At 47.0% G+C, this 115,343-nt stretch carries 99 protein-coding genes, 1 tRNA gene and 11 pseudogenes (2 of these 111 cut by a window edge); 48 read left to right on the top strand and 63 right to left on the bottom strand.

Annotation, left to right across the window (positions count from 1 at the left end; translation table 11 throughout):
- Positions 1 to 33: the 5' end (the start) of an NAD-dependent epimerase/dehydratase family protein gene (locus tag C3V43_RS12870; protein WP_106070110.1), read on the bottom strand. The gene continues 924 nt to the left of window position 1, outside the view; only the first 33 of its 957 coding nucleotides appear in the window; it begins with the start codon at positions 31 to 33; its stop codon lies beyond the left edge, outside the window.
- Positions 34 to 187: 154 nt separating this feature from the next.
- On the opposite strand from C3V43_RS12870, the gene kbl reads away from it, so the two are divergent.
- Entirely contained in the window at positions 188 to 1,375 is a 1,188-nt protein-coding gene (kbl, locus tag C3V43_RS12865) for a glycine C-acetyltransferase (RefSeq protein ID WP_106070109.1), read from the top strand.
- A 202-nt stretch (positions 1,376 to 1,577) separates the two neighbouring features.
- On the opposite strand, the gene C3V43_RS12860 is transcribed toward kbl, so the two are convergent.
- From C3V43_RS12860 to purU, 13 genes are all read right to left on the bottom strand, one after another.
- Positions 1,578 to 2,750 (bottom strand): MalY/PatB family protein, encoded by a 1,173-nt coding sequence (locus tag C3V43_RS12860; RefSeq protein ID WP_106070108.1) that lies wholly within the window; start codon positions 2,748 to 2,750, stop codon positions 1,578 to 1,580.
- 12 nt (positions 2,751 to 2,762) lie between these two features.
- On the bottom strand, positions 2,763 to 3,629 hold the full coding sequence (locus tag C3V43_RS12855; protein WP_106070107.1) for a DUF3737 family protein: 867 nt from the start codon (positions 3,627 to 3,629) through the stop codon (positions 2,763 to 2,765).
- 105 nt (positions 3,630 to 3,734) lie between these two features.
- A complete protein-coding gene (locus tag C3V43_RS12850) occupies positions 3,735 to 5,162 on the bottom strand; it encodes an MATE family efflux transporter (RefSeq protein ID WP_106070106.1) in 1,428 nt (475 codons plus the stop codon).
- Positions 5,159 to 5,374, bottom strand: coding sequence for a hypothetical protein (locus tag C3V43_RS12845; RefSeq protein WP_217349952.1), 216 nt, complete (start codon positions 5,372 to 5,374; stop codon positions 5,159 to 5,161). Before C3V43_RS12845 ends, C3V43_RS12850 begins: the two co-directional genes overlap by 4 nt.
- Before the next feature lie 169 nt (positions 5,375 to 5,543).
- Positions 5,544 to 6,026, bottom strand: coding sequence for a ferritin (locus tag C3V43_RS12840; RefSeq protein WP_106070104.1), 483 nt, complete (start codon positions 6,024 to 6,026; stop codon positions 5,544 to 5,546).
- Between the two features lie 114 nt (positions 6,027 to 6,140).
- Positions 6,141 to 7,301 (bottom strand): diaminopimelate decarboxylase, encoded by a 1,161-nt coding sequence (gene lysA / locus C3V43_RS12835; RefSeq protein WP_106070103.1) that lies wholly within the window; start codon positions 7,299 to 7,301, stop codon positions 6,141 to 6,143.
- 80 nt (positions 7,302 to 7,381) lie between these two features.
- Positions 7,382 to 8,704, bottom strand: a complete 1,323-nt coding sequence (locus C3V43_RS12830; protein ID WP_106070102.1) for an aspartate kinase — start codon at positions 8,702 to 8,704, stop codon at positions 7,382 to 7,384.
- Positions 8,705 to 8,749: 45 nt separating this feature from the next.
- Entirely contained in the window at positions 8,750 to 9,457 is a 708-nt protein-coding gene (locus C3V43_RS12825) for a cell division ATP-binding protein FtsE (RefSeq protein WP_106070101.1), read from the bottom strand.
- Between the two features lie 29 nt (positions 9,458 to 9,486).
- Positions 9,487 to 10,095 carry a bifunctional phosphoribosyl-AMP cyclohydrolase/phosphoribosyl-ATP diphosphatase HisIE gene (gene hisIE, locus C3V43_RS12820; RefSeq protein ID WP_106070100.1) on the bottom strand — a complete coding sequence of 203 codons (609 nt, stop codon included), beginning with the start codon at positions 10,093 to 10,095 and terminating at the stop codon, positions 9,487 to 9,489.
- A 32-nt stretch (positions 10,096 to 10,127) separates the two neighbouring features.
- The gene (hisF, locus tag C3V43_RS12815) at positions 10,128 to 10,886 is read right to left on the bottom strand and encodes an imidazole glycerol phosphate synthase subunit HisF (protein ID WP_106070099.1); all 759 of its coding nucleotides are present in this window, start codon (positions 10,884 to 10,886) and stop codon (positions 10,128 to 10,130) included.
- A gap of 46 nt (positions 10,887 to 10,932) precedes the next feature.
- Complete coding sequence (hisA, locus tag C3V43_RS12810; RefSeq protein ID WP_106070098.1) at positions 10,933 to 11,652, bottom strand: 1-(5-phosphoribosyl)-5-[(5-phosphoribosylamino)methylideneamino]imidazole-4-carboxamide isomerase; 720 nt, start codon at positions 11,650 to 11,652, stop codon at positions 10,933 to 10,935.
- Entirely contained in the window at positions 11,649 to 12,239 is a 591-nt protein-coding gene (hisH, locus tag C3V43_RS12805) for an imidazole glycerol phosphate synthase subunit HisH (RefSeq protein ID WP_106070594.1), read from the bottom strand. The genes hisA and hisH overlap by 4 nt, the downstream gene beginning before the upstream one ends.
- Before the next feature lie 5 nt (positions 12,240 to 12,244).
- Positions 12,245 to 13,102, bottom strand: a complete 858-nt coding sequence (gene purU, locus C3V43_RS12800; RefSeq protein ID WP_106070097.1) for a formyltetrahydrofolate deformylase — start codon at positions 13,100 to 13,102, stop codon at positions 12,245 to 12,247.
- A gap of 357 nt (positions 13,103 to 13,459) precedes the next feature.
- Between purU and C3V43_RS12795 the strand changes: the two genes are divergently transcribed.
- From C3V43_RS12795 to C3V43_RS12710, 18 genes are all read left to right on the top strand, one after another.
- Positions 13,460 to 13,533 (top strand) — tRNA-Asp (locus C3V43_RS12795).
- Positions 13,534 to 14,054: 521 nt separating this feature from the next.
- Entirely contained in the window at positions 14,055 to 15,287 is a 1,233-nt protein-coding gene (locus C3V43_RS12790) for a site-specific integrase (protein WP_077083658.1), read from the top strand.
- A gap of 35 nt (positions 15,288 to 15,322) precedes the next feature.
- On the top strand, positions 15,323 to 15,856 hold the full coding sequence (locus C3V43_RS12785; protein WP_106070096.1) for an ORF6N domain-containing protein: 534 nt from the start codon (positions 15,323 to 15,325) through the stop codon (positions 15,854 to 15,856).
- A 26-nt stretch (positions 15,857 to 15,882) separates the two neighbouring features.
- The gene (locus C3V43_RS12780; RefSeq protein ID WP_004585420.1) at positions 15,883 to 16,341 is read left to right on the top strand and encodes a DUF1896 domain-containing protein; all 459 of its coding nucleotides are present in this window, start codon (positions 15,883 to 15,885) and stop codon (positions 16,339 to 16,341) included.
- A 358-nt stretch (positions 16,342 to 16,699) separates the two neighbouring features.
- Positions 16,700 to 17,059 (top strand): hypothetical protein, encoded by a 360-nt coding sequence (locus C3V43_RS12775; protein ID WP_021663500.1) that lies wholly within the window; start codon positions 16,700 to 16,702, stop codon positions 17,057 to 17,059.
- Positions 17,060 to 17,065: 6 nt separating this feature from the next.
- The gene (locus C3V43_RS12770) at positions 17,066 to 17,587 is read left to right on the top strand and encodes a hypothetical protein (RefSeq protein ID WP_097658043.1); all 522 of its coding nucleotides are present in this window, start codon (positions 17,066 to 17,068) and stop codon (positions 17,585 to 17,587) included.
- Between the two features lie 12 nt (positions 17,588 to 17,599).
- Positions 17,600 to 17,827 carry a hypothetical protein gene (locus C3V43_RS12765; RefSeq protein ID WP_077094190.1) on the top strand — a complete coding sequence of 76 codons (228 nt, stop codon included), beginning with the start codon at positions 17,600 to 17,602 and terminating at the stop codon, positions 17,825 to 17,827.
- 22 nt (positions 17,828 to 17,849) lie between these two features.
- Complete coding sequence (locus tag C3V43_RS12760) at positions 17,850 to 18,131, top strand: hypothetical protein (protein WP_106070095.1); 282 nt, start codon at positions 17,850 to 17,852, stop codon at positions 18,129 to 18,131.
- A 12-nt stretch (positions 18,132 to 18,143) separates the two neighbouring features.
- Entirely contained in the window at positions 18,144 to 18,446 is a 303-nt protein-coding gene (locus C3V43_RS12755) for a hypothetical protein (RefSeq protein ID WP_106070094.1), read from the top strand.
- 12 nt (positions 18,447 to 18,458) lie between these two features.
- Entirely contained in the window at positions 18,459 to 18,875 is a 417-nt protein-coding gene (locus C3V43_RS12750; protein WP_077070591.1) for a PcfK-like family protein, read from the top strand.
- An 11-nt stretch (positions 18,876 to 18,886) separates the two neighbouring features.
- On the top strand, positions 18,887 to 20,158 hold the full coding sequence (locus tag C3V43_RS12745; protein ID WP_106070093.1) for a PcfJ domain-containing protein: 1,272 nt from the start codon (positions 18,887 to 18,889) through the stop codon (positions 20,156 to 20,158).
- Positions 20,159 to 20,182: 24 nt separating this feature from the next.
- Positions 20,183 to 20,437, top strand: a complete 255-nt coding sequence (locus C3V43_RS12740) for a DUF8466 domain-containing protein (protein WP_021661939.1) — start codon at positions 20,183 to 20,185, stop codon at positions 20,435 to 20,437.
- Positions 20,438 to 20,441: 4 nt separating this feature from the next.
- Positions 20,442 to 20,660: a hypothetical protein gene (locus C3V43_RS12735; RefSeq protein ID WP_021663494.1), complete on the top strand. Its 219-nt coding sequence runs from the start codon at positions 20,442 to 20,444 to the stop codon at positions 20,658 to 20,660.
- Positions 20,661 to 20,896: 236 nt separating this feature from the next.
- On the top strand, positions 20,897 to 21,550 hold the full coding sequence (locus tag C3V43_RS12730) for a DUF6796 family protein (protein WP_106070092.1): 654 nt from the start codon (positions 20,897 to 20,899) through the stop codon (positions 21,548 to 21,550).
- On the top strand, positions 21,537 to 22,109 hold the full coding sequence (locus tag C3V43_RS12725) for a methyltransferase family protein (RefSeq protein WP_013816566.1): 573 nt from the start codon (positions 21,537 to 21,539) through the stop codon (positions 22,107 to 22,109). Before C3V43_RS12730 ends, C3V43_RS12725 begins: the two co-directional genes overlap by 14 nt.
- 14 nt (positions 22,110 to 22,123) lie before the next feature.
- Complete coding sequence (locus tag C3V43_RS12720; protein WP_077083314.1) at positions 22,124 to 22,738, top strand: class I SAM-dependent methyltransferase; 615 nt, start codon at positions 22,124 to 22,126, stop codon at positions 22,736 to 22,738.
- 40 nt (positions 22,739 to 22,778) lie between these two features.
- A complete protein-coding gene (locus C3V43_RS12715) occupies positions 22,779 to 23,294 on the top strand; it encodes a hypothetical protein (RefSeq protein WP_077084227.1) in 516 nt (171 codons plus the stop codon).
- 93 nt (positions 23,295 to 23,387) lie between these two features.
- Positions 23,388 to 23,855, top strand: coding sequence for a PH domain-containing protein (locus tag C3V43_RS12710; protein WP_021680163.1), 468 nt, complete (start codon positions 23,388 to 23,390; stop codon positions 23,853 to 23,855).
- A gap of 191 nt (positions 23,856 to 24,046) precedes the next feature.
- Here the strand turns inward: C3V43_RS12710 and C3V43_RS12705 are convergent, their stop codons facing one another.
- From C3V43_RS12705 to C3V43_RS12640, 14 genes are all read right to left on the bottom strand, one after another.
- On the bottom strand, positions 24,047 to 24,511 hold the full coding sequence (locus C3V43_RS12705; RefSeq protein WP_021678451.1) for a DUF3872 domain-containing protein: 465 nt from the start codon (positions 24,509 to 24,511) through the stop codon (positions 24,047 to 24,049).
- A 12-nt stretch (positions 24,512 to 24,523) separates the two neighbouring features.
- The gene (locus C3V43_RS12700) at positions 24,524 to 25,102 is read right to left on the bottom strand and encodes a conjugal transfer protein TraO (protein WP_106070091.1); all 579 of its coding nucleotides are present in this window, start codon (positions 25,100 to 25,102) and stop codon (positions 24,524 to 24,526) included.
- A complete protein-coding gene (gene traN / locus C3V43_RS12695; RefSeq protein ID WP_106070090.1) occupies positions 25,096 to 26,121 on the bottom strand; it encodes a conjugative transposon protein TraN in 1,026 nt (341 codons plus the stop codon). The genes C3V43_RS12700 and traN overlap by 7 nt, the downstream gene beginning before the upstream one ends.
- 22 nt (positions 26,122 to 26,143) lie before the next feature.
- On the bottom strand, positions 26,144 to 27,505 hold the full coding sequence (traM, locus tag C3V43_RS12690; protein ID WP_099811566.1) for a conjugative transposon protein TraM: 1,362 nt from the start codon (positions 27,503 to 27,505) through the stop codon (positions 26,144 to 26,146).
- Positions 27,495 to 27,782 (bottom strand): hypothetical protein, encoded by a 288-nt coding sequence (locus tag C3V43_RS12685; RefSeq protein ID WP_106070089.1) that lies wholly within the window; start codon positions 27,780 to 27,782, stop codon positions 27,495 to 27,497. Before C3V43_RS12685 ends, traM begins: the two co-directional genes overlap by 11 nt.
- Positions 27,779 to 28,402, bottom strand: coding sequence for a conjugative transposon protein TraK (gene traK, locus C3V43_RS12680; RefSeq protein ID WP_106070088.1), 624 nt, complete (start codon positions 28,400 to 28,402; stop codon positions 27,779 to 27,781). Before traK ends, C3V43_RS12685 begins: the two co-directional genes overlap by 4 nt.
- Before the next feature lie 11 nt (positions 28,403 to 28,413).
- Positions 28,414 to 29,541 carry a conjugative transposon protein TraJ gene (gene traJ / locus C3V43_RS12675; RefSeq protein ID WP_054191081.1) on the bottom strand — a complete coding sequence of 376 codons (1,128 nt, stop codon included), beginning with the start codon at positions 29,539 to 29,541 and terminating at the stop codon, positions 28,414 to 28,416.
- A gap of 31 nt (positions 29,542 to 29,572) precedes the next feature.
- Positions 29,573 to 30,202, bottom strand: a complete 630-nt coding sequence (locus C3V43_RS12670) for a DUF4141 domain-containing protein (RefSeq protein ID WP_004585397.1) — start codon at positions 30,200 to 30,202, stop codon at positions 29,573 to 29,575.
- A 26-nt stretch (positions 30,203 to 30,228) separates the two neighbouring features.
- Complete coding sequence (locus C3V43_RS12665) at positions 30,229 to 32,754, bottom strand: TraG family conjugative transposon ATPase (RefSeq protein ID WP_106070087.1); 2,526 nt, start codon at positions 32,752 to 32,754, stop codon at positions 30,229 to 30,231.
- Positions 32,751 to 33,086 (bottom strand): DUF4133 domain-containing protein, encoded by a 336-nt coding sequence (locus tag C3V43_RS12660; RefSeq protein WP_021678459.1) that lies wholly within the window; start codon positions 33,084 to 33,086, stop codon positions 32,751 to 32,753. Before C3V43_RS12660 ends, C3V43_RS12665 begins: the two co-directional genes overlap by 4 nt.
- Before the next feature lie 3 nt (positions 33,087 to 33,089).
- Complete coding sequence (locus C3V43_RS12655; protein WP_004585394.1) at positions 33,090 to 33,392, bottom strand: DUF4134 domain-containing protein; 303 nt, start codon at positions 33,390 to 33,392, stop codon at positions 33,090 to 33,092.
- A gap of 189 nt (positions 33,393 to 33,581) precedes the next feature.
- Positions 33,582 to 34,286, bottom strand: coding sequence for a hypothetical protein (locus C3V43_RS12650; protein ID WP_106070086.1), 705 nt, complete (start codon positions 34,284 to 34,286; stop codon positions 33,582 to 33,584).
- A gap of 4 nt (positions 34,287 to 34,290) precedes the next feature.
- On the bottom strand, positions 34,291 to 34,677 hold the full coding sequence (locus C3V43_RS12645; protein WP_021644063.1) for a DUF3408 domain-containing protein: 387 nt from the start codon (positions 34,675 to 34,677) through the stop codon (positions 34,291 to 34,293).
- Positions 34,664 to 35,557: a ParA family protein gene (locus C3V43_RS12640; RefSeq protein WP_235655854.1), complete on the bottom strand. Its 894-nt coding sequence runs from the start codon at positions 35,555 to 35,557 to the stop codon at positions 34,664 to 34,666. Before C3V43_RS12640 ends, C3V43_RS12645 begins: the two co-directional genes overlap by 14 nt.
- A 542-nt stretch (positions 35,558 to 36,099) precedes the next feature.
- Here C3V43_RS12640 and C3V43_RS12630 point away from each other — a divergent pair.
- The 3 genes from C3V43_RS12630 to mobC are packed head-to-tail and all read left to right on the top strand — an operon-like array spanning position 36,100 to position 39,774.
- Positions 36,100 to 36,501, top strand: a complete 402-nt coding sequence (locus tag C3V43_RS12630) for a plasmid mobilization protein (protein ID WP_053444537.1) — start codon at positions 36,100 to 36,102, stop codon at positions 36,499 to 36,501.
- The gene (mobB, locus tag C3V43_RS12625; RefSeq protein ID WP_106070083.1) at positions 36,486 to 37,766 is read left to right on the top strand and encodes a conjugal transfer protein MobB; all 1,281 of its coding nucleotides are present in this window, start codon (positions 36,486 to 36,488) and stop codon (positions 37,764 to 37,766) included. Before C3V43_RS12630 ends, mobB begins: the two co-directional genes overlap by 16 nt.
- A 1-nt stretch (position 37,767) precedes the next feature.
- Complete coding sequence (gene mobC / locus C3V43_RS12620; protein WP_106070082.1) at positions 37,768 to 39,774, top strand: conjugal transfer protein MobC; 2,007 nt, start codon at positions 37,768 to 37,770, stop codon at positions 39,772 to 39,774.
- A 21-nt stretch (positions 39,775 to 39,795) separates the two neighbouring features.
- Here mobC and C3V43_RS15110 read toward each other — a convergent pair.
- A pseudogene (locus C3V43_RS15110) lies at positions 39,796 to 40,653 on the bottom strand (IS5 family transposase); the annotation flags it as partial.
- A gap of 537 nt (positions 40,654 to 41,190) precedes the next feature.
- Between C3V43_RS15110 and C3V43_RS14710 the strand changes: the two are divergent.
- From C3V43_RS14710 to C3V43_RS12565, 10 genes and pseudogenes are all read left to right on the top strand, one after another.
- Positions 41,191 to 41,373, top strand: coding sequence for a hypothetical protein (locus tag C3V43_RS14710; RefSeq protein WP_021678309.1), 183 nt, complete (start codon positions 41,191 to 41,193; stop codon positions 41,371 to 41,373).
- 111 nt (positions 41,374 to 41,484) lie between these two features.
- Entirely contained in the window at positions 41,485 to 42,363 is an 879-nt protein-coding gene (locus C3V43_RS12610; RefSeq protein ID WP_023847681.1) for a GLPGLI family protein, read from the top strand.
- Between the two features lie 114 nt (positions 42,364 to 42,477).
- On the top strand, positions 42,478 to 44,985 hold the full coding sequence (locus tag C3V43_RS12605; RefSeq protein WP_129588765.1) for a TonB-dependent receptor: 2,508 nt from the start codon (positions 42,478 to 42,480) through the stop codon (positions 44,983 to 44,985).
- Between the two features lie 211 nt (positions 44,986 to 45,196).
- Complete coding sequence (locus C3V43_RS12600; RefSeq protein WP_106070081.1) at positions 45,197 to 46,606, top strand: DUF3945 domain-containing protein; 1,410 nt, start codon at positions 45,197 to 45,199, stop codon at positions 46,604 to 46,606.
- Between the two features lie 88 nt (positions 46,607 to 46,694).
- Positions 46,695 to 48,788, top strand: a complete 2,094-nt coding sequence (locus C3V43_RS12595; RefSeq protein ID WP_106070080.1) for a type IA DNA topoisomerase — start codon at positions 46,695 to 46,697, stop codon at positions 48,786 to 48,788.
- 5 nt (positions 48,789 to 48,793) lie between these two features.
- On the top strand, positions 48,794 to 54,502 hold the full coding sequence (locus tag C3V43_RS12590) for a helicase-like domain-containing protein (protein ID WP_106070079.1): 5,709 nt from the start codon (positions 48,794 to 48,796) through the stop codon (positions 54,500 to 54,502).
- Between the two features lie 222 nt (positions 54,503 to 54,724).
- A pseudogene (locus C3V43_RS12585) lies at positions 54,725 to 54,984 on the top strand (relaxase/mobilization nuclease domain-containing protein); the annotation flags it as partial.
- 348 nt (positions 54,985 to 55,332) lie between these two features.
- Positions 55,333 to 56,778 carry a hypothetical protein gene (locus C3V43_RS12575; protein ID WP_106070078.1) on the top strand — a complete coding sequence of 482 codons (1,446 nt, stop codon included), beginning with the start codon at positions 55,333 to 55,335 and terminating at the stop codon, positions 56,776 to 56,778.
- A gap of 17 nt (positions 56,779 to 56,795) precedes the next feature.
- On the top strand, positions 56,796 to 57,707 hold the full coding sequence (locus tag C3V43_RS12570) for a hypothetical protein (protein ID WP_106070077.1): 912 nt from the start codon (positions 56,796 to 56,798) through the stop codon (positions 57,705 to 57,707).
- A 113-nt stretch (positions 57,708 to 57,820) separates the two neighbouring features.
- A complete protein-coding gene (locus C3V43_RS12565) occupies positions 57,821 to 58,924 on the top strand; it encodes a clostripain-related cysteine peptidase (protein WP_164996252.1) in 1,104 nt (367 codons plus the stop codon).
- Positions 58,925 to 59,242: 318 nt separating this feature from the next.
- On the opposite strand, the pseudogene C3V43_RS12560 reads toward C3V43_RS12565, so the two are convergent.
- The 11 genes and pseudogenes from C3V43_RS12560 to C3V43_RS12515 all read right to left on the bottom strand — a co-directional run.
- Positions 59,243 to 59,912: pseudogene (locus C3V43_RS12560) on the bottom strand (IS982 family transposase); the annotation flags it as partial.
- Positions 59,901 to 60,043 (bottom strand): annotated as a pseudogene (locus C3V43_RS14990) (reverse transcriptase N-terminal domain-containing protein); the annotation flags it as partial. The pseudogenes C3V43_RS14990 and C3V43_RS12560, both read right to left, overlap by 12 nt.
- Positions 60,044 to 60,659: 616 nt before the next feature.
- Positions 60,660 to 61,376: pseudogene (locus C3V43_RS12555) on the bottom strand (YWFCY domain-containing protein); the annotation flags it as partial.
- 84 nt (positions 61,377 to 61,460) lie between these two features.
- Positions 61,461 to 61,736: pseudogene (locus C3V43_RS12550) on the bottom strand (relaxase); the annotation flags it as partial.
- Positions 61,737 to 61,826: 90 nt separating this feature from the next.
- Positions 61,827 to 63,062, bottom strand: coding sequence for an IS4 family transposase (locus C3V43_RS12545; protein WP_106070593.1), 1,236 nt, complete (start codon positions 63,060 to 63,062; stop codon positions 61,827 to 61,829).
- A gap of 109 nt (positions 63,063 to 63,171) precedes the next feature.
- Positions 63,172 to 64,032 (bottom strand): annotated as a pseudogene (locus C3V43_RS12540) (relaxase/mobilization nuclease domain-containing protein); the annotation flags it as partial.
- 3 nt (positions 64,033 to 64,035) lie between these two features.
- Positions 64,036 to 64,194 (bottom strand): hypothetical protein, encoded by a 159-nt coding sequence (locus C3V43_RS14985; RefSeq protein ID WP_235655853.1) that lies wholly within the window; start codon positions 64,192 to 64,194, stop codon positions 64,036 to 64,038.
- A 16-nt stretch (positions 64,195 to 64,210) separates the two neighbouring features.
- Positions 64,211 to 64,630, bottom strand: a complete 420-nt coding sequence (locus tag C3V43_RS12535; RefSeq protein ID WP_106070075.1) for a plasmid mobilization protein — start codon at positions 64,628 to 64,630, stop codon at positions 64,211 to 64,213.
- A gap of 200 nt (positions 64,631 to 64,830) precedes the next feature.
- On the bottom strand, positions 64,831 to 65,337 hold the full coding sequence (locus C3V43_RS12525) for a DUF3408 domain-containing protein (RefSeq protein WP_106070074.1): 507 nt from the start codon (positions 65,335 to 65,337) through the stop codon (positions 64,831 to 64,833).
- A complete protein-coding gene (locus C3V43_RS12520) occupies positions 65,325 to 65,639 on the bottom strand; it encodes a helix-turn-helix domain-containing protein (RefSeq protein ID WP_106070073.1) in 315 nt (104 codons plus the stop codon). The genes C3V43_RS12525 and C3V43_RS12520 overlap by 13 nt, the downstream gene beginning before the upstream one ends.
- A gap of 3 nt (positions 65,640 to 65,642) precedes the next feature.
- Entirely contained in the window at positions 65,643 to 65,912 is a 270-nt protein-coding gene (locus C3V43_RS12515) for a helix-turn-helix domain-containing protein (RefSeq protein ID WP_106070072.1), read from the bottom strand.
- A 516-nt stretch (positions 65,913 to 66,428) separates the two neighbouring features.
- On the opposite strand from C3V43_RS12515, the gene C3V43_RS14835 reads away from it, so the two are divergent.
- Positions 66,429 to 66,590, top strand: coding sequence for a hypothetical protein (locus C3V43_RS14835; protein WP_164996251.1), 162 nt, complete (start codon positions 66,429 to 66,431; stop codon positions 66,588 to 66,590).
- Positions 66,591 to 66,599: 9 nt separating this feature from the next.
- Here the strand turns inward: C3V43_RS14835 and C3V43_RS12505 are convergent, their stop codons facing one another.
- From C3V43_RS12505 to C3V43_RS12485, 5 genes and pseudogenes are all read right to left on the bottom strand, one after another.
- Entirely contained in the window at positions 66,600 to 67,067 is a 468-nt protein-coding gene (locus C3V43_RS12505; RefSeq protein WP_106070592.1) for a DUF1896 domain-containing protein, read from the bottom strand.
- A 52-nt stretch (positions 67,068 to 67,119) separates the two neighbouring features.
- On the bottom strand, positions 67,120 to 68,388 hold the full coding sequence (locus C3V43_RS12500) for a site-specific integrase (protein WP_106070070.1): 1,269 nt from the start codon (positions 68,386 to 68,388) through the stop codon (positions 67,120 to 67,122).
- 4 nt (positions 68,389 to 68,392) lie between these two features.
- Positions 68,393 to 69,613, bottom strand: coding sequence for a site-specific integrase (locus C3V43_RS12495; RefSeq protein ID WP_106070069.1), 1,221 nt, complete (start codon positions 69,611 to 69,613; stop codon positions 68,393 to 68,395).
- Between the two features lie 300 nt (positions 69,614 to 69,913).
- Positions 69,914 to 70,883, bottom strand: a pseudogene (locus C3V43_RS12490) (acyltransferase family protein); the annotation flags it as partial.
- A 231-nt stretch (positions 70,884 to 71,114) separates the two neighbouring features.
- Positions 71,115 to 72,566 carry a glycoside hydrolase family 10-like protein gene (locus C3V43_RS12485; protein WP_106070068.1) on the bottom strand — a complete coding sequence of 484 codons (1,452 nt, stop codon included), beginning with the start codon at positions 72,564 to 72,566 and terminating at the stop codon, positions 71,115 to 71,117.
- Between the two features lie 105 nt (positions 72,567 to 72,671).
- Here C3V43_RS12485 and C3V43_RS12480 point away from each other — a divergent pair, with 105 nt between their 5' ends.
- Genes C3V43_RS12480 through C3V43_RS12470 form a run of 3 tightly spaced genes read left to right on the top strand, consistent with a single transcriptional unit; the run spans position 72,672 to position 74,834 of the window.
- Positions 72,672 to 74,102 (top strand): carbon starvation CstA family protein, encoded by a 1,431-nt coding sequence (locus tag C3V43_RS12480; protein WP_106070067.1) that lies wholly within the window; start codon positions 72,672 to 72,674, stop codon positions 74,100 to 74,102.
- On the top strand, positions 74,102 to 74,320 hold the full coding sequence (locus tag C3V43_RS12475; protein ID WP_106070066.1) for a hypothetical protein: 219 nt from the start codon (positions 74,102 to 74,104) through the stop codon (positions 74,318 to 74,320). The genes C3V43_RS12480 and C3V43_RS12475 overlap by 1 nt, the downstream gene beginning before the upstream one ends.
- A gap of 25 nt (positions 74,321 to 74,345) precedes the next feature.
- Positions 74,346 to 74,834 (top strand): hypothetical protein, encoded by a 489-nt coding sequence (locus tag C3V43_RS12470; protein WP_106070591.1) that lies wholly within the window; start codon positions 74,346 to 74,348, stop codon positions 74,832 to 74,834.
- Positions 74,835 to 74,978: 144 nt separating this feature from the next.
- On the opposite strand, the gene uvrA is transcribed toward C3V43_RS12470, so the two are convergent.
- Positions 74,979 to 77,774 carry an excinuclease ABC subunit UvrA gene (gene uvrA, locus C3V43_RS12465; RefSeq protein WP_106070065.1) on the bottom strand — a complete coding sequence of 932 codons (2,796 nt, stop codon included), beginning with the start codon at positions 77,772 to 77,774 and terminating at the stop codon, positions 74,979 to 74,981.
- A gap of 377 nt (positions 77,775 to 78,151) precedes the next feature.
- On the opposite strand from uvrA, the gene C3V43_RS12460 reads away from it, so the two are divergent.
- The gene (locus C3V43_RS12460; RefSeq protein WP_106070064.1) at positions 78,152 to 78,976 is read left to right on the top strand and encodes a Lin1244/Lin1753 domain-containing protein; all 825 of its coding nucleotides are present in this window, start codon (positions 78,152 to 78,154) and stop codon (positions 78,974 to 78,976) included.
- A 429-nt stretch (positions 78,977 to 79,405) separates the two neighbouring features.
- A complete protein-coding gene (locus C3V43_RS12455; protein ID WP_106070063.1) occupies positions 79,406 to 80,917 on the top strand; it encodes a glycoside hydrolase family 10-like protein in 1,512 nt (503 codons plus the stop codon).
- A gap of 12 nt (positions 80,918 to 80,929) precedes the next feature.
- Here the strand turns inward: C3V43_RS12455 and C3V43_RS12450 are convergent, their stop codons facing one another.
- The 4 genes and pseudogenes from C3V43_RS12450 to purL form a co-directional block, all read right to left on the bottom strand.
- Positions 80,930 to 81,478 carry a chromate transporter gene (locus C3V43_RS12450; RefSeq protein WP_106070062.1) on the bottom strand — a complete coding sequence of 183 codons (549 nt, stop codon included), beginning with the start codon at positions 81,476 to 81,478 and terminating at the stop codon, positions 80,930 to 80,932.
- A gap of 23 nt (positions 81,479 to 81,501) precedes the next feature.
- The gene (locus tag C3V43_RS12445) at positions 81,502 to 82,050 is read right to left on the bottom strand and encodes a chromate transporter (RefSeq protein ID WP_106070061.1); all 549 of its coding nucleotides are present in this window, start codon (positions 82,048 to 82,050) and stop codon (positions 81,502 to 81,504) included.
- A pseudogene (locus C3V43_RS12440) lies at positions 82,047 to 83,759 on the bottom strand (hybrid sensor histidine kinase/response regulator transcription factor); the annotation flags it as partial. The gene C3V43_RS12445 and the pseudogene C3V43_RS12440, both read right to left, overlap by 4 nt.
- A gap of 375 nt (positions 83,760 to 84,134) precedes the next feature.
- Entirely contained in the window at positions 84,135 to 87,842 is a 3,708-nt protein-coding gene (gene purL, locus C3V43_RS12435; RefSeq protein ID WP_106070059.1) for a phosphoribosylformylglycinamidine synthase, read from the bottom strand.
- Between the two features lie 575 nt (positions 87,843 to 88,417).
- Between purL and C3V43_RS12430 the strand changes: the two genes are divergently transcribed.
- From C3V43_RS12430 to C3V43_RS12415, 4 genes are read left to right on the top strand one after another with little or no spacing between them, the layout of a single operon-like run.
- Complete coding sequence (locus C3V43_RS12430) at positions 88,418 to 89,071, top strand: LysE family translocator (RefSeq protein ID WP_106070058.1); 654 nt, start codon at positions 88,418 to 88,420, stop codon at positions 89,069 to 89,071.
- Between the two features lie 31 nt (positions 89,072 to 89,102).
- Positions 89,103 to 89,642 carry a DUF4924 family protein gene (locus C3V43_RS12425; RefSeq protein WP_106070057.1) on the top strand — a complete coding sequence of 180 codons (540 nt, stop codon included), beginning with the start codon at positions 89,103 to 89,105 and terminating at the stop codon, positions 89,640 to 89,642.
- A 49-nt stretch (positions 89,643 to 89,691) separates the two neighbouring features.
- A complete protein-coding gene (gene rfbD / locus C3V43_RS12420) occupies positions 89,692 to 90,552 on the top strand; it encodes a dTDP-4-dehydrorhamnose reductase (RefSeq protein WP_106070056.1) in 861 nt (286 codons plus the stop codon).
- Between the two features lie 23 nt (positions 90,553 to 90,575).
- The gene (locus C3V43_RS12415; RefSeq protein ID WP_106070055.1) at positions 90,576 to 92,141 is read left to right on the top strand and encodes a peptide chain release factor 3; all 1,566 of its coding nucleotides are present in this window, start codon (positions 90,576 to 90,578) and stop codon (positions 92,139 to 92,141) included.
- Positions 92,142 to 92,282: 141 nt separating this feature from the next.
- Here C3V43_RS12415 and C3V43_RS12410 read toward each other — a convergent pair whose 3' ends face one another.
- From C3V43_RS12410 to C3V43_RS12380, 7 genes are all read right to left on the bottom strand, one after another.
- Positions 92,283 to 92,981: an HmuY family protein gene (locus C3V43_RS12410; protein WP_106039972.1), complete on the bottom strand. Its 699-nt coding sequence runs from the start codon at positions 92,979 to 92,981 to the stop codon at positions 92,283 to 92,285.
- Positions 92,978 to 95,323, bottom strand: coding sequence for a TonB-dependent receptor (locus C3V43_RS12405; RefSeq protein WP_394336142.1), 2,346 nt, complete (start codon positions 95,321 to 95,323; stop codon positions 92,978 to 92,980). Before C3V43_RS12405 ends, C3V43_RS12410 begins: the two co-directional genes overlap by 4 nt.
- Before the next feature lie 70 nt (positions 95,324 to 95,393).
- The gene (locus C3V43_RS12400) at positions 95,394 to 95,984 is read right to left on the bottom strand and encodes a DUF5025 domain-containing protein (protein WP_106070053.1); all 591 of its coding nucleotides are present in this window, start codon (positions 95,982 to 95,984) and stop codon (positions 95,394 to 95,396) included.
- Between the two features lie 80 nt (positions 95,985 to 96,064).
- On the bottom strand, positions 96,065 to 96,697 hold the full coding sequence (locus C3V43_RS12395) for a DUF4903 family protein (RefSeq protein WP_106070052.1): 633 nt from the start codon (positions 96,695 to 96,697) through the stop codon (positions 96,065 to 96,067).
- A gap of 212 nt (positions 96,698 to 96,909) precedes the next feature.
- Entirely contained in the window at positions 96,910 to 97,377 is a 468-nt protein-coding gene (locus C3V43_RS12390) for a hypothetical protein (RefSeq protein WP_106039976.1), read from the bottom strand.
- Between the two features lie 19 nt (positions 97,378 to 97,396).
- On the bottom strand, positions 97,397 to 98,812 hold the full coding sequence (locus tag C3V43_RS12385) for a hypothetical protein (protein ID WP_106070051.1): 1,416 nt from the start codon (positions 98,810 to 98,812) through the stop codon (positions 97,397 to 97,399).
- 94 nt (positions 98,813 to 98,906) lie between these two features.
- Positions 98,907 to 101,381 (bottom strand): outer membrane beta-barrel protein, encoded by a 2,475-nt coding sequence (locus C3V43_RS12380; RefSeq protein ID WP_106070050.1) that lies wholly within the window; start codon positions 101,379 to 101,381, stop codon positions 98,907 to 98,909.
- Between the two features lie 463 nt (positions 101,382 to 101,844).
- On the opposite strand from C3V43_RS12380, the pseudogene C3V43_RS12375 reads away from it, so the two are divergent.
- Positions 101,845 to 102,929 (top strand): annotated as a pseudogene (locus C3V43_RS12375) (IS110 family RNA-guided transposase).
- 394 nt (positions 102,930 to 103,323) lie between these two features.
- A pseudogene (locus C3V43_RS12370) lies at positions 103,324 to 104,220 on the top strand (peptide chain release factor 3); the annotation flags it as partial.
- A 61-nt stretch (positions 104,221 to 104,281) separates the two neighbouring features.
- Here the strand turns inward: C3V43_RS12370 and C3V43_RS12365 are convergent.
- From C3V43_RS12365 to C3V43_RS14975, 4 genes are read right to left on the bottom strand one after another with little or no spacing between them, the layout of a single operon-like run.
- Complete coding sequence (locus tag C3V43_RS12365; RefSeq protein ID WP_106039979.1) at positions 104,282 to 104,959, bottom strand: hypothetical protein; 678 nt, start codon at positions 104,957 to 104,959, stop codon at positions 104,282 to 104,284.
- Between the two features lie 24 nt (positions 104,960 to 104,983).
- The gene (locus tag C3V43_RS12360) at positions 104,984 to 106,618 is read right to left on the bottom strand and encodes a BAR domain-containing protein (RefSeq protein ID WP_106070048.1); all 1,635 of its coding nucleotides are present in this window, start codon (positions 106,616 to 106,618) and stop codon (positions 104,984 to 104,986) included.
- Positions 106,619 to 106,638: 20 nt separating this feature from the next.
- Positions 106,639 to 107,346 carry a hypothetical protein gene (locus C3V43_RS12355; RefSeq protein WP_106039981.1) on the bottom strand — a complete coding sequence of 236 codons (708 nt, stop codon included), beginning with the start codon at positions 107,344 to 107,346 and terminating at the stop codon, positions 106,639 to 106,641.
- 24 nt (positions 107,347 to 107,370) lie between these two features.
- The gene (locus C3V43_RS14975) at positions 107,371 to 108,645 is read right to left on the bottom strand and encodes an OmpA family protein (RefSeq protein ID WP_106070047.1); all 1,275 of its coding nucleotides are present in this window, start codon (positions 108,643 to 108,645) and stop codon (positions 107,371 to 107,373) included.
- A gap of 201 nt (positions 108,646 to 108,846) precedes the next feature.
- On the opposite strand from C3V43_RS14975, the gene C3V43_RS12345 reads away from it, so the two are divergent.
- Positions 108,847 to 110,724, top strand: coding sequence for a tetratricopeptide repeat-containing sensor histidine kinase (locus tag C3V43_RS12345; protein ID WP_164996250.1), 1,878 nt, complete (start codon positions 108,847 to 108,849; stop codon positions 110,722 to 110,724).
- Positions 110,721 to 111,341, top strand: a complete 621-nt coding sequence (locus C3V43_RS12340) for a response regulator (RefSeq protein WP_106039984.1) — start codon at positions 110,721 to 110,723, stop codon at positions 111,339 to 111,341. The genes C3V43_RS12345 and C3V43_RS12340 overlap by 4 nt, the downstream gene beginning before the upstream one ends.
- A gap of 414 nt (positions 111,342 to 111,755) precedes the next feature.
- On the opposite strand, the gene C3V43_RS12335 is transcribed toward C3V43_RS12340, so the two are convergent.
- On the bottom strand, positions 111,756 to 112,751 hold the full coding sequence (locus C3V43_RS12335) for a virulence RhuM family protein (RefSeq protein WP_106039985.1): 996 nt from the start codon (positions 112,749 to 112,751) through the stop codon (positions 111,756 to 111,758).
- A gap of 34 nt (positions 112,752 to 112,785) precedes the next feature.
- Positions 112,786 to 113,256, bottom strand: coding sequence for a phosphohydrolase (locus tag C3V43_RS12330; RefSeq protein ID WP_235655850.1), 471 nt, complete (start codon positions 113,254 to 113,256; stop codon positions 112,786 to 112,788).
- A 712-nt stretch (positions 113,257 to 113,968) separates the two neighbouring features.
- Here C3V43_RS12330 and C3V43_RS12320 point away from each other — a divergent pair.
- Positions 113,969 to 114,487: an HU family DNA-binding protein gene (locus tag C3V43_RS12320; protein WP_106070045.1), complete on the top strand. Its 519-nt coding sequence runs from the start codon at positions 113,969 to 113,971 to the stop codon at positions 114,485 to 114,487.
- Positions 114,488 to 114,870: 383 nt separating this feature from the next.
- A protein-coding gene (locus C3V43_RS12310) for an OmpP1/FadL family transporter (protein WP_106070044.1) crosses the window boundary here: on the top strand, positions 114,871 to 115,343 show its start. Its footprint extends 874 nt past the window's final position; 473 of the gene's 1,347 nt are visible here — the first part of the coding sequence; it begins with the start codon at positions 114,871 to 114,873; its stop codon lies beyond the right edge, outside the window.

Below are 115,343 nucleotides of genomic sequence, written 5' to 3'. Positions count from 1 at the left end.
CCCGGTTGCTCCAATTACCAAAATATTTTTCATACGATTTATTAATAAGGTATTAGTTAATTATAGAGGCACAAATATACGTACTTTTTTTTCATTTTTCTATCATTCTGCTATTGTTTATTCCAAGAAAAATGATGTCCTTTGTGAAAAATGTAACATGGACGTATTACCCTAAAAATAAAATGCTATGTACGGTAAAATGAAAGACCATCTCAGCAAGACGATTGCTGAAATCAAAGAGGCAGGACTCTATAAAGAGGAGCGACTGATTGAGAGTGCGCAACAAGCTGCCATCACAGTGAAAGGCAAGGAGGTATTGAACTTCTGCGCCAACAATTATCTGGGATTATCCAACCATCCGCGCCTGATTGCTGCTGCCCAGAAAATCATGGAACACCGCGGATACGGCATGTCATCCGTACGCTTCATTTGCGGCACGCAAGATATCCACAAAGAATTGGAAGCTGCCATCTCCGATTACTTCCGTACGGAAGACACCATTCTATACGCCGCCTGCTTCGATGCCAATGGAGGTGTATTCGAACCTCTCTTCAGCGAAGAAGATGCCATCATCTCCGATTCGCTGAATCATGCCTCCATCATTGACGGTGTACGCCTCTGCAAAGCCAAACGCTACCGCTATGCCAACGCCGACATGGCCGAACTTGAAAAATGCCTGCAAGAAGTCCAAGCTCAACGTTTCCGCATCATCGTTACCGACGGCGTGTTCTCTATGGATGGAAACGTGGCGCCGATGGACAAGATTTGCGACCTTGCCGAAAAATACGACGCACTGGTCATGGTGGACGAGTCACACTCCGCCGGGGTAGTAGGACCTACAGGACACGGCGTGAGCGAACAATATAATACTTACGGACGTGTAGACATTTATACCGGAACATTGGGTAAAGCCTTCGGCGGCGCTTTGGGCGGATTCACCACCGGACGCAAAGAAATCATTGACCTGTTGCGCCAGCGCAGCCGTCCGTATCTGTTTTCCAATTCGTTGGCACCGGGCATCATAGGCGCCAGCCTCGAAGTATTCAAGATGCTGAAAGAAAGCAACGCCCTGCACGACAAGTTGGTGGAGAACGTAAACTATTTCCGTGATAAAATGACCGCTGCCGGGTTCGACATCAAGCCAACGCAAAGTGCCATTTGCGCCGTGATGCTATACGATGCCAAGCTGTCACAGGTTTATGCGGCACGCATGCAGGAAGAAGGTATCTATGTGACCGGCTTCTACTATCCGGTTGTGCCCAAAGAGCAGGCGCGCATCCGCGTACAGATTTCAGCCGGACACGAAAAGGCGCATCTTGATAAATGTATAGCCGCATTCATTAAGGTGGGGAAAGAGTTGGGCGTACTCAAATAGGCCTTCCTATCCTTTCATCCTGACCAAAAGCAGGCAAACGGCAACAGCCGTTCATTTCCCTATACGAGTGAAGCCACTTCCCAATACGACTGAAGTGGCCTCACTCCTATTGGGAAGTAGCCTTAGTCGTATTGGGAAGGTAAGTCTCATACGGACGCAGAGGGGTGAAACTTTTAGTATCACCACACATACACATGGGAAACTATCCCTTAACCCCGGTATTTACCAAAGAAACAAAGCGTTTTAAGCCCTCTCTCAAGACAGCATGCGGACAAGCTATATTCCAACGCATGAATCCCTCTCCCTCCAAACCATACATTGTTCCGGCGTTAAGCCATAATCCGACTTCATCTACCAGTTTCTTCTCAAGTTCTTCCGACGGAATGCCGAGTACGCTGCAGTCCATCCACACAAGATAAGTTCCTTCCAACGTAGCTATTGGAAATCCGGGCAGATACTCCCGACAAAATTCTTGCATATAAAGATAGTTTCCATGCAAGTATGCCACAAGTTGCATAAGCCACCCCTCTCCTTCGTTATAGGCAGCTTCGGTGGCAATGATACCGAACGGATTGACATCGCACACTTCGTTATCGTTGATTGCCCTGTCTATCTTCAGCCTGAGTTTATCACCGGAGCAGACAATATTGGCAATCTGTAGCCCGGCAATATTGAACGCCTTACTGGGTGAGATGCAAGTTACGCAATGTTGCAGAAAATTGTCCGAGATGGAAGCAAACGGCGTATAGGTATGGCCCGGGAAAACCAACTCGCAATGAATTTCGTCAGCAATCACTGTGACGCCGTGGCGGATGCAAATCTCGCCGATGCGAACCAGCTCTTCGCGCTTCCAAACCCGTCCTGCAGGATTGTGCGGGTTGCAAAGAAGCATCACTTTAACTTTAGAATCGGCCGCCTTCCGCTCCAAATCATCGTAATCAATGGTAAAGGTATTATCCGCATGGAGCAATGGCGAGGAAACCATTTCACATCCGTTATTACGAATTGAAGAAAAGAAGCAGTTGTAGACCGGTGTCTGTACCAGCACCTTGTCACCCGGCCGGGTCAAGGCTTTGATAATAGCCGAGATAGCGGGTACTACCCCTGATGTGTAAATAATCCATTCACGGTCTATTTGAAAACCGTGGCGCCGGGCAAACCAACCTGTGACGGCCTCATAATAGCTATCAGGCACACGAGTATAACCGAAGATGCCATGCGCCACACGACGTTGCAAGGCTTCAACGATTGAGGGAGCCGTATGGAAGTCCATATCGGCCACCCACATAGGCAGTACATCTTCACTCTTTGCGCTATCCCACTTGTAGGAATTGGTTCCGCGCCGTGAAATTTGTTTATCGAAATCGAATTTCATACACTTCTGCTTTTAGTCGCTAAAGCAAGTACGCTCATCCCTGAGACGAATCTCACAATCAGCCGGGGCTTTGATATTCTCGTCAATCGTCACCGAACCAAATTCATCGGCCACGATACGACCCGACATCGGGTTTTTAATGTTGGTGATGGCTCCGCGAATATCGGCCTGCAATGTACTATACTCAAACGCACGGTCACAATCAGAATCGAAAGTACAATTCTCCAGCACGAGGTCGTGCGCATAGCAAAGCGGTTGTTCGCCGGTGATGTGGCAATTCACCAAACGCAGGTTCTTCGAGTGCCAGCCAAGGTATTCGCCGTTAAGCTCCGAATCGTAGATTGTTACATTTTCCACCTCCCAAAAAGCATCTTTAGTCGTAATTTTAGCATTGTGAATCTCCACATTCTTCACATACTGGAAGACGTACTTGCTATCAGTCTCCAACCCGTTCACATAGATATTGTTGCTGAACATGAACGGATAAGTACCACCGTACATTTTGAGATTCCGAATGTGTATATCGTTACACCGCCAAAACACCTCATCGGCATCGTTCAACACCACATTCTCAATGGCAATCTCGGTCATCTCACGGAACATTTTAGGAGCATCTATCACCGTGTCTGTCATCTTCAGATGGTCGCTATACCACAATGCCGAACGGCCTCCGACATCGAAATAGCAACGGTCTATTTTAAACCCGTGAACATGCCAGAAAGGATAGTTCCCCTCGAAACGACATTCCACCGCTTCAATGTTGCTGCACTCTTTAATGGCCGATTCACCGGTACGGATGACTACATTCTCCAAACGAAGATCATGCGACGCAAACAGCGGACGTTCACCTCCGAATTCGGTATCTTTAATAAGTTTCATTTGAGATATTATTTTAATTGTTTATCATTATTTACTTCAAGAAATATCCGCCCGATAGGATGCAGCCCCTCATCTTTTTTAAAAAAGGAACAGCCTATCCCGAATTCAGGTATATATATTCTTCATCCACCGTTCCCGCTTCAAGCGAATAAGGAAAATCATGCCTCGGAAACATAACTCGACACACATGGCAATCCATACGCCTTTGAGTCCCAACGTCGGAGCAAGCAAGGCTGCCAAGGATAACCGAACAATCCAGATACTGAAAAAGTTCATCAGACACGGAACAAGTGTGTCAGCCGCGCCAACAAATACACCGTAGCCCACAATCGAAGCTGCAAACATAGGTTCGGCAAACGCCTCGATGCGCAAAACCATGATACCCAGCTCGCGAATCTCTTCAACGGGTGTCATCAATCCGATAATTTGCGGAGCAAGAATATACATGGCCACTCCCATTACACCCATGATTGCCATACCCATAAATACGGTAATACGGGCAAAACTCCGCGTCAGCCGGCGACGTTTCGCACCCAAACTTTGACCGACCAGCGTCGTGGCAGCATCAGCAATCCCGTAGCCGGGCATATAGCAAAGGCTCTCGGCCGTGATGGCAAATGAATTGGCGGCAATGGCAAAAACTCCCAATGGGGCCACGATGACCGTTGTCATAATCTGTGCACCACAAATGACAAAGTGTTCTAATCCCATCGGAAGACTGATACGAAGCGCCCTTTTCAAGGTCTTTGTTTTCGGTTGGAAACCTCCTCGTTCTCCGCCCAGTTTCAACTCATCGGAGCGGTTCCAAAGATACCATAACAATATTCCGGCAACAACCGTTTCGGCAGCGACCGTACCCAATGCCGCACCAACCACACCCAGTCCTGCACCCGGCATCGTGAAAGAGTAACTTGCCAGACTCCACTCGCGCGAAGGAAAAATCAGAAAGAAATTGAAGACAACATCCAATATACACATCGTTACCCCAAGCATACTCGGTACGTGCATATTACCACTGCACCGCAACATGCCTCCAGCCAGGAAATTCATCTGCAAGGCAGGCAGAAAAAGCGAAAATATAAGAAAATAGAGCGAAGCATTCTGCCGAATGGAAACATCGCCTCCCAACCAGCCGGGAAGTGCATCACTAATCGCCACGCCAAGCATAGCCAACAAAAGGCTGAAGCCAAGTGTGGCAATCAGCGATTGCCGCAACACCGCCCGCGCACCTTGCATATCGCCCGCACCGATTTTATGAGCTACTTGCACGGAGAATCCCGTAGCGGCAGCCACACACAGTCCCCAAAAAAGCCACGTGGTTGTCGACACCAAGCCTATGGAGGCTGATGCCTCGGCACCGAGGCTTCCCACCATGGCGGCATCGATATACTGCATGATGATGGAAGATAATTGCGCAATAACAGCCGGTATACTGAGCTGCACAGTCAGACGTAACTGTTGTCCCAGCGTCATCGGTTTCCCATCGCGAATCAACGCAAGCAGACGATTTGTTTTTTCAGCCCGTGTTGTCATCTGCTATGTTCTTTGAATAATTTAACATCACGCAGCCAATAGGCAAAATATGCATCCGCAATTCCATACTTTGCATCATAAAACAGCTGAAGTTCTACAATCGGTGTCAATAAATCAACCCTATGTTTTGTATTTGAGCCGGAGCGCATAAAATTATCCGGTTGGTTGGGTGTTGGATATCCTAAGTCTTGTTTTTCGGCAATCAAGGCCATACAATAATATTCGTTATTCTCCATTTCTGTGGATAAATATAGCAAATTAACCGATGCTATACAGCAAAGCAACTACAAGTAGAAGATATAAAAAAACCATATCACACTCTTCTATCAGAGAAATGATATGGTTTTTATCATTAACTATAAAAATTGTGCAAATCTTGATTTATTTACGTTCGCCGAGTTTGGCATCCACAAAGAAGATTCCGGCATCACCTGCTTTTTTAATCATATCCACAATACCTGCAGTGGTAGCTTCTTCCTCCACTTGCTCGCGAATAAATCCCCACAAGAAGTCTTGTGTAGCCTTATCTTTTTCAGCGGCAGCCACGTCTACCAACTCGTCAATCAGCTTAGATATACGGCATTCGTGTTCATAAACCTGTTCGAACACCTCCAACGGAGTACCGAAATCATTGGGAACAACATCCACCTTGTCCAGCTTTGCCGCACCACCACGTTTGATGATGTAAGAAGCCATTTCACAAGCATGTGCTTTTTCCTCAGAAGATTGTTTTCTCAACCAAGAAGCCATACCACAATAACCTTCTTTCTCCATATAGAAAGACATTGCCAAATAAAGGTTGGACGACCACAACTCGGCTGTAATCTGCCCATTAATTGCTTTTTGTAATTTTTCTGTAATCATAATCGTAACTAATAAATTTGAAACTACTACAAAAATAACAAGTCTCCATTCAGTTTGTTCACTTTATATCTTTTTTAACTCGCAGATGACATCGGTTTCGCAGGGAAAAGACATTCATACTAACTCATCCGAAGTATACCCTTTCGGTAACTCCCGACAATTATAACCCGAAGCCATAATTTCACCGTAAGCGCCCGCCGAACGGAGGGCGATAAAGTCCCCACGTCTCACACCATTCAAATCAACGGCCTTGCCAAACACATCGGATGACTCGCATATAGGCCCCACCACATCATAAGTCTGCATTTGGTCATCCGATGTGATATTCTCTATCTTATGATAAGCCTGATAAAGTGCCGGGCGAATCAAATCCGTCATACCGGCATCTAAAATGGCAAATTGCTTATTGGCGCCTTGCTTCACATAGAGCACACGTGAAATCAAAGACCCGCACTGCCCTACCACAGAACGTCCCAACTCAAAATGAAGTGTCTGGTGAGGACGTAAATTCAAATGGTTATCGTATAATTCGAAATAGCTCCGAAAATCGGGTACCGGCTGGCGATTGGGATGACCGTAGTCAATTCCCAGCCCTCCACCGACATTGATATGGTTGATACGGATACGGCGTGCTTCCAACTTATCCTGCAATTCATTGACACGATTGCACAAAGCCACAAAATCGCCCATATCCAATATTTGAGAACCAATATGAAAATGTAATCCGATGAAACATACATTCTTCATCCCTTGTGCAACATCAATCACATGATCGATATCCTGCATACTGATACCAAACTTGTTTTCGGCCAATCCGGTAGTGATATTTGCATGAGTATGAGCACCTACATTGGGATTGATACGGAATGCCACATTGGGCATTTTTCCTTTAGCTCCCGCCAGTTCATTGATAATTTCCAGCTCCGGAACAGACTCTACATTAAAACAAAAGATATCATGATCTAATCCCAGATTAATTTCCCAATCGGCTTTTCCAACACCCGCAAATACTATTTTATCGGCCGGGAAACCCGCTTTGATAGCTGCATGAATCTCACCGCCGCTCACGCAATCGGCGCCAAGTCCATTCTCGCGAATAATGGCAAGAACTTTGGGATTCGCATTCGCCTTTACAGCATAATGCACTGCATAGTTACCATACTTTGCCACCTCCTCACGAATGCAGGCAAGCGTATCGCGTAATACCTTCGTATCATAATAATAGAAGGGCGTACGTAAGTCTCGAAATTTATTGATGGGAAATATTCCTTTCATCTGTGTATCCTGTTATCCGGTTTTAAAAAAGCGCTTTTATCAAAAAGGTAAAAGCGCTTTGGTTTTATATATCTTTTCTGTTATTGTACTTCGCCGAACAGAGCGTTACTAAGCGATTGTAAAGCCGCTTTCTTATCCTCCTCCCGAATGAGGAATGAGATGTTATAATTACTGCCGCCGAAAGATATCATTCGAACAGGAATCTCGCGCATTGCGTCCAATGCTTTGGCTTCAAAGCCCACATTCTCCCACTCCAAATCGCCCACGACACAGATAATGCACATGTCCTTATCCACAGTCACCGTTCCGTATTTCTTCAAGTCGTCCAAAATCTCGTTAAGGTGCTTAACGTTATCAATAGACACCGATACACCCACTTCCGAAGTACAAATCATGTCAATGGAAGTCTGATAACTTTCAAAGATTTCAAACACCTTGCGCAAAAAGCCGTGTGCAAGCAGCATGCGACTGGATTTAATCTTGATAGCCGTGATATTCTCCTTGGCAGCCACAGCCTTGATTTTTCCCTTCTCCGTATCATTTGAAATCAATGTACCCGGAGCAGTGGGTGCCATCGTATTGAGAAGCCGTACGGGTATATTGGCATATTTGGCCGGCTGAATGCAAGTAGGATGCAGAATCTTGGCACCGAAATAAGCCAATTCGGCTGCCTCTTCAAAATGCAGATGACGTACGGGAGAAGTCTTATCAACGATACGCGGGTCGTTGTTGTGCATGCCGTCAATATCCGTCCAAATTTGTATTTCAGAAGCATTGATAGCCGCTCCAATCAGGGATGCGGTATAGTCGCTTCCTCCACGTTGCAGATTATCAATCTCACCATAAGCATTACGACAGATATATCCTTGCGTAATATAAATATCAGCATCCGGGTGTAATTCCAGCTGAACATTCAATTTTTCTTTGATATAAACGGGATCGGGTTCTGCATTTTTGTCCGTACGCATATATTCTAAAGCCGGAAGCAATACCGATTTTATGCCGCATTCCTGCAAATAATAGTTCATCATGGCAGTAGAAATCAACTCACCCTGTGCCAGCACCACCTTCTCTTCAAACAATGTAAAAAGGTCTTTGGTATAAGAACGGATATAATCAAAATGAGACTTGATAAGTTCACGTCCTTTCTGTTTATACTCCGGAGTGGCAAAAAGTTCCTCAATATGCTGGCGATATTTGCTCTCCAGTTTATTGATAATTTCGTTGGCACCCTCCGGATTCTTCTTGTACAGATAGTCCGAAATCTCAACCAATGTGTTTGTGGTACCCGACATGGCAGATAGAACCACAATCTTACATTCACCATCGGTAATTAATTTGGCAACCTCCTTCATGCGAGCTGCCGAGCCTACTGAAGTACCTCCAAACTTTAAAACTTTCATTTTCGTTCCTGTATTAAATTTATGTATATAAAAATCTATTCACTATTATCCCACCACCGATGCAAGAGTAGCATATTCCGTTGTAACATCCGTCATCAAGTGGTCTACGCAGCGATAAACCTTGCCGGGAAAATCACACAGCAATTGCAAGTTATGTGTCGTCATCACTACTAAAGAACCGGCTTGACTGATGTTGTGCAACAACTCCGTTATGGCACGTCCGGTTTCTGCATCCAGATTTCCGGTAGGTTCATCCGCCAGAATTATCTCCGGAGAATTGAGTACGGCACGGGCAATTACAATGCGTTGCTGTTCACCTCCGGACAATTCATTAGGCAACTTATATCCCTTATTACTCATACCAACAAGTTCCAACACTTCTTCAATACGATCTTTTATCTCGCCTTTGTTTTTCCAACCGGTGGCACGAAGAACAAACGCTAAATTATCATAGACCGTACGGTCGGTCAATAACTGGAAGTCCTGAAAAACAATACCCAATTTGCGGCGCAGTTGCGGAATATGCTTCCGCTTGATATGAAGCATATCATGCCCTAATACTTGAGCTTCACCCGACACGATATCCAATTCACCGTAAAAAGTCTTGAGCAAACTTGTTTTACCCGAACCGACCTTACCAATCAAATAGACAAAGTCTCCTTTGTAAAGTTCCAAGTTAACTTCGTTGAGCACGCATAACTCTTGTTGATGTATCGCAACGTCTTTATATCGAATCAGTACTTCACTGCTCATCACCGCTTTTAGCTTTTATAATTACTACTTTAATGTTTTTTCCAAGTGGCGCTATGACGTTCTTCCAGTTCGCGAGCCAAATCTTCGATGCCATACCCTTTGGAAGTAAGCAGAACAATCAGGTGATACAACAGGTCTGCTCCCTCATAAATCAAACGTTCATCTGTTCCGTTGCAGGCCTCAATAACTGTTTCTACCGCTTCCTCACCTACTTTTTGTGCCATTTTGTTGACTCCGGATTGAAACAAGCTGGTAGTATATGACCCTTCGGGCATTTCTTCATAGCGTCTGCTGATAAAGTCCTGAAGTTGTTTCAAGAACATGACGGGTTGCTCGTTCTTCTCTCCCCAGCAAGTATCAGTACCGGTGTGGCAAACAGGACCTTCGGGATGTACCTGAATGAGCAGTGTGTCCTGATCACAATCTTCCTTGACAGAAACCACATGCAGGAAATTTCCGCTTTCCTCACCTTTTGTCCACAAACGATTCTTGGTACGGCTGAAGAAAGTCACCTTTCCGCTTTCCATAGTTTTGTCATAAGCTTCTTTATTCATAAAGCCCAGCATCAGTACCTTTGCAGTATCTGCATCTTGTATCACAGCCGGAACAAGTCCGTTCATTTTGTCAAAATCCAACATTTCAGATATTAATTATTAAAAATCAAATGTTATCACATCAAGCGCATAGAAATCCCTTGGCTGCAAAGATACGATTTTAATTCGGGAATTTTGATTTCTCCGAAGTGAAAAACGCTGGCTGCCAAGGCTGCATCTGCTTTTCCTTGGAGAAAAACATCGCGAAAGTGCTCTTTGCAACCTGCCCCTCCCGATGCTATGACAGGAATGGAAAGTTGTCCGGCCAAAACAGAAAGAGCTTCATTGGCATAGCCGTTCTTTACACCGTCATGATTCATGCTTGTAAACAAGATCTCGCCCGCCCCCCGTTCCTGCGCTTCCGCAGTCCATGAATACAGTTCTTTATCCGTTTCTACACGTCCGCCATTCAAATAGCACCACCAGCCCTTTTCTGTCTGTTTTGCATCTACTGCCAACACGCACACTTGTGATCCGAAATGCTTAGCAATTTCGTCTATCAATTCCGGACGACGGATGGCAGAAGAATTAATGGATATTTTATCGGCACCGGCATTCAGCAACCTGTCCACATCGCCCAGTTCATTGATTCCTCCACCTACGGTAAAAGGAATACTGATGTTTGCCGCTATGCGTTTCACCAGTTCCGTAAATGTTTTCCGCCCTTCGAAACTGGCTGTAATATCTAAAAAAACCAACTCATCCGCTCCTTGTTCGCTATAAGCCCGTGCCAATTCAACAGGATCTCCTGCATGGCGCAGATTCACGAAATTGGTTCCTTTTACAGTCTGCCCGTCTTTTATATCAAGACAGGGAATGATTCTTTTTGCTAACACAACTCTTTTTTCAAATTAATGATTTCTATTTGAACCGAAAGTTTCCTTATAAAAAGCTTTCCAGTTCCTTCAATGTGATGCGTCCTTCGTACAAAGCTTTGCCAAAAATAACGGCAGGTACACCGGCTACTTCCAGTTCCCGAATATCATCGGCACAACTCACACCTCCACTGGCTATCAAAAACAAGCCGGGGTATTGCTCCAATACCTCTCTGTACAAAGTCGTAGACGGACCTTGCAACATTCCGTCGCAACTGATATCTGTACAGATTACTTTACGAACGCCTTTTTCTACGTATTCTTTCAAAAACGGGAACAACTCACAAGCACTTTCATCTTTCCAACCGTTAACAGCTATTTTCCGGTCCTTCACATCCGCACCAAGAATAATCTTCTCCGGGCCGTATGCCTGAAGCCAACCGCAAAACAACTCAGGATTCTTGACCGCAACACTGCCACCGGTCACCATCGTTGCACCGTTCTCAAAAGCTATCCTCAAATCCTCGTCGCTCTTTATTCCCCCACCGAAATCTATAATCAGAGAAGTGTTCACGGCAATTTGCTCTAATGTTCGGTAGTTCACTACATGATGTGAAGCAGCACCGTCCAAATCCACGACATGGAGCCTACGGATGCCGTGAGCTTCCAGTTCCTTGGCTACCTCTACCGGATTTTCATTGTACACTTTCTTACTTTCATAATCACCTTGAGAAAGACGTACACACTTTCCGTCGATGATATCGATGGCGGGAATCAGTTCTATCATAATGTCAAAAAATTCTGTAAGATACGTTCACCCACATCTCCACTCTTTTCGGGATGGAACTGGGTGGCATAAAAATTATCTTTATGCAAGGCTGCACTGAACGGAAGGACATAGTTTGTCACAGCTGCCGTGCAGTCGTTCAACGGAACGTAATAACTATGCACGAAGTACACATACTCCTCTTTTGAAAGACCTTTGAAGAGGTTGCAGTTGGCTTGCTCGATGGTATTCCACCCCATGTGAGGAACCTTTTCCTCCGGTTTCAAGGAAACGAAACGCTTCACGTCGGCATCGAAAATGCCAAGACAGTCCACATCTCCCTCTTCCGAATGGCGACACATCAGTTGCATGCCCAAACAAATACCCAATACCGGTTGTTTCAGGTCTTTTATCAACCTATCCATTCCACCGGCACGCAAAAAGTTCATGGTTGTTTCCGCCTCGCCCACTCCGGGAAAAATAACCTTATCGGCAGCTCGTAACGCAGCTTCATCTGCCGTAATCACGGCTTCCACTCCCAGGCGTTTCAAGGCGTAATCCACCGAACGTATATTGCCGGCATTGTATTTGACAATTGCAACCTTCATCTCTATCAATTAAATATCACCGTTTTATTTTTATATGCCAACACTTTCCGTTCAATATGCTTTTGAACGGCACGTGAAAGTACAATTTTTTCCAAGTCCTTCCCCTTATTCACCAAATCCTGCACCGTGTCTTTATGCGTTATGCGCACCACATCCTGCTCAATGATAGGGCCGGCATCCAATTCCGTTGTAACATAATGGCTGGTGGCCCCTATAATCTTTACTCCACGTTCAAAAGCCGCATGATAAGGCTTTGCTCCCACAAATGCCGGAAGAAACGAATGGTGTATATTGATTATCCGGTTGGGATAAGCATTGGTCATCCGTTCGGAAATTACCTGCATATAGCGCGCCAGCACAATGAATGTAATCTTATGCCTGGTCAACAATTCCATTTCCTTCTTCTCTTGCTCCTCCTTGGTATCCTTGGTGATAGGAAACACATAAAAAGGAATACCGAAACGCTCTGCCACATGCTGCAAGTCCGGATGATTGCTTATGATAAGAGGAATTTCTACATTCCACTCGCCTGCCGTATAGCGTGCCAGCAAATCAAACAAACAGTGAGACATCTTTGAAACAAAAATAGCCATGCGGGGCTTTGCATCAGAGAAGTAGAGCCGAAAATTCATATCGTACTTCTGCGCATACAAAGTTGCAAAATAATCCTCTATCTTTTCTTGAGGTACCAGAAAATCTTTCAATTCCCACTCAATACGCATGAAAAAGATATTCTCCACATGGTCTACATATTGGTCCAGATAGATGATATTCCCTTTATTCACCGTTATAAAGTCTGTCACTTCTGCCAATATACCCGGTTTGTCAAGACAGTGTAGCAACAGTTTGGCCGTTTTCATCATTCTAAGAATTCCTTTTTATTATTCTTATATAACAACATACTTGTTTTGAGTTGGCAAAAATAACGATTTATTGCCAAATGACGAATTTTCAGAACACGAAGTTTGAAAGAACAAATAAAAAGTTTCGTTTTCTTCTAAAAAAGGTTCTTAAACAGTACTTAAACACGAGATAAATTTCATATCAAAGCAACTGCTTGTTTACAAAATTTCTCTTCCATGCAATATTCTCAATATGAATAATATAAAGCAAACCTGATAAAAAGCTCGCAAAAAAAATCATGCACAGTATTGCAGATTTCAAAGAAATGTCTACCTTTGCAACCGCAATCGAGAGAGATAGCGAGAAAACAAGGTAATGGTGCGTTAGTTCAGTTGGTTAGAATACATGCCTGTCACGCATGGGGTCACGGGTTCGAGTCCCGTACGCACCGCTGGAACAATTCAGTTAGTCTGAAAGAAGTCTGAAGAGCAAAATGAATTTCCTTTGCTCCTTTATCTAAGGACATCAAAAAAAATGCCGTCTGAGCATTGTCTGAAGATAATCTGTCTTTGGTTTCATTTTGGTTACATAAGCAAAGACTTCCTTTTAAGAAACTGAAAATAAAAAGGATACAATGGATGGTTCTTTTCCCGTCCATACCGCTAAATAGCTGAAAGATAGGCTATAGGTCATCTGAAGCAATTTTAGAAACGAATCCAAAAGCGTCTTAATTCCAACGAATTAAGGCGCTTTTTCTTTGTCGCCACCCCACACGTCGGATGAGGTTCGGAATAGGCGTATATTCCGTAAATATGCCTCCGGTGGTTCCATTTTGGTTACAAAAAACAAAGGGGCTGAAAATTGTAACCACAGACGACGTTAAGACGATGTTTAGACGATTGACAAATTACTCTGTTTCAAAATCATATGTCGAACTTTGTAGCCGTATGGTTACACTAATTTTGGAGCAAAATGAAGAGTCAATTTCGTTCAGTTTTTTACTTGCGCAGCAATTACATCAACAAAGAAGGTAAGACGCCCATCCTCATTCGGATTTATCTGAATAAGGAGCGTTTGTCGCTGGGATCTACAGGCCTGTCTATCAATGCCCAATTATGGGATTCAGAAAAAGAAAAAGTCAAAGGACATAGTGCAGAAGCACTTGAAGTCAATCGAAAGATTGAAGAAATCAGGGCTGATATTCTGACCATTTACAAACGTTTGGAAGTAACAGTAGATGATTTGACGCCGGAGAGAATCAAATCGGAATACTGCGGACAGACGGATACATTAAACAGTATAATGGAACTTTTCGATAAACATAACGAGGATGTCCGGGCCCAGGTGGGAATCAATAAAACGGCTGCCACTTTACAAAAATACGAAAACAGCAAACGGCATTTTACCCGATTCCTCAAAGCGAAGTACAACAGAACGGATCTCAAATTCTCGGAGCTTACCCCGTTGGTCATTCATAACTTTGAGATATATCTGCTGACTGTAGCCCATTGTTGTCCGAATACGGCAACCAAAATCTTGAAGCTTTTCAAAACCATTACTCTTTATGGGCGCAGACATGGATTTCTGTCTCATGACCCCTTTGTGAACAAACGGTTTCATACGCAAGATTCCAACAGAGGGTTTCTAACCGATGAAGAAATTCAGCGAATCATTGGAAAAGAAATATCCATACCCAGATTGGATTTGGTTCGCGATATTTTCATATTCTCCTGTTTCAGTGGCCTGGCGTATATTGATGTGTCCAATTTAACCGAGGATAACATCGTTGAATTGGACGGACGTGAATGGATCATGACCAGACGCCAGAAAACAAGGGTAGCCACCAATATCATCCTGCTCGACATCCCCAAGAGGATTATCGAGAAATATGCTCCTGTCCGGAAAAACGGTCATCTCTTGCCTATTCTCTCCAATCAGAAGATGAATGCCTATCTGAAAGAGATAGCCGATTTGTGCAATATCCGCAAACCCCTTTCCTTTCACATGGCCCGCCATACATTTGCCACGATGTCTTTGAGCAAAGGCGTTCCCATCGAATCCGTGTCGAAGATGCTGGGACACACCAATATCAAAACGACGCAGATTTACGCCCGTATCACCAATAAAAAGATAGAACAGGACATGCTTAAGCTATCGGATAAGCTGGATATATTCAGATCTCCGGTGTCACAAGCAAAACAATGACTTGAAATTGAATACAAATTCTATAAATCAATGATATGAATACAATAACAGCAGATGTAAGCGTCATCCGGAATAAAATTCTTGAGATTCGTGGCAACAGAGTGATATTGGATTATCATTTGGCCGAACTCTACGGTGTGCAGACAAAAGTGCTCAAACAGGCCGTCAGGAGAAATTTGCAGCGCTTCCCGGAAGATTTTATGTTCGAACTTACCGAAAACGAATGGACGGAACTGGTCACAATTTGTGACCGGTTACCCGAAACCCTCAAACACAGCTCCGTTGCTCCGATGGCTTTTACCGAGCAGGGAGTAGCCATGCTATCATCGGTGCTGCGCAGTCCGACAGCAATAGAAGTGAACATTGCCATCATGCGGACTTTCGTTGCCATGCGCCGGATGATTGCCGGTTATGAAGAACTCAAAAAGCGTATCGAAGACCTTGAAGTTAGCTGTAATGTGCAGTTCAGTGAGTTGTACACGGCCCTGACGGAGCTGTTGGAGCAAAAAGAAAAAGCGGAAAAGCCTCGTAATCCCGTCGGCTTTGTCATTCCCAAGCAAGAGAAATGATCACCAATAATTAAAAAGGAAAGAAGATGAAACAGGAAAAGAAAACCTTGTCGTATTACCGACTCAGACTGGAAGTTTATCTGAAAGACTACCATCCGCAGTTGCTCGGTGACGAAACGTTTATCCGTGAACGTTCCGAAGCTGCTGCAAAAACGTACGAAGAAGCCTTCCTGCAAGACAATCCCATCGGCATAGCCGAAAGCATGGCCATGGAAGTATTGCTTAGAGGACTGCATTTTTCGCCGTATCAGTTTATCGAACAAATCATCGATAACGAATTTGCAAACGAAGTTCCCGCCGAACTGTCGGGAAAACTCTCTTTGCTTCTGTTGGAGCACAAAGAAGTCAAAGACACCTTCGACCGTTACCATCCGGGAGACGACTTCGATGAAAAGCCGGAATATGACCGGCTCTATACCGAACTGACCGGAACGATCGCTACGGTCATGGAAGAGCATGATTTACTAAAGGACATTCTCCGTTAGCCCGATCAATCTTTTCTCGACAACCTCTTTTTTTAAGGGATAGCTTCACACACGGGGCTGTCCCTTTTTCTTTTCCGGAGAATTTCGGGAGTATCTTTTCCGTCTCCAAATCTTCCACCTGTTGTCTTCGATCCCGGAGTGCCGATTCCTTTCTTTGGGCGAAGGAAACCGGCCTTCGGGTAAAGAGTCAAGGCCTGAAGTCCTTTCGGGTTCGCCTGAAAAAATCTCCACATTTCCACTTCGTTCCAAGTCGTATTTTTTCGGGAAGCCTTGACATATACCCTCCGGCCACCTTGAACAGCCCACGAAACGAAATCGGCACACTCCGAGCTTTAGACGCAAAAAAAATGTCAGCATTATGGAACAAGAAAGATTAAATCACTCAATGGATCGCAGGAAACGAAATAACTCCTCCTCGCATTACCGCATAAAAACGGGTTCGGGCGTGTCCATTCTTATCGTGGCAAGCGAATACGGAAATCGTGCCTGTGAATTGACCGAACTGCTGTTGTGCCATGTCGGATTTAAGACCGTGCCTGTGGTTTCGGTGAATAAGGGAAACGGATATGTACGCCTGTACAGTTGGGAAAATTATGTCGCAGAAACCTGCTATGACAAAGATGCGGAAAGCATCAGCCTCTCTCAGGACGAATACGACGATGATGCACTGCTGAATGCAGCCATAGAGAAACATTTTCTAACCCTGACAAAACAATAAACAGTTTTGGCAACCAATAATTTCGCTTACGAGAATCGTCTCATCTATGTCGAAGACGAAGACTATGAATCAGGGAATGTTCCCGAACACAAGGAATATGTGCAGGGATGCAACCGCAATTATCCGAGCTATTATCTGGATGAATACCGTGCTTCCTTTCATACGCTTGATATAGTCATTACTTCAGCCTACTATTCGGGTGGGTGTATCGACTACATTCAACATGACAGCTATTTGAACAACATAACTTTTTGCGATGGATATGATGAAGATGCCACCGACACGATTATGCGTGATTTCAAAGCATATCATCCCGATTATGAGAAAGTCAGAGAATTGGCAAGGAAAATAGGAGAAGATTGGAAGAATTATACTGCTTACGATGCTTTACAGGCATATTTATTCGCATTGGAAAAGCCCGAAGCCGATAAGATAATCGACAAAATCAAAACGAATTATGGCTATCGGGAACTCACTAAAACAGGCTCTTTCTGTAATGGAGAGGCTTTATATGAACAGATTGCATAAACGAAAACAACGGTGAAAACAATCCTTATACGGCTGACGGTAGTAGCTGCTTTCATAATCGGAACGGTCTGTATTTGTTCCATGCTTATCACAGAAGAAGCGATAACGGTACTTACCCTGCTCACCGCCTTGTACTTCGTGCGCTTTCTCGTCCGTACGGCACTCGATGTCTTTTTCACGCTTGTCAGGTGGCTATGTATCATAGCTCTATTGGGATTGCTTTTCTGCTCACTCTTTTAATAACTCTATAAACAACAAGGATATGAATACATTCGATTTTTATCAGGACAGCAAGGTTATTTGCCGGATGCGAACAAAATTTCAGGTGAAAGCTGAAAATTATGAGCAGGCAATAGCCATTATAAAAACTTGGCAAGGCGAAGACGTGATGAACCATGACGATGAAGAACAGGTCATTTTCGTTGAAGGAGAAACGCTATTGGATACCTCCGAGAATCTTTCTCCCGAAGAAAACGGAGGTCGTCCGACCATAGAGGTCTTCGATGACAAGGGAAAGGAAATCACCAATAATTTGAACCAATAAATATCAGAGGTTATGGCTAATATATGCACCAATCTGTTCTTCTGCTCCACAGAGAACAAAGAAAACCTGAAAACGGTAGAAAACTACATGACGGATACTTTCGGGGAAGGTTGGTATTGCTACTGCTCCGACGGGCAAATGGTGGAGGGCGAATTTGAATCCAAGTGGTCATTTCCCGAAAATTTCTTCGAGAGAATCACAACGGAGTTATCCCATGACAAAACGCTTTATATGCGGATTCTTTCCTATGAATTCGGCAATGAGTATGCGAGTTTCAGGGTGTATAGAGACGGAGAATGGGATATTAAATTCTAACATCTTATGACAATGAAAGGTACAGAGCATTTCAAGAACGTTATCCAAAATTATCTGGACGAACGGGCGCAATATGATGAACTCTTTGCGGAGAATTACCGTAAGAAGGATAAAGACATGGATAGTTGCATTCAATACATCTTAAACACAGTAAAACAAAGCGGTTGCAACGGATTTTCCGATGATGAAATTTACTCGATGGCAGTACACTATTTCGATGAAGATAACATCGACATCGGTAGTCCGATAAACGCACATATTGTAGTAAATCAAGTGGTAGAATTGACAGCCGAAAAAAAAGAACAGGCTCATCGGGATGCGATGCAGAGGGCGCAGGAAGAAGCCTACCGAAAGATGACACAGCCGACAAAGAAAAAAGCTAAAACGACTGTCGATGCAACCCTCCAACCGAGTTTATTCGATTTATAATTTATCGACACATGAAACCGAGAAACAAATTTCAGAAGCAGGTGGCGGAGCTGAGCAGTCAGCTCCCCGCCATCACCCAAGCACAAAAGAATTGGGCATTTAAGCACTGCTTTACACATTTCGCCAAATGCACGGCAAAAGGAGAATGTACTTGTTTGGAATGTGGGCATACTTGGATGGATAAAGAGCATAAGAGAAAGAGAATTATTTGTCCGCATTGTGGAACAGCATTGGAGGTTAATACTACCCGACAAAGGGTTTTCAAACAAACGGAATACTTGGGTATCGTTACGACATTCAAAGAGTATCAGGTCTTGCGCTTCTTCTATATGCAGTCTTACCATAAGAAGGGTGAACAAGCCGATTATTTCATTTCCGAAGTGGTGCAGCGTTGGATGAACGCACAAGGCAAGTCCGCAGTACTGGCACGGCTTCGCCCGATGAGTTGTTGGTACGACACTTGGCAGTTCGGCAGTAATTTGGAAATACGTCCCGACAAGGATTTGTACGATATATTCCCCTCCGCCATCTATCCCCGACAGAAAATTCTACCTGAAATCAAACGGAACGGATTTAAGGGCGAATATCACGACCTTACACCTTTCGAGTTGTTTCATTCCATTCTGACTAACAATAAAGCCGAAACATTATTGAAGACAAAACAAACCGGACTTTTGCGGCACTTCGTCAGAATTAAATACCGGAATATCGAGAACTATTGGGCTTCTCTCTGCATCTGTATCCGCAACGGATATACCATTACGGACGGCTCTATGTGGTGCGACTATGTCGATATGCTCTGCCGATTGAGAAAAGATATTCATAGTCCGAAATACGTTTGCCCCTCCGACCTCAAAACCGAGCACGACCGCAGGCAGTCAGAACTGCGCAAACAAAGAGAAAAAGAGGAAAGAGAGCAAAAAAGACGAAAGGCAATGGAGGATGAAGAACGTTTTCAAGAACTCAAATCCAAATTCTTCGGTATCTCATTCACGGATGGAACAATTCATGTTCATGTTCTGGAAAGTGTTCAGGAACATTTGGAAGAAGGACTGGCATTACATCATTGCGTATTTGAGGGAGGATATTATCTCAAACCTCAGTCCCTTATCCTTTCTGCTACCATAGACGGTAAACGGATAGAGACCGTAGAAGTTTCTTTGGAGACAATGAGAGTTGTGCAATGCCGAGGGTTGTGCAATCAAAACAGCCAATATCACGAACGAATACTCAAACTTGTCCGCAGGAATATGAAGCAAATTCGTCAACGTATGGCGGCATAATGTTTAACTGAAATACATAGAGAAATGGAAATCAAAATAGAAAGCATCATTTGTAATTGGGCAGACGAGATACCTCACATTCTTATAAGGGTTATCAATGCCGCAGCCCTATCCGCCAATGAGGAGGAATTAAGAACCTCCATAAGGCAGATAGCCGAAGAAACGGCACTTGACAAGTTCTTCGCCTATGGTTACGGCGCACATCACTTTTGGCTCACTCATCGCAGGCTGTCCAATGGTGAGCCGATGCCAAACAGATTATTAAAGGTAGAATTTTGAGGATATGAAGAAACGAATTTACAGAATACGGACACAATACATCTTTGAAGGTGTGTTTGAAGTGCTTGCCGAGAGCAGAGAGGAAGCACGGCAAAAAGTCCTGCAAGATTGCGGACTCGTAATGGGAAGGAACATCTACAGCACCTTGCCCGATGAAGAAGTAAATTGGGCATTCGACATCCATCCTGAAAAGCGGATAGGTGAGATAGTGCAGTTGAAGTAAAGAAGAACAGCGGGCGGCATTTTTGTCGCCCGCTACTTTTTGTCGGTGAGCCTGAAACGGTACAAAAAGTAGCAAAAAGACCGATTGAAAAAGGAAATTAACGGTGATTTGCCGGTTACTGACGAATCCAAACCCTAAGAAATAGGGATTCCGGACTGTGAAAATAGCCACTATTGGCGATTGCAAACGATATTCCACTTGTATAGTTTTGTAAACTCAAATAATAAGAAAAAGGTATGGATAAAATACTCAGATTGACCGGATATGCAGGAATAACGGGTAGCCTGCTGATGTATACCGGCGACATGTTGCTGTATTTTACGACACAACCCATTCCCGATTTGGAAAAAGATCTGTTGCCTTCTATGGGCACAGTGCCCTTGGAGCGTCTCATTGCCGGAGGGATAATAGGACCGTTGGCGGCGGTTCTGTACATCATCGGATTCTACCATTTGTTTCTCAGGGTTAAGAAAGCGCGACGAAAAACAGCCTGCTGGATGCTTGCTTCTCTATCCGTAAGTATAATTGTCGGAGGTGCTTATCATGCCTTCTTCCCGGCTTTCGGCATCGTATCGTCGCAGGGACATCCCGAAATCATCGACCATTTTCTCTCCTATGCCGGCTGGTTGGGCGGATTGGCATTCGCACTGATGGGGATAGGTTGGATTGTATTTACCGTTTTAGCAGTACAAAAGCAGACTTCTTTTCCTCGTTGGATAGTTTTCGCAACACCGTTGATCACCATCTGGCTCAATTTCCTTTGGAAAACGCTGCCGCAACCGTTTCTTCTGTTGATAGCGGGCGGATGGAACAATCTGGTGTATACCCTGATTTTTGCCGTATCGCTGATCACATTAAAAAACAATATCATCCCCGATGACTATGAGTGATTTTTCATTTTTCACAACGTTGCAAGCCGGATGGCTGAACGCATGGATACCTTCGTTCGGCATGGTGCTGATACAGTTTATATATATGGCAATCTTCCGTGAGGGAGGAAAGCGCGCGGTGGACACCTCGTGGTACACGGCCAAAGACAAGGCGAACGCCTCTGTCAGTACAATCCTGCAAATTGCCATATTGGTGCTTTCCGTTTTCGTCCCGTTCAAGTTCGGTACGGCATGGTTTCTTGCGGGAATGGCGGTTTACGTGCTTTCGCTGGTGCTCTTTGTCCGGGCTTTTCACAACTATGTGGCAACTCCTGCCGGAAAGACCATCAAAGGAGGAGTCTATCGTTGGTCGCGCAATCCGATGTACTTTTTCTTTTTTACGGGAATGTTCGGCGTTTGTATCGCTTCCGCCTCGTTGTGGATACTACTCGTCATGATACCCTTCATCATTGCCACGCATTTCCTCATATTGGGAGAAGAACGCTATTGTGAGGAGACCTACGGAGAGGAATACCGCGAATACAAGGCCAAGACGCCTCGTTATTTCTTGTTCTTTTAGCTGCTGAATAGAAGATGAGACTGTTCAAGAAGTTCATAAGCAATTGCCGCAGACCTGAAAACAATTTCTGGGGAAAAATGATGCTTGCGGGGATGAACTACGGCCATAATAAAATGGCTCTCTGGTGCATCGACGAATGTATCCGACCGTCCGGTGAGGAGGATATTCTCGACATCGGTTGCGGCGGCGGGCAAAACATCGCCAACTTTCTGACAAGGACGAAAGGAAAAGTATGCGGAGCGGACTACTCGGCGCAGAGCGTGGCAAAATCCGTTGCCAGGAACAGGAAAGCTGTCCGAGACGGCCGGGCGGAAATCATGAAGGCCTTGGTCTCATCCCTTCCTTATGAATCTGCGACTTTCGATCTTGCAACAGCTTTTGAAACCATCTATTTCTGGCCGGACATCGTCGAAGATTTCAAAGAAGTAAGGCGTGTGCTCAAGCCGGGCGGCAGGTTTGCCGTCTGCAACGAAATGGCTTCCGAGGCAGGAAACGAGCGATGGATTTCACTCTTGGATATGAAAATTTATACCCCGGACGAAATCGTTGAGAACATGACGAAAGCAGGGTTTACACAGACCTCCGTATTTACGCAGGGCAATCGTATCTGTGTTATCGGGCATAAATGAATACTTGACCTACTCCGATTGCCTCCAAATCATTATCGAAATGAATCTGATAAAAGAATTTAGCACTGCTCTCTGCAGCGAAAAAAGAAGTGAACGAATCCCCGAAGAGCTCGATTTCTTCGGTTCTTTGGTGGGAGAATGGGAGATCGAATGGACAGACCGTTTGTACGACGCAACACCCAGACGGGTAAAAGGCGAATGGATATTCTCTTGGGTTTTGGACGGGACTGCCATTCAGGACTTGTTCATCGTCCCGTCGCGTTCCGAGAGGTTGATAAACAAACAGCCGGATGCCGAATACGGAACCACACTCCGCATTTTCAACCCGAAGACTTCGGCATGGGATATTTTCTACGGTTGTACGGGCGAAGCCATCCGGTTGACAGCCCGTAAAACGGGGGATGACATCGTATTGACCGAAAACACGACCGGCAGAATGAGATATGTTTTTTCCGATATGACTGCCACCGCTTTTCATTGGCGCAAAGAGCAACAAAATGAAAACGGAACATGGCAGATGGTCGCCCGGGTCGTTGCGACGAAAAGAAGAGAATAGATAAAAAACATTGCAATTCATTGGGTAAAAACGTACCGAACCCGTATCTTTGGACGCTATAAGTTCATTGATACGGTAAACTTGTAATTAGTTATGAGCTACATAGACAAAACATTGCTGACGGGTGAAACTGTTACATACAAAGCCCAAGTGCATTGGTGGGTTTTTGTTTATCCGATGAAATTCCTGTTGTTCGGACTTCTGTTGATATCCTTTTCACCACTCTACATCAAGATTCCGGGTTATGTGCTGATCGCTATAGCCCTATGGGGGATTATCAACAACTACCTTGGCCGGCGCTATGCCGAATACGTCGTAACCAACAAACGGGTGATTTTCAAATTAGGCTTGATTCGTCGCAGCGTTGTCGAATTGCAGCTGAACAAAGCCGAAGCCATCGCTTTCGGAGAATCGTTCTGGGGACGAATTTTCAACTTCGGAACGGTGGTCGTAACTACCGGAGGTGCTACCAATACCTATCGTTACATCGCCGATCCTCTGAGCTTTCGCAGAGCCATCAGCGAAGAGGTAGATAAGCGTTTCGGCAGAGGCAACGAATAGACAAGGGCTATTATTCCATTTACCCGGAAACCCGTTATCTTTGCATCGTGTAGAACCTGCCAAGCCTCTCATTGCGATGCTCAAATGGGCAGGTCGTTTTATTTATGAACTCTTTGAACAGAATGAAAGCGCCTATCCTCTCGGACGGGCGCCTTCGATTGATTAAGAACAAAAAAGAATTATTGGAGCGGTCAGGTGCGGTAACCGGCTTCTCGCTCTTTATCCTCGTCCGATTCTTTGTGATTGAAATCCAGAACGATCGTTTGCGATTGTCCATGATTGTCCTCGAAGACGATTTCGAGCGACTGCCGCTCTTTGCTTTGCGAGGTATAGTAGAGGCGGAAGTCTCCTTTACCCACCGGATAACGGTCATTGGGTTTGAGAGCAACCCCGCGTCCGATCCGCAAAACGCCTTTCCCCTCCGTTTGAAAAAACCGCATTGTATAGCGCGTTCCGGAAAAATCGCCTTCCGAAACGAGGGTACAGCGCACTTCCACGGTTTCTCCCTGTTTGATTTGTTTGGGAACCGGCATCGTGCTTACTTCAAACGGAAAAACCGTCTGCACGTCCAGCTCCCGATTACAAGCAGATAAACAAAACCCGGCCATGAGCAATACTCCCATCACCCACAGCGCATCGATCCATTTTCTTTTCATCGTTTCATTGGTTTAGAGGTTTATACGAAATCCCGCCGAGAGAGCGGGACGAAAGAGATTCACATCCGATCCGAAACACAAGCGTCCCTGAGCTTTGACGAGCAGCAAGAGACCGTCCGTCAGAAAAAGCTCCATCGACAGATGCACGGCGCCGCCATACACGAAGCCCGAACGATCCAAGAGGCGGGCGCCGTCGGGTAAAAAAGTTCTCCCCCGGTCAAGTTCTTCGTAACCGCCTAAAGCGGAAATACCCGCACAGACAAAGAGGTTCTTCCCGCCATCCGACAGTACGGGATGCATATAGCCGACCTGCAGGAAGGCATCTTTCATCGGCACACGATAGCTTCGATAAGCCATATCCTGCTGCTCGTATTCGGCGGCGAGAAAAGTATAGTTTTCACTTTTGAGGTAGCGGGTAAACGATATTCCGACACCGAAATGATCTTTTCGGAAGAGCTTCTCTCCGTTGATAACAGGCAGGCTGCCCGTAATCTCCATCCCCTTTTGTCCGGGAATCAGGCGTTGTGCGTACGAAGGAGTGGCCATTACGACGACACAGACGAGTAAAAACAGACACTTCTTCATCACCATCGGAGTTTCAGGTTATCGATTCGTTCGGCTCGCAACAAGTCTTCCTGCTGCACGCAGAATGTCAGGGTTCGTCCACCGTTACGCTCGTAAAGCGTTACTTCCAGCTGCTTGTCTTCGGGCAGGGAGAACTGCTCCAGCGCAAAGACTGTCCGTTCGGACGTCTTGCCTCTGACCCATGCCACCTGATGGCAGGCGCGAAGCGGCTGCAAAACCTGCTCCTGAATCGCTGTGCGTTTGGCCACCTTTTTATCCACCACTTTGAAGGTGATGAAGTCCACCGAGCAGGGCATATTCGTCTGATTTCCGATAACGACGTGGAAGAAAAGCAGCCCGTTATGGGCATACAGTCCTCGAAGGAGAAACTGCATGCCGAAATGCCGCGCACCGATGTGCTTAACCGTTCGCTTATTATGCTTGTAGATGGTTTGCATCATCAGCTTCACAAGTACAGGCGACTCGTTGCCCAATTCCTTGAAGTAGATGTCGGCACGGTTCGAAGGCAAGTGTCCTTCTCCGGGATACAAAAACTGCGCTTCGCGCCTGTCCTGGCTGCACTCGGCATAGCCGGAGCAAGCTCCGCTCTGCTCTCGTTGGCACAAGAAGTCTTTCATCTCCACATTGAGTTTCTCCGGCTCTTCGGCATACTTCACATTGTAGGAGTAAAATGAACCGTCTTCACAAATGACCGACAGGTTGGTCTCCGTTTCAAAATTCCGTACGGCAGCCTTCACACGCAGCACGTTTTCGGCATCTTCCGCTTTTCCGGCAATCAGGTTATTGCTTCCCAGATCGACATAGCGGATGGCGGAAGGAAAAATCAGGTGAACGGTCTTTTCAAAAGTCACCTCCAGTCCGTAAGGCAATACGACCCGGCCTTCGGGAATCGCCTTACTCATTCCCCGGTAAAACGCTCCGCTTGAAAGAGGATGACCGGCCGGTAAAGTCGCAGTTGTATCCTGCGCAAGGGCTGTCGCTCCGATAGTCGTGAGCAGGACAGCCGATAAAATCCATTTTTTCATGATCGTCGATAGATTGATTGTTTTACTTTGTCTGTACTAAAAAGAGGCGGTACCCGCCTTTGAGCGTCACTTTTACGGTGCGGAGTTTCTTTTGCAGGAGCTGACTTGCTCCCTGCATCACCCCGCGGGCCGCCTCGGAAAGGATCTGGTCTTTGGCGGAAGAAGCAAAGGTGAACGAGGTTCCGACCGTTCCTCCCATATTGGCTCCCACTTCTTTCAGTGCGGAGACCTCTTCCGATCCGGGAATAAAAACCCCTTCCTGCCCGTCCGTATCGAAGGCGGAGAGCTGAACGGAAACGATCCGTCCGCCATATTCGATACTCGTGATATGAAGCTTCATCCGGTTGCCGTCGATTCGGGCCTGTGCCATCAGTCGGGTATGACGGGGAATGGAAAGGTCGTGCAGGCGAGCGGACTCCAGCAGACGGAGCTGTACGAAGTCTCCATGCTGCAGGGTGGTTGTCCTGTCCACGACTACTCGCAACGTATTACGGGTGACGGACGATGCCGGCACGTCGGCAGACCGGAACCCGAAGTTTCGCTCCTTATGCCCGTACTCGGCGATAAAAGCCGAATCGCTCATGGGCTGATCCAGAGACGAAACGATTGCTTTCTTCTCCGGAAGAAGCTCCATAGCGGGTAAAGCCGCCCGTTCCGCTGTCGCCGCTGTCTTGGGTGCGGGAGCATCGGCTGGGCGTTCCTGACTCCGGGTGTATGCATCCCGGAAATTTGCATCACCGGAGGCCGGGAAGTATTTGGCTGCCATCCGGTAAGATTTTTCGAGCAGTTCGAGATGATCGATCTCCTCCTCTTTTTCCTCCTTGAGAGTTGCGAGTTCGGAGCGTATCATGTCCAGCTCTTCCCGCAGGGCTTCTTTCTCATAGTCGTATGCCGGTGGCTCGTAGAATGAATGTACCATCTGCGACGTTTCTTCATACCGGCTTACCGACCGCTCGATCGGATGAAGCCCGTCCGAAGCGGCCTCTTCCGAGATTTCCTGCTCCCGTGTTTCGTCTTTCTTCTCGAAATAGTCGTAGAGGTTGCCGAGGGTCTCCTGCCGGTGGGATTCCTTTTCTTCATCGCGCCCCAGTTCATAGCCTTTCAGTTTATCGTCGGGCAGTTCCCCGTCGGTGGCTTGCGGAACGGTCTCGTTAAGACCTGCTGTCCTCTCTTCCTTTTGTCGCTCTTCGGCCGAAGGAGAGAAGATCAGCCATAAGGAAATCAGGAAGAGGATGCCCAATCCGGCGAAGACAAGCAGTTTTTTGATCTGTTCTTTCTTCTTTTCGGACTGTTCTCTTTTTTCTTTCTCTTCTTTGTCCGCTCCCTTTCCGGGGGGGTCCGAAAAAACGGGATGCGGATGTTTCGGATGTTTTTCATTGTTCATATTCGATTGTATTAAGGTAATTTTTGGCGAAATGTTTTTGCGGAAGTCGCTCCGGCCGGAGGCTGTCCGTGCGAACGGGACTGTCGATCAGCTCGCGGAATCTTTTTTCTTCCGCCGGTCTGTAATCGGACGGAGTAAAGAACCGGACGATCATGCCGAGCAAACAGCACAGGTAAATCAGGCTCAGCCCGAATACCGCGATTTTTCGTTGCAGGGGGCTTAAACGGTCGCATTGCCGCTTTAGGCCGAGGTGTATTTTCAGATAGAGCCGTTTCATCGTTTCACGGTTTGAATGTCCTGATTTTGCAGCACGGTAAAACGTTCCAACAGGAAGCCCTGCGGATTGTTGTCCGAACGAACGGAATTGATCAGGCTGCATTCGGTGATAAGCGACCGCTCCGTGATATTGCTCTGGCGGACGATAAACTGCCGGGCGTAAGTCCTGACCCGATAAGGATAGGCCTCGAAATCGCACCGGACGGAGTCGAGCTCGATACGCTGGTGGATATTGCCTGAGATCATCCGGCTGTAATATCCTTTTTCCATCAGGTCTTTGTAGTAATTGTAGGCCGTTTTGTCGGCCAGCATCAAAGCGCGTTTGACATTCCCTTCGATGGCCGCCTTATCCGGCGCAATCGTAAAGAAGAGTTCGTGAAAACGCCTGACGTGCTCGCGGGCTTCCACGGGACGGTTGGCTTTGGCATCCTGACTGAGAGCGAGCATAAGCGACTTTCCGTTGTCCAGCACATAGACTTTCTCCCGCTGTTTTTCGGCAAAGGAATAGGATGAAAAAACGGCATAGCCCGTGATGATGAGGCAGAATACGACAAAGGCAATGGCATAAAGCCGGATCTGCCGGAACGATGTTTCGATATTTTTCAATGATTTGAATTCCATAAAGTAGGGTGTTAGCTGTTCGTTGTTTTAGGTTGTTTCGTCAATGCTCCGTTGATGTTTCCACCGCCGGGATTCGATCCGCTTTCGGACGTGTTTCCTCCGGAGGAACCTTTCCGAAATTGCTCCCTGAAACGTCCCAAAGCATTACCGACAACTGCGCCGCCTGCGGCAGACAGCGCCTTTCCTCCCGTCAATGCCTTTCCTCCGGCCCGTTTGGCCTGCTCATTGACATTCTTGCCGTAGTTGCCGATACCGCCGCCCGCTTCGATGATCCATCCCGAAACAGTCGGTACGCTGAAGAAACCGAGAATGCCGATCAGGAAGAAGACGATGTAGTACCAGTTTCCCGAATCGGGCATATAGTTCACGTCCTGTAACTGGGCAATCTCCTTGTTGAGCATCAGGATCTGTATCTTCGTGAGCAGTGCTGTCAGAATACTGCTGACCGGCAGCCAGAGATAGACGGAGATGTAGCGGCTGAACCAGGCTGTCAGCGATCCGCTGAGTCCGTCCCATACGGCGATACCGAACACGATCGGCCCCAGGATGGACAGCACGATCAGAAAGAATGTGCGGAGCGTGTCGATGACCAGACTGACGGCATGAAAGAGCAGTTCCAACAGCTGATAAACCTTTTTTATAAACCAGCGCTTGGCGTTGAACGCCGTACGTTCGGCATACATGCCGGCCAGGGTAATCGCATCTTCCGGGCCGATAAAACCCATCTCTTCGATCTTGTTATTCCACGCTTCGTCATCCACCAAATAGGCTCTCGACTTGTCCCGTTTATAGGCTTCCTCTTCCAGCCGGTCTCTTTTGAGTTGCAACGCCTGCAGGTCGTCCTGCTGTACGTGCACCATTTTCTCGGTTCCCTGTACGACGGGGCTGAGCACGGCATTCATCGTACCCAAAACAATGGTCGGGAAGAACATGATACAGAAACCGAGCACGAACGGACGGAGCAAAGGGAAAACATCGATCGGTTCGGCGCGGGAGAGCGATGACCAGACGCGCAAGGCGATGTAAAAAAGCGCACCCAGCCCGGCAATGCCTTTGGCGATGCCGGTCATTTCACTGCACAGGGGCATCATCTCTTCGTAGGTAGAGCGCAGCAGCTCGTGTAAGTTGGCAAAATCCATTGTACATAAATTCAGCGGTGAAACAAACAGCTTACCAATAGCGGCTGCTACCCGAACCGTAGAGGGAGTTGACACGCTCCAGCTCCCCTTTTTCCGCAGCACGGACAAAACTCACGGAAATGTTCTTCTGCGTAAAATAAGAGGTTACGGCACGGTACTCCCGAACTTCGTCATAAATCCGGTTGATCAGCTCCATTCGTTCCTTGTCGTTCATCGACAGGGCATTGTTTTTGAGAAGCGTTTTCAGCTCCTTGAGCGACTCACCGCTCATTTCAAGCAGTTTGGCATAGCCCGATGCCATAGCCGAAAGTTCTTCCGGACTGTAGTTCGGATCTTTGAGCATGGAGCGATACCCCGTGACGTAAATATCCGTGATATCGCCTACCATCAGAATGATTTCTTTTACCTTGTAGGCATCCCCGATCAGGTTATTGACCGTCTTGAGCGCGTCGTAGTATTTTTTCCCCTGATGATAGACTTTCTCCACTTCCTTGAAGTTGTTCAGGGTGTTTTTTACCGTCTTGGAGGCCGTTGCGATCTCCTTGACCGTGTTGGCGATGTTGCCGGCAAAATTGGTCGGATCGGTCACGACCCACTGGGCATGTACGCTGCCACAGCAGACCGCCAGTACCATGCCGAGAATTAAAATCTTGTTCTTCATGATGTTTCAGGTTTTGGTTCGTTCTATTATGTATGGTTCACGTCTTTCCGTCGGTTTCGTTTGGCTTCGGCCAGTTGGCGGATGGCCTGTTCGATATGACCTCCCGATTTTTCAGCCAGCCTCAGCACTTCCATTTTTTCCGTCTCTTCCGTTGTATAGCAGAGATACTCTTCGGCCGAAACTTCGGTGGCATAGACAGCCGATTGCGTGCCGCCCAGCCCGATCCAGACCTCTTTGTAAAGTCTGGACGGATCGTTATCCATATTGATGGACAGGATCTGCGACTTCTCCTTATCGGTCAGCCCGAGCAGGTTCTGTATCTGGTCGAATTTGTTGGCATACTTGCGCTGGTCGAGAAGAATCTTGCAATCCGAATTGTTGATGATGCTCTCCTTTACCACCGGCGAAGAGATGATGTCGTCCACCTCCTGCGTCACCACGATTGCCTCCCCGAAATACTTGCGCACCGTTTTGTACATATACTTCAGGTAGTCGGCCATATTGGCCGAGGCGATCGCTTTCCAGGCTTCCTCGACGATCAGTTGTTTGCGAACGCCTTTGAGTCGCCTCATTTTATTGATGAAAGCCTCCATGATGATGATGGTTACCACGGGGAAAAGTTCCCGGTTTTCCTTGATGGCATCGATTTCGAAGACGATAAACCGCTTCGACAGGAGGTCGATGTTTTTGTCCGAATTGAGCAGGAAGTCGAAACGACCGCCCCGGTAGTACTGGCGGAGCGTAGTCAGAAAGTTGTCGATATTGAAATCTTCCCGGCTGACTTTGATCTCGCGGTTTTCCAGTTCCGGCCGGTAAGTGTCGCGCATGAATTCGTAAAACGTATTGAAGTTCGGTGTTATCCCTTTGTCCGAACCGATCAGGCGGATATAGGCCGAGACAGCGCTGCCGAGCTCGCCCGATTCGGTTTTCGATATTTTTTCCTCTTCACTTTTCCAGAGCGTCAAAAGCAGCGTTTTGATACTGTCTTTCTTTTCGACGTCGAACACCCCGTCATCGGTATAAAAAGGATTGAACGAAATCGGCTCCTCTTCCGTATAGGTAAAATAGATGCCGTCTTCACCTTTCGTTTTCCGGTGGATGAGCGAACAAAGTCCCTGATAAGAGTTGCCCGTATCGACCAGCAACACATGCGTTCCCTGTTCGTAATACTGCCGTACGAGATGGTTCATGAAAAACGATTTTCCCGAACCGGACGGTCCCAGGACAAATTTGTTGCGGTTCGTGATAATCCCGCGTTTCATCGGCAAGTCCGAAATATCGAGATGGAGCGGTTTGCCCGTCAGGCGGTCGGACAGTTTGATGCCGAAGGGTGAAAGCGAGCTGCGGTAGTTCGTCTCGGCCGTAAAGAAGCAGAGAGCCGGCTCGATAAAGGTGTAGAATGTTTCTTCGGAGGGAAAATCGCCCGCATTGCCGGGCATGCCTGCCCAATAGAGCGTGGCCGTGTCCGTCGTATTGTGATGGGGACGGCACTCCATCAAGGCCAGCGCCGAGCCTACATCGTTTTTGATCTGCCGGAGTTCTTCCCGGTCGTCGCTCCATGCCAGCACATTGAAATGCGCACGGATGGAAGCGAGTCCCTGGGAGTGCGCAACGTTCAGGTATTCCTCGATCCACTCGCGATTGATCTGATTGGAGCGGGAGAAGCGTGCAAGTGAAAGCATGTTTCGCGCCTGTTTCTCGAAGCGTTTGAGATTCTCTTCGCTGTCGTCGATAAAGAGGTACTGGTTATAGATATGGTTACACGGGAGCATCAGCCCGACGGGAGCGGCAAAACTTAGCCGGCAGTCGCTGCGATCGGTGGAGAGCCGTTCGTAACGGCCGTCCGTTGCGACGGCGGCAGGCAGATCGTCCGTATCGGACAAGGTGTGCAGGCAGAGGATTTGATCTCCGATCCGCACTTCATCGGCGCCGAGCCGGAGGTCTTCGAGCGTGCCTGCCGCATCGTCGCGTAACGAGAGGTAACGGTCGAGCAAGCCACGCTTGTCGTCCGTGCCTGCGATCTCATCCGCCGGAAGACGTCTGAGCCGCATACAGCCCGAATCGTTGATGATCCGTTCGAACTGATCGACGGCCTCCAGAAATTTCAGGACGGCCTCCCGCTCCCGGACTTCCTTCGGCAGAAGGGTTCCGCGACAGAGCGTCGAGAAATCGCTTCGTTGCGCCATGCGCTGTTTCGTCGTTTTCGTCAGACAGAGGTAGACGGAATGGTGCAGGAAGGGACGTTCGTTGAAATGCCGTTCGTAAGAGCGGTCGAGGAACGAGAGATCGTCCTTTTCCAACTCCGGACGGTAGCTTTCCCGAATAAACCAGTCCTGCTTGTGCAGGATGCTGTAAACGGGTAAGACCTTCACCGCCTTATGCCAGGCGGCATGCATCGCTGCGTATTCGGGCGAGGTCACGGTAAAGAGTTCGGGCAGTTCAAGAGAGAAAGCCACGGTGATGTCGGCGTCTTTCGATACGATGCAGCCGTTTTCGATGGCCAGCAGCGGGAACTTCTCTTCCAGTTCGCATTTCTTACGGATATTTCTCATGGCGTCGGTTCGTTTGTCGTTACAGCCCGGACGGAAAGAATACGGCGGACAGGACGGCGAGAGAGCAGGTAACGGGGATGCCGGCGAGCGGCTCCCCGTTTCATCAGCCCGTGTTCTCCGTACTTGCGGTTCATCGCGAACGTTTGCCACACCACGAGGGTGGCACCCGATACGCCCATGCCCAGACAGAGATACTGGTTCATGCCGCACATGTAGCAGATGACGACAAGGATAAACGTCGCCAGCAGCCCGCCTGCGAAAATGAACAGATATTGGGATTTAAGCCCTTTGAACTCGACCGTCCGGCCGATTCCCTTGTTAATCTCCCACATGGCTTACAGGAAAAAGCTTCTTAAAATCGTGGCCGCCACAATCAGAAAGATGCAGGCGCCGAACCACGAAGCCGCGGTCTTGCTGGTATCGGGGTCTCCCGAAGAAAATTTCTGGTAGACTTTGACTCCCCCGATCAGGCCGACTACGGCTCCGATGGCGTAGATCAGTTTCGTGGCCGGGTCGAAATAGGAGGTTACCATCTTGGTGGCTTCGTTGATTCCGGCCATGCCGTTGCCCTGAGCAAAAGCTCCGGTTGCGAGCGTCGTAAGCAGCAGGGCGATACACATCGTTTTTCGTGTTTTCATACGATTGGATTTCAGGTTTATAATTCAATACATTTGTATCCGCCATGGAAAAAGGAGGACGGGGAACCCTTCGGTATCAGATAGTAAGGTTAAGGTTCGGTCGTCTTTTCGGGTTTCCCCGCCTCCGGTTTTCACCGTTCGGATATAAGGCTTCGTTTTCTCGGCGGACGAAAAGACACTCCTTGTTCTTTACAGGTAAGCCATCCAGTCCTGTGCTCCGGTTGCTGTCGGAGCGGCGGAATCCGTTTTTTTCGCTTTACGGCCTTTTTCCACCATCTCCTCGGGAGGAGGGCTGAGCAATCCCAGCAACTCCCGTCCGCGTTCCCGCTGCAACCGTTCGTGTGCCCGGAGCTTTTCCAGAAATTCCGTTCCACGCAGCTTGCCGGCCGTTTCCCGTACAAGTGCTTTGTCCGTTTCCGTAAGCTGCTCCGGCTCCTCGGCAGCCGTCCGGAGTCTTTGAAGCTCTTTCACCGTAAGGCTGTCTGTGGAGACTTCTATCTCCCGATCCAGCAGTAGCGAAAGAGCTTCCTGCTCCTCCAGCATCTCATCCGTTTCATTTTCCGGCAGGGAAGGATAGAACTCGCTGTCCTCGTTTTCTGCTGCCCGGACTCCCTCCTTTTCGGGTGGATCGGATGATTTTCCGACAGCAAAGCTATCGCCTTTTTCCTTGCGATTTTGATCCGGTTCCTTCGCGTTCCCCCGCATTCCCCGGGATGGAAATTCCGTTCGGGTTTTTCCCAGAATATCGTCATCGTCCGAAGAATAATTACCGGTGTCGGATTCCTTCTTTTTCTCCGCTTCGCGCATGCTGCGCCGGATGTTCCATTTGCTTTGGAAGCGTAGGTACAGCAGTAGCAGTACCAGAAACCAGGAGGTCAGTAAAAGAATTTTCATAACGTTACGGGATAAGGGTTTTCCGTCTGTTCTTTTCGATGGCTTTGCTTAGCAACTCCCTGTGCCGTTCGATATGTTCGGAGAGGATATTTCCGATATAGGCCGAGAGGGTCGTTTTGGCTCTCAGGTCGTTCAGGATATGGCGCAGGCATTCGAGCAGCTCCCGGTCGCAAGAGAAGGTCATCCGGTTCTCGACGGTACGGGAAGAGAGAAACAGGCTTCGGTATTCGTCCATCGTGATCTCCTGACGGGAGACGGGATCGTCCGCGGGAGATGAATTTTTCCCGTTCTTCTCATCAGAGCGGGGAAGGACCTGCGGAGCATCGGTACCGGCCATCTTTTGTATCTGTTCGGCGATCAGCTTTTGGCGCTGTTCTTCAATCGTGGGCATGGCGTTTCGGTTTTAGCAGGCATTTTTCGATGATTTCTCCGGCCAGCGCAGCTATGCCGCTTCCTTCGAGCAGGCTTTTGTCCGGTGGCAGGTAGGTGGAGCGGAAAACCTCCCGGTTGTCGGTCGTGATTTCTTTCTTGAAACGGGATGAGCGTGGCAGGCGGGTATCGAACAGTCCCAGTCCTTCTTTTTCGATCTCCCGGTCGTAAAACTCGATGACGGCCGGATGGACACGCCGGTCGATCTTGTTCCAGAGCATGTAGATCTGCTTGATGTTGCCCGATGTGATCGATACGCCCAGATCGTGCACAGCCAGCGCGTAGGACATGCAAGCGACCAGCGACTGCCGGTCGGGCTCTATCGGAGAAATGAGGTAATCCATATCGACCGTCAGACTGACCAAATCGGGATCATCCGCCCGTCCGGGCAAGTCGAAGAAAACGAGGTCGAACGTTTCTTCCGAACGCGCTTCCATAAAAGCCTGCACATCCTGCATGGCCTGTCCGGAGGTGCTTTTGAGAATCCGGTAAGCGGGCTTGCCGAAAGCCTCGAAATGTTTCTTCATCCGTGAGAGCAAAGCCGGCCGGCCGTTCTGCACGGTTTCTTTGTCGCGTTCCCGGAGATTGGCGAAACTGTACTGCGAAAAATCGCAGTCGACGACGAAGAGATTCACGCCTTCCCTGTAATAGAGGTAACTGGCCAAAATCTCCGCAATACTGCTTTTCCCTACGCCGCCTTTGAGCGATCCGAAGCCGATATGTACCGGCCGTTCGGAGAGTGTCTTTTGTTTTTGCATCTGTTGTATAATAAAAGGATTTGTAATGTTATGATCATATGATTGCATGGTTGCGTCAGTCTGTCTGCCGATAAACGGATACATGAATCGACCGGTCAGGTGATGGACACATCGGTACATTGATCAATCCATGAATGCACATACCCGTGTGTTCGTATCTTATCCTATTCTTGTGTCATTGTGTTATTATGTTATTGCATTATTCTGTTATCCTGTAAACGTACCCGGCAGGCAAGCTGCAATCATGTTGCCTGCCTATCCGGTAACCGGCTTGCCTGCTTTGCAAATTAACAGCTGAACAGGCACTTTTTTACGACCCGGTTCCCCCGGATTCCTTTGCATTCCTTTTGATGGAAAACAAAGGCTTTCCCGACACGGCGGCAGGCCGTAACTTTGCGCCGGAAAAGCAATCGTCCCCGACCGGCCGGCAGAAAATGAAGATTGTCCGGAAAGAGCGACGGTCGACCGTCGCTATCGCTTTTGAACGGTTGATCATGGCAAGGTGTACCTTTGTCCGACAACGCGCTGCGAAGCCGACAAAGGTGCCTTGCCCCGGTGCGGAGAAAGAAGCTTACTCCGAAGTCGTAAGCAAAGACTGATTTATTAACCTTAACCTGACGAATACTATGAGAAATGAAAACAGGCATGGTGGCAGTCCGTCCTATCGCTACTATGTCAGACTCAATGAAAAGGACAACAGCCGTTTTCTCGATCTATACGAGAAATCCGGTATCGGAAACAAATCCGAATTTATCCGGCGGAGGCTTTTTCTGACTCCGTTCCGTGTGATTACCCATGACAAATCGGCCGCCGATTATTACACCCGGCTGACCCATATCCATGCCCAAATCCGCAAGGTTGGCGTGCTCTACAATCAGGCTGTCCGCTCCATTAACACGTACCATTCCGTCAAAACGGCGGCCGTTTTGCTGCAAAAGCTGGAGCAATACACCGGAGAACTCCATGCACTTCTGGAAGAAACGAACCGGCTCACAGTAGCGTTCGAAGAACGATGGTTGCCGAGATAACCGCTCCGAAAAGCATGGGAAAAGTGTTGGGATATAACTTTTCCAAAGTAACGGCGGGAAACGCCTCCGTCATTCTGACCTCCTCGATGAGCGTGGATGCAAACGGAGAAACGAACTTTGAACGAGCATTGACCGATATGGAGATGCGCATCCCGTCGGGTATCCGCACGAAAAAGACGGTGTTTCACTGTTCCCTCAATCCGCATCCGGACGACAGGCTGACAACGGAGCAGTTACAGGACATCGCCCGGGAATACATGGAAAAGATGGGATACGGCAAACAGCCTTACATCGTATTCAAGCACAACGACATCGCGCGCGAGCATATCCATATCGTCTCCCTGCGTGTGGACAGCTACGGGAAGAAGCTGCCTTACAAGTTCGAAGCAAGACGCAGCAAACGGATCACCGATGAGCTGGAGCGGAAATACGGCTTGATACCGAGCGGAAACCGGAGAAGCCGGCACGAGACACATGCGGAGAACGTGTTGAAAACGGCGGATGTAAAGCAGGGCGATGTGCGTCGGCAGATTGCCGCTGTGGTTCGGGCGGTGCTGAAACGGTACGCTTTCCGGTCGTTGGGTGAAATGAATCTGCTGTTGGCCCGATACCACATCGTTGCGGAGGAAGTTCGCAAGGAGTACAAAGGGAAGCGGTACGACGGGTTGGTATACGCCATCACGGATGATGCGGGAGAGAAACGGATGATACCCTTACATGCCGGTAAAACAGGGAGAGGAGCAGGCTATGCCGCCGTTGCGCGTCATTTTGAGAAATCCAAAGCGCTTATAAAAGAGAAGGCGCCGATGCTTCGCAATGCCATCGTCGAGGTCATGCAGTCATCCCCCGATAAAAAGCGGTTTTCGGAGGAGATGAAAAAACGAGGCATCGACGTGCATATCCGCCAAAACGAGCAGGGACGTATTTACGGCATCACGTTTATCTCGGACGAAGCCGGTATCGCTGCCAATGGCTCGCGCTTGGGGAAGGGCTATTCGGCCCATGTCTTTAACGATTACTTTCTCGGGGGTGAGAATCCCTTCCTCGATTACAGCCGGCAGGAGATTCGGGAGCTTCCCACAGTGCGTTCTGCTCCGGAGATGTTGCCGGAGGCTGAAACCGGTGATGATTGTTACGATGAGCCGGTCGGAACGGATGAGTTGGGAATCGTCGTTCACGGGATCGATTATAAGGAGCTGGCTTTCCAGCGAAAGTTGAGAAACAGGCGGCATAAACAGGATATAACCGGAAAAAGAAGAACATAAGATGCAGAATGAAGATGATTTGAGAGGACTGGCCAAGACGATGGACTTTATGCGCGCCATCGCCATCCTCTTTACGGTAATCAACGGCTACTGGTTTTGTTACGAGGCTTTACACGAATGGAAGATTACCATAAGCGTTGCAGATACCATCCTGATGAACTTTCATCGAACGACGGGGCTTTTTTCTTCCATCCTTTGGACAAAGCTCTTTGCTGTGGTATTCCTCGGACTTTCCTGTCTGGGAACGAAAGGTGTCAAGGAAGAACGGATCACCCGGCGCAGGATCGGGGTGGTATTGAGTGCCGGAGCAGCTCTCTATCTGCTGAACGGATGGATACTGAGCCTGCCGGTCGGCATAGACCTTCGGGCTGTCTGCTACCTCCTTACCCTGAGCGCGGGATTTATCTGTCTGCTGATGGCCGGCTCCTGGATCAGTCGCCTGTTGAAGCACAACCTGATGGACGATGTATTCAATGTGGAAAATGAAAGTTTCATGCAGGAAACCCGCCTGATGACGAACGAGTATTCGGTGAATCTCCCGACTCGTTTTTATTACCGGAAAAAGTGGCGCGACGGTTGGATCAATGTCGTGAATCCTTTCCGCGCGAGCATGGTGCTCGGTACGCCGGGGTCGGGAAAATCCTACGCGATCGTAAATAACTACATCAAGCAGCAAATCGAGAAGGGATTTGCCATGTATATCTATGACTATAAATTCCCCGACCTTTCCGAGATCGCTTACAACCATCTGCTCAGACATCGGAAGGCGTATGAAGTGCAGCCGAAGTTTTACGTAATCAGCTTTGATGATCCCAGAAGATCGCATCGTTGCAATCCGATCAATCCGGATTTTATGTCCGATATATCGGATGCTTACGAATCGGCGTATACGATCATGCTGAATCTGAACCGCACGTGGATTCAGAAGCAGGGGGATTTCTTTGTGGAGTCGCCGATCATCCTGTTGGCGGCTATTATCTGGTTCCTGAAGATATATGAGAACGGCAGGTATTGCACCTTTCCGCATGCCATCGAATTTCTGAACAGACCTTATGCGCAGATCTTTCCGATTCTGACTTCTTACGATGAGCTGGCCAACTATCTTTCACCCTTTATGGACGCATGGGAAGGCGGCGCACAGGATCAACTTCAGGGACAGATCGCTTCGGCCAAGATTCCGCTTTCGAGGATGATTTCTCCGGCACTTTACTGGGTAATGACGGGCGATGACTTCTCGCTCGACATCAACAACCCGAAAGAACCGAAAATCCTGGTCGTGGGCAACAATCCCGACCGACAAAATATCTATTCGGCGGCACTCGGACTCTATAACAGCCGGATCGTGAAACTGATCAATAAAAAGAAGCAGCTCAAAAGCTCGGTGATTATCGACGAGTTGCCCACCATCTACTTCCGAGGGCTGGATAACCTGATTGCTACGGCTCGTTCCAATAAAGTGGCAGTCTGTCTGGGCTTTCAGGATTTCAGTCAGCTTACCCGCGATTACGGAGACAAGGAGAGCAAGGTGATTCAGAACACGGTGGGAAATGTTTTCAGCGGTCAGGTCGTAGGTGAAACGGCCAAGACGTTATCGGAGCGCTTCGGGAAAGTCTTGCAGCAACGCCAATCGATGACGATTAACCGAAACGACAAATCCACTTCCATCAGTACGCAAATGGACAGCCTTATCCCGGCCAGCAAAATCAGCAACCTGACGCAAGGAATGTTTGTCGGTGCCGTTTCGGACAACTTCGATGAACGCATCGAACAGAAGATTTTCCACGCGGAGATTGTCGTGGACAGTGCGAAGATTTCCGCAGAAACAAAAAGCTATAAACCGATCCCTGTGATTGCAGCGTTTACGGACGAGTCGGGACAGGACAGCCTCAAAGCATCCATTGATGCCAACTACAAGCAGATAAAGCAGGAGATTCTCGCACTGGTCGATGTAGAAATTAAACGGATTGAGAATGACCCTGAATTGAAAGTTCTGAGAAAAAAAAGTTAGTTGCATATTAAAATCGAGACCAGCCAATCCAACATATTGTGCCACTCCGCCCAAAAACGACCAGTGTATGGAGCCGAAAGTACGTTCCACTTTATCTCGGTTTTCGGAAGAGTCGTATCCTTTGTCTGCATATACTGGGGTCTGCCGTAGAAGATGGGCTTTCTATAATGGGGTCTCAAGATGTTTGATGTCGCTTGTATTGACCGGTGTTGTCTCTTTGGCCCAAACAAGTCTGTTCTCATTCGTTACCGTATGACGTTTGTAACCGAAGTGCAACTTGCCCATCTTCTTAATCCAACGAAGTTTCTGAATCTACGTTGGGCTTGACAACTTCCTTTATCATCCCCTTTTCCGAGACTTCCTTGTTCGTGTTTTCATCCCTGTCCTCTACAACTCCATAAGTCTTGCGACCACGGGGTGAGGGGGCATGTTCGTGATACTCGCATCGACGATGGCAACCCACTTGATGATCCCCCCTCTTCTCTTCCAACTGACGGTTGATTTCACCTAGAACCCTATCATACAGTTCTGCCTCAACAAGGATGTTGCGGAAGCGGCAGACCGTAGTACTGTCCGGAGCTACATCTTCCATACCCAATTCCACAAAGCGACTGAAGGAAAGACAGTCATTGACTTAATCTTCCACCTCGCCATCACTCAAGCCATACCAAGTACGAAGAAGTTCTATCTTGAACAACTCCATATTGCCATAGCTCGGCCGACCTGCGTTTTACAACCTTTGGTGTAGGCTGCCTCTATGAGGCCGCGAATAGGCGGCCAATCTATGATCGTATCTATTTGAGAAAAGAATGTTTGCTTGACTTTACGCCGACCAAGGAACACGTCGGCAGAATTCGGAGTGGATGATGGTTGTTTCACAAAGTGAAGATACTAAAAATATTTGAATCAAGAAAATGTAAAAATGAAAGTTTTTGCATTTGCAAGAGTCTCAGTTTAGCATGCGATAAATGCCCATTTTTTGTTAAATGCACATAAAATATGTTTTTTCTGTTTTAGTTTACAAAAAAACATATATGTTTGAGACAAACGATGAGTGTTATCTCTTTACAAACCTCTTAAAACGTCGAAAAAGTATGAATCAAAAAAATTATTCCTCTCTTGGTTGTAATTGCTAATGTCGCTTACTTTCGCTCAGGCACATCCCATTCAAGTTACTACCACTTGCGGAGAAATTGTATGGCTTGATTCGGATAATTATGACAATGCATAGGAATTTCTCACAGATGTTATACATATAGATAGTCCACTTTGTGACCCAGAAAAATCAGAACCCCAAGAATGGGATGGATATAATTAAAATCTTTGTGATTATTGATTCGGTTTATATGAGCAAAAAGATATTTGAAAAAAAGGAGATGGATATTCCACCTCTATAATTCAAAAAAACAATTAATTATGAAACGTAAAATTGTAGCTCTTTCAGCCATTTTGCTGATGTCAGTTGGTGCAGCTATGGCGCACCCAATCCAAGTCACCACTTCTTGTGGAAAAATCATTTATGTTGAATCAGAGAACTATGACAACGTAGATGACCTTATTCACGATGTCTTGTTGATAGACTCTGTTCTTTGTCCGTAAAATTGTGTGGGGGCTACTATAGCCCCCACTATGATTCAATTATTACCATAAGGCTTATAAGTCTATATTAAAGTTTTTCGTCGTATCTTTGTGATTAAAAAAATATTTCTGATGAAAAAAAGTAATTCTTTTTTGTTTTTTGCTTTCCTGCTGACAGTTTTGGTTTCCAATAAATTAGAAGGACAAAACATCCAGATAAGGTCAGATAAAGCGATGAAATCTGACACCATCGCAAAAAAAATTTTGGATCGTACAACTTATAGAATTTTTTATTCTTATGATCATCAAAAAGATCCCCAAGATGCCAAATCCAGAGTAAGGTCATTGACCCTGCTTCAAATAGGGAATAAATATAATCGGTTTATGGATTATTTCAAATATAGAATGGATTCCGTCAACGATGTATCTGTCAAAAAGAAATTGCCTGTCGTTCAACTTATGCCAATGCTAACAAATATAGGGAGGCAGATAAAATTTAGGCCATCTGTCATACAGAATAGAGTTGAAAGAAAATGTATTACACAGCAGAATATCGTTCTTTCTGAAATATATCAATATGAAGAAGCTACTCCAAAAATTCAATGGGAAATGCTCAAAGGAGATACGATTATATCAGGTTATAAATGTAAAAAAGCAAAGGCGACTTTTCGAGGAAGAAAATATATAGCATGGTATTCACAAGATGTTGAAATGCCTTTTGGTCCATATAAATTTGGAGGTTTGCCTGGACTCATTTTCTGTCTGTATGATGTAGAAAAGCATTATATATTCACCCTCAATGGCTTAGAAAAGATTAAATATTATGACCCGATCTATTTATGGACTCGTAAAGTTATAAAGACAACTCGAGAGGATGCCCAGAAGATTCATAAAAACTTTTGTGCTGACCCAGTTAAAGCTCTTTTGAATAGTGGAAAAGATATAAATATTCCTAAAGAAACACAAGCGACAGTACAACCGTTACCTTACAATCCAATAGAACGAGAATAAAGTCTCAATTGGATAGCATCTTCTTTGACTGATTGTTTGCTCATGAATAGAATAATATACACTCTCTTCTTATTTCTTATCTCTAGTGCATTTATATATTCACAAGAGAATGAAATGAATATGCGTGTTACCATTTTGGATCAAGATAATCACGACCCTATTTCTGATGTTGTATGTCAGATCTTTGATAAATCAGATAATCTTCTTAGTTATTCAATGACAAATGGTAAAGGTGAGGTCATTTTGAATATAAAAACAAAGAGCTCGTATGTTATTTTTTCGCTATTGGGTTACGAAAAAAGCAAACTTCTTGTTTCTTCATTGAGTTTGCAAAAGAAGAACACAATCTTCTTAAAGCCAAAGAACCAGGAGTTAAAGGAAATCATTGTCAAAGCACCGCCCATTAGTCGCAAGAGTGATACGCTTGTTTATAATGTTTCTTCCTTTATAGGACAGCAGGATAAATATATAGAAGATATCCTCAAGAAACTGCCGGGGGTAACAGTGGGTGAAAATGGAAGTATCAGCTATCAGGGACGTGCCATCAGTAAGTTTTATATTGAAGGACAGGATTTGTTGGGTAATAGATACAACCAAGCCACGCAAAACCTTCCGGCAGAAGCCGTATCCCAAATTCATCTGATGGAAAATAATCAGAATGTAAAAGTATTGAAAGATCGAGTTTTTGAAGAGAGAGCAGCAATTAACATTAAATTAAAGAAAGGATATCGTATACGTCCTTTTGGTGAGTTATCTGGAGGAATAGGTGTCCAACCGACTATTTGGGAGAATAGGATTTTTTTAGCTCAGATTGGTGCAAGCAACCAATTGATGATAACTGGAAAAATGAATAACCATGGGGTGGATCTCTCTCAAGAAACAGAAGAACATCTTGATTTATCGAATGCAGACATGTACGAAGGTATTCCTTCTGGTTTTTTGAATGTAGGGGCTTCTTCACCTCCATTGGAAAAAGAACGTTTTCTGAATAACAAGGCATATTCCTGGGGAATGAATGACCTGGTCAAGACTGGAGAAAATTCAAGCTTCAGAGTGAACGTATTGGGGTATATAGATCGTATCCGTGAAGGCAATGATTTAGAGATTCAGTATGGTGGAGTATCTCCTGTAAATCTATATGAAAAAAACACAATAAAAAATGCCTTTCAAACATATACACCTATCTTAAAATATGAGTTAAATTCAGACAATACTTTTTTTTCCAATGAGTTTCGAGGAAGTTTTTCCAGATTTAATCAGCATAGAGGTGTCATATCAAATACCCAGGCTTTAGAACAAGAAGTGAAAATAAGACCTCAATATTTTCAAAACAGGCTTTCCTCAACTTTCCTTTTTGGAAATTCTTTGTTCAATCTGAAATCGTACGTCAGGTATTACAAAAGAGAAGAATTACTCCACTCTGCCGGATTAATGTATTCCCTTGACGAAACGTATAAAACTGGTATTTTTACTGTAAAGAACCGTTTGTCGACAACTATTCCTTTTTTAGGAAACAATTTTGACTTAGGATTTTTGGCAGACTTCAACAGAAATGATTATAAAAATGGTAATTCCTCTCTTGAAAAAAGGGCAGAAACAAAAGAAATAAATATTGGCATCTTGCCAATAATTTACTCTGTATATTCTAAAGGGCATATTTCTTTCTCTCTACCTGTAACATGGAACTCAGCCCATTTGGATTTTCAAGAAGCAAATTATCACGATGGTTCAAACTACTTCTCATTTTCTCCATCTTTAAGGATGAAACATGATTTTAATGAACACCTAGCATTCAAGTTTTCAACATTTTATTCTATGAATAACGATGTCGATGTTTATTATTCCGAATCTCCCCTATATAAAGATTATCGGATTATATATCACAGTTTGAATAAAATATACAGAAAAAAACGTCTTCAAAACTCTTTATCTTTGATATACAGTGATTTGGTAAGAATGGTATTCGCGAATCTGACACTAAGCCATTCATATACAAAAAATAGTTATTATAGAGATTATAACTATAAAGAGAAGGAGACTATCATAACTCCCGTAGACAGCATGAACCATAGGAATCTGATCTACGTTGGAGGATCCGTTGATAAAACATTTACTCATCTAGGCCTATCCATCAAAACAGGCATTGACTACACGCGAACGAATTATCTTGCATCACAATCTGGAACCCCTTTTAATAACACATCACATATATTGTCAATTTCTGCCAATTCTGTCTTCCAAAAACTCCGATGGGCGAAACTGATATATACCTTTACGGGAAATATAATGTGGCAGGACAATAAATTCAAACAGGTCAACGCCATTTCAAATTTACATAATGAGTTGAAATTTTTCTTTCTTGTAACGCCGAAAATCAATATAAATACTTACTATCAAAATACAATTAATGAAATCGGTAAATCTAAATATAAACATTCTAATTTTGTAGACATTGAAATTCAGTACAAGCCGACCAAACGAGTTGAGTTTTTAGGGAAATTAAATAATATCTTTAATAATGACAATTATATTATTACAAGTGTAATTGGGTTAAATTATCAATCCTATCAATTACCATTAAGAAGCCGAGAATTTCTTCTTTCCTGTCTCTTTCGCTTGTAAAAAGTATAGTTAGAAGATTGTTTCATTACTATTTTTCTATTTCTAAGATTTTCTTTTCAACAGAAAAATACTTGCTAGATATATGTGAGCAATGTATTTTTGAAGATATTTCCATTCTAATCCATTCTAAGGAACGCTAAGAAACCTATCGGTATCATTCCTGTTTGCCTCACGTATCTTTGCTGCGATAACCTTATAATCGCAGTAGTATATGGAAAATAATGCAGACAGCTACGTACTCGTTCTGGAGGATCGTAGCAGGGTTCAATCCCCCACCGAAGCGGGACACCTGTCCGTCGTCTCCTCCATGGATGAAGCCGGCCGGGTCAAGACCGTCGAACCGACGGAAGCCAATCAAACGGCTTTCATGAAATTCAAGAAGAACGACAGCGTACTCAAAAACTTCCTGTCGAATTTAGTCAAGCAGTTCAAAGACCCGACCCATTTCGGAGTATACCGTCTGGTTTCCGACCGTGCCGTCGAGTCGGTAGCCGAACTGAGAGACATGCTTGCCGGACGTGAGGAACCTCAGAACAAGGCTATGCTGGAAAGTATCCGGATGAATCTCGACGAGTTTGCTCCGGCACAGAAAGTACCCGCCATCGACGAGTCCAAAGTCGACTGGAAAGAGTTGGAACGTCTCGGATTGAGTCGTGACCGGCTCGAACAGTCCGGCGACCTGAACAAATTGCTCAACTGGCAGAAAACGGGTCTGGTCGGAATCTCCGTTCCTTTCGGAGAAACCTCCATCTATACCGAAGCACGCATCGCCCTGCGTCAAAGCGAAGACGGCAGCCTGGGGCTGGCCATCCACAGCATCCGCAAAGAGCCGCAGCTCGATTTTCCCTATATGGGCTATCGTTTCAGCGAGGACGAAAAAGCGACGCTGCTGCATTCGGGCAATTTGGGGAAACAGGTGGAGCTGACCCCCAAAAACGGCGAACCCTTCAAAGGCTACGTCTCAATCGACCCGTTGACCAATGAGCTGGTCGCCCTTCGTGCCGACCGCGTGATCATCCCGCAAGAGATTAAAAGCGTCTTGCTGACGGAACAGCAGCATCGAGACCTGACCGAAGGTAAGCCCGTGAAAGTAGAAGGTATGCTCTCGCGTGGCGGCAAACCGTTCGATGCCACGCTTCAGGTCAATGCCGAGAAAAGAGGCATCGAGTTTATCTTCAACGACAATCTTTCCTTCAAAGAACGCAGGCAACTCTCTCAAAAGCCGCAGACGGATTCTCCGTATGGCGTGCCGGCGACCCTCTGCAAGTATCAGCTGACCGAGAAACAGCAGAAAGCCCTTTCGGAAGGACGCACCCTGTATCTGAGAAATATGGTGGATAAGGAAGGCGAAATCTTCAGTGCTTATGTCCGTTACGACAAGGAGGAGCAGCGTCCCCGTTTTTATCGCTATAATCCGGACAAAAAGCAGGAACAGGTCGAAGCCGTGGCCGAAGGGCACAAGACACAGGTAGCCGTCAACAATGAAGGTAAGACGAACGAAGCTACCGGGCACGTCAAGGAACCCCTCAAAAGCGGTCAGGTGCACCCTGCCGAAAAACAACGGGCAAAACAGGAGAGCGAGGAGCAGAAGCAGCCTCGCAAAAGAGGGCGCAGGATATAGCCCTTTTCTCCGCTCTCATGAACCGCCGGACGAATGGGACGCCACCGTTCGGCCGATTATTTTATCTCAACCTTAACCATCGTATCCCATGAAATGTATCATTGCCGAGAAACCCTCGGTCGCCCGCGATATAGCCCGTATCGTCGGTGCAACGCACAAAGAAGAGGGCTGTTTCTCCGGAAACGGCCATGTGGTTACCTGGGCCTTCGGACACCTCGTTACCCTTGCGATGCCCGAAGCATACGGCTTCCCGACGTACAGCCGCGAGCAACTGCCCATTATCCCCGATCCTTTCCGCTTAGTCGTCCGACAGATCCGCAAAGGAACGATCTATACGGATGACCCGTCCGCCTTGAAACAGCTCGGTATCATCCGCAAGTGTTTCGACCGGAGCGATCGCATCATCGTCGCCACCGACGCCGGACGCGAAGGCGAGTTGATCTTCCGCCTGATCTATGCTTATTTGGATTGCCGCAAACCTTTCGACCGCCTGTGGATCAGCTCCCTCACCGATAAGGCTATCCGTGAGGGACTGTCCCGTCCGGCTGACGGCCGGCAGTACGACCGCCTATATCTCTCGGGCAAGGCTCGCAGTGAAGCCGACTGGCTTGTCGGTATCAATGCCAGCCGCGCCCTCTCCATCGCCCGCGGAGGCGCTTACTCCCTGGGAAGAGTACAGACACCGAATCTGTCGATGATTTGCCGCCGCTATATCGAGCACCGGGATTTCCGGTCCGTACCGTTTTGGAAAATTCATGCGCTGCCCACCGGCCTCTCCGTCAGGGCCATCGGAGAAACGACATACGAAAGCCGCAAAGTAGCGGACAGGGCGATGGAGGATCTGGATCCGCGCGAAGCACTCATCGTTTCGTCCGTTTCCGTACAAACGAATCCTGTGCCACCACCTTTGCTCTACGATCTGACTGCCCTTCAGAAAGAAGCCAACAAGCGATACGGATATACGGCGGAAAAGACGCTCTCGCTGGCCCAAAGCCTGTACGAGAAAAAGTGTACCACCTATCCCCGTACAGGCAGCCGGTATATCAGCGAAGACATCTTTGAAGAGATCCCTTCGCTATTAGAAAGTCTGAAAGATGATCCCGATTATGGCGATTACGTCGAAAAGCTCACTGCCGGTACACTTAACCGCCGGAGCGTGGACGATACGAAAGTAACCGACCACCATGCCATTCTCCTTACCGGAGAAAAGTCCGACAGCCTGACCCGCGACGAGGAGGTGCTCTACCGGATGATTACCGTACGTATGCTGGAATCCTTTTCCGAAGCCGCCATCGAAGAAACGCTGACGGCGACACTCGCTCAAAGGGAGCATTGTTTCGGGATAAAGGCGAAGAGGCGGGTTAAGTCGGGCTGGAAAGCCATCCGCGGATCGATGGAAGAGCCTGTAGAAGAAGGAGAAACCGTTGTGGACAGCTTTCCCGAATGGCAGGAAGGCGACCGGCTCGATGTTTTCGGATTCGAAATGACCGAACATCAAACAAAGCCCAAGCCCCTTTATACGGAAGCCACGCTGCTGTCGGCCATGGAGCACGCCGGACGGGAAGTTGCGGACGAAGAAGCCCGCAAAGCCCTCGCCGGTTGCGGCATCGGTACGCCTGCCACACGTGCGGCCATCATCGAGACATTGATCCTGCGGGAATATATCCGCCGGGAGAAGAAGACCCTTATCCCGACCGAAAAAGGTCTTTCCGTCTATAAACTGGTCGCCGGACGAAAGATCGCCGACGCCGAAATGACGGGAGCATGGGAAGTCGCTCTGGCTGCCATTGAAGCAGGCGCCATGGACGAACGGACATTCGGGAAGAGCATCGAAGTTTATACCCGTCAAATATGCGAAGAACTGCTGACGACAGCCGCCGGAAACACGGATGCTCATTACAAAACTTACCGCTGCCCGCTATGCGGGAACGATTCGGTACGGGTGTTTCCCAAAATCGTCAAATGCGTAACGGATGGTTGTGGGTTCAAAGTCTTCCGGGAGCTTTGCGGCACCCTCCTGAGCAAGGAATATATTCATGCCCTGATGACTGACGGATGCACTCCGCTACTCTGTCGGCTGACCGGCAAATCGGGAAAAACCTTCAATGCCCGCCTGAAGCTCGACAAAGATGGCGGCACCTCCTTCGTCTTCGATTCCAAACCCCGTAAACCTCAAACATAAAACGTATGGCATACCACAAGAAAGAGACGCTCCGGGGCAACATCGAAGCCATCCGCACCTTGCTTGCGGTCGAGAAGGAACATCGTCTGCCGACACCGGTTGAGCGAGAAGTTCTGAGCCGTTACAACGGTTTCGGCGGCCTCGCGTGCATTCTCAAGCCGGTCGATACGCTTGCCGACCGTACCCGTTGGGTCAAATCAGAACTGGAACTCTTCCCGATGGTACAGGAATTGAAGCAATTGATCTTCGGGGAAAGCGCAAGCGAGCGCGAAGCCCGAGGCCTGTGGGATAGTCTCAAAAGCAGCGTGCTTACCTCTTTCTATACTGATGAACGGATCGTACGGGCCATTGCTTTCGCTTTGAGGGATCATCGGATTCCTGTCGGAAAACTATTGGATCCTTCGGCCGGTATGGGTGTTTTTTCCCGCATACTGGCAGGAGAGCATACCGAAGTGACAGCTTTGGAGAAAGACAAAGCTACGGGGCGCATCCTGCGCCTGTTATCGGCGGATAATCCTCAACAAACAGTCCGTATCATCGGCTTCGAAGAGATCGAAGAACGACAGATGGGAACATACGATCTGGTGGCCAGCAATATTCCATTCGGAAATTTTGTCGTCTATGACCGGTCGTATGCCAAAGGGAAAGATACGGTCAAAAACGAATCGACACGGGCTGTCCACAATTACTTTTTTGTCAAAGGACTTGATACGCTCAAGGAAGGAGGGCTGCTGGCTTTCATCACATCGCGAGGGCTGTCGGACAGTCCGAAAAACGAATCGATTCGTCGTTATTTGATGGAAAACAGCCGGCTTATTTCCGCACTTCGCCTGCCCGACGGAATGTTTTCCGAAAATGCCGGAACACAGGCCGGAAGTGATTTGATCGTATTGCAAAAGCAAACAGGCAAAGGGATACGGACAGAGAGCGAAAAGTCCTTTACCCAAAGTGCTACGGTCTCCTATCAGGGAGAAACATTCACGGAAAATCCGCTGTTTGCCGGAGAAAATGCCGAAAATGTGCTTGCAACCCGGCGCTTGCCCGGAACGGATGCTTATGGAAAACCTGCGATGGTCTATACGCATGACGGAGGAATCGACGGTATCTCAAAGGAGTTGGGTGAAAAACTGTCGGCAGACATCAGGCAACATCTCGACCGGAAATTCTATCTGACGGGAGCAGAGACCGTACAACCAGCTACAGCCCCCGAAAGCGAAACACCCGACCGAACCACAGCGGAATCCATTCGTTTGGAAATCGACCGGCCGGATCAGGCCACCACACAACTGGAAACGCACCCTGTCGAAGAGGCGGGCCGTCTTTCTTTACCCGAACTTCCCGCCCATCTGGCAACAGCTCACCGGCTCATCACCAACGAATGGCTGCTCGATGAACTGGCCCGTACGCAGTTTGCGACTCCCCGTGAGGATCTCCGGCATGTGCAGGAGGGCGATATGATGCATATTCGTTTTTTGGGAACGGAAACGCTGGCCGTCTATACCGAAGGTCCGTATAAACGGGAAGATGGCAAAGTCTGGGCAGTTATCCTTGCCGATCCGGACGGAGAGAACAGAGGCCTCATTACCGTCCCTCATACAGATATAACGGCTATCTATCCCGTACGGATGTCACTCCGTGTGATGCAGATCAACCAGGCGGTCAAACGACCGACGGACGCATCATCGGAGCGTATTCTGGCGGAAGCGGAGAAACGGGGGTACATCCGTCGTCCGTCCGCTATGCAGGCCGAATGGATCGAAAGCGGACTTATCCGTGCCATACGGGAACTCGAGGGGCTTTCCAAACAGGAGTGGAACGAACGGAATCTGCCGGCGGCGGAATACCGGCTGCTCTACCCCGAACCCGACTCGGAACCGTCTCCCATGGAAGCGTTGAAACAGACACAGGAAAAGATTTTAAGCAAACAGCAGGATAAAACGATCCTGATTTTGATACGGAACGGAGACCGCTACGAAACGATCGGGGTGACAGCCAGGCGTTTGTCCGATACCTGTGGTCTTCGCCTGTCCGACCGCTCCGGAGAACCATATTGCAGCTTTCACAACCAACAACTGGATCAATACCTTCCTGTGCTGGTTCGGGCCGGTCATCGCGTAGCGATAGCCGACCGGTTTGAAAACAAACAGGAAGAGAAGCAACGCGTGTCTTCCCCCGAGCAAAAAGAACCGGATCATCCCGAAGAAAAAACGAAAAAAAACGGCGCTCTCTCCGACACGGAGGATGAACAGGAGCGAAAAGCCGGGCGGGAAGAGGCACGTCAGGCTTATGACCTGATGCCCAAAAGTCTTGCCGGACAGCTTCCCAAACTGTACGCTACCGAAAAAAGCCTTGTCGGGGACAAGGTAGCCTGTGCCCGCTACTTCCATCCCATGAGCGCCTATACCGCCTATCTGTTGGAGTACGATCCGAAAGAACGTGTAGGATTCGGCCTGGTCACGATGGGGTATGGCTGGGAGTTAGGCTATATGTCTTTGGACGAAATGAAGGAGGTCAAGGTAATGGGCCTGGGGATCGAACGGGATTTACACTTTACGCCAAAGGCTTTGCATCTGGTAGAAGAATTGAAAGAATATATCGGAGAACGGTATACCCATACGGAAGAACAGGTAATTGTGCACCGAACGGATAAAGCCGAAGCGAAGGCCTTGTCCGGCACATATCCGGCCGAAGAAGAAACGGACATCTCTCCCGAAGATATCCGGATTACGAAACACCGGTTGACTTTCGACCGCGACGGCATCCATGCACAAACCTTCGATCCGGTTTCAGGCGAAGCCATCGGAGATCGACAACCGATTCTTCCCGCTCCTGCGAGCGAACCGGCTGAAAAAACGTCCGAAGCGGTTGAAGAACAGGCCCCCGATGGTGTTCCGGTCATGACCCTGTTCAGGCAGTACGATACCCCGAACCGCCCTGTGCGGGGAGAAATACGCACCGATGTGGAAAGCCCGCGGGAAATGAACGGAAGAGCAGTCTATTTCGATGAAGAACATCATCCGGTAGAGTCGGTGGATCTTGACGTTCCTTCTCTTTTCCCTACCGGTGCCATTGAAACATGGAACCGGGAAGTGGAGCATTTCAATGAAGTGGAACGGGAACGGAAACCGACACCGGTCAAACCTCGTACCCAACGCCCATCAAGCCGGAAACAACAACCGACATCCGGTCAGCCCGATTTATTTTCAGGTCTGTGGGATACGCCCGCACTGACCGAACAGTTTCGTCAACCGCCCGCACCCCCTTCGTTCGATACCGCCCCTCGCCCTTACCTCTCGGTTATCGGCGAACACCTGCGTGACGGTTCCATTGTCCGCCCGGGCAAGCAGATCGGCTACCTCTCGCAGGTATCGGAGGGTAACCCCCTGTTTCATCCCGTGGATCTACCCTCGGCACAAATCGGCAGGCTGGCGCTCTATATCGACTTACGCGACACCTACCACCGCCTTTATGATTACGAAACGACCCGGGAGATCGAAGACAAAGAAACCCGAAACCGCCTGAATACCCTGTACGACCGTTTCGTCGGCGCTTACGGACATCTCAATGCCCGTAAAAACGCCGAACTCCTGCGTATGGATACCGGAAGCTCCGACATCTTCTTTCTGGAGCGAAGCCGGGACGGGCAGTATATCAAAGCCGACATCTTCGACCATCCGACGGCTTTCAGCCAAACGGCGCTCCGGACGGCGGAGACTCCGTTGGAGGCCTTATCCGCTTCGCTGAACAAATACGGAGAAGTCCGTCTCGCCTATATGGCCTCTCTTTTACCGGAACAGGAAGAAGACGAGATTGTCGCCGCGCTCGAAGGTCGTATATACTATCATCCCATAGAGCGAGGTTATCAGATCGCTGACCGGTTTATCTCCGGAAATGTCATCGAGAAAGCGGAAGAAATCGAACAATGGGTGTTACAGCATGGAGAGAACGAAGCTGTCAAGAAAAGCCTTTCGGCCCTGAAGGCAGCGATTCCGACACCCATTCCGTTTGCCGATCTGGACTTCAATTTCGGAGAACGATGGATTCCCTCCGGCATTTATGCCCGATTCGCGTCGGAACTCTTCGAAACCGAGGTTCATATCGGATACAGCGCACCGGCCGACGAGTACACGGTCAAAGCTCCGACGAAGAATCTGAAAATATCTCATACTTATGCGGTCAAAGGCGAGTTCAAAACCTACGACGGAATCAATCTGATGAAACATGCGCTTCACAATACCATTCCCGATATCAGCAAGTCGAAAACGGTTCTTGACCAAGAAACCGGAAAAGAGAAGCAGATCAAAGTACGGGACGGGGATGCCATCCAGCAGGCCAATACAAAGATCGAAGAGATGCGGGAGCAGTTCAGCGCATGGCTTGTCCGGCAGCCCGACACTTTCAAGGAAAAGCTTGCCGACCGCTACAACCGGCTGTTCAACTGTTTCGTAAGACCGCAGTACGACGGCAGCCATCAGACCTTTCCGGGTCTGGACGTAAAGGCATTGGGATTCGACGATTTGTACAAGAGCCAGAAAGATGCCGTATGGATGCTCAAGATGAACGGTGGCGGCATCTGCGACCATGAGGTGGGAGCCGGCAAAACGATGATCATGTGTACAGCCGCTTACGAGATGAAACGGCTCGGTCTGGCGAACAAACCGATGATTATCGGCCTAAAGGCCAATGTGTACGATATTGCCGCCACATTCAGCAAAGCCTATCCCAATGCACGTATTCTCTATCCCGGCAAAAACGACTTCACCGTCCGAAACAGGGCAAGGATTTTCAGCGATATCAGGAACAACGACTGGGATTGCATCATCCTGACCCACGAACAGTTCGGAGCCATTCCCCAATCGCTCGAAATACAGGAGGGGATTTTTCAAAAAGAACTCGACTCGGTGGAAGAGAATCTGGAAGTGCTCCGTCAGCAGGGACGGGAAATTTCCGGACGAATGTTGAAAGGGTTGGAAATCCGGAAAAAGAATCTGGAGGCCAAACTCACCCGGATTGCCGACGACATCGCCGAACGGAAGGACGATACGATCGATTTCAAACGGATGGGAATCGACCACCTTTTTGTGGACGAAAGCCACAAATTCAAGAACCTGACTTTTACGACCCGTCACGACCGGATAGCGGGGCTGGGCAACAGCGAAGGCAGTCAGCGTGCTCTGAACCTGCTCTTTGCCATCCGCACCATTCAGGAACGCACGGGCAAGGATTTAGGGGCGACCTTCCTTTCGGGAACGACCATTTCCAACAGTCTGACCGAGCTGTATCTGCTGTTCAAATACCTGAGACCGCAAGCGCTCGAAAAGCAGGGAATCGGAACGTTCGACGCATGGGCAGCCGTCTTTGCCAGGAAAAGCACCGACTATGAATTTTCGGTGACCAACGAGATTATCCAGAAGGAGCGATTCCGCACCTTTATCAAAGTCCCCGAATTGGGAGCGTTCTACGCCGAAATCTGCGATTTCCGCACGGCGAAGGACATCGGGATCGACCGTCCGGAAAAGCATGAAATTCTGCATCACATTCCGCCGACGCCCGAGCAGGAAGCCTTTATCCAAAAGCTGATGGAATTTGCCCGTACCGGTAATGCCGAGCTATTGGGTCGGGAGAAACTCTCCGATCGGGAAGAAAAGGCGAAGATGCTTATCGCTACCGACTATGCCCGAAAAAGATTCAAGAAATCTGTATCTTTCAGATAATCAATAAAATAAGAATGAATAAAGGGTAAATGGGTTACGAGATGGAAACGAGCGAGTTTCTTTCCCTTTCTTTATTCTGCATTGCCTCAAAGAACACTTAAATCTTATAATGCAAAGATAATCATTTTCCGATGAAATACAATTCTAAAATAAGAATTTTATACGAAAAAACAATTACTTTAAATATGTTTGTAGAGACAACCTTAAAAGTGTATCTTTGCACGCCAGCATCCGCACTTGCACATTTGTATCAATCGCATTGGCAATGACGGCAAGACCATCAGCGACCGCAATGAGAAATACCGCTCAACAAAGATTTGCCGAGAACTGACCGAGCGTTATGGTTTACACTTGGGGAAGGGAAGAAGGCTGTAAATCGCCACCGACTGCGAGGAGAAGACAAGTTTCGCTATGAGATATTCGATGCCATCAAGGCAGTGTTGCCCCAATCGAAAAATTGGAAAGACTTTGTCGCAGGCTTAAATGACGACAGGGCAATGGAATTTCTACTACGTATTCAAGGTCCTGCTTTGCCTCATAGGTGGTTTCTTTACGGCTCCTTTTGTTGTCCTTTGGACAGCGTATAAGTTCATAAGAGTACTTCGCCGATAGAAGATTCTCCAACCTTTAGTTAGAGAATTTGCTAACTCTTTTTTGAAGAGGCTTGAAGAACTTGTGTAACCAATAGCGGCTTTGTATATGTAATACGTGTCAAGTCCTTAAATATACATAAAGCACTTTAATATACCGCACAATGTACTGCGGTTTCTTGGGGGGATTATAAACTTTTCCTATATTTGCCAAAGTAACAAATATTCAATTCGCATTTTATGAATAAAATAGCTCTATTATCAATTCCCTTTTGTGTGATTTTGCTTTTTGCGTGCAACAGCGAAGACCTCTCTCCAGAGATATTAGGTTCTTCAATAGAAAGTAATCACAAACGTCAAGAGCTTTACATTCCTTATGCTGACTCTGTTGAATTAAAGGAATTAGCTCAGAATAAAAAAGTTCTTGATTTTGAATTAGCGAGAAAAATTACCTTGTTAGAGATGAATGAAACGGGATTTGTCCAAGATCTGGCCTGGAACGGCTATCATTTAGCACCAAATCCTGTAGTAATATACAATTTGGAATCTTGGCCGAAGTTTTATGATTTTATTGCATTTGACTCGGAAAACAATGCTATAGGTACAATACGTGTCAATGCCAACCGAAAAAACAGTAGTGTCATAAACGGAGTGTACTCCAGCGTTTTTGATTATAATGAGTTCTTAACAAAATCCAATGCTTCCAACCCTTCCATTTTTATGGATTGGAAAGGGGAACAATTTGTAGGAGTCAGGTCAAAGGCTGGTAAAGCACCCAAGCAAATTATATCAGTTGATAATGGGACTCCTGTACCCATGGAAAATATGAGAGAATTAGAAGGTGAAGAGATTATCCAGCACATGGAAACTCACATACTTCCAACATTAATACCTGATCAACGTGCTTTTGAAAAAGTACCAGATTATATGGTGGCAGACGAAGAGCTTAATAAAGAGGTCGAATATGGAAAAAATATGACTGTGGAGGCGTTAAAAGACTCTATGGAAGTCAGCTTAACAAGAACAGAAGAAGAAGCTAAAGCATATTGGAATACTTTAAGTGCTTATGAACAAGAACTCTTAGAGACAAGCGATGAAGAACTTAATAATGAAGGTAAATTTTTTGGACGATTGTTTAGAAGAATCTTTAGTCGTATCGATGAAAGTTTAAAATGGATTGATAAGTATGATGACAGAAAGTATTCTTACAGAAGAGGTGGTGCATGTGGTCCTTGGGTTTGTGGATATATCCTTTATGTGAATCAAGGCAAAGATAAATATGATTTCTTTTATAATAATGCTTCTTCATTTGGAGAGTTTGGTATTTTGAATTTTGCTTTGCGTCTTTTCGGAAGACCGATGACTCCGGTAGAAATGGGGTGGACAATGCCTATTGCTTCCAATGGGAAAATATGGATTAATCCAGCTCCGTGCTTTGCAGATCTTTTTGCATATGACCAAATAAAGCATTATAAGAAACCTGCAATCAGATTGTGTGGTTCTGGTGGGCAATTACATTGGACTTTAGCTTATGGTGCAAAACAGACTGGTTCTTGGTTCTGGAGAAACTATTATTTCCTTCAGATAGATAATGGTGCAAAAGTAGGCGTGCCAGGAGACAAGAAGAATGGCTGCAACTATACAAAGGTTGATTGGTGGAATCCTTGGTTAATGGTTTGGGATTAATTTAAAGATGTAACAAAATGAAGAAGATCTACTCTTTACAATTGTATGTTTGGCTTTTTCTTACAATATTGTTTTCACAATGTACAAAGGTTGATTTAGAGGAGGGAGTACGCAAAACAACTATTCTTCGGCATAATTATATTGCAATAACCACAAAAGATGATATTCCCGGAGAAGTGGAAGTGCATTATAGTATATTGGGCAATAATGGTCAAAACGAAGTCAAAACAGAGAGGCTTTCTACTCCTTGCGTGATTGGTGGAGAGAACGTCTTGGTCGCCTATGACAGTATTGTTGGTACACATTCGGGGAAAAGCGTTTTTAGCCAGCTTACCATGAAAAGAGACTATCAAGAAAACGGAGCAGATTTTCTTTCAATCAAAAACTTGTCTTCGACCGTCCTTGAGTATGCCGTAATTGGTAACCAACCTCTTGTGTTCCATAACTCTGCGGATTTAAAAGAGTACCATAATTTCACCAATTTAAATGAGATAGATAAGACCAAGGTTGTAAAAGAAAGTCCAACTCCTATTAATTCAGAGGGTATTCCTGTTTTATATTTACTAAAGCCTGGACTTTCTAAAATTAACCAGTACTATATTTTGCTAAGTATTGGAGATTGTGTGAATGGGGAGCTTACAACCGTAGAAAGTACCTATGCTAAGAATATTGGCATTAAACCTACACAGTATACTATTCGAGAAATAATGAATTTCTACAAAGAGGAATATAGCCATGGCAAAACCCTATTTGCAGACTACAACGACTATGATTTAAAATGTCAAAAGTACAAAGGTCTAGCTCGTTTAGACATAAAATTTTATGGAGAAATAGAACCTGAGTCTTTTGTAAGGAACTCTGGACAGATTTGGTTTATTAATACAACTTCGGGAATGAAGGGAATTGACACCTTTAAGATATTTCAATAGGAATGATACACACTAAATTTATGTTATGCTGTCTTTTGTCAGTACTATTATTGAGTTGCTCTGAAGATGATGACATAGTTAGGCATTCCGAGAAAAACGCTATATTCGTTTATATGGCTGCAGATAATGACTTGGATTACTTTGCAATACAAAACATCAATCAGATGGAGAGGGGTTTTTCTGAAAATCAAATTAGTAATGGGGTTTATGTTTATGTAGACAGGGTAAAGAATCGCAAAACCTCTCACCCATGCCTATATAAAGTAAAGGCAGACAATACAGATTTAATAGTTTCCGAGATAATCAAAACCTATCCTGAACAAAACTCGTCAAGTGCAGATGTTTTTGTAAGTGCTTTAAAAGACGCAATAGCCTTTTCAAGAAAAGCCAATGAGCAAATTAAAGGTATTGTACTTTGGTCTCATGGGAGTGCTTGGCTACCAAAATCAGAAAATTTAAATTCTAAACGTGCTTCAACTTCATCAACTCGTTCCTTTGGGATTGATATAACCACAGAAGAATTCCAAGAACCTTATGAAATGGATATTAGGGAGTTAGCAGAGAGACTGCGTCCTTTTCATTATGATTTTTTGGTATTTGACGCTTGCTTTATGTCATCAATAGAAGTTTTATATGAGATGAGAAACAGTTTTGATTACATTGTATCCTCGCCTACGGAAGTCCTTGCTACAGGATTTCCTTACAAAGAAATCCTACCTGAATTATTAAGCAATAGTCCAAATTACAATGAAATTGTAGAAAAATACATTGCTCAATATAACGAAAAGAAAGGTGTCTTAAAGTCAGCGTCTATGACTGTTGTAAAGACATCTGTTTTAAAATCTTTTTCAGAGTCTTTAAAGGAATTGATAAACCATGATGTTACAGTTCCCGATATAAGCACTATTCTACAATACGATCAAGAAGCTACATCTTGGCTGTTTGATATTGGAGGTTTTGTTTCTCTCTTTAAAAACTCCGAACGAAAGGAATTAGTAATAAAACTTCTATCTGATATGATATTATCATATAATCATACAGATATGTTTTACGGTAAAATCCCTTTAAATGGCAGTTCAGGAATTAGCATTTATATACCCAATAATCATAAAGATAGAAAATATGAGCATGAATTTTACAAAACACTATCTTGGTATAAAGATGTTAGTTGTGACAGTTATTTTTGGAACAATTATAATACTGGTATCTTGCAATAAAGAAGATATTTCCCCTGAATATTACACGCTATTAGTTGAGAATAAATATTTTGAACCAATTGATTCCATTGCAATTGATAATCAAACAGAACATACTGGTATAGAGGTGAATAATATTATTGTCTGTAAAGAACAGATTACACGTACTATTCACGAGTTAATCTGCTACACACACTCAAATCTGAGATTAAAAATACAGTTCAAAGCAATTAGCAATAAAAAACAGATTATAGCAACAATACATTCTGATGGTTCCATTTCGTTAAGATGATTCTTTCGTGTAAGAACAAACTGGTAAATAACGTGAGTTCGACGAATTCAAAACAATGCAAGTTGTGTATCAATGGTTCTTTGTACATTGATGCACGGCTTCTTTGGAAATAGACAATAGGCTGCAATTGCCCCTAATAAATTGACGACGAAATTGTCAAAGCATCTATGTCTGGAGTGTTCCACTTGCGCAATGTTCTTAAGTTCATCATTCACAGTTTCTATAATGGCTCTTTTTCTGAGTAAAAGTCTGTCTGAAACACTCATTAAAGCTCCTTTCATGTTACTCTTTAATTTGGTAATAAGCTGTATTCCGTCAACGAAAAGCCTTTGAAAAAGAATCTTGCCGATGTAACCCTTGTCACCGAATAGCTTACCATATATAAAATCTATGAATGCTTTGTACTCCAAAGGCTTACGGTCATCAATATCTCCTGGCGTTATCATAAAGTTGAGAAGTTCTCCTTTCTCATTGCAAATCAAATGCAACTTGAAGCCAAAGAACCAACCCATAGAGCATTTTCCTCTTTGAGCTATGCCTTTGAAAACCTTGTGAATATGTATTCTTTGGTTTTTGCATACACGCAGTGGTGTACTGTCAACAAAGCTTTATACCCGTGCATTTACCCAGCAGGACCTTCTTGATAAACAAGATTAAGGGTACAGCTACCTCCCTTTCCAATTCTACTAAACGGTTATAAGAAACAACTTTGCCATACTTACCATCTTTCTGAGCTTTTACAATACGCGCCTGAAGCTTCTTGACCGCCTCCTCTGCTTTATTCCAGTCTATACTGGTCCAACTTTGGTTTCAGAAGGCGCACACTTAATATTTCTATTTTCGTTCATTTGCTTTCCTCCTTTAAGAAGTTCTTTAAGTTATCTTGTAAAAGAATTACCGAGTGGAAGTCTGCCCACTTTCGTGTTGGATGATGTTGTCTGTGCCGCACGTGGCATCGGCTCAATCCGTATCCGTTCCATTACAGAACGGCATTCGCTTTTTCCACAATCTCATACCTACATATCCCTTGTGGTCGGCTTACCCTTTGTGGGAGATGTATAGGCTTACCGAGTTCCATGTAGATGCCAAACCAATGGGTTAGGTTCTGTCTCTCAGCCGGCGGTTCTGATATTCGTGCATCCCCAAAATTCACAGGAATGTCCAACCGCTTTACCTTTTGGTTCAAATCTGTCAGCGTTGTTTGGCTTGTTCGACTTAACGACCTTTAAATGACAGTTCGCTTGCGCTAACCATACTATTGAGCCAAGCTCCCAGACCGCATAACGCTTGCTGTCGTTGAAATCCTCTCACGGTTCATCCTTCCCCTTTCGGGAGGGTTACCTTTTCAGAGCAGCTTAGCACAACAGAAATTACACCTGCTCTTAGGCTACTATTGACGAAACAATAGGTTTAATCAGAGGATTACTCTGTTAAACAGCCATCTACATGACTTTCTCGTCACCCGAACTTGTAGTCGTAGATATACATGGCAAAGCCTTTCTCAATCTGTTGCTTGATATAGTTGTTCACAATAGCGTACGACTTACCCGACCCCGGTGTACCGAGCACCATCGAGGCACGGAAAGGATTGACTACATTTATCCAGCCGTTGTTCCACTTCTTTTTGTAGTAAAATCGTGTGGGCAGATTGACGGAGTACTCATTCTCCATCAATCTTGTTTCCTGCATGAAACTCTCATTCTCCGTATTGAAAACATCGTCCATCAGATTGTTTTTAAGCAGTCGGCTCATCCATACGCCACCCATCAGCAGGCAGATATAGCCAACGGAAAGCGTGAAGATGTAGAGCGAAGCTGCCCCGATCTTACTGATGGGCAATACCAATAGCCACCAGTTGAGAAAGAAAAAAACAAAGCCTGAGAAAAGCACCGTCCAAATCCTTGTCCATGTGATTTTCTCTTCTTTCACGCCTTTCGTTCCTAAACATGAAAGAGCAAGAAATACCACACAAAAAAGTTTCGTCCAAAGGATGGACGAGAACAATCCCGTGGTGCGCTGGAAGTTCATCAATATCTTGTCGATGATACCGAGCGTGAAGTGCCACTTTTGAAACGCCTCATAGCAGAACCAATAACAGTTAATCAAGAGGAATATCACCGATATGCCCCGCATAAAGTCCATTACTTTTCCCAATGCCCTTAAATCATCTTCTTGTGCCATAATCGTATTGCTTCTATATTTGTTGTATTATCGTTATTTGAATTGTATTTGAATGTTGTTCAAACAAAGTTTGAAATACCTTACCTATCTTTTCCTCCGTCTGAGGTTGACTTTGCTTTGCTTGCGGAGCTTACGCTGCCACGCCGCCTCCTTCCAATCATCGTTGCCCGTAGACAGGAAAGAACCATCTGCCATATCCTCGATTAGTTCATCGATGAGATTGTCGGCGTTCTCCGTATCTGATTGCAAGAGTTGAACGGTTGGCGATGCTTCTAAACGAACAAACGGATTGCCATACAGCGTTTCATCCAAGAATGAGTTGTGCGTAGGATTGGAGAAATAGGTATTAAATATTATTGCTGTCCGGTAAACTTCAAAACGACACATTTTCCCTATCCGCAACGCCCATCAATAGGCGTTGCGGATTCCTTTTTCGAAAAGTAAGCCCCCTTAGTCAAAGAGTGAAGATTCGGCGGGTGGCTTATCGTGGGTATCCAAAATCTTCAACCAATCTTTTTCTGGATGCTCGAAGAAACTATAGCAGTCAATGTAGTACATGAGCATGATGCGCACCATCGTGGCCAAATTAGAGAAACTCCAATTGCGTTTGATCCGCTTTTGCAGCACCATGAGCAGTAAATTGGCGATCAATGTTACCCAAATCTGAATTTTGATGGCATTGGCACTCTCCCCATAGAAATATCTGAGAGGAAAATTCTGTTTGAGCTGCTTGAAAAGTAGTTCTATCTCCCACCTTTGGCGATAGATTTCGATGATGTCCTGAATTGACATTTCCATGTCATTGGTTAACAGCGAGATCAGTTTTGTTTTGTGCTTCTTGCGGTCAGCGTAGGTGATGATTCTTGCCCGGTGCTTTAGTTCCTCTCCTCCTTTGCCCCGTTTGGTAAACACCACTTGCTGCACGCGGTGTTCCATCCCTCCTTCCTGTGTCATATACATCACATCCTCAAGGGGGTCGTACCGTAAATTCTTCTTCATCTTGGTGACATACGTCACGCCGGCTTCCGTCATTTCCTCAAACTTGGCATAGTCGATATAAGCTCTGTCAAAAGCCAAGATATCGCCACTATGGTAGTTGGAGGGGCGGAGCATGAAGGAATCCCCCTTGGCCGCCGAGGTGAAACGAATGTCGGAGGGCACAAACTCGTTGGCATGAATATTGGCGTGAACTTTGATGCCGCCCTTCTTTTTCCCGGTCTTCGGATGCCGACCGACGCCTTTGAAAATGAGATTGGAGAAGAGAGAAATGGTCGTCGAATCGATGATTTGCAAGCGTTCGATCCACTTTGGACACCCGCACCGTCGGCTGTCCGCGGAAAGCACGTGCTTATAAGTGGCGTACAGCTCTCCGTAGATGGCTTCAAATATGCATTCATTACGGCGCAGGTTGGCATCCGAGAGTGTGGAGCGACGCGGCATGGCGTTAATGCCCAAATGTCCTAATTTACGGGCTTCGGGGAGCATAGATGCCACGATTTCGCGCAGGGAGTCGAAGCGTTTGACCACTGCATAGAGCATAACGACCAAGTGTTGCCAAGCATCGAAGTGTTTGACGTAGCGTTCTCCACCGTTTTCTTGACTGATACGAAGAATTTGCGCTTTGTCGAGCAAACTTATAAGCTGACCGTACATCGGCTGTCCGAGAAAATGAGTACCTTTGTTCATGGTTATCATGTTTTGTGGTAAAAACAAAGATAAACCAAAAGGCTGAAGTCCAACTACGGACTTCAGCCTTATTTTATGTGGAAAGAAAAACTTTTACCGGACAGCAATAATTAAATATATTGGCGGCGTATCCCTTACCTAATCGAGAACCATTGAGCGCAATGCCCACTTTATCGTCAATGAATGTGATGCCATAGATACACCCACCCTCATTCTTTCGGATTACCACCCGCAAGCCTTGTTCTTCCAATCTGCTCTGCAGGTCTTTCTCTGTTTGAGGAGAGGTGTGCATAGCTTGTAACACCTTGTTCCTGAGGATTGGTAGCAGTGGCTTGATTCCTTGCTTGGATTTCTGCATCCTTTTCTGTACAGCAGCAATAACCTACACCACGACCGATGTCCGAGGCGTTAATGGATGTGCTTATTTTGTAGCTCTTGTCGTCAGTCGGAACATAGACCAGCCCGTCATACTTCTTTCCTCGGAACTCCGTCTTGACTTCCTCTCCGGTAAGGTTGTATGCAGAAAGGATGGCGTTCAGCTCACCCAAGGAGCAAAAATGATAATGTTTCAATACCATTCGGACAACATTTGACACTTGCTCCTTGATATTTCTTTGGGTGGTATCAATCTTGGGCATTTCTTTCATCGCTTTGTCAGTAACCTTTGAACTTGGAATGAGACCAAATTTTCTTTCCAAGGCATCGGTAATCTTCTTGCTCTGCCGTTTCTCGAACTTATCGTTAATCTTCCGTCCACGATAGTCCCCACCCGAAGTGATACGATGTGTATATGCTCACGGGCAATGTCGTTGTGTTTGAATACGATATAAGGTTGATTGCCGTAGCCGAGTGCCTCCATATACTCCTTGGCAATTTGCATGAGTGTTTCATCTGAGAGCTTCTCGTCCGGGTGCGGATTGAGCGAACAATGGAATACTGTCTTCTTCGTTCGGTATTTTTCCAGTATCAAAGCCTACATGTCGGCCAACACATCCTCCATCGTATAACGCCCTTCCTTGCTCTGATACAATTCAGCGGCAAGAAGAATATTCGCTTCTCCTTTTTCCACCTTTTTGAAGTTGTAGCCGAGTGCTCTTCCGAGGTTCTCCGTTGCTGAAATTTTTGCTATCATTTTTCTAACTAAATTCTCAATACTTCTTCTTTCTATAATCAATAGTTAGATTGATAGCCTGCTCTTGCAAGGCAATGATTTGAGCCGACAGTTTTTCTAACTTTTCAAGCAGAATCTGTGCGATCTTGACCGAATGATAGCTGTTGATGGCACGCACGGTTTGGTTATACAGTACACCAATCTTATGGATTTGCGCCGTCAGTTCGGAGAGTTTTCGATAGTATTCCACGGCGGATTTATCCACAGTGATGACCTTAAAACTCTCCCCAAGAATGCGACCACGCACGAAATCCGATTTAGTTTCTGCCCCTGATTTCTGGAATAAATCAATCGCCCTTTGCTGGTCTTTCGGGTTGGGCAGGCGTACATGCCAGTTGTCCCAACGGGGCTTTTCTGCTTGTTTCGGTTCTAAGCTATGTTTCGTTTCCTTTTCCATTTCCGTTTTGGCTTTTAATTACGACTTTGGAGTAATTCATCTCCCCCTCGGGGCAAGGGTCTTTGTGGTACAAACAGCGGTTTGTGTTACAAAGACACACCTTGCTGATGTAGAAAATGGAATTATAAGTCCATACCGTGTTACTGCATTCACTGAATACAGTAACTCGGCGTAGGCTTGCATTCGAGGAATGCAGTACTTCAGAGTTTCCGCCATCTTTCCACATCATCTTTGTATTGGTCGAGATGTTCTCGAAGCACCTGCTCCACATATCCTGAAACGCTTGCTCCCTGCTCACCGATTTTCCTCACCACGAAGTCCAACTTTCGTTGAGTTTCCTCTGATACATACACGGCTTTGCGGTGGCTGTTGCGAAAGGGCTGGAGATATTTCTCCTGAAACTTGGATAATTGCTTCCTGTCCTTTGTTTTTCCCATTCGTTGATGATTCTCTTCGGTAGAAGTAGCCCTTTCCGTTGGTGACAACTCTGTTTCTTGATAGGACGGTTGAGAATAGTCCTTGTGACTCTCCTTGTCATTTTGTTCCTCAACTTTAACAGGCTCAAATCTTTTCTTTTCCTCTTCATAATCTATGGGCTGATCAAAATCGGGCAACTCTTCGGGCTTGCGGAGCTTAACGCCATAATTGCCCATATCTCGAAGGGCTTGTTCCAGACGTTGTTTCCTTTGTTCATCTATTCTTGCCATAATTTCTTGGGTATTGCGTTATAATGCCTTTCAAGCATTGTTCGTATGTCGCTTTGTTTGTAAAGTATCTTCCCTCCGATTTTGTAGAAAGGAAGTGTTCCTGCATTTCTGTACTCTTGGAGCGTGCGTGTGCTGAGCCGTAATTGGCTGCAAACCTCCTCGCCAGTGAGGTAAACCTCTCCGCCCAGCATCGGACGGGCGGTAGCGCAATACCGCTCCAATTTCTTCAATATTCCTTCCATCAGTTGTGAAAACAACTGCATCTGAGGGTCTTCCTGCGTAATGATTTCATTCTCTGACATAATTCATTCATTGTTTGCGTTCAGTAACTCCGTGATGTCGCTCTCCTTGTAATAGCACTTGTGTCCAATCATTGAGAAAGGGATTTTTCCCGTATCTCTGTATGATTGCAGGGTACGCTTGCTGATGCCCAAACGCTTGCACACGGCTTCGTTGTCGAGCCATTCGTCCGTTTCGGGCGGATTGCCGATGAGCTTCTCTACACGATGGATAAAGTCTGCAAATTCGGAGTGGTGTCGCTCCCACGCTTTGCGGTCGATGATAATGAGTTTCATTGCCTTGATTTTGTTTTGATTACTTTATTGTTACTCGGCAAACAAGCTGTTATGCAGTCCATTGCCGTACTTGTCGAGTGCAAAAGTAAACCCTCGGAAGCACCGCTGCAAGAAATGAGGATAAGCAGGGAAATAGAGAGAAAACAAGAGAAAAGACCAAAGGATATCCATCAGTGTTATTGCGGTAATGAGAAGAGGTGCTGGTTCGTTTCATATCAACGAAAATGAAAGCAGGTAACTCGCGAGAGTTCGACAATTCGACATATCGATCGTCCGATAGTTCGATAAATAGATAGTTCGAACGATAGACCGTTTGGATGAACGTAAGAATTATCTATCTCTCTGTGGTTAGATAGATAAATCGTCCGTACGATTGACAGGTAGAATGCTTATTTCATCGCTTGCGTCCAAAGAGCCTGAGTATGCCGTATTCGTTCGGGCATTTCTCTTTGGCGGTCAGCCTACTTTCGCAAGGTTGGAGCGAAAAATACAACCGTACAAAAAAATTAAGCTTGAATGAAAACGGCCTTGACAGATAGAAGAGAAAAGCCCTGCGGTGGAGATTTTTCGCTCCATCAGCAGGACTTGATCTTGCAAGAAAGTGAAGGCAACCGCCATATCTTTGCCCGACCGATTACGGCTTCAGGGGCTTTGCATAAGGCTGTTTATAAAGTGTAAACAAACGTTTTATCTGTCCGTCTGACCTACTGTCGGCAGATTATTGCTCTCGCTGAGCAGCACTATCGTGCCTGTGAGTTCGGTGTAAAGACGGTCGTATTGCTCGTCAGAAGCAAATGTGTCCGTCAAACCGAATTTGTCGAATGTGGCTTGAATAGCCTTGTTCGACAACAGTATGGGTGCGAGTCTTTCGGGGAGTGGCATTGGCAGTTCCTTTTCAAACTCGTTCTCCAAGACAGATACAAGCGTATCGTACTTGGAAAAATGCAAGCCCTGATACAAAACCTCGCTTGCCATGCTCTCTGCTTCGGGGTGCATGAAACCCTGCGCCACGGCATCGCAGTAAGCCGTGAGAGCCATATCTGCCCGTGCATTGATAAACTCCGTATCTTGCAATCTTTCGGGGTGATGCTCACTTATGTAACTTCTTAATTTCAATCGAAAGTAAGAAAGTTCCTGTTTGTTGTTCTCTTTCATAATAGTTTGGTTTTCAATCGTGAATAATAAATGTTTGGCAATTACTTCCTTTTTATCCTTGTTGCTGCACTGCACTCTGCCTTGCGATTGACTCACAATAGCCTTCAAAGGCTGAATGCTCTCTATCGGTGAGTGCAGTCATATCCTCTTGTATCTTGTGGTCGGTTATCTTTCCGTAGATTTGTGTCGTACCTATATTGCTGTGTCCGAGCATTTTGCTGAGCGTTTCCATCGAAATACCATTGGAAAGGCAAATCGTGGTTGAGAATGTGTGGCGAGCCATGTGAAAGGTCAAGCCCTTATCTATCCAGCATATCTGACCGATGTTCACACACGCAAAGGATGCTTTCCTTATTGTAAGATTGGGGAATATTAAATCGTCCGCTTTCTTATCCTTGATATAGAGCGAAAGGATTTGCTTGGCAATGGGCAGGAGTGGGATAATCGCTTCCACATTGGTTTTCTGCCTTTTGATGCGGATTTCCTCTGTGCCGTCTGCATTATGGATGATGTGTTTTGGTTTGAGCCGTTGCATGTCCACACGAGCCAGTCCTGTGAAGGCGCAGAAAAGGAATAGTTGCCTTGCTCTCTCGAACTGCTTGTCAATAATGGGCGTTTGTAATACCCGTTGCAGTTCCTCGGTTGTGAGATACCTGCGTGTTCGGTGTGGTAGTTCCGCCTTGTAGTCCGCAAAAGGGTCGATGCGGATATACTTCTTCTGCTGACCGATGCCGATGAGTTTTCTAAGGAAGATGACCGCTACCTGAATAGTGGCAAGAGAAAGGTTGCGCTCTGATTTAAGGTAGAAGTCCATCCCTTCGATAAAACCATAGTCAAGCGATGAGTAGCGAATATCCTCTAGCCCCAAGCGTTCACGCAAATAAGCCTCAATGAGTTGTGTGGCATAGATGTAGTTGGCAAAGGTCGGCTTGGCTACCGTTATTCCTACGCAAGGACGCTTTTCCTCTATGAAAAGTCGTGCTTCCTCCATAAGAAAACCTTTGGGCTTGTCTTCTTCCATGAGTTCACGCTTCAACAACTCAGCGGTAATATAGCCACGTTGCCAGACTAATTCTTGATACTTCGCTTTGGCTTGGTCCTCTTTGCTTTGTAAATAGCGGTTGATTTCCTTTGTTTCTTCATCTGTTCCCTTGCATCGTCCCTTACGACTGTCCCAAAGTTCGGGAGCGATTTCCTTTCCCGTGCTGTACTGTACTTGTTCTCCGTCTATGGTGATGCGTCCCATAATCGGGCATTTGCCGTTCTTCTTCTCTTTGGAACGGTTGATATAAAAGAGCGTCTTAAATGTACTTCGTGCCATGATGTCAAAATCTTAAGGTGAATGTATCTTGTATGCGTTGTTGCACTTCCTGCATGTCCCGATGGATTCTCTCGGAGGAAACAGCTGCATATACCTGTGTTGTTCTCAAATTTGTGTGTCCGAGCATACGGCTCACCGTTTCGATAGGTACACCTGCCGAGAGTGTGATAAGCGAAGCAAAGGTGTGGCGAGCCATGTGGAAGGTTAGTGGGCTTTCCATGCCGATGTTTCTCTGTATGTAGTGCATGCCATTGAGAATAATGTCAGTAGTAGGGACATCAAATACAAAGCCTGCACGCTTTCCCCTGTACCGCTCTATTATCGCCCAAGCAGGAGGAAGTACTTGTACACGATATGGTGTCTTGGTTTTTATTCGCCTGCCCTTGATGCAGAGTTCGCCTTCTTCCAAGACAATGTTTTCCTCTCTCAGATTGCGGACATCGGAGATGGCAAGCCCTGAAAAGCAAGAAAAGACGAACAAATCACGGACAATACGATAGTTCTCCCATTTAATCTCCAAGTCGATGATGCGCTCAAGTTCTTCCTGCGTAATACTTCGAGGTTCACCCTTTGGTCGCTCGTAACTGTAGCCCAAGAACGGATAAAAGTCCAGCACACCTTTCTTCACCGCCATGCGGACGATGGTCTGCAAGGTGGATAAGGCACTCGATATGCTGCTGCGTTTCAGTCTGCGGTCGATGGTAAGATAATACTCAAAACCCTCGATAAAGGCTTTGTCCAACTGTGAAAGGGGAATGTCTCTTACCTTGTGCTTCTTTTGTACATACTCACGGAGCAGGGAGAACTGGTAGGTACGGAGTTTGAATGTCTTTAAAGCTCTATCAATGCCTATACGCTCCTTTGTCTGTGTGAGATACTCCCCGAAACTCTCCAAGAGCAAGGCTTGGTGGTAGATTTGTCCTTGATAGGCATCCCTCACGTCTGTGGCGGTGAAAGTTTCTTTCCTTTCACTGAGTTCGTGAAAGCGTGTGTGGATGAGTGCGGTGCATTCACCGAGTTTCTGATTGACGGACACCGCCATTGCACTCTTGCCGATAAGCCTTTGCTTGCGGCTGTCCCAAAGAGCGAGCGGAGTTTTGCACTTGGTGGAGAAGCCTGAATGGGTTCTGCCTACTGAGATGCGCCCGATGACAGGCACAAGTCCTTTCTTGTCGGTTCGTTTCGCCTGAACGAAGAACGATACTTTCAGTTTGTTTTCCTTCATTTTTCTGTCGTTTTTTCTAAATTTCCTTTGCTTGCAAAGGTACAGATAAACAAGTATTCCCCAGCGATGCAGAAAAATGAAAGATGATGAATAAAAACCTATGACACAGTTGTTTACATTCAATTTGTAACCCCTTTTTGCTTTTTCCCTGATGGGTTACGATTTGGTAACGGAACTCCTGCCGTTTGATGCTCGTTTTCGCTTACCATCAAAACAGCAGAGGAATGCTAAATAGTACTATTTCAAATAGTTACATTCCCTATAACTCCTCCTGTTTCCCTTAATTCTTAATGACTGATTATGCACTATATATAGCGGATAGGATATATCTCCCAAGAACTTGCATATCCGGGTCGATTTGCTGTCTGTTGTTGTGCCCGATGCTCCTAACAGGACGAGGACGGGAAAAACGGCAATGATGCAGAATGCTTCGTAAATGCCGTTTCTGCAGACAGGTTGCATCCCTTCGATGTAAGGCATCGAGAGTAAAGCCACCAACAAGGCCGTGCATATCCAGAATGCCCCTCTCACCTTGAAGGGCTTGAAGTTTCGCGCCAAGAGCATACCCATCGAGAAGGGGAAGAGCATTCGCAATGCTCCGCCTCCGAAGTTCACGGCATCCAATGTCCAGCCTATTCCGATATTACCGTATCCGGAGACATCGGAGAGGGCGAATCCTGCCAATCCTGCTCCCGTCAGTGCCACGAGTGCAGCCAGTGCTTTGGTAGGCAGGCGGCGGATGAATAAAGCATAAAGGATATTTCCTATATACTCAAAGAACAACGACCAAGACGGACCGTTCAGTGGAAACATTTCTCCGTTTCCACGGACTTCGTGGCCTGCACCCGGCACTGCGGGAATGAGAAACATCGTACAAAGCAGCGCCAGCATCGTCATGGATGTGGCGATGTGCGTTCCGTCCCATTGCACGCTTCCTTGAATGCAGTAGGTGATAGCTCCTAACACAGCCCCCCATAATCACCATAGGATGGAGGCGTATCAGACGGCGTTTGAAGAAGTCCTTCATGGTGAAGCTCCCGCCCCATCGGTCGTCATAGGCATAGCTGATAACGAATCCGGAGAGCATGAAAAAGAAATCTACGGCCAGATAGCCGTGATTGAAATTTTCTATCATGGTGTTGCCGGCAAAAGCATAACCTTCGAATACATGATACCACATAACGATGAGGGCGGCTACGCCACGAAGGCCGTCTAACAGGTGGTAGTGCTTTTTGGTGTCGGCAAAAGCTGCCGAGGAAGTTGTTGCCATAAGGGTTGCATTTAATCGGTTGACCGGTTTGGGCGGTAAAGATACGGTTAAAAAACGGAAGTCCTATGTGTCGCGGAAAAAAGATTGCCGGAGTGCTTGACAGACACTTACACCTGACGGGACAGACACAAGCCTTTGAGCCGACAGACACAAGTGTTCAAGCCGACAGACACAAGCCTCTGTCAAGTCAGACACAAGTGCCTGATAAAAGGTGAAGAAATGGGGGCTCTCTTATTGCGCCGCCTGGCTCTCGTTTCCGCATCGGTCCACTGCCGTTACTGCGAAATACTTCCGGGTGGTCCAAGGGAAGATGGGGGCATAGATAAATTCTGTTCCTTGCACCCGTTGCGCCAGAATATTTTTAGGATTGTCTGTATCTACGGGATATGTGTCCGAGCCGTAAACGACATACGTCGGTGCGTTCTGCGGGTCGTTGTCTGTCGCAGGATTCCAGCGCAGAAGCAGGTAGCCTTCGGCCAATTGTTCCGTACGCAGGTTGGTGGGAGGGGTAGGAGGTACGCTGTCTATCCACGGCATGGCAGGTTGCAGTGCAGGGGCGGTATAGAAATTCTTCTCCAGAGTATCATACAGTCCTTGCGTATTGTCCATCAAGTACTTCACCCGATAATGCGCTTCGCCCTCCAGCTTTTGCGCACGTATGAAGTGCATCTGTCGTTCAATCTCGTCCAGAGTCCAGTTGCCTTCGGCGGGGTCGAGGAAATAGATGCCGAGGCCGGGAATAATATGCCGTCCGTTGCTCTGTTCTTTCCAGTCGAGAGCGAAAGGGTAGAAATGGTTGCCACGGAAATATTGCATCGGATATATTTGGTCTTGAATGCCTTCGCCCAGCCAGCCTTGCACGTCTTGGTAGACGGTGTGGTAGGCATTCCATCCGCGCGAAGAGTAACGGGAAGTGTCGCGGTATTTGCCTACGGGCGAGGTGCTGACTTTTACCCAAGGTTTCAGCGCCTTCACTTCCTTATAGATGTAGCGCACTATGTCCGTGATGTTGTCTCTGCGCCATTGCGCCAGACTGCGCCCCTTGGCGTATCTTTTGTAGTCGTATCCATCGGGAAATCGCGGAGCGTTCTCCGGATAACGAAGGTAGTCGAAGTGCACGCCGTCCACATCATAGCGCTTCACTACTTCGCGAACAAGGCTCATCAGGTATTCTTTGGTTTGCGGATGTCCGGGATTGAGGAAATACTCATTCTTATAGGGAACGCAGATGGCCGCTTTCTTTTTGGTGACCGACTCTTTGCCGAGGGAGGCCACATGCTTTTTATTTCCCAAAGGGATGCTCACCATCCAAGCATGACATTCCATGCCCCGTTTGTGGCACTCTTCTATGGCAAAGGTCAGCGGATCGTAACCGGGGTCTCCTCCTACCTTGCCTGTCAGTATGGAGTTGTAAGGCTCGATGGACGATTGATAAAGCACATCGCCCCGTGTGCGGGTCTGGAACAGCACGGTGTTGAAGTTGGCAGCTTTCAGCTTGTCCAGTATCTCTACGAGTTCGTCTTGCTGTTTGCGCATTCTTTCGGGCGAGGTGGCACGCGTGCGAGGCCAATCCAGCCCGTAAACGGCGGTTATCCAAGCGGCACGTACTTCGTGCTTGGGTAGCTGGGCTGCAAGAGGCAGCATAAGCACTATATATAATAAGGTAAGGGTGCTCCGTTTCATTCTGATTCTATATTTTCGCGGCGAAGGTAAGCAAAACCCTCGATAATTTTATGCTGTTTACTTAGAAACTGTTACATTTGCATGTATTAAAAAGACGAATACATCATGATCACATTTACGCTTTGCCTGCTGGCGTTGATAACCGGCTATTTTCTGTATGGTCGCTTTGTGGAGCGTGTCTTTGCTCCCGATGACCGTAGCACACCCGCTTTGACCAAAGCCGACGGTGTGGACTACATGCCTTTGCCCACGTGGAAAATCTTTATGATACAATTCCTCAATATTGCGGGTTTGGGACCTATTTTCGGAGCTATTATGGGAGCTAAGTTCGGTACGGCGTCTTATCTGTGGATTGTTCTCGGAAGCATCTTTGCAGGTGCCGTGCACGATTATCTTGCCGGTATGCTGTCCGTGCGTCATGGAGGCGAAAGCCTGCCCGAAATCATCGGACGTTATTTGGGACTGACAGCTAAGCAGGTGATGCGTGGCTTTACGGTTGTGCTGATGATATTGGTGGGTGCGGTGTTTGTGGCAGGGCCGGCAGGCCTGCTTGCCAAGCTGACTCCTGAAAGCCTTGATACCACTTTCTGGATTATAGTTGTTTTTGCTTATTATATACTTGCCACCTTGCTGCCGATAGACAAGATTATCGGCAAGATATATCCGTTGTTTGCCGTTGCCCTGCTGTTTATGGCTGTCGGTATTCTGGCGATGCTCTACGTCAACCATCCCGCTTTGCCCGAAGTCTGGGACGGGTTGCAGAATACACATCCCAATGCAGACTTGTTGCCCATTTTCCCCATTATGTTTGTCAGTATAGCTTGTGGGGCAATCAGCGGTTTTCATGCCACTCAAAGCCCTTTGATGGCACGTTGCATGACGAGCGAGCGTCACGGTCGCCCCGTATTCTATGGGGCAATGATAACAGAAGGAATTGTGGCTTTGATCTGGGCTGCCGCCGCCACTTACTTCTTTCATCGGAATGGAATGGAAGAGACCAATGCCGCCGTCATCGTAGATGCCATTACTAAGGATTGGTTGGGAACAGTAGGCGGCATCTTGGCTGTACTTGGCGTTATTGCCGCTCCGGTCACCAGTGGCGATACGGCTTTCCGTTCGGCTCGTCTTATTGTGGCCGATTTTCTGGGAATGGAACAAAAAAGCATACGTCATCGTTTATATATATGCGTGCCGATGTTTCTGGTGGCTATCGGGCTGTTGCTTTACAGCTTGCGCGACAAAGACGGTTTCGATATGATCTGGCGTTATTTTGCATGGGCCAATCAGACACTGTCCGTTTTCACATTGTGGGCTATTACTGTGTATCTGGTGCGCGAGAAAAAAGGACATTATTATTATGTCACCTATTTTCCGGCATTATTCATGACGGCGGTATGTGCCACTTATATATGTATCTCGCCCGAAGGACTGGGCTTTGGAAACGGGATAGCGTTGCCTGTCGCTCTTTCATCGGTGGCGATTGCGGCTTTCTGGTTCAATATCTGGAACTTCAGGACGACTAAAAAACTCTGGTGATGAAGAAAATCAAGAAATCTACCGGGCTGACTTTAGCTCTGCTTGTTTATGTCACGGCAACGGCGGCTTATTTCCTGCCTCGCAATACGGAAATCAGCGAAACGGAAAAGTATGTCACAGTAATCACATCATACGTCATCGTATTGGTGTTGTGGCTGGTTCTTCGTAAAAAGGAAGAATTGCAACGGAAAAGGCGCGAAGAAAATGAAAAATCATAACTATTCACTCAAAAAACTAACTAAGATGAAAAAAATCGGATTACTTGTTTGTCTGCTTGTTGTCACAGTGGCGGCGCAGGCACAGTTTGAAAAGGGAAAATGGTTTGTAAACCCGTCCATAACCGGATTGGACTTATCGTACGACACCGGAACGGAGAGAGCTTCTTTCGGACTTGAGGCCAAGGGCGGTGCATTCCTTATAGACAATCTGGCTTTGCTGGTGCATGCCGGCGTTTCGTGGAATACGGGAGGCTCTGATGTCGACATTTATACGATGGGTGTGGGAGGTCGCTATTATCTGGATAAAGTTGGTGTTTTTCTGGGAGCTGATGTCAATGTAGACCGTTGGAACTGGGGCAAAGGCCACGACGACACTAAGTTTTCGCTCGGTTTGGAAGCCGGTTACGCGTTTTTCCTCAGCCGTACGGTGACGATTGAGCCGGCCGTTTATTGGAATATCAACGACGACCGTTCCAAGTTCGGCCTGAAGGTGGGATTCGGTTTTTATTTCTAAGTCGATAACCGCATTTTATTGGGGTTTCCGAAAAACAGAGAGTATACTTTTCAGAAAGATATTCTTCAGTCATAGATGACGCGGACGGCGCAGATTTTCTTCTTATTTTAATCTGTGCCGTCCGCGTCATCTGCGTCTGGAAAATCACTTCGTCCTCTTCTGCCGGTCTTCTTGCAGTTTCTCTTGCAGAAACTGTCCGGTGTAGCTTGCCGCACATCGGGCCACCTCTTCCGGTGTGCCCTCTGCCACTATGTTACCGCCCTTATCTCCTCCTTCCGGGCCGAGGTCTATCACATAATCGGCACACTTCACCACGTCGAGGTTGTGCTCTATGATTACGATGGAGTGTCCGCGACGTATCAGTGCGTCGAATGCTTCGAGCAGTTTCTTGATGTCGTGGAAGTGCAGGCCGGTGGTAGGCTCGTCAAAGATAAACAGGGTGGGGTCGGCTTTCTCCTGACTGAGGTAATAGGCCAGCTTCACACGCTGGTTCTCGCCGCCCGAAAGCGTGGATGACGATTGTCCCAATTTGATATATCCCAAACCCACATCTTGAAGAGGCTGAAGCTTCTTTACGATTTTCTTCTGCCCGTACTTTGTGAAGAATTCGATGGCTTGGTTGATGGTCATGTTCAGCACGTCGTAGATGTTGACGTCATGAAATTTCACTTCCAGCGTGTCGGCTTTGAAGCGTTTACCGTGGCACGATTCGCATTCCAGCACAAGGTCGGCCATGAATTGCATCTCCACCGTGATAGTTCCTTCGCCCTTGCATTCCTCGCAGCGTCCTCCTTCGCTGTTGAAGCTGAAATGTCCGGCACTGTGACCCATTTGTTTGGCGAGCGGCTGCTCCGCCCACAATTTGCGGATTTCGTCGTAGGCCTTGATGTATGTCACCGGGTTGCTTCGCGATGATTTCCCGATGGGATTCTGGTCGACAAACTCCACGTTGCTCAGGTTCCGGAGGTCGCCACCGATGGAAATAAATTCCCCCGGACGTTCGTTGCATTCGTCCAGTTCGCGCTTCAGGGCGCGATAGAAGATATCACGCACCAGTGTGCTCTTGCCCGAACCGCTGACGCCGGTCACCACGGTCATCACATTCAAGGGGAAACGTGCGTCCACCCCTTTCAGGTTGTTTTCGCGTGCTCCTTTTATTTCGATATAGTTGTTCCACGGGCGGCGTTGTGCGGGTGTCGGTATGGTTTCCTCGCCCAGCAGGTAACGCACGGTGTAGCTGTTGCTTCCTTTTTTAAGGTCTTTCATGTCGCCCTGATAGACCACTTCGCCTCCCAGACGTCCTGCTTTGGGACCGATGTCGATGATGTAATCCGCCGCACGGATGATTTCTTCGTCATGTTCCACTACGACGACCGTATTGCCTAACTGTTGCAATTGGCGCAACACGCCGATCAGCTTGTCGGTGTCGCGGCTGTGCAGGCCGATGCTCGGCTCGTCGAGGATATAAAGGCTGCCCACCAGACTGCTGCCCAGCGAAGTGGCAAGGTTGATGCGCTGGCTTTCGCCTCCGGAAAGCGAATTGCTCAGGCGGTTTAGCGTGAGATAGCCCAGACCTACGTCGAGCAGGAAGCGGATACGGTTGTTTATCTCCGTCAGCAGGCGGCGTGCCACGTCGGCATCGTGTGGTTCAAGTTTCAGCTTGTCGAAAAAGAACTTCAGCTCCGTGATGGGCAAATCCACTAATTCCGAGATGCTGCGTCCGCCCACCCGCACGTAGTTGGCTTCGGGTTTCAGGCGGGTGCCGTGGCACTTGGGACAAATTGTCTTGCCACGATATCGTGCCAGCATTACCCGATATTGTATCTTATATTGGTTCTCCTGCACCATCTTGAAGAAAGCGTTGATTCCTTCGAAGTAGGGCGTACCCTCCCAAAGCATCCGGCGCTGTTCGTCGGTCAGCTCGTAGTAGGGACTGAAGATGGGGAAACCGGCTTTCTCGGCTCCGCGTATCACCATATCCCGCCATTCGCCCATCACCTCGCCTCGCCAGCACACCACAGCCCCGTCGTAGACGGATAGGGCGCGGTTGGGTATTACCAGATGTTCGTCTATGCCTACTACCTTGCCGAATCCTTCGCATACCGGGCAGGCGCCTACGGGCGAGTTGAAGGAGAACATCTGGTCGTTCGGCTCTTCAAAGGTGATGCCGTCGGCTTCGAACTTGGTGCTGAAGCGATAGAGGCAGGTTGTGCCGTCGGGCTGGTAAAATCGCAGCAGGCAGGCGCCGTCTCCTTCGTACATGGCTGTCTCGGCCGAGTCGGTCAGACGGCTCACGGCATCTTTTTCGGCAGAAACAGTCATACGGTCTATCAGCAGAAACACGGTGTCACCGGTTTTCGGCTTGTATTCGTCTATGCGCACCATTTCGCCATTCACTTCCAGCCGGGTGAAGCCCTGCTTCATGTCCACCTCCAATTGTTGCTGCATATTGCGGTCTTCGCGCAGCACCACGGGGGCAAGCACGGTGTATCTCGTACCTTCGGGATGCTCCTTCATACATCGCACGATGTCTTCGGTGGAATGTTTCTTCACTTCCTGTCCGCTGACGGGGCTGAATGTTTTTCCTATCCGTGCGTAGAGCAACCGCAGGTATTCGTATATTTCGGTCGAAGTGCCTACAGTGGAGCGGGGATTGCGGCTGCTGACTTTTTGCTCGATGGCGATGGCGGGCGGTATGCCTTTGATGAAGTCGCATTCGGGCTTGCTCATGCGTCCCAGAAACTGACGGGCGTAGCTGCTCAGGCTCTCTACGTAGCGGCGTTGCCCTTCGGCATACAGTGTGTCGAAAGCGAGTGATGATTTGCCCGATCCGGACAATCCGGTGATGACGACCAACCGGTTGCGCGGGATTTCCACGTCTATATTCTTCAGGTTATTGACACGCGCCCCTTTTATAGAAATTGATGTACCTTCTGCCATATACAAGTCACTTTGGTGATTTTCGAACTGCAAAGATAATGCAAACCACGGGCAGAATAAAACGAACTTGTTCTTTTTTTAGGAATACCCCCTCGAAAGTAAAAGCTATGGCTATTCGATTGTAGCCGTTTTTGCGTCGTTTCTTATCCCGAACTCGCGTATCAATCAGGATACGGAATGATTGATTATAATCATTCAAGAAAAAAGCACATTTCCCGCTAATTTTATGAAATGCCGGGTTCGCGGCGTTTTACCCCTCCCAGAATATATTGTAGAGGCGATAAATTGCCGCGAACCCGGTGTTTGGTGCATTTGCATTTTGCGTTTTCAAGCATTATCTTTGTAGTTGTAAGTCAAACACAATATATAACACAATTATGGAAGGTCTTAGTTGGTTTAAACATCGCTTCAACCTGAGCCGTGACAGCAGGCTCTACAAACTCATCGACGAAGAGGGAGCAAGAGGCTACGGCAGCTATCTCTACATCATCGAACAGCTTTACAATCAGGAGTGTCCCCGTCTCTTCCTCGGACAACTGAAACTATTGCAGCAGAAAGGATTTCCGCAGGCCTATCTCGAAAAAATAGTCAGAAATTACGGCTTGTTCATCATCGAAGGAGATATGTTCTTCTCCGCCATCGATTACTTCGGCACTTCGCGGAAAAACAGGGAAGTGTCAAAGAAAAATACTGCCGGGAGGAGGGCGAAGGAAGAGGAATTGTCAACGGATGGAGAAACGGTTGATGAAGAAACGATGTCGGCTGCCGAGGAGGCATGCTTGATGACCGGAGAAACAGAATCGGTTGTCGAGGAAGTACTGCCGGTTGCCGAAGAAGTGCCGCCGATGAGCGAAGAAGCGCGGTCGGCCGTCGAAGAGAAAGGGGATTTTCAAGCGGCAGCTTCTCTTGCCGCCACTGCTGCGGGAGTACCCAAACCTTGTATGGAGACTCCGCACGGACCGGCAGGCTACTGCTTGCCAACTCCGAGCGAACTGCCTGCCGGCTCGCAGTCGGCAAGCAATTCAAAGAGTGCCCAAATTGAGCCTAATTATCAATTTATCAGCGAATTACGAGGTGTGCTATCCCTCGCGCGCGTAAGAGAAGAAAAGAAAAGAGAAGAAGAGATTAGAAAATACCTCCCCCATATATCCCCCTCGTTTAAGGTGGAGGAGGTGGAAGAACAGCCATTCGTTCCGCCTTAGGCAATATCTCCCCCGCATGTTGGCAGGCCCGACGTGACGCCACACTGCATGCACCGCAACGTGTGGGCGCAGCAAGCATGAAGTGTGGGATTGCAGACGGTGAAGTGTGAGGTTGCGGATGATAAGATGTGGGCCTACGGGTGATGACGTGCGGGCTTGCGACCGCTAAACCGCGCATGTTCTTTCTGTTTTTCCGTTTTGCAGTGTTGTCATGGCGGGGTGTTCGTCTGCATATATCGGCATGGTTAAGATTTGTTATACTTTCCGATTCGTGCTGATTTTCTTTCGATAAAAGCATTAATTTCGCCTCCTGCTCTTGTAGTGGCGGCATGTCCCGGCTTGGTGAGCGGCCTGTGAGACAGACGGCATCAGGGTGGGCACTGTTAAGAATAGACGCGTGTCTGAATATTAAAAAGTTATAACCGGAAGATGAAAATAAAATCCTTTTTATGCGTACTTCTCCTGTCGCTGCTGGCCGGAGGGGTATTTGCACAAGTGCAAACAGGCCCTGTGCATCCCAAACGTGAATTTCGTGCCGCATGGATGCAGGCGGTGAACGGGCAGTTTCGCGGTGTCCCCACAGACAAGCTGAAGCAGACGCTGATAAGCCAGTTGAACTCTCTGCGAGGGGCAGGCATCAACGCCATTATCTTTCAGGTGCGTCCCGAAGGAGATGCTCTGTATGCCTCCCGGCTGGAACCGTGGAGCCGTTTCCTCACCGGGGTGCAAGGCAAAGTCCCCGAACCGTATTGGGATCCTATGCAGTTTATGATTGAGGAGTGCCACAAGCGGGGCATGGAATTTCATGCTTGGATTAATCCGTATCGCACCAAAACGACCTTGAAGAACGAGTTGGCTCCCGGCCATGTATATAATATCCACCCGGAGTGGTTCGTGACCTATGGCGACCAGCTGTATTTCGACCCGGCATTGCCCGAAAGCCGCCGGCATATCTGCATGGTGGTGAGCGATATCGTGTCCCGTTACGACGTGGATGCCATCCACATGGACGATTATTTCTATCCTTATCCCATCAAAGGACAGGATTTCCCGGATGACGCCGGCTTTGCCCGTTACGGCGGAGGCTTCGGCGATAGGGGAGACTGGCGTCGGAGCAATGTGAATATCCTGATAAAGAAACTGCACGAAACCATCCGTGAGATTAAGCCCTGGGTGAAGTTCGGCGTTTCTCCGTTCGGCATTTACCGCAACGAGAGCAGCGACCCGCTGGGCAGCAAAACAAAGGGGCTGCAGAACTATGACGACCTCTATGCCGACGTCTTGTTGTGGGCGCGCGAGGGTTGGATAGACTATAACATCCCGCAGATTTACTGGCAGATAGGTCATCCGGCGGCCGATTACGAAACATTGGTGAAGTGGTGGGCCAAGCATACGGAGAACCGACCTCTGTTCATCGGCCAGTCTGTAATGAACACGGTGCAGCATGCCGACCCGAACAATCCGTCGGTGAATCAGCTTCCGCGCAAGATGGCTTGGCAGCGGGCTTACCAGACAATCGGAGGCAGTTGCCAGTGGCCTGCAAGTGCGGTTGTGGAGAATGCGGGCAAGTATCGCGATGCCTTGATTGCCGAATATCATAAATATCTGGCCTTACCCCCGGTGTTTGATTTCATGGACAATGAAGCTCCTGCCAAGGTGCGCAAAGTGAAACCGGTGTGGACGGCAGACGGTTATATGCTCTTCTGGACTGCACCCAAATACAGGGAGGAGATGAACCGTGCCGTGCAATATGTGGTATATCGTTTCGAGGCAGGCAAGAAGGTGAATATCGACGACCCTTCGCACATCGTGGCCGTGACGCGCGACAACTTCTATAAGTTACCCTATGAGGGCGGGAAAACCAAGTACCGCTATGTGGTGACGGCTTTGGACCGCCTGCACAACGAGTCGAAATCCGTGGGGAAGAAAGTGAAACTGTAATCCCCGGTCGGGCTAATACAATATCAGTCCGGCTATTCCGCAAGCAATTATCATCCCTATGGGGTTCAGCCTGTATCTTCTTGTGCCCACGAATGCAACGAGGAAGAGGATGCAACTGACAATGAAGGAATAGGTGTCTTCCGTAGGCGAGCCGAAGTTTTCCGTATTCATCAGCAGCAATGCGGCGGATGCCAGCAAGCCTACCACGGCAGGGCGTAGTCCGCCGAATACCGCTTCGACTGACGGATGCTTCTGATACTTCAGGAAAAACCTGCTGATGGTCAGCATCAGGATAAACGAGGGGAGCGTCACGGCAAAGGTGGCAACGATTGCCCCCCATACGCTGCCTGTGGCGGTGAACCCTACATAAGTTGCCGAATTGATGCCTATGGGACCGGGGGTCATCTGGCTGATGGCAACGATATCCGTAAATTCTTGAGGGGAGAGCCACCCGTAGCGGGTGACAACTTCGGCTTGTATCATCGAAAGCATGGCATATCCGCCTCCGAAACCGAAAAGCCCTATTTTAAAGAAGGTATAGAATAATTGCAGGAAAATCATGGTGAGTGGTGAGCGATTAGCGGTTAGTGATTAGTGGGGGTGTTTTGCAGTCTTCCGTACAGGTAGCCTCCTACGCCTGCCGCAATGATTATCCAGACGGGCGAGAAGTTCAACTGCCAGATGAGCAGTGCCGAAACCACCGGTATCCAGATGTTGTAGCGGTTTATTTTGGCCGACTTGGCCATGCTGAATGTAGGTGCGGCTATCAAGGCCACCACTGCCGGGCGGATGCCCTTGAAGATGCGTTCCACAACGGGATTCTCCTTGAAGTTGTGGAAAAACAGTGCAATGGCCAGAATGATGAGGAACGAAGGAAGTATGGTGCCTAAAGCTGTGACGAGGCTGCCGCGTATCCCCCTCAACCGATAGCCTATGAAAATGGAAATGTTGACCGCAAGAACACCCGGTGCCGACTGTGCTATGGCAAGCAGGTCGATGAAGTCTTCTTTGGCTACCCAGTTTCGTTTGTTCACAATCTCGTTCTCTATCAAGGGCACCATGGCATATCCGCCCCCGATGGTGAAAGCTCCTATCTTGAAGAAGATGGAGAATGCTTCGATATATATGTTCATCCTTGTTGTGTGGTTTTGGCGTACTGGCTCGGACTCATATTGAAGTGCTTCTTGAATACTTCGCGGAAGTATTTAGCGTCGCTGAACCCTGTTTTCTCCGATATTTCTGTAATGCTGTATCGTTGCTCTTTCAGGAGCTGGGCGGCATGGTTCAACCGAATCAACCGGATGTAGTCGGCCGGAGCTTGGTCCGTCAGGGCTTTTATCTTATTGTAAAAGCTGGTTCTGCTCATGTTCATCAGGTTGCAAAGCGCGTCTACGTTGAAGTTGGGTTGCTCCATATTCGCTTCCACTTCTTTCTTCACGGTGGCAACGAATCTCCAGTCCAAGTCTGTGGAACAATTGATGCAATCTGTGCCGTTCTTGTCCTCGTTCAGTTCAAGGTTGGCAAACTTCTGGCGCAGCAGTTTGCGGTTGGCCAGCAGGTTGGCTATGCTTGCACGTAATATGCCTATGTTGAAAGGCTTCACGAGGTATTCGTCTGCTCCGCTTTGCAGGCCCTCAATGATGTTTCTGTCCGTATTCAGGGCCGTGAGCAGAATGAAGGGAATGTGAGAGGTGTTGATGTCATTCTTCAGGGCATGGCACAACTCGTCTCCTTTCAGTCCGGGTATCATGATGTCTGAAATAATCAAGTCGGGCAGATATTCCCCGGCAAACGTAAGAGCCTCTTTCCCGTTGGAGCATACGCGTGTGTCATACTGTTCGGACAAGCTGCCGCGCAGGTACTCCCTCAGTTCACTGTTGTCTTCCACAATCAGTATCTTTTGCCGGGTGCTGCCGTCGGACGGTTGGCCTTCGTTACTCTTATGTGTAAGCGACGGGGCAGGAACGTTGACCGGCACTCCGGCTGTCGAATAAACCATCTGCGTGTGTCTGGCATTGGGGCATTGCACGGCCTTGTCGAACGCTTCTTTCCTTTTTGGAAAAGTAATCTTGACGCACGTGCCGCTTCCTTCCGTACTGTTGAGTTTCAGCTTCCCTTTATGCAGCCTGACAAGTTTCCACACCAAGAGCAGCCCGATGCCGCTTCCCGTTACTTGGGAGTTGACGGCATTCCTGCCCCGGAAATGTTTCTTGAAAAGCTGTTTTTGTTCCGATGCCGGAATGCCGATACCCGTATCGGTTACTGCAATGCTCCATGTGTCGTCCGTTTCGTGGGCAGAGATGTCTACCTTTCCTCCTTCGGGGGTGTATTTCAAGGCATTCGATAACAAGTTCTTCAGGATGGCGTCCATCTTGTCTTTGTCAATCCATACGTTCAGGTAGCGGAAGTCGCTTTGGCTGGTCAGGTTGATATGCTTGACGTCGGCATGGGGGCGAAATGCGTCTACGGTTTCTGCTATATAGGTATTCAGCTCGTATTCGGATATATACAAGGAGTCGGAGTAGGTGTCTATGCGCTCAAGGTTGACGAGATTGGTGGTAAGTTGCAACAAGGCATTTACGTTTCGCAATGCAGTGCCGGCATTTCTTTGTCCGTTTTCGCTCAGGTTTTCTTGCTCTGCCAGTTCTTCCAAGGGAGCTTTTATCAGTGTCAGCGGTGTGCGTATGTTGTGGGCCGCGTTGATGAAGAAACGCATTTTTTCATCGGCGGCTTTTCGCTGTTGCCGCATGAGGATGATGAGCATGATTGTACTTGCCGCCGCTATGATGACAATGGTGTAAAGCGCCAACACCCAAAGACTGATTTGAAAAGAATCTTGGATGGGGGCACTTGTGGGGTTATTGATTAGTTCGTTTTCAAGAGCACTGTGTTTGTCGATTTGTGCCGGGCACACAAGGGAAAATAGTGACGTGAAGAAAAAAAAGAACCTTTTCATGATTGTCTGGTGTTTTTGAGATTGATGCCGGTAGACAAGAGTCATAAAGCCACTACAAAAATAATGTTTTTGTTTGGAAAGAACAAACGGATGGAGAGATAACTGTTTTATGTCTTGCTCCTCATCTGTGTCGATGTCGGAATGTTAGAGGAAGAAAGGCTTCCGGGCTCTCCTGTGCGGGTAGCAGTAGAAACGAAACGTGCCAAGGTTCCCGAAAGAGCCTTGGCACGCTGTCTTTGTGTGTATGTCTTTGTTACATCGTTACTTTTTCATCTTCTCCTCTATCCACTTGCGCGCATTGACAAACGCTTCCATCCACGGAGTGATTTGGTCGCTGTTTATGCGCTCTGCCGGATAACAGCCGTTCTGCCAGGGCAGGATGGAACGTTCGGGGTGGGGCATCATGGCGAGGTGACGTCCGTCGGCGCTTGCCAGTGCCGCTACCGAATAGTCGGAACCGTTGGGATTGCCGGGATATTCGTCATAATTGAACTTGGCTACCACGTTGTATCGGTCCTCGTCATACGGCAATGAGAATTTTCCTTCGCCGTGGGCCACCCATACGCCGATTTTGCTGCCGCTCAACGAACCGAACATCACACTGCGGTTGGCGGGAATCACCACGCCGGCGAATTCGGACTCGAATTTATGCGAATCATTATGCAGCATTTTGCCCTTTTTCTTGTGTTCGGGGTTGATGAGCCCAAGCTCCATCATCAGTTGGCACCCGTTGCAGATGCCCAGCGACAGGGTATCTTCGCGGGCATAGAACTTGTCGAGTGCTTCTTTCGCTTTGGGGTTGTAGAGGAATCCTCCCGCCCATCCTTTGGCCGAACCGAGAACGTCTGAGTTGGAAAAACCGCCGACGTAGGTCACCATGTTCACGTCTTCCAATGTTTCGCGTCCGCTGATGAGGTCGGTCATGGTCACGTCTCTTACGTCGAAACCTGCCAAGTAGAGGGCATATGCCATCTCACGCTCGCTGTTCGAGCCTTTCTCGCGGATAACGACTGCACGGATGCCCGATGGCGTGCGGCGGTTCGGGTCGATGCCAAATTGGGAGAACTTGCCTGTGAAATCGGGCTTGAACGCAAATTCCAACGGTTGCATCTTGTAATTCTCGAAACGTTTCTTGGCGCAGCCGTTCATGGATTGCTTGCGGTCGAGCAGGTAAGATGTGGAGTACCACACATCGCGCATGTAGTCGATGCCGAACTGGTAGGTGGCGCCATTTTTCGATACAAGGATGTGGCGTTCGTCTGTCGGCTTGCCGAGTGCGACGTAGCCTACTCCTGCATCTTCCATGATACGTTTCACTTCGTCCCTGTGCTTGTCGCTTACCTGAATCACGATACCCGGATTTTCTGCAAACAGGATTTTGATGAGGTCTTGTTCCTTGATTTTGTCCAGATTGATTTCCATGCCGCCTTCAACGTTGGCAAAACACATCTCCAGCAGTGTGGTGATGAGGCCGCCGGCCGAAATGTCGTGTCCGGCAAGAATCAATCCCTTGTTCACCAGCTCCTGCACGGCAAGGAAAGCATCACGGAAATACTCGGCATCCTGCACGCAAGGAACGTCGTCGCCCACTTTGCCCAGTGATTGTGCGAAAGCGGAACCACCCAGCTTCAGGTTATCGAAGCTGAAGTCGATGTGATAGAGAGTGCTCTTTTCGTTGTTGACCAACACCGGCGAAACAACTTTCTTTATGTCGGAGACTTCACCGCCGGCAGAAACGATCACCGTGCCCGGAGCAATGACCTTGCTGCCGTCGGGATATTTCTGTGTCATGGAGAGGGAGTCTTTGCCGGTAGGCACATTGATTTGTAAGGCGCAGCAGAAGTCGCTCAACGCTTTTACAGCCTTGTAGAGGCGGGCGTCTTCGCCTTCCTGCGAACGGCAAGGCCACATCCAGTTGGCGGAGAGCGATACGCTGTCCAGCCCTTCGGCAAGCGGTGCCCAGACCAAGTTGGTCAGCGCTTCGCTGACGGAGAGTATGGAGCCGGCAGCCGGGTCGGCAAGCGCGGCTTGGGGGGCATGACCCAAAGAGGTGGCAATGCCTTTTTCGCCACGGTAGTCCAAAGCCACCACACCGCAGTCGCTCAACGGCAACTGTAATTCGCCTTGGCATTGCTGGCGGGCCACTCTGCCCGTTACGGAACGGTCTGCCTTGTTTGTCAGCCAATCTTTGCAAGCCACGGCTTCCAGTTGGAGCACGTTGGTAAGATATTCGTGCAGTTGCGAAAGTTGGTATTTCGGCATCTCGTAGTGACGTTCCACGGTCTTGTCCACCATATAGGTCTTTGGAGACGAGCCGAACATCTGTTCTACGGCAAGGTCGAACGGACGTATGCCATCCGCCTGTTGGAAAGCAAAGCGATGGTCGCCGGTGGTTTCGCCCACTACGTACATCGGAGCGCGTTCGCGTTCGGCAATCTTGCGCACGTGTTCGATGGCTTCTTCCTGAATCAGCAGTCCCATACGCTCCTGACTCTCGTTGGCTATAATCTCCTTTGCCGACAATGTCTTGTCGCCGATGGGCAGCTTGCTCATATCAATCAGGCCGCCGCACTCTTCCACGAGTTCTGACAAACAGTTGACGTGTCCGGCCGAGCCGTGGTCGTGGATGGAAACAACCGGATTGGTATCTTCCTCACAGAGCGCGCGTACCACGTTGTAGGCACGTTTCTGCATCTCGGCGTTGGCGCGTTGCACGGCATTCAGTTCGATGCCGCTGCTGTATCGTCCGGTATCTACGGAAGAAACGGAACCGCCTCCCAAACCGATGCGATAATTATCTCCTCCGATGACCACCACTTTGTTTCCGGCTTCGGGTTTGCCTTTCAGGCAGTCGCGTTGAGTGCCGTATCCCACGCCGCCGGCCAGCATGATGACCTTGTCGTATCCGTATGTCTCGTCATTCTCTTTATGCTCGAAAGTGAGCACGGAACCGCAAATCAGAGGCTGACCGAACTTGTTTCCAAAATCGCTGGCACCGTTGGATGCTTTGATCAGGATTTGTTCCGGGGTTTGATACAGCCATTTGCGCACCGGCAAGATTTCTTCCCAAGTGCGTCCTTCGTCCGTGCGGGGATAGGATGTCATGTAGACGGCGGTCCCTGCAATCGGCCACGAGCCTTTTCCGCCGCCCATACGGTCGCGGATTTCGCCGCCTGTGCCGGTAGAAGCGCCGTTGAACGGTTCCACGGTAGTGGGGAAGTTGTGTGTTTCCGCTTTCAGCGAGATGACGCTCTTGATGTCTTTCATCCGGAAATAATCGGGCTTGGAGTGGTCGGCCGGGGCAAACTGCTCGATGACCGGTCCTTCGGCAAAGGCTACGTTGTCTTTGTAAGCGGAAATAATCTTATTGGGATTTTCTTGCGTGGTCTTTTTAATCATCTGGAAGAGCGACGACTCTTGTTCCACACCGTCGATGATGAACGTTCCGCCGAAGATTTTGTGGCGGCAGTGTTCCGAGTTGATTTGCGCGAAGCCGAATACTTCGGAATCGGTCAGCCTGCGGCCGAGGTCTTTTTCCACCTTCTTAAGGTAGTCCATTTCTTCTTTGGAGAGGGCCAGGCCTTCTTTTTCGTTGTATGCTTCCAGGTCTTCGATGTGTACGATGGGTTCCGGCCGGCGGTTTGTGGTAAATATGTTCTGGTCGAGACCTTTGTACATGCGTTGCAGCATAGGGTCGTGGTCTGCGTTCTCGTCTTTCACGGGAAAGTATTCCTCGATGCGGGTTATGCCGTTCAAGCCCATGTTCTGAGTGATTTCTACGGCATTTGTGCTCCAAGGGGTAATCATTTCGCGACGCGGGCCTACGAAATGTCCTTTCAGGTTGTCTTCACTTTCGGGGGCGGCTTCTCCAAAAAGCCAGCAGAGTTTGTCGCTGTCTGCCTGATTGAGGTTGCGGTCGCACTCTGCGGCAATCACGCTCTTGGACGGGGTTCTGAAAAAAAGAATCATGGTTGTATTTACGATTTTATGAATTACGGTCTTATCGCCGGAGTCACTTTTTCAAGCATCCTCTTCGTTTTGTGTGGCAAAGATAAGGAAAATCGTCGTGGAGGTAAAAAGATTGATAATAAAAAAACAGGGCTTGCGTGTAATGTTTACCCGGGTTCGGGATAGGAAGCAGGTCGATGGTTTCACCTGAAGGCTTGTTTTTGAAGTATATCACGTTGGATATCAGTGGTTTGTTTCCGCCTTGTCAGGCACTTGTCTCTGACGGCTCAAACACTTGTGTCTGACGTGTCAAGGACTTGTGTCTGTCGGCTTGGACACTTGCCTCTGTCACGACAAAGGTTTGCAGCTGTCAAACTTAGCAAAAGTAAGCGCCTATACCGAATTCAGGTAATATTTCATGGATTGATATGGGATGCAATAGTTTTTGCAGGTTTTTCTTTCAAAACAGATGTTAAGTAAGCGGTAGCAGGCATTATTCAGGACGGAAACAAAGAAATGACATAGATGTGAGAATACTGTGGAAAAAACGTTAACACTATTGGTTCTTTTCGTAAAAAAGTCCGATATTTGCACCCATGATTCAGATAGAGACCATATTTGATATATTGTGGAAAGGATTCATAATAGGTATAATTGTGTCCGCACCGTTGGGTCCTGTAGGTGTGTTGTGCATTCAGCGCACTTTGAATAAAGGGCGGTGGTATGGTTTTGTAACCGGGATAGGAGCTTCGTTGAGCGATATTGCCTATGCTTTGCTGACGGGCTACGGGATGAGTTTCGTCTTTGATTACGTCAACAAGAATATTTTCTATCTGCAACTTTTCGGGAGCATCCTGTTGCTGGTTTTCGGTATTTATACGTTCCGTAGCAATCCGGTGCAGTCCATCCGTCCGGTCTCCACGAACAAAGGCTCTTATTTTCATAATTTCATAACGGCGTTTGCCGTCACGCTTTCCAATCCTCTGATTATTTTCTTGTTTGTCGGTCTGTTTGCCCGGTTTGCTTTTGTAAGCGAAGGGGTATTGGTTTTCGAGGCTGTCACCGGATACTTGGCCATCGCATTGGGTGCTTTGGCTTGGTGGTTTGGCATTACTTTCTTTGTCAATAAAGTCCGTACGCAATTCAATCTGCGCGGCATCTGGATATTGAACCGGATTATCGGAGGCATTGTCATGGTGGTGTCCGTGCTTGGACTGGTGTTTACGCTGATGGGCGAATCGTTGTATTAGCGAATATCGTGTATAATTGATAGTTTCCGAAATGAAGATTGCACAGCAACTGAAAGAAAAAAACATAGCCGAATACCTTATATATATGTGGCAGGTGGAAGACCTGCTCCGTGCCAATGGATGCGATACAGACCGCTTGCGCGACAATATCGTTATGCGCTATCCGGAGGAGGAGCGTGCCGCATTGGAAGAGTGGTATGGAAACCTCGCTGATATGATGCGTGCCGAAGGCGTCACGGAGAAAGGACATCTGCAAATCAACCGGAATGTGGTTCAAAACCTGACGGAGCTGCATGGAGCATTGCTGGCCTCCACCAAATATCCGTTCTATAATGCGGCTTACTTCAAGGCATTGCCGTTCATCGTGGAGTTGCGCCGAAGGAATGGTCGGCAGGAAGAGTCGGAAATAGAGACATGTTTCGAGGCGCTTTATGGCGTGCTGTTGCTGCGCTTGCAGAAGAAAGAAATCAGTGAGGGCACGTCCAAGGCCATGAAGGCTGTCAGCAGCTTTATCTCTCTGCTTGCCAATTATTATGACAAGGAGAAGCGGGGGGAGCTGGAACTTGATTAAAAAAGAATTGTTCATCGTAACATCCATATTTAAAGTGTAACTTGTTTAAATGAATATTTTAGTAACCGGCGCCAACGGTCAACTTGGCAACGAGATGCAAGTGTTGTCGGAAGAGCATGCCCGTCACACCTATTTTTTCACTGATGTACAGGAGCTGGACATTTGCGACGAACAGGCTGTGCATGAGTTCGTGAAAAGCAATCGGATTGACGTTATCGTGAATTGCGCCGCATATACGGCCGTGGACAAGGCGGAAGATAATTGGGCGCTTTGCGATAAACTGAATCACGTGGCTCCGGGCTATCTGGCCGCTGCCGCCGAGGTTTGTGGCACAGCGTTGATACATATATCCACGGATTATGTGTTCGACGGAACGGGGCATCTCCCGTATACCGAGGAGGCGGCTCCTTGCCCCAATTCGGTGTATGGAGCTACCAAGTTGGCGGGTGAGCAGGCGGTCATGGCGAATTGCAGCCGTGCAATAATTATCCGTACGGCTTGGCTGTATTCCATCTATGGCAACAACTTTGTGAAGACCATGCTCAAGTTGGGACAGGAACGTGACACGCTGGGTGTTGTCTTCGACCAGATAGGTACGCCGACTTATGCTTATGATTTGGCTTGCGCCATTTTCTCGGCAATCAATCGGGGGATTGTGCCCGGTGTTTATCATTTCAGCAATGAGGGAGTTTGTTCTTGGTATGATTTTACGTTGGCCATTCATCGGCTGGCCGGCATAACGACTTGCAAAGTAAGTCCTCTGCATACGGATGAATTCCCGGCTAAAGCTCCGCGTCCGCATTATTCCGTACTGGATAAGACAAAAATAAAGAAAACGTTTGATATTGAAATTCCGCATTGGATGGATAGTCTTGGTGCCTGCATCAAGAAGCTGAATGTGGGAAGATGAGATATCCCAATTTTGAATGAAATATGAATGAAATAGATCGTCGGAGAACATTTGCCATTATTGCGCATCCGGATGCCGGTAAAACATCGTTGACAGAGAAACTGCTGCTTTTCGGCGGACAGATACAGGTGGCGGGCGCAGTGAAGAGTAACAAGATAAAGAAGACGGCAACGTCCGACTGGATGGACATCGAGAAGCAACGCGGTATATCTGTAACCACCTCGGTGATGGAGTTTGACTATCACGACTATAAAGTGAATATTCTCGACACTCCCGGCCATCAGGACTTTGCCGAAGATACCTACCGCACACTGACTGCCGTAGATAGCGTGATCATTGTAGTGGATGGTGCGAAAGGTGTGGAGACACAGACCCGCAAGTTGATGGAGGTGTGCCGCATGCGCAATACGCCTGTAATCATCTTTGTCAACAAGATGGACCGTGAAGCCAAAGATCCTTTCGACTTGCTGGACGAGTTGGAAGAAGAGCTTGCCATCCATGTGCGCCCGTTGACTTGGCCCATCGAGAGTGGTATCCGTTTCAAGGGGGTATATAACATCTACGAGCGGAACCTGAATCTTTACCAGCCCTCCAAACAAGTGGTGGCCGAGAAGGTAGAGGTAGATATCGATACCGAAGAGTTGGATGCTCGGATTGGCGCTCAACTGGCCGGCAAGTTGCGCGGCGAGTTGGAGTTGCTGGACGGCGTTTATCCCGATTTTGATAAGGAAGAGTATCTCAAGGGAACGTTGGCTCCGGTGTTCTTCGGCTCGGCACTGAATAATTTCGGTGTGGAGGAACTGCTGAACACCTTTGTAGAGATTGCTCCCAGCCCTCGTCCCGTGATGGCCGAAGAGCGTGAGGTTGAGCCGGAGGAACCCAAATTCACCGGATTTATCTTCAAGATTACCGCCAACATCGACCCTAATCATCGCTCCTGCATCGCTTTCTGCAAGATATGTTCCGGCAAGTTCACGCGCAATGCTCCCTATCTGCACGTGCGTCATGGCAAGACGATGCGTTTCTCGTCGCCCACACAGTTCATGGCGCAGCGAAAGACCACCGTCGACGAGGCATGGGCGGGAGATATCATCGGTCTGCCCGACAACGGTACGTTCAAGATTGGCGATACGCTGACCGAGGGCGAGATGCTGCACTTCCGCGGCCTGCCCAGTTTCTCTCCTGAGATGTTCAAATACATCGAGAACGCCGACCCGATGAAGCAGAAACAGCTTGCCAAGGGCATCGACCAACTGATGGACGAAGGTGTGGCGCAGTTGTTTGTCAACCAGTTCAACGGTCGTAAGATTATCGGCACGGTGGGACAGCTCCAGTTCGAGGTTATCCAGTATCGTTTGGAGAATGAATATAGTGCCAAGTGCCGTTGGGAACCCCTCAGCCTCTACAAAGCCTGCTGGATTGAGAGCGATGATGCCGCAGAGCTGGAGGCATTCAAAAAACGTAAATACCAGTATATGGCTAAAGACCGTGAGGGCAGGGATGTGTTCTTGGCCGATAGCGGATATGTGCTTCAGATGGCTCAAATGGACTTCAAACATATTAAATTCCACTTCACGAGCGAGTTCTGATTGCTTTTAAAAGGATACGTTACATTGTACATATAGAGAAGACGTGGCAAAAAACAAAGCCTCCTGCATTATGATATAATATCAGGAAGTCCAATGTGTTTTGCCTCATCCTCTCTTATATTATATTCTGTTCGTCGGGTATTATTTCAACTCATCGCAATAATAACTCATTTGTCCGCCCGTATCGCCAATTTCCACATCGGCCTTATACCAACTGATGATTTGTATTTTGAAATACCTCTGCCCGTCGGCCGTGCGCACCACGTATGTATGAAACGAGGGAGTATAAACGGGTGGCGGACCGGAAAAAGTCATCGCCTTTGCCAATACAGGGTTCGCATCCGTCAATGTGGTTGCTGGTCCCCGGTTAGGGTCAAACCATGGGTTTTGCTGGAAATCCAGTTTATGAGCGATGAGATATTTGTTCCAGTCATTGCGCGACATGGTGATGTACACGGAGTGGTCGTCTACAGCCCATTGGATATCGGAAGGCAATTGCGATACGGTTTGCCACTTTTCGTACGCCCCGCTTCCTAAATCGGCGGCACCGCCCTGTCCGTTCCCCGACGTGCCGCTGTTTGTACGCATGCGGTAGCCGCAAAAAGCCAAGTCCCAATCGGTCCGGTCTTTTTGCTCACCCTCGGTGATATCGGCGTTCACTTTGTATCGATTGAATATTTGTCCGGTTCGCAGGTTGATATATAGCCAGTCGTTGGTTACGCCGGTGGTATATCCCGTGTTGCGAGGCAGCACTTTTCCCGTGAAAGGCTCTGCGTCATAATCAACGCAAGAAGCCAACGTGAGGGCAGTCCAAAGTATTGTCAGAAAATAATGTTTCATTTCTTTCGTTTTAATAATTTCACAATATCGTCTACAAGGAATTCTACTTGCACATATCCTTTCGCCCCGGCAGTGGCAGGCACGTTGAACATAGTGATGCCCGAACCCAGCGTATGGGGAACATAATTGAAAAGATTGTCCACTCCCACCGCCAGTTTCACCTTGTTATGGAAAGTCTGCACAACAGAGAGATTGCAGAGCACATACGTCGGCAATGTGCAACGGAAATATGCGTCGTAGCTCTTTTTGTGCTCTTCCACCCATACGCGGTCTTGCACGTCGAAATTCTTTTCGCCCATCAGCGAAGCGCTGAAGATGGTTTTCAGCCGATAGTTCCTCTTATTGAGCGTATAGTCGAGGCTGCCTGTTGCGGCGTGTGGCGATGTGGTGTTCACCTGTATTCCGTCCTGTTTGCTCACATTGACGTAGCTGTATGTGCCGTTGAGTGTCAAATAATCGCATACGTGCCATTTTAAGATGGCCTCCACTCCCAACATGCGTTGGCTGCTCAGATTCGTATATTCAAAGTTATATTGCATATCGTAGATGTGCCAAACGCCTTCTATCTTTTTTCTGAAGAAGTTGCCGTATGCGTTGACATTCACGAAGAACCTGTCGCGGCTGTATTCTGCACCTACAGAGAAGTAATTGTTTTTCTCCGGTTTCAGTTCCTCGTTTCCTTTTATTTGGAACATTCCCAGATGATCCCAATTGAAGAACAGCTCTTTGATGCTGGGCGCGCGATAGCCCATCGAATAATTGGCGCGTATGGCCCAATGGTTGTCGGGCGAATACTTCACCGCCACTTTGGGCATCCACATGAAACCGAAAGCTTCGGAGAAGTTGGTTCGTACGCCTGTCGAGAGCATCCACCGGTCGTTGGGCGTCCATTCCTCTTGCAGGAAATACTCTGTCTCGCGCAGCGAACGAGTGGTCATTTTTCTATTTACAAAGCGGTCGCTTGTCAGGTCATCGCTGATATGCTCCACGCCGAATATGATGTTGTGCCCTTTGAAATAATCGCTTGTCAGTGTCAGGCGGGGCTGCAAGATACGGCTTTTGTATACTTTCTTACGTGTGTCGATTCTTTCGTGCCGCTTGAAGCGGTCGTAAAAGTCGCTGTGCATGCTCATGTTGACGGTGAACCAGTCTTTCACACTGTACTTCACCTTCAAGCCTGCCATGAAATCGCGGCTTTGCGAGAAGTTCATGTCCTGTATCAGGTCGTATGAGTTCATGAAAAACATCGAACCATATGCCTGAACGGATAGATTCTTGTTGGGTTCATAATAGAACTTCTGTGCAGCGGAAATATGCTCTGTTCCCTCGATGCCCATCGGCGAACGTGTTGCCACGCTCTTCAGTGTAATGTCGTGTGGCAGAAAAGGGTTGGCCTCCTTGGTGTACACCTTGATGTCATTATCCGCCTGATACATGTAGAAAGCGTCGCTTTCGCTATACCACACATCCGTCTGAGAAGTAAAAGCCTTGTGTTTGACACCTGCCGACAACCATGCCTGAAGATTAGGGCGATCGCTGTTTTTCTCGAACATATACAGGAAATCTTTCGGAGAGGGATTCTTATAGTTACGTTCGTTCATCTGTGCCCAGCGCACGCCCGCCTGTATGTCGAGCGGTTTTACGGTTTTCTTCGAGATGAGATTAATCACGGCTCCCGAAGCCCTGCTGCCATAAAGCGTGCTGCTTGCGCCTTTTACTATCTCCACGCGATCGATGGCATGCAGGTTGAACCGCTCATAATCCAAATTGCCGGCCATGTCGCCGGTCATGCGCTCGCCGTCTTGCAAAAAGAGGACGTGACGTGCGTCGAGCCCCTGCATCGAAATTTCATTGCCGAAGCCCACTTTCTGTATGTTCATTCCCGGCGTTTCCTGTTGCAGGGCATGCTGCAGGTCGCTGTATCCGGCATCCACAAGTGCCTTGCCCCCCAGCACTTGTGTGGTGATGGGTGCCAGCTTGATGGGGCGTTCCGTGCGCGACCCTGTTACAACAACATCGTTCAGGTGTATTACGTCTTCCTGCATCGTAATTGTTGCTTCATCTATTGTCGGCGGGAAGCTGTCCGTTATCGGAACATAGCCGATTGCGCTCACCTTATAATATATGTTTTTCCCTTTTTCGGCCTCTATAACAGCCTTTCCCTCCACATTCGTTATGCAGTGCAGGGCTTTCGCCATGTCTTTGTGAGTAGAAAAACTGATGCTTGCCCCGATTAAAGGCTGTTGCGTCCCTTTTTCCTGCACAGTGATTTTTACCCTATGTTGCGCCTGCGTGTTTGCTGCAACAAGCAGGCTACATAGAGCAAAAACAATGTATTTCATTTGCATCTTTATTTCTGTTTTTATCTTTTTAAGAAAGTAATTGATGATTAAAGATTAATAAAATAAAGGATTATCGACTTCCATACCCGGCGTGTATGATTATCGAATCTTCGGGATTCTTCTCATTGTAAAGAATTCCTTCTAATTTAACATCAATAATGGGATCCATATAGGAAAGCCAAGTAACGTTTGTTATTTCGACCTTGAAAGGATTACGGCTGTTGGCTTCGTAAATTATATTGCCATTTGGAAAGGCTTTGGTTAGTTTTATATTACTCTCATACCATGCTTTCGGATCAAAATCGTATGTACCTAAGTAGCGTACACCGACATTCAATTTATACAGTCTGATATAGAGTTGAGTCTTTTCGTCAATGCCAATACCCGTATTTAGAATATTTATAGAATCAATCCCTGTCCATGCTTGTTTTGCATAAAAGCTCTCGCGTATGCTATAAATAGGCATGGATAAGTTATCGGTACGCTCACTGTTGTCCAACTGAACATATTTTCCGTTGACAGAACCTTTAAAATATCCCCAATACGAATCTTTCTCTTTCGATCTATCATTGAGTGATGTATCTTCATCCTTTTTACAAGATGAAAATATAGCGATAGTGTATACAAAGAAAAAGAAAGGGAAAATGATTTTAGCTTTCATTTGATATATACCGTTTTTGGGGATTATTTGTAAGTGATACTTATAAAGGATTTTATTTGATGAAGACTTTTCCGCTTTCTTTACAATCCGTGCTCTTTTTTGTAGGCCTCCAAGTCCCTTTCATATTGGGCAAACTCTTCCTCGTAATTCTTGATACGGTTTTTGTCGATGGTTTGTAAGAAGCATTCGGAGCGCACACTCATCATGTTGTAGTCGACAATAAAGATGAGTTCTTCCGTCTTTACATTTAAATAGCCTATAACGCCGGCTCCGCTGCCTTTCTGTACTCCGGAATCGTCTTTGTTATCTCCGGTGACACTTCCGTCTTTACCGACGAACTTTATCCACCCGTCGCCTCCATATTCATTTTTCTCATAATAATTTAGCTGCATGAACTTGCATTTGCAAGAGAAGTAGACTATTAGCGGCATTTTACCTACGGAGAATCCGTTGAGTGACAATTGCATACTGTCTTTTTCCCATTTGAAGTTAAATTTCGTAGGGCATCCTTGGGGAAGAAGAGTTTTGTCAACACCACTCATTGTGGCTTTTGTTGACAACACAATGTCTCCGTTCAGTATAGTCTTTGCCTTTTCGAGGTATTCTTCGTTGGCGGGCTTTTGGTCTAACCTTTCGTCACTGCTGCAAGACGACATTCCCAAGAATAAAAGAGCCAAGAGACAAATATTCCATTTTAATAATTTCACTAACATACTTATTTAGTTATTTAATATTATAGTTTAGACTCATCTTTTCTTCGTTGATATCTTAATTCACGATATAATATAGTCTTTGCCTCGTTGACACATTCTGTATCGGTTTTTCTCTTTTTATGGTCATCACTGTTACACAAAAGAACCAAAAAAAGAAAAGCATCAAGAGGCAAAGACACCACATTAAAACATCTTATAGGCATTCTCTCTGATTATGGTTGGAGAGTTCCGTCAAAGGTTACAGATGCAGGGAATATAGGAAGAGATTGCCAACCGGCATAAGTATTAAGAACAAAATGCAAATTATTATTTACTAATGTACCGGTTAGGCTGCTCAGTTTTATATTAATTGAACCTCCTATTGTGAATGCCAAATATCCTGCTACACCATTTATAGGTGTACTTGAGGTAATGACACCATTGTTAATTGCAATATTAACATCAACATAGATGGTTCCGGGCATTTTCCCGATAGGACCAACTTCGCCTGTCAAACGATATAGATTGTTACCAAGACTTGTTAATTCAAAATCTTGACCTGTAACATTATCGTATAACTTTCCATTCATCGTGACGTTACTTAACGTTCCATTATAAGAACCAGCTTGTGCATTAGCGTTGGTAACTATTCCCAAAAGGCACATTACCGTTAAAACGGTAGAAATCATAAGTTGTTTCATAGATACTAAGTTTTAATTATTATTTAATAAGTGATGACCATGTAACTCCTCTTATTGCAGGTTTGAAGTAAAGGGTTGTTGATTCCATCAAACGTTGAGGATTCATATTGACAAAATATTTCTTTATAAAATCTTTTGTAACTTGTCTGTCGAATGTTTTTTGAGTACAGCCGTAAGTTGTAACATTAAAATGTGTGTGGAATTCTGTTAAGTTTGGGTAGACAATAGCACAATCTTCCGGTAAATCGCCTATTCCCAATGTCTCTATTAATTTAAAATTAGACAAGTCTACTTTCTTGAAATTGGTCAAGTTGGCCAATATAATCTGCCAAGCCCGTAATCCTGTTTTAGAAGGTAAAATGATTTCCGTTAAGTCTGGGCAATCTATAAAAATTAAAGCAGAGCCATGAGGTCCATTCTGTTCCATTTCTATATCTCTCTGACCGAATTCTGAACTTTGGCTTAAATCAACTTTTTTAAGACCGGTTGATGTTGTCCAGCTTATAGTTGTAAGTTTTGTAGCATTTTTAAATTCCATTCCATCCGGCACATCTACATTTGAAATATACATGTATGAAATACCAGAAGTCAAGTTCATGTATGGAAGTTTTACTTTTTTAGACAATGCTATAGTAAAAGTTTTACCTTCCCAATATGGGTTCTCAATAATATATTGCACGCCTTCCAATGTTTCTGCGCTCTTTACTCCATACGCTTTGTTCAAGACACAAGCATTCAGCTTATCCTTAATGCTTAGTTGCTTATTTATATCTATATGGATGCCGTCGTCGGCAAAGATGCTTGAAAAATGTTTTTTGAAATTTGCCCTGATTTTCTCATCGGGAACAGTGCGCAACGTGTTGTATTTGGAGAGTGCGCCATTATCATCTATCATTTTTACATCCATTTTGCCCGACTTTATGTTTTCTTCGTTTTTGCGATAGAAACGCACGAGGTCTTTGATGTTGAACTTAGCCTCCGCAGGCAAGTAGAGTTTAGTGATGTCGCGCAGGTTGGTGACTGTTTCATCGCCATTTTCCTCCACCTCCACTTTTACCAGATTATCATAATTGTGTATATCGTTACCCGTAAGGTCGATACCGGTAATCTGCTTAGGCAGTTTGGCAAAATCGAACGACGGGCCGTAGCCGTTATCAGAGAGTTTCACCTCTTTGAGGTTGGGAAGAATGTCCAACCCCGTGAAGTCGGCAATTTTTGTTCCGCTTAAATCGAGTGACACCGTTGCGTTGACCTTGTCGTTAAGCTCTAACTTCCCCTCTTTGTCGAAAATATACCCTTTGGATTTTAAAACTGTCATCAATTCGGTATTTTTCAATACAGTAGCACTGTAAGCAGGACCGTCGTCCTTGCTGCAGGAACTGAATCCTAAAATAAAAGCGGCCATTAAAGGCAATACAAATTTTCTTGTTTTCATTCTGTTAAAAAAATAAATTATTTCAGAACAAAGGTAATGGTGCTGTAAAAAACATACAATACCTTAAAATTATGATTTTGCGGAATTTATATCCTTATTTATGGGGATGATTCTTCCGGGTTCTGGTAAGATTAAAATTATATTTAAGGGATAGAAGCACGTAGCTTCTGATTTGCGGGCGATAGGATTCGTGATAGCTGTAGGCGGTTATAGAGCGGACAAGGTTGTTTCGTCTGTTCAGAATGTCGTTCCAACTGAAAGAAAGCATTGCCTGCTTCTTTTTGAGGAAGCTCCACGAAACGGCCAGATTCCACAGCCATTGGTCGTCGGCACTTGTGGCATAGGTGCCGCGTCGCAAATAGCAGGCGGCATCGCTTCTGGCTTCTATATTATAAGGCAACTCTATGCTGCCGCTTATGCCTATGTTATAATCACTGGTTTCGAGAAGCGTATCAGTCAGGAGGTTATGCGAACGGTACGTCTGCCATCCTCCGCTCAGTTCGATGTATCCCCACTGTGGCTGATAACTACATTTCAGGTTGATATTGTTTCCTGTGGTGCGCGTCCTGCTTTTGGTTGCTTCCGTTTGAGCATTTTCATTGAAAAGGCCGACCGAGTTCTGAATAGAAGCCCTTGCTCTTGCCGAAACAAGGAATTTCCCCAACAGTTTCTGCCATTGCAGCATGCCCTCTGCCAGCCAATTGCCGTCGATATTGACTGTGCGGTAAGTGCGTGCCCCCGTCTTATTGTTGTACAGCACCTCCTCGGCGAAATCGTTGAACGTATTCCGGAAATTACCGGAAAGCGTCAATCCGGTTTTGTTTTCTTCCAGATTGACTCCGAACTGTTGCCGGTAGGAGGCTTTTAAATGGGGATTGCCTATCCTTATGGATAACGGATTACTTATGTCGCCCGATGTGAGAAGCGAGTGTATGGAGGGTTGTGTACTGTTTCCGTTATATTTGAACTCTATCGCCATTTTGCCCTTTCGCCGTTTGGTGCTGAAGTACGGTTTGTATTCCGTTGCCTTGACGGTTGTGTCTATGGATGCAGAAAAATTTTTCCGGCTTATGTCTCGTCGTTGCAGTTCGATTACAACGCCGCTGGTGATATGCCATGATTTGCCTTTATAGTCCATCCTCAGCGTAAGCTCCTGCCCTGTTGTGGTGAGTTTGCTTTCATTGCTCAAGCTGTCTATGCGTTGTTTCGTTTGCGCAATGTGGTCGTAGCTGTCGAGGTTGTTGCCTGTCTTTCTGCATAGCACCCCATAGCCTGCTTGCAAGCGTAAACGTTTATCGACAGGTTGCGTAAGAAGCAGGGAAACATGGCCGTTATGCTGATTGGAGGGCGTTTCTTGATATAGGTTGCGTACAAGCAAAGAATCGTTGCCCGCCGTATTTTTCAACCGATGGTATCGGGTTTGCGACAGGCTGACGCTTTCCGTTCGGGTTGAATTTCCATTGATGGCGGCCGTCAGGCTGACGGAGGTTCCGGATTTATTCAAACGGCGGGTAAAATCGGCCGACAGGTTATAGTTTGCTGCCTTGCTCGTGGAGCTGACTTGCAGCATGCCGGAGGTCAGGGGAAGTATGGCAGAATTCTTCTCGTACAGCTCCGTCTTGTTGTCGGTTTGACTGGCCGTTTGCCCACGGCTTCCGTTGGCATTGACATTCAAAAGGGTTTTCTCGTCGATTTTATAACTCATGGAAAAGTTGGCAAAGTCATTATGATTCTTTCCGGACACCAATGAGGATGATTCTTGGTGCTTCGTGCCCGATGAGAGGTATTGCTCGTCGTAGTCGTCGCTCTCGCTTGCGTTGTGGAAAGAGTTGACGGACACGCTTCCGTTTAATGTAATCTTCTTACCCATCTTCTTCACGATGTTGCCCGACAGCATATTCTGGAAATTCCCTTTCAGGGCGTTCATGTTGCCAAGGTTATCGCTACGGGCCATGAGAGAAATGTTTTCACCGTTGGCGTTGAACATGTTGGCCTGCGCTTCGTCCCGCCGTTTGCCGTGGTTTCCGTGTTCGGCGGTCAACGAACCGGAGAGGCTTCCGTTGTATGTGCTTTTTGTTTTTATGTTCAAGACGAAATCTTCCGATCCGTTGCTTACTCCTGTCATCTTTTCCATCTCCGAAAGCATGTTGTAAAGTTGCAGCAGCTCTACGGCGTCGGCAGGCAGATTTTCCAATGCGGCTGCGATGTCGTTGCCCATAAATGTTTGACCGTTGATGTTGACTCCATTAAGCAGTTTTCCATTGAAGGAGAGCAGTCTGCTCTCCTTGTCAAAATCCATTCCAGGAATCTTCTTGATGAGGTCTTCCAGCTTCGCCCCCTTATGTACTCGCAGGTTGTGGGTGTTGATAAAAGTGGTGTCCCGCCTCACGTCGATAAGTTTGCGCCGTCCGATGATAACGACTTCGTCGAGCAAAACTTCCTTGAGCAGCGTATCTTTTTCAATGCCCGAATAAGAGGAACTCACAGTGCGTTCATGCACGGAGGAATATGCGGAAATCAGCCCGAGTCCCCACACCATGATACCTATTATAAATATCTTTTTATGCATTTGCCGCAAAGGTAAACGGGAAAAAAGTTTCATGCAATACCTTATTCTTGCGATTTTTTAAAGGTATACCCCCATTGTATGTCAGAACGAACGATTTTTTAGTGTCCTTTTTTGAGTTTTATTTTACATTTCAGAGGAAACACACACACGCTTCCCGATGCTTTTTTATTCACTCCCTGACTGAACGGGATTCAGTCGGCGACTGAAACCATTTCAGTCAGTGAGTGAAACCATTTCAGTCGCCGACTGATTGTACCCCTCTCAGAACACCTTCTCGATGGGGGTATGAGTGGCTTGCGGCATAAGCCGGGTCATGGTAATAAATAATTATATTTATTAAAAAAAAGTTCCTATGTTTAAAATCGGAAGTGACGGATAACATAATATAGCCCTAAAAAAGCTATACCATTATAGTTAACTTTGTAAGTGATAACAACAATATTAACTCATAACGATATAGCTTATGAAACGTGTACAAAGTAACACATTAGATTTCAGTGGTCAAAATATTTATGTAGGAATTGATGTCCACCTGAAGAGTTGGTCGGTTGCAATTTTATCAGAGCATAGTGTTCTGAAGCGATTCAGCCAAATTCCGGAACCGGAAGCATTGCACAAGTATCTTGTCAGCAATTATCCGGGCGCCAATTACTTCTCTGTGTATGAAGCCGGATTCTGCGGCTTTTGGATACACGAGAAACTGATGGATTTAGGAATAACCAACATCGTGGTCAATCCAGCCGACGTTCCGACCATGAGTAAGGAAAAACTTCGTAAGACGGATGCCGTGGATTGTAACAAGCTGGCTCGTGAATTACGTTCCGGTTCGCTGGTAGGAATATACGTTCCCAAGGCGGATGTCCTGGAAATGCGCTCTTTGATAAGGATGAGAAACCTGATTGTAAAAGACAGCACCCGTGCGAAGAACCGCATCAAGTCATTGCTTCGTTTTCATGGAGTGGATATACCCGAAGAGTTTACCCGATGCTCGATAGGATGTTGGTCAAAATGTTTCCTGACTTGGCTTCATTCTCTCGAACTCTCAACAGAGTATGGCAAGAAGACTTTGGAACTGCACCTGGAGCAGTTCGTGCGTTTGCGTAAGTGCTTCTTCAGGAAACACGTGCCATCCGTGAGATATCACGTAACGCACCTTTTGAGAGGCCGATACGTCTTCTGACTTCTGTTCCCGGAATAGGCGTTACTACAGCTGCTACCCTGATGGTTGAACTTGACGGTATAGTCCGTTTCAGGAATGAGGACCATCTGGCTTCCTTCATCGGTCTGGTACCCATGTGCCATTCGAGTGGTGAGAGTAACGGCACAGGAGATATAACGGTACGTCGCCATTTCATGCTCCGCTGCCTGTTGGTGGAAGCTGCATGGATTGCAATCCGTAAGGATCCTGCAATGACTGTAGCCTATACGGAATACCGTAAACGTATGAATCCCCAGAAGTCAATCATAAAGATTGCCAGACGGCTTGTAAACAGAATATATTATGTACTCAAACATGAAAAGGAATATATACCGTGTGTTGTCAAATGATACAGAATCCTATAAGGTAAAACAACTTTCTTTTGAGGAAAATACTATCATTACTTTGCGGCTTTGAAGTCCGCTTAAAAAAGTTTGTAATCCTCATTAATGGTTTGACTGATAAAGGAACTTGCAGCCCCTTGTGTGGTGTCTGCTGTGGAAAGTTTGTTTTACCATAGGATTATGGTTAGGTTTTCTTAGCCATATCAGACGATATCAGTAATACAAAAAGAGAGGCGTGTAACCGCCTCCCAAAGTAGCATTACTGCGTACCGTTAGGATGCTTATTGCTGGTAGGTTGCTCCTCAGCAGAGCCTACTTCCTCTTAACATCCTGACAAAAAGATATGAAACTAAAGTTAATTATTAATGAATTATCCAACTTTGTTTGGATTTTAAATGGAAAGTTGCTGGACGGCGTTTATCCCGATTTTGATAAGGAAGAGTACCTCAAGGGAACGTTGGCTCCGGTGTTCTTCGGCTCGGCACTGAATAATTTCGGTGTGGAGGAACTGCTGAACACCTTTGTAGAGATTGCTCCCAGCCCTCGTCCCGTGATGGCCGAAGAGCGTGAGGTTGAGCCGGAGGAACCCAAATTCACCGGATTTATCTTCAAGATTACCGCCAACATCGACCCTAATCATCGCTCCTGCATCGCTTTCTGTAAGATATGTTCCGGCAAGTTCACGCGCAATGCTCCCTATCTGCACGTGCGTCATGGCAAGACGATGCGTTTCTCGTCGCCCACACAGTTCATGGCGCAGCGAAAGACCACCGTCGACGAGGCATGGGCGGGAGATATCATCGGTCTGCCCGACAACGGTACGTTCAAGATTGGCGATACGCTGACCGAGGGCGAGATGCTGCACTTCCGCGGCCTGCCCAGTTTCTCTCCTGAGATGTTCAAATACATTGAGAACGCCGACCCGATGAAGCAGAAACAGCTTGCCAAGGGCATCGACCAACTGATGGACGAAGGTGTGGCGCAGTTGTTTGTCAACCAGTTCAACGGTCGTAAGATTATCGGCACGGTGGGACAGCTCCAGTTCGAGGTTATCCAGTATCGTTTGGAGAATGAATATAGTGCCAAGTGCCGTTGGGAACCCCTCAGCCTCTACAAAGCCTGCTGGATTGAGAGCGATGATGCCGCAGAGCTGGAGGCATTCAAAAAACGTAAATACCAGTATATGGCTAAAGACCGTGAGGGCAGGGATGTGTTCTTGGCCGATAGCGGATATGTGCTTCAGATGGCTCAAATGGACTTCAAACATATTAAATTCCACTTCACGAGCGAGTTCTGATTGCTTTTTAGAAGGAGCGGTTATGGTCGGAAAGACTCATTTCTGTGGAAGTGATATTGCTTTAGTGTTTACTGACGAAAAATTCTGTGGCTATGTCAGCATAGCAGAAAAAGCGAGTAGAGTGGATCTTGATGACATCGGTATGGAATGTGCACCGATTTTGCCTGCTGAGAATGTCTTTAGATGGAGCAGTATGGGAATAGTTATAAGCCGTGGCAAGATAGCGTAACTGTATAGTGTCTGACTTCTTTGAGAGCCAAGGGTTACGTAGTTGCTGCAAGCAAAGAAAAATGGCAAGGTAGCGGCATTGTCCCTTGATAGTTGCCAGCCGATGAATACGGCTGCGTCGTGCCTCTGCATTGTCGAGCAGATTGAAGATGAAGCCGTATTCCTTTGCTAACGGCGAGTTGTTCCATTCGCGTTCCACGTCTTCGGCAAACGATGGCTTCATCTGGAAGCGGCCGATGGAAAAGTCTGCTTTCTCTTTACCGCCTGTGACGTAAAACACATTAACGGCGGCTGTCTCTATCTCATCTTGCCACATCGAGTAGCGTAGCAGTTCGGGGAAAATGACGGCCTCTGCCAGGCGAGCATTTACTCCGAATTCATCAAATACACGTTTCCACTCTGTATGGTGTTCGTCTACGTAACGTTCGGCCGTACTCCAGCCATTGCCGAAATATGCGCGATGGTTGGCAAAAACAGTGGTGTTGCCCACAAAGAGCAAACACCACAGCATAAGTATGTGTTTTTTGTAAGTCATCTATAGTTTGTAAGTACATTTCACAACCTTATCCTCATCGAACATGAGCCATTCCAAACGGTCTGATTGGGGTGAGAAGACAAGTGGGGTGAAGGTCATCATACCGTTGAAAATCAGTTCACCTGACCGGCTGTATTCCACCGTGCGCTTTCCGCTTCGGCTCTTGTAGATGCCGTAGACCGGAGTATCGCCATTCTTCACCTGATGCTTGCGTCGTTTGTCGGTCTGCTTGTTGAGGTTGTTGAGTTCTTCCTCGCAGATTTTTCTTATCTTTCCACACTCCCAAACGGCATATTCTGTCCCATTGTCCTTTGTGTCACGTTTAAGCAGCAGCGGCCATTCGCATCCGAAGCCACCGACACCTATCCTTGGCAAATCGGAAGCAGTTGCACCACGGCCCACCGGGTAGCCACATTCCCAAGAGCAGAATGTCCAGCCTTCCGGCAGCTGGTACAGAACCTCAGAGCATACGGGCAGCGAGAACGATGCGGCCGGTAGTTTGTCGTAGGCATTTTTCAGCAGGTTTCCCACATTGATAACGGCATTCATATCCATACGACCTATGACACATTCGGGTAATTCACCATCGGCCACCAATTTTCTGCTGAGACGTATCATTTCAGTGGTATACTTCTTGCTTTCGTCAATCTGCCGTTGCAGTGAGGCGCGATATTCCTTGGCGGCCTCTAAGCGGTAGCTGTAGATTAGTTTGTCGGCCTCGTCGTAGAGCCGCTCGATCTCGATAGCGTTATCTGTGTCGCAAATCTTCTGCTTGATGACCTCCAGTTTGCCGGCATACTTTTTGGCGATGCTCTCGTAGCTGTGGTTTTCCTCATGCATGACAAAGCGGATATGGCTCTGCGCCAGCTTACCCATCTTTGCCTCGTAACTGCTGAATGCCTGTGTCATCTGCTTTGTCTGGTTGCTGAAGTTACGTGTATTCATAGCTATTTGCTGCATTTGTTGGATAAACTCTGGATGTGCTTTGAGGTAATCCTCTTGCTCTTTTTCACTCATTTTCTCAAGCTTTTCCAAATCCATACTGCCCGGATTCGTGCCGGTGATTTTCATCATCACTTTCTCCCGGATAGGTTTCTTCTGTACTTCTGTGACACTTTCGTCATTCAATATTGTCATTTCCGTCTTAGTCAGCCCGAAAAGCTCTTGCACCTTGCGTTCCCACTTGTCGCGCAACACTTCTATTTCTGCATCCGAGCATCCGGTGGCATTCTTCTCCAATTCCACAGCGCGAGTCACCACCGAGAGGATGTGCCGGAAATAGGTATCACGTTCCTCCATGGTGCTGCGAGCCATTTCCTCTGCCGTGGGGAGTGGTGGAAGTTCGCTCATCAGTGTTGATGCCGATGATGCGGTGCTAGGCTTGATAATACCATCCCAATTCAAGGTCACGGTACGGCGTTTGGGCACTATATCGCTTCCCGAGGGGACACTGATATTATTGCCATCTGTCTGCTCCACGTTTTCTCCGCTTTCCTCTTGTCGGTCTGCTGTGAGTCCTACAGCCTGCTGCGCTTTCTGTTTCAGTTTCTTCAAAAAGCCCTGTGCATCGGCTTCTGCCGGCACAAGCAAGGCCGCACATGCCAATGCTACGATTAATATGTTCTTTATCATCATTGGAATTTATCGGTTGATTCTTATTTGCCTGATTTTTCTTTTATTGCTTTCTGCACATTCTTATCGTCAAGTGCTTTCTCTGCCTCGTTGATGACAGCATCCAGCGATTCCTGTAGGCCTTGGCTGATGCTGAGTGTGATACGCGATGGTGTCGCTGCTCTTTGTTCTTTCAGATCGCAGTCCACCATGTAGAATATTCCGTCCTTCACAAAATGCCAAGTTACCGATGTCCAAGGCTCGCCAAAACCGTCCTTGAGCCCTATGACCTTGTTTATCGGCTTTTCTTTCAAGGCCTCTTCCTTTGTCGTCGCATTGTCTCCGAATCCCACAACGCACTTGCCGCCTTCGGACTGTTTTGCCGTGCTGTTGTACAATTTGGTAAGGAAAGCGTTATACTCTTCTATGGTAATCTCCCCACTGTCTTCCTTCATAAATGTACCGTAAGCCTCGTTTTTATTGTTTGCAAAGAGCCCTTTGACGTAATACTTCCCTTTTTCGTTTTTCTCCTTGTATTTGAAGTCGGGAGTTGCGTCATTCACATTCAGCCCGAAAGCCTTGAGTGCCGCTTCAAATTGTTCTGTACCATTCATCTCCCCGAAGTCTTTGGACATCTCTTTTGCGACTTCCTGTGCTTCTTTTTCCGCTGTATCTGAGTTTTTTTTGTTCCCACAGCTTACCATCGTGGCGATACAGGTGATGAGTACCCATACCTTTGTTATCTGTTTCATTATCGTTGGTGTTTTTGTTAACAATTATTTCTTAATGAACTCTACACGGCGGTTCTTGGCGCGGCCCTCTGCCGTCGAGTTGTCGGCCACCGGCTCATGCGAGCCTTTGCCCACGGCTTTCAGGTTGAAGTCGTTCACGCCCATTCCGGCCAGTGCCTTGACGATGGTCTCGGCACGCCGCTGCGAGAGCGAGTCGTTGATTTTGTCAGACCCTTGGTTGTCGGTGTGTCCCTGCACCTCAAAGCGCACGGTCGGGTTCTTCTTCATGTAGTCGGCCACCTTCTGTAGCTCTGCCATCGACTCGGGTTTGAGCGTTGCTTTGCCTATGTCGAAGAGGATATTGTTGGTGACGAACTTGCCTGCCTCTGCCATTGCCTTGTCAATGTCGCCGGCATTGCGGTCGTAAAGAGCCACCGCTCCCTGTCCGATGCGCACATTGCTGATGCACGAATAGGGATAACCCTCGCTGTTGGTGCTCTCGTATTCCATATACTTAGGAGCGAGCATATTCGGCACGTTGCAGAGACGTTGTCCATCGAGATATAGCTTGAAAGCTCGCTTGTTGAAAGAGATAGCGAAATGATGCCAACCAGTCTTCAACTTTCCAGACAGATCCTGCTTTCCATAAGTGCTGCCCTGTGTTGGTTTCTGGCAGTTCCAGGTCACTCTTGCCGCTTGGTCATTCGGGCGATACCAAATTTTGACGTATGCGCAACGGTTGTTGTGCGTATTGATGTCTGCTTCCCTGCTCATCAGCCGAAGTTCATGGTTCATGTCCTCGCCTTTATTGGCGATATAGACATCCCATTCGATGGTGAACTCCTCGGGCAGGTAGTTGTACTGGTTCTTCTTCATCAATGGGAAGAGGGTGCCGTTCTGCGTGAACTTGGCCACCTTGCGGTCGCCTATTTGGGCAACTTCCATTGAACCGCCGTCCAAATCCCACTTGCTGGGGAACTCACCGACTTGCTCGCCCGAAAAGTTATCCTCGAAGAGCACTACGGCACCCTGTACAAAGTCGCTCTTGCTCTGGGTTACGGAAACATCTGTTTCTATCGTGTCACCAGCATCGCCATGAGAACCTTTTTCTTTTTCTTTCGTCTCACCTTTCACGGTATTGTCCACTTTTTCTTCCGCACTGTCAATGGTCTGGTCTATGGTGCGGTCCACCTTTTGTTCCACCTTGTCCTTTACTTTCTGCTTCACTTTGTTGAGCAGTCCACCAAACTGTGCGTGGGCACTCATGCCGCCTACTCCCAATAGGAGGATGACAAGTACTAAACGGATACTTTGTTTCATATTTTCTCCTTTTTTAATAAGTGATTACTAAGTGTTTTGTAACAAAGATAGGAGGGGAAAGGTATAGATTGACTACCCAAAAGGGGGGAAAGATGAAAGGATGTGCTATATTCCACCTTTTTGGGGGGTGTGTTATCAGAAACATTGTCTATATTTGCGAATAACATGTACTGTTTCTCAGGGCTTTTTATTAAAAGAATAATGAAGCAAGTTTATTTCTTACTTTCCATCCTGTACATGCAGGCTATGACATTGCCTGCATCGGCATATTCCGACCACCGTAATCGAAAGGTAGATTCGTTGGAAAACGTGCTGCGTAAGGCTCCGCCTAAGGACAAGGTGGATTGTCTGAGGATTTACAATGACCTGGCATGGGGGTATTTGGAGATTAACGAACAGAAATCGACTTATTATGCCGACTGCGGCATTGCGCTGGCACAAGAAGTGAAAGACTACCGTAAACTGGCGGATTTATATCGTATTAAGGGTATGCATCATTGGGGAAACTCACGTTATGGGCAGGCGAAGGCTTGCTTCGACAAGTCGCTTGATGTGTTAGGACTGATGCGCAAGAGTGGAAAGTATGACGAAAGGACGATAGACGACACTGAATCGTCCATTTACGGCAGCATGGGCAATCTCTATAATACGTGGGGAAACGACGCAAAGGCAATCTATTACTATCTTCAGGCTCTGAAGCTATTCCAGAAACATGGTTGGAAAGAGAGTGAATCGATAGCCTATAGCTGTATTGCCGAACTCTATTACGGCATGGGCAACCTCAAGCGGGCGGAGACCTATCTGGCCAAAGGTATTGCCGCAGCCAAGACGACCCGTGATTCACTGATGCTTTGTAATAACTATAGAGGTATGGCCAAGATTCATATGCAGCACAAGCAGTACGAAAAGGCCGAGCGGTTAATGGACTTCGTCTACCGCTATACCTTCAGTCATCCCGATGAGGAGGGCAGTTCACGTGGCGACTGCCTGCTCTGCATGGCCGATATCTATCTTGCCAAAGGCGACCTGAAAAAGGCCGAGCAAGTCATTGACCTGCATGAGACTATGAACCGCGATATGCACCGTTCCGAGGCTTCTTTCGAGTGTCAGAAGGCACAATTGGCCATGTTGAAAGGTGATTGGACAAAGGTTTGCGAACAGGCCAAGCGTGCTTTGGAAGAAGATGGGCAGGCACCTGAGATAGGGGTGGCGGCTGCATGGCTGTTGGCCAAAGCTTACGCTCATATGGGCGAGCCGGCTAAGGCGGTGAGCATGATGGACAAGGCCGACTCGCTTCGCACCCGGCAAGCCAATCATGCCTATCAAACTTCGCTTGCCGAGCAGGAAGTACGGTTCGACAGTGAACGCAAAGATATCAAGATTGAACAACTGGTGAATGCCCGTGCCACCTATCTGATGCTATTCCTTGCAGCAACGCTGTTGGTGGTATTACTCATCGCATTGTTTTTTTATCGCCGTAAAGCGAACAAGCGGCAGAAGGAGTTACTTACTGCTCGAATCATCATGGAGACAGAGGTGAAAGAACGGCAAATGTTGGCCAAGGACTTGCATGATGGACTTGGAGGTATGTTGTCACTTTTGAAGTTGAAGATCCGTGAACAAGTGACGGGTGAGCCGTTGCGGATATTGGATAAGTCGATTGCCGACCTGCGACGCATCTCTCATCACATGATGCCGGAAGAGTTAATCACCCATGGATTGGAAGTGTCGTTGCGTGATTTTGCCGCTTCAGTACCTGGTGCCCAATTTCACTTCTTCGGAGAGCGCAACCACCTGCAACAGGACGTAGAGTTAGTGCTCTACCGTTGTGCCTACGAACTGGTGAACAATGTCATGAAGCATGCCGCTGCCGCCCGCATTGACATTCAGCTTATTCAGCAGTCCGGAAGTATCATCCTCACAGTGAGCGACAACGGAAAGGGCTTTGATGTCTCACAAGAAACAAAGGGCATGGGATTGCAGAATATCCGAGCGCGCATCGCCCGTTACCAAGGTCGGATGGAAATTATCTCCCATATGGGAGAAGGAACGGAAATAAATGTAACAATACCGCTATGAACTATAAAATAGATGTCAATATCGCTGACGATCATACGATGCTTACCGAAGGATTAGTAGAAGCCATCAATTCCTATGATAAAGTGCATGTCAGTCGCACCTTTGCCACCTTGGAGCAGTGTAGGCGGACACTCTCCGTCCGCATGCCTGACGTATTATTACTCGATATATCCATGCCCGACGGTAGCGGAATCGATTTCTGTCGTGAGGTTGTTGCGGCATATTCTTCTGTGAAGGTCATAGCTATCAGCAGCCACGATGAATACTCTATTATTCAGAAAATGATGAGTAGCGGGGCTCATGGCTACGTGTTGAAAAATATCTCCGTACCAGAGCTTGTTGCTGCTGTTATCAGTGTTTATCACGGAGAGCCGTATGTCTGCGAGGAGGTGAAGGGCATCATGGCTAAAGGTGCTTCAGAGGAAATCTACCTTACTGAGGTGGAAAGGAAGATACTCCGGCTTCTCTGCGAGGGATTGACGAATGCCGAAATAGCAGACAGAATTTACTTGAGTCATGAAACTGTCAATTGGTATCGCAAACGGCTGCTCTCGAAATTCAATGTCAAGAACACAGCAGCCTTAGTTGCTGTCGCACTGAAGCAGTTGCTGATTTGAATAAAGACTCATTGTTGCTGCCGAAATTCAGGGGGGGACTCTATCTTTTTTATCCTTGCAACTTTTCTTTTGATTTTATTTTACACATTCCGGAGAAAGAACTCTTGTTGCCCGGTGCTTTTTTATTCATTTCCTGACTGAACGGGATTCAGTCGGCGACTGAAACCGTTTCAGTCAGGGAGTGAAACCATTTCAGTCGCCGACTGATTGTCCCCCTCTCAGAATACCTTCTCGACAGGGGTGGTGACTTAGGGCATAAGATGGTGCATGGTAATAAATAATTAGTTATAGGAACTTATCAATCTAACCGATGAGATTAAAATTGTTCAAAACTTGGCAGTAGAACTAACTATTGATTGCTGAAAAATAAAAGTGTTTTGAGGCATCAAATTATTATTTTAATGCTTTATGACATTAAGATTCTCCTTTTAGTCGCTTTATTTCTTCATCGAAATCTGAAATATACTCTGCATCTTGTTTTTGGCGAAAGACCTCATACTCTTGCTCTGCTTTCAATTTTGCCTCCAATGCGGAAATGCTTCCTGGACTTTCAAGCAGAGGGCGCCCGGCTACTGTCAGAAATCCATCAAGTAAAATACTCCAATCGCGCATAGTCATAGGAATCTCCTGCTCGGCGCGATCTTCTGCCAAGTCAAGATAAGCAGATACAAGGCGGTTGATAGCCGTCATGTGCTTTTGGTCGAGATAATTCTTGACTATTGTAACATCAGACTTCATCACTTTCCCGTCTGGCGCGTGTCTCCATGTGGTCAGTCCCATATGGGGCTGATTCGCATCAGCCTTATCATAGATAATCTCTGCTGCCGTCTGTCCAGAAATAGCCCAATGCAACTTGTTTTGCACTGATGCAAAGAAAAGCTTTGTCTCCGGCGCTTGCTTATCGTAGTCAATCGACAGAGCATAAATATCCGTAATCTTTTGATAGAAGCGTCGTTCGCTGGCACGTATCTCACGAATATCTTCAAGTAAATCCTTAAAATAGTCATGCCCGAACCGTTCACCTTGCTTCAAACGGTTTTTATCAAGCACATAGCCTTTGGTAATGAACGAATTGAGTACTTGTGTTGCCCACTTCCGAAAACGTGTGGCTTGTTCCGAATTGACACGATACCCCACAGCGATAATTGCGTCCAAGGGGTAGAATGTTACCTCACGTGCCACTTGGCGAGTGCCCTCGTTCTGAACTATTCGGAATTTCCGAATAGTTCCTTCTTCCGATAGCTCTTCTGTGCTAAATATACTTTTCAAGTGTTCGTTAATGGTGCTAACATTCACATTGAATAGTTCAGTCATGCGTTTCTGTGTAAGCCAAAAAGTGCCGTCCTCATAACGCACTTGGATGCTTACATCGCCATTGTCGTTAGTATATAGTATTATGTTGCTCTCCATAGTTGAAGTTCTTTTATGTTTTTAGTCCGATGCTTTATTTCGATGGATTGCTCAAGTACTCATACTCCTTTTTGTATCGCTCCACTCGTGCAAAATCTTTCTTTGTGGGATTAGGTAAACGAGACAAATCCATATTGTGAGTAAGGTCATGCAACTTTACTGCCGTTGTAAGAGCATTAGCCCCTATAAGATGAATATACGTTTCTCTATCAGGAACTATATGGTGATTGAGCAATCGAAGAACTGTTGCAAGATCTTCTCTCTCCACGTCGGGTAATGGGGGTTCCAATTCGGTGTCCAATAAATCCAATACTTCGTCCACAGTATATGGGCAGTCCTCACTCGCATCATGGAGATACCCAACCACTTGTTCCTGCCAAGTTCTTCCCATTGCAGCGACAGCAGATAGATGCCCGCTGAAATAATCCATTCCGGCTTTATCTACTTTTCCCTTGTGTAGCCGTTCGGCTAAGTGTGCAGCACTAATTGTTATGTCTTTCACCATTGTTATTATAATTCATCACGTTATCAATCCATTTTGATTCTGTTGTTAATAACATTTCGTGTTAATTGCAGGTAAAGAAACTGGACTGCCCTTGATATAAATTTATCGTCATTTTGGGATTGATAGATTTATACATATATGTACTGTTTCATTCTAATATTTATCACTGCTATTTTATGTGCAAAGGTATTCAATCCTTACCAAAACAAGGAAAGAATGAAAGGGATTTTTTTGTTGGAGATGATTTTGTCAACTCAAGTGTTCATTGAGGCGTTGCAGAATAAAGAATGGGAAAAAACTTACTCTTGAAAGAAAGAGCCCACGCCGTTTTTTCTCATCTATTGCTTCCACACTGCCTTTGAAGCAATTTTCCGTTGTTGTAGAGATGCACTCAAGTCCCCCTTTTCATTATCAGTGATTTACGTTTTGTTTTGTAGATATTGCCATCATTATTCTCTCTTTCTGTCATTCTGGTTATTTTCTCATTGTAGAGAGTACGTTTTTTTAAATGTTGTTTATCAGAATTTTATATTCCTTTGTTGTAGATGCCGTTTTCTTGCATTTTCTTTTGTCTGCCCCTAACTTTGCAACATCGAATCCGAGGAAAGCGGACGGACGGAACCGTTGAGGCCTCGCGGTGAAAAAAATCTGTTCCTCGGATGAGATAAGAGAAACCAATACATTATTATTAATAAACTTAAACTTTAAAATTATGGCTTTTTACAAGAAATTTTACTCGAAACTGACCGGTTTATGGTATCCGAAAGCGGTTACGACCGGTGCTCCCGTCTCTACTGACAAGATTGCGGACAAACTTTCCTTACTTTCTACCGTTACGCGCGGTGATACGTATGCCGTGATAAAGAATCTGGGAAATGTGATGGCCGACTATATGGCCCAAGGACGCACCGTGAAACTGGAAGGGGTGGGAACTTTCTATTACACGGTGGCTGCGAATAAGAAAGGAGTGGCCAAACCGGAGAATGTGAACGCGTCGCAGATTGTGGGAGTTCGCGTGCGTTTCATCCCCGAAGTAAGGCGCAATAGCAACAAGCAGGTTGTCACCCGCTCCATGGTAGATACTGTTATCGGTTGGACGGATATAGAGAAGCTGACTTCCCAAAAAGAAACTTCCGGTTCGTCCGAATCTTCCGGTTCTACCGGTCCCAATCTCCCTGTAAACCTTGTTCCCGGCGGCGAAGGAGACCAAAACAGCAATCCTTTGGGGTAATTGCGGAGTAGCTGAAACGCACTGTTGCTCCGGCGGCTATCCAGACCGACGAAGAGTTGCCGGAGCACCCTTATGATTTTTCAGGCGCGGCTTATGCGAATTTCACGGATTTCGTCAATGAACAGCCGTGCCGATGCGTGAAGTCCGCGCCTGATATGGTTCATAATGCAAGAGCCTTTTTCATTGCGGTGCATCCTTTCGGGAGTGTTTGGAGATGGAGGATAATCGGGTGGGATGAAGTACGACAGATGACTTTTTGTTTCATTGGAAATTGTTTGTTTTTCAATCAAATAAGAGATGTTGTCTACTTTTCTGCACAAAAACGCTTGTGGTGTGCGATATTGTTGTACCTTTGCGGCCGAAAACAATTAAAAAAGATTTAGATGAGAAAATTTTTATTGATCGGCATTGCGATGCTGATAGTTTCAATTCCAACTTTTGCGGGTGGCTTTCTGACTAACACCAATCAACACCCGGCTTTTCTTCGTATGTTATCTCGCGGTGCCACTACCGAAATAGACGGTGCTTACTACAACCCGGCCGGTCTGGCTTTCTTGCCGAAAGACGGCTTTCATGCTGCTTTGAGTATTCAGAGCGCTTTCCAAACGAGAAATATTGATGCCGCCTTCCATACATACAACGGTTTTGACGGGACGAAACCCATTGTTTCGGAGAAGCCTTTCAGTAAGTATTATGAAGGAAAGGCTGCCGCACCGGTTATCCCCAGTCTGTTTGCAGCCTATAAGAAAGGTAGCTGGACCATTTCCGGTTTCTTTGCCGTCACCGGTGGCGGGGGCAAGGCTTCGTTCGACGACGGCCTGCCCATGTTCGAATCGATGGTTATGGCCGGAATCTT

This window comes from Prevotella heparinolytica (assembly GCF_002998535.1).
Lineage (GTDB): Bacteria > Bacteroidota > Bacteroidia > Bacteroidales > Bacteroidaceae > Bacteroides > Bacteroides heparinolyticus.
The sequence above is the reverse complement of the archived record's forward strand: the minus strand, read 5'-3'. Positions and strand labels throughout refer to the sequence as shown.

What these genes read in the sequence shown, in the direction of transcription:
- kbl (WP_106070109.1), top strand. Translation starts at nt 188, where the DNA reads ATGTACGGTAAAATGAAAGACCATCTCAGCAAGACGATTGCTGAAATC.
- C3V43_RS12860 (WP_106070108.1), bottom strand. Translation starts at nt 2,750, where the DNA reads ATGAAATTCGATTTCGATAAACAAATTTCACGGCGCGGAACCAATTCC.
- C3V43_RS12855 (WP_106070107.1), bottom strand. Translation starts at nt 3,629, where the DNA reads ATGAAACTTATTAAAGATACCGAATTCGGAGGTGAACGTCCGCTGTTT.
- C3V43_RS12850 (WP_106070106.1), bottom strand. Translation starts at nt 5,162, where the DNA reads ATGACAACACGGGCTGAAAAAACAAATCGTCTGCTTGCGTTGATTCGC.
- C3V43_RS12845 (WP_217349952.1), bottom strand. Translation starts at nt 5,374, where the DNA reads ATGGCCTTGATTGCCGAAAAACAAGACTTAGGATATCCAACACCCAAC.
- C3V43_RS12840 (WP_106070104.1), bottom strand. Translation starts at nt 6,026, where the DNA reads ATGATTACAGAAAAATTACAAAAAGCAATTAATGGGCAGATTACAGCC.
- lysA (WP_106070103.1), bottom strand. Translation starts at nt 7,301, where the DNA reads ATGAAAGGAATATTTCCCATCAATAAATTTCGAGACTTACGTACGCCC.
- C3V43_RS12830 (WP_106070102.1), bottom strand. Translation starts at nt 8,704, where the DNA reads ATGAAAGTTTTAAAGTTTGGAGGTACTTCAGTAGGCTCGGCAGCTCGC.
- C3V43_RS12825 (WP_106070101.1), bottom strand. Translation starts at nt 9,457, where the DNA reads ATGAGCAGTGAAGTACTGATTCGATATAAAGACGTTGCGATACATCAA.
- hisIE (WP_106070100.1), bottom strand. Translation starts at nt 10,095, where the DNA reads ATGTTGGATTTTGACAAAATGAACGGACTTGTTCCGGCTGTGATACAA.
- hisA (WP_106070098.1), bottom strand. Translation starts at nt 11,652, where the DNA reads ATGATAGAACTGATTCCCGCCATCGATATCATCGACGGAAAGTGTGTA.
- hisH (WP_106070594.1), bottom strand. Translation starts at nt 12,239, where the DNA reads ATGAAGGTTGCAATTGTCAAATACAATGCCGGCAATATACGTTCGGTG.
- purU (WP_106070097.1), bottom strand. Translation starts at nt 13,102, where the DNA reads ATGATGAAAACGGCCAAACTGTTGCTACACTGTCTTGACAAACCGGGT.
- C3V43_RS12790 (WP_077083658.1), top strand. Translation starts at nt 14,055, where the DNA reads ATGAAGAGTCAATTTCGTTCAGTTTTTTACTTGCGCAGCAATTACATC.
- C3V43_RS12785 (WP_106070096.1), top strand. Translation starts at nt 15,323, where the DNA reads ATGAATACAATAACAGCAGATGTAAGCGTCATCCGGAATAAAATTCTT.
- C3V43_RS12780 (WP_004585420.1), top strand. Translation starts at nt 15,883, where the DNA reads ATGAAACAGGAAAAGAAAACCTTGTCGTATTACCGACTCAGACTGGAA.
- C3V43_RS12775 (WP_021663500.1), top strand. Translation starts at nt 16,700, where the DNA reads ATGGAACAAGAAAGATTAAATCACTCAATGGATCGCAGGAAACGAAAT.
- C3V43_RS12760 (WP_106070095.1), top strand. Translation starts at nt 17,850, where the DNA reads ATGAATACATTCGATTTTTATCAGGACAGCAAGGTTATTTGCCGGATG.
- C3V43_RS12755 (WP_106070094.1), top strand. Translation starts at nt 18,144, where the DNA reads ATGGCTAATATATGCACCAATCTGTTCTTCTGCTCCACAGAGAACAAA.
- C3V43_RS12750 (WP_077070591.1), top strand. Translation starts at nt 18,459, where the DNA reads ATGAAAGGTACAGAGCATTTCAAGAACGTTATCCAAAATTATCTGGAC.
- C3V43_RS12745 (WP_106070093.1), top strand. Translation starts at nt 18,887, where the DNA reads ATGAAACCGAGAAACAAATTTCAGAAGCAGGTGGCGGAGCTGAGCAGT.
- C3V43_RS12740 (WP_021661939.1), top strand. Translation starts at nt 20,183, where the DNA reads ATGGAAATCAAAATAGAAAGCATCATTTGTAATTGGGCAGACGAGATA.
- C3V43_RS12735 (WP_021663494.1), top strand. Translation starts at nt 20,442, where the DNA reads ATGAAGAAACGAATTTACAGAATACGGACACAATACATCTTTGAAGGT.
- C3V43_RS12730 (WP_106070092.1), top strand. Translation starts at nt 20,897, where the DNA reads ATGGATAAAATACTCAGATTGACCGGATATGCAGGAATAACGGGTAGC.
- C3V43_RS12725 (WP_013816566.1), top strand. Translation starts at nt 21,537, where the DNA reads ATGACTATGAGTGATTTTTCATTTTTCACAACGTTGCAAGCCGGATGG.
- C3V43_RS12720 (WP_077083314.1), top strand. Translation starts at nt 22,124, where the DNA reads ATGAGACTGTTCAAGAAGTTCATAAGCAATTGCCGCAGACCTGAAAAC.
- C3V43_RS12715 (WP_077084227.1), top strand. Translation starts at nt 22,779, where the DNA reads ATGAATCTGATAAAAGAATTTAGCACTGCTCTCTGCAGCGAAAAAAGA.
- C3V43_RS12710 (WP_021680163.1), top strand. Translation starts at nt 23,388, where the DNA reads ATGAGCTACATAGACAAAACATTGCTGACGGGTGAAACTGTTACATAC.
- C3V43_RS12705 (WP_021678451.1), bottom strand. Translation starts at nt 24,511, where the DNA reads ATGAAAAGAAAATGGATCGATGCGCTGTGGGTGATGGGAGTATTGCTC.
- C3V43_RS12700 (WP_106070091.1), bottom strand. Translation starts at nt 25,102, where the DNA reads ATGGTGATGAAGAAGTGTCTGTTTTTACTCGTCTGTGTCGTCGTAATG.
- traN (WP_106070090.1), bottom strand. Translation starts at nt 26,121, where the DNA reads ATGAAAAAATGGATTTTATCGGCTGTCCTGCTCACGACTATCGGAGCG.
- traM (WP_099811566.1), bottom strand. Translation starts at nt 27,505, where the DNA reads ATGAACAATGAAAAACATCCGAAACATCCGCATCCCGTTTTTTCGGAC.
- C3V43_RS12685 (WP_106070089.1), bottom strand. Translation starts at nt 27,782, where the DNA reads ATGAAACGGCTCTATCTGAAAATACACCTCGGCCTAAAGCGGCAATGC.
- traK (WP_106070088.1), bottom strand. Translation starts at nt 28,402, where the DNA reads ATGGAATTCAAATCATTGAAAAATATCGAAACATCGTTCCGGCAGATC.
- traJ (WP_054191081.1), bottom strand. Translation starts at nt 29,541, where the DNA reads ATGGATTTTGCCAACTTACACGAGCTGCTGCGCTCTACCTACGAAGAG.
- C3V43_RS12670 (WP_004585397.1), bottom strand. Translation starts at nt 30,202, where the DNA reads ATGAAGAACAAGATTTTAATTCTCGGCATGGTACTGGCGGTCTGCTGT.
- C3V43_RS12665 (WP_106070087.1), bottom strand. Translation starts at nt 32,754, where the DNA reads ATGAGAAATATCCGTAAGAAATGCGAACTGGAAGAGAAGTTCCCGCTG.
- C3V43_RS12660 (WP_021678459.1), bottom strand. Translation starts at nt 33,086, where the DNA reads ATGTGGGAGATTAACAAGGGAATCGGCCGGACGGTCGAGTTCAAAGGG.
- C3V43_RS12655 (WP_004585394.1), bottom strand. Translation starts at nt 33,392, where the DNA reads ATGAAAACACGAAAAACGATGTGTATCGCCCTGCTGCTTACGACGCTC.
- C3V43_RS12650 (WP_106070086.1), bottom strand. Translation starts at nt 34,286, where the DNA reads ATGAAAATTCTTTTACTGACCTCCTGGTTTCTGGTACTGCTACTGCTG.
- C3V43_RS12645 (WP_021644063.1), bottom strand. Translation starts at nt 34,677, where the DNA reads ATGCCCACGATTGAAGAACAGCGCCAAAAGCTGATCGCCGAACAGATA.
- C3V43_RS12640 (WP_235655854.1), bottom strand. Translation starts at nt 35,557, where the DNA reads ATGTATCCGTTTATCGGCAGACAGACTGACGCAACCATGCAATCATAT.
- C3V43_RS12630 (WP_053444537.1), top strand. Translation starts at nt 36,100, where the DNA reads ATGAGAAATGAAAACAGGCATGGTGGCAGTCCGTCCTATCGCTACTAT.
- mobB (WP_106070083.1), top strand. Translation starts at nt 36,486, where the DNA reads ATGGTTGCCGAGATAACCGCTCCGAAAAGCATGGGAAAAGTGTTGGGA.
- mobC (WP_106070082.1), top strand. Translation starts at nt 37,768, where the DNA reads ATGCAGAATGAAGATGATTTGAGAGGACTGGCCAAGACGATGGACTTT.
- C3V43_RS14710 (WP_021678309.1), top strand. Translation starts at nt 41,191, where the DNA reads ATGAAACGTAAAATTGTAGCTCTTTCAGCCATTTTGCTGATGTCAGTT.
- C3V43_RS12610 (WP_023847681.1), top strand. Translation starts at nt 41,485, where the DNA reads ATGAAAAAAAGTAATTCTTTTTTGTTTTTTGCTTTCCTGCTGACAGTT.
- C3V43_RS12605 (WP_129588765.1), top strand. Translation starts at nt 42,478, where the DNA reads ATGAATATGCGTGTTACCATTTTGGATCAAGATAATCACGACCCTATT.
- C3V43_RS12600 (WP_106070081.1), top strand. Translation starts at nt 45,197, where the DNA reads ATGGAAAATAATGCAGACAGCTACGTACTCGTTCTGGAGGATCGTAGC.
- C3V43_RS12595 (WP_106070080.1), top strand. Translation starts at nt 46,695, where the DNA reads ATGAAATGTATCATTGCCGAGAAACCCTCGGTCGCCCGCGATATAGCC.
- C3V43_RS12590 (WP_106070079.1), top strand. Translation starts at nt 48,794, where the DNA reads ATGGCATACCACAAGAAAGAGACGCTCCGGGGCAACATCGAAGCCATC.
- C3V43_RS12575 (WP_106070078.1), top strand. Translation starts at nt 55,333, where the DNA reads ATGAATAAAATAGCTCTATTATCAATTCCCTTTTGTGTGATTTTGCTT.
- C3V43_RS12570 (WP_106070077.1), top strand. Translation starts at nt 56,796, where the DNA reads ATGAAGAAGATCTACTCTTTACAATTGTATGTTTGGCTTTTTCTTACA.
- C3V43_RS12565 (WP_164996252.1), top strand. Translation starts at nt 57,821, where the DNA reads ATGGCTGCAGATAATGACTTGGATTACTTTGCAATACAAAACATCAAT.
- C3V43_RS12545 (WP_106070593.1), bottom strand. Translation starts at nt 63,062, where the DNA reads ATGAACAAAGGTACTCATTTTCTCGGACAGCCGATGTACGGTCAGCTT.
- C3V43_RS14985 (WP_235655853.1), bottom strand. Translation starts at nt 64,194, where the DNA reads ATGATAGCAAAAATTTCAGCAACGGAGAACCTCGGAAGAGCACTCGGC.
- C3V43_RS12535 (WP_106070075.1), bottom strand. Translation starts at nt 64,630, where the DNA reads ATGGAAAAGGAAACGAAACATAGCTTAGAACCGAAACAAGCAGAAAAG.
- C3V43_RS12525 (WP_106070074.1), bottom strand. Translation starts at nt 65,337, where the DNA reads ATGGCAAGAATAGATGAACAAAGGAAACAACGTCTGGAACAAGCCCTT.
- C3V43_RS12520 (WP_106070073.1), bottom strand. Translation starts at nt 65,639, where the DNA reads ATGTCAGAGAATGAAATCATTACGCAGGAAGACCCTCAGATGCAGTTG.
- C3V43_RS12515 (WP_106070072.1), bottom strand. Translation starts at nt 65,912, where the DNA reads ATGAAACTCATTATCATCGACCGCAAAGCGTGGGAGCGACACCACTCC.
- C3V43_RS14835 (WP_164996251.1), top strand. Translation starts at nt 66,429, where the DNA reads ATGAAAACGGCCTTGACAGATAGAAGAGAAAAGCCCTGCGGTGGAGAT.
- C3V43_RS12505 (WP_106070592.1), bottom strand. Translation starts at nt 67,067, where the DNA reads ATGAAAGAGAACAACAAACAGGAACTTTCTTACTTTCGATTGAAATTA.
- C3V43_RS12500 (WP_106070070.1), bottom strand. Translation starts at nt 68,388, where the DNA reads ATGGCACGAAGTACATTTAAGACGCTCTTTTATATCAACCGTTCCAAA.
- C3V43_RS12495 (WP_106070069.1), bottom strand. Translation starts at nt 69,613, where the DNA reads ATGAAGGAAAACAAACTGAAAGTATCGTTCTTCGTTCAGGCGAAACGA.
- C3V43_RS12485 (WP_106070068.1), bottom strand. Translation starts at nt 72,566, where the DNA reads ATGAAACGGAGCACCCTTACCTTATTATATATAGTGCTTATGCTGCCT.
- C3V43_RS12480 (WP_106070067.1), top strand. Translation starts at nt 72,672, where the DNA reads ATGATCACATTTACGCTTTGCCTGCTGGCGTTGATAACCGGCTATTTT.
- C3V43_RS12475 (WP_106070066.1), top strand. Translation starts at nt 74,102, where the DNA reads ATGAAGAAAATCAAGAAATCTACCGGGCTGACTTTAGCTCTGCTTGTT.
- C3V43_RS12470 (WP_106070591.1), top strand. Translation starts at nt 74,346, where the DNA reads ATGAAAAAAATCGGATTACTTGTTTGTCTGCTTGTTGTCACAGTGGCG.
- uvrA (WP_106070065.1), bottom strand. Translation starts at nt 77,774, where the DNA reads ATGGCAGAAGGTACATCAATTTCTATAAAAGGGGCGCGTGTCAATAAC.
- C3V43_RS12460 (WP_106070064.1), top strand. Translation starts at nt 78,152, where the DNA reads ATGGAAGGTCTTAGTTGGTTTAAACATCGCTTCAACCTGAGCCGTGAC.
- C3V43_RS12455 (WP_106070063.1), top strand. Translation starts at nt 79,406, where the DNA reads ATGAAAATAAAATCCTTTTTATGCGTACTTCTCCTGTCGCTGCTGGCC.
- C3V43_RS12450 (WP_106070062.1), bottom strand. Translation starts at nt 81,478, where the DNA reads ATGATTTTCCTGCAATTATTCTATACCTTCTTTAAAATAGGGCTTTTC.
- C3V43_RS12445 (WP_106070061.1), bottom strand. Translation starts at nt 82,050, where the DNA reads ATGAACATATATATCGAAGCATTCTCCATCTTCTTCAAGATAGGAGCT.
- purL (WP_106070059.1), bottom strand. Translation starts at nt 87,842, where the DNA reads ATGATTCTTTTTTTCAGAACCCCGTCCAAGAGCGTGATTGCCGCAGAG.
- C3V43_RS12430 (WP_106070058.1), top strand. Translation starts at nt 88,418, where the DNA reads ATGATTCAGATAGAGACCATATTTGATATATTGTGGAAAGGATTCATA.
- C3V43_RS12425 (WP_106070057.1), top strand. Translation starts at nt 89,103, where the DNA reads ATGAAGATTGCACAGCAACTGAAAGAAAAAAACATAGCCGAATACCTT.
- rfbD (WP_106070056.1), top strand. Translation starts at nt 89,692, where the DNA reads ATGAATATTTTAGTAACCGGCGCCAACGGTCAACTTGGCAACGAGATG.
- C3V43_RS12415 (WP_106070055.1), top strand. Translation starts at nt 90,576, where the DNA reads ATGAATGAAATAGATCGTCGGAGAACATTTGCCATTATTGCGCATCCG.
- C3V43_RS12410 (WP_106039972.1), bottom strand. Translation starts at nt 92,981, where the DNA reads ATGAAACATTATTTTCTGACAATACTTTGGACTGCCCTCACGTTGGCT.
- C3V43_RS12405 (WP_394336142.1), bottom strand. Translation starts at nt 95,323, where the DNA reads ATGAAATACATTGTTTTTGCTCTATGTAGCCTGCTTGTTGCAGCAAAC.
- C3V43_RS12400 (WP_106070053.1), bottom strand. Translation starts at nt 95,984, where the DNA reads ATGAAAGCTAAAATCATTTTCCCTTTCTTTTTCTTTGTATACACTATC.
- C3V43_RS12395 (WP_106070052.1), bottom strand. Translation starts at nt 96,697, where the DNA reads ATGTTAGTGAAATTATTAAAATGGAATATTTGTCTCTTGGCTCTTTTA.
- C3V43_RS12390 (WP_106039976.1), bottom strand. Translation starts at nt 97,377, where the DNA reads ATGAAACAACTTATGATTTCTACCGTTTTAACGGTAATGTGCCTTTTG.
- C3V43_RS12385 (WP_106070051.1), bottom strand. Translation starts at nt 98,812, where the DNA reads ATGAAAACAAGAAAATTTGTATTGCCTTTAATGGCCGCTTTTATTTTA.
- C3V43_RS12380 (WP_106070050.1), bottom strand. Translation starts at nt 101,381, where the DNA reads ATGCATAAAAAGATATTTATAATAGGTATCATGGTGTGGGGACTCGGG.
- C3V43_RS12365 (WP_106039979.1), bottom strand. Translation starts at nt 104,959, where the DNA reads ATGCTGTGGTGTTTGCTCTTTGTGGGCAACACCACTGTTTTTGCCAAC.
- C3V43_RS12360 (WP_106070048.1), bottom strand. Translation starts at nt 106,618, where the DNA reads ATGATGATAAAGAACATATTAATCGTAGCATTGGCATGTGCGGCCTTG.
- C3V43_RS12355 (WP_106039981.1), bottom strand. Translation starts at nt 107,346, where the DNA reads ATGAAACAGATAACAAAGGTATGGGTACTCATCACCTGTATCGCCACG.
- C3V43_RS14975 (WP_106070047.1), bottom strand. Translation starts at nt 108,645, where the DNA reads ATGAAACAAAGTATCCGTTTAGTACTTGTCATCCTCCTATTGGGAGTA.
- C3V43_RS12345 (WP_164996250.1), top strand. Translation starts at nt 108,847, where the DNA reads ATGAAGCAAGTTTATTTCTTACTTTCCATCCTGTACATGCAGGCTATG.
- C3V43_RS12340 (WP_106039984.1), top strand. Translation starts at nt 110,721, where the DNA reads ATGAACTATAAAATAGATGTCAATATCGCTGACGATCATACGATGCTT.
- C3V43_RS12335 (WP_106039985.1), bottom strand. Translation starts at nt 112,751, where the DNA reads ATGGAGAGCAACATAATACTATATACTAACGACAATGGCGATGTAAGC.
- C3V43_RS12330 (WP_235655850.1), bottom strand. Translation starts at nt 113,256, where the DNA reads ATGGTGAAAGACATAACAATTAGTGCTGCACACTTAGCCGAACGGCTA.
- C3V43_RS12320 (WP_106070045.1), top strand. Translation starts at nt 113,969, where the DNA reads ATGGCTTTTTACAAGAAATTTTACTCGAAACTGACCGGTTTATGGTAT.